64 protein-coding genes, 12 tRNA genes and 1 pseudogene are annotated in these 84,757 nt (G+C 46.6%); 47 read left to right on the top strand and 30 right to left on the bottom strand.

Annotated elements, in window-relative coordinates; genetic code table 11:
- Positions 1-86: 86 nt before the first annotated feature.
- The 4 genes from L4D12_RS16630 (at position 87) to L4D12_RS16615 (ending at position 2,360) form a co-directional block, all read left to right on the top strand.
- Positions 87-171 (top strand) — tRNA-Tyr (locus L4D12_RS16630).
- 63 nt (positions 172-234) lie between these two features.
- A tRNA-Tyr gene (locus L4D12_RS16625) sits at positions 235-319 on the top strand.
- 63 nt (positions 320-382) lie between these two features.
- Positions 383-467: transfer RNA gene (locus L4D12_RS16620), tRNA-Tyr, on the top strand.
- Between the two features lie 180 nt (positions 468-647).
- Positions 648-2,360 carry a response regulator gene (locus tag L4D12_RS16615; protein ID WP_428448962.1) on the top strand — a complete coding sequence of 571 codons (1,713 nt, stop codon included), beginning with the start codon at positions 648-650 and terminating at the stop codon, positions 2,358-2,360.
- Between the two features lie 51 nt (positions 2,361-2,411).
- Here the strand turns inward: L4D12_RS16615 and L4D12_RS16610 are convergent, their stop codons facing one another.
- Together L4D12_RS16610 and L4D12_RS16605 are read right to left on the bottom strand one after the other, a co-directional pair.
- A complete protein-coding gene (locus L4D12_RS16610) occupies positions 2,412-3,356 on the bottom strand; it encodes a glutathione S-transferase family protein (protein ID WP_428448961.1) in 945 nt (314 codons plus the stop codon).
- Positions 3,357-3,495: 139 nt separating this feature from the next.
- Positions 3,496-3,744 (bottom strand): GlsB/YeaQ/YmgE family stress response membrane protein, encoded by a 249-nt coding sequence (locus tag L4D12_RS16605; RefSeq protein WP_428448960.1) that lies wholly within the window; start codon positions 3,742-3,744, stop codon positions 3,496-3,498.
- A 208-nt stretch (positions 3,745-3,952) separates the two neighbouring features.
- Here L4D12_RS16605 and xthA point away from each other — a divergent pair, with 208 nt between their 5' ends.
- The 3 genes from xthA (at position 3,953) to L4D12_RS16590 (ending at position 7,332) form a co-directional block, all read left to right on the top strand.
- Positions 3,953-4,759, top strand: a complete 807-nt coding sequence (gene xthA / locus L4D12_RS16600) for an exodeoxyribonuclease III (protein ID WP_428448959.1) — start codon at positions 3,953-3,955, stop codon at positions 4,757-4,759.
- Positions 4,760-4,779: 20 nt separating this feature from the next.
- Positions 4,780-5,430: a glutaredoxin 2 gene (grxB, locus tag L4D12_RS16595; protein ID WP_428448958.1), complete on the top strand. Its 651-nt coding sequence runs from the start codon at positions 4,780-4,782 to the stop codon at positions 5,428-5,430.
- Between the two features lie 171 nt (positions 5,431-5,601).
- Positions 5,602-7,332 (top strand): ABC transporter substrate-binding protein, encoded by a 1,731-nt coding sequence (locus tag L4D12_RS16590; RefSeq protein WP_428448957.1) that lies wholly within the window; start codon positions 5,602-5,604, stop codon positions 7,330-7,332.
- Positions 7,333-7,398: 66 nt separating this feature from the next.
- On the opposite strand, the gene L4D12_RS16585 is transcribed toward L4D12_RS16590, so the two are convergent.
- A complete protein-coding gene (locus L4D12_RS16585) occupies positions 7,399-7,704 on the bottom strand; it encodes an ArsR/SmtB family transcription factor (RefSeq protein WP_428448965.1) in 306 nt (101 codons plus the stop codon).
- Between the two features lie 235 nt (positions 7,705-7,939).
- Here L4D12_RS16585 and ycaO point away from each other — a divergent pair, with 235 nt between their 5' ends.
- The 8 genes from ycaO to pflA all read left to right on the top strand — a co-directional run bounded on the left by ycaO (position 7,940) and on the right by pflA (position 23,754).
- Positions 7,940-9,694, top strand: coding sequence for a 30S ribosomal protein S12 methylthiotransferase accessory factor YcaO (ycaO, locus tag L4D12_RS16580; RefSeq protein WP_428448956.1), 1,755 nt, complete (start codon positions 7,940-7,942; stop codon positions 9,692-9,694).
- 513 nt (positions 9,695-10,207) lie between these two features.
- Complete coding sequence (locus tag L4D12_RS16575; protein ID WP_428448955.1) at positions 10,208-11,722, top strand: DUF3360 family protein; 1,515 nt, start codon at positions 10,208-10,210, stop codon at positions 11,720-11,722.
- Between the two features lie 195 nt (positions 11,723-11,917).
- On the top strand, positions 11,918-14,191 hold the full coding sequence (pflB, locus tag L4D12_RS16570) for a formate C-acetyltransferase (RefSeq protein ID WP_428448954.1): 2,274 nt from the start codon (positions 11,918-11,920) through the stop codon (positions 14,189-14,191).
- 325 nt (positions 14,192-14,516) lie between these two features.
- Positions 14,517-15,434 carry a VirK/YbjX family protein gene (locus L4D12_RS16565; protein WP_428448953.1) on the top strand — a complete coding sequence of 306 codons (918 nt, stop codon included), beginning with the start codon at positions 14,517-14,519 and terminating at the stop codon, positions 15,432-15,434.
- A gap of 574 nt (positions 15,435-16,008) precedes the next feature.
- Positions 16,009-17,616: a response regulator gene (locus tag L4D12_RS16560; protein ID WP_428448952.1), complete on the top strand. Its 1,608-nt coding sequence runs from the start codon at positions 16,009-16,011 to the stop codon at positions 17,614-17,616.
- Positions 17,613-21,671 carry a transporter substrate-binding domain-containing protein gene (locus L4D12_RS16555; RefSeq protein WP_428448951.1) on the top strand — a complete coding sequence of 1,353 codons (4,059 nt, stop codon included), beginning with the start codon at positions 17,613-17,615 and terminating at the stop codon, positions 21,669-21,671. The genes L4D12_RS16560 and L4D12_RS16555 overlap by 4 nt, the downstream gene beginning before the upstream one ends.
- Positions 21,671-22,891 (top strand): EAL domain-containing response regulator, encoded by a 1,221-nt coding sequence (locus tag L4D12_RS16550; protein WP_428448950.1) that lies wholly within the window; start codon positions 21,671-21,673, stop codon positions 22,889-22,891. The genes L4D12_RS16555 and L4D12_RS16550 overlap by 1 nt, the downstream gene beginning before the upstream one ends.
- A gap of 119 nt (positions 22,892-23,010) precedes the next feature.
- The gene (pflA, locus tag L4D12_RS16545; RefSeq protein WP_428448949.1) at positions 23,011-23,754 is read left to right on the top strand and encodes a pyruvate formate lyase 1-activating protein; all 744 of its coding nucleotides are present in this window, start codon (positions 23,011-23,013) and stop codon (positions 23,752-23,754) included.
- A gap of 366 nt (positions 23,755-24,120) precedes the next feature.
- On the opposite strand, the gene L4D12_RS16540 is transcribed toward pflA, so the two are convergent.
- Complete coding sequence (locus L4D12_RS16540) at positions 24,121-25,026, bottom strand: LysR substrate-binding domain-containing protein (RefSeq protein ID WP_428448948.1); 906 nt, start codon at positions 25,024-25,026, stop codon at positions 24,121-24,123.
- Positions 25,027-25,245: 219 nt separating this feature from the next.
- Here L4D12_RS16540 and focA (L4D12_RS16535) point away from each other — a divergent pair, with 219 nt between their 5' ends.
- Positions 25,246-26,718 carry a formate transporter FocA gene (gene focA / locus L4D12_RS16535; RefSeq protein ID WP_428448947.1) on the top strand — a complete coding sequence of 491 codons (1,473 nt, stop codon included), beginning with the start codon at positions 25,246-25,248 and terminating at the stop codon, positions 26,716-26,718.
- Positions 26,719-26,964: 246 nt separating this feature from the next.
- Entirely contained in the window at positions 26,965-28,719 is a 1,755-nt protein-coding gene (locus tag L4D12_RS16530) for a formate--tetrahydrofolate ligase (RefSeq protein ID WP_428448946.1), read from the top strand.
- A gap of 91 nt (positions 28,720-28,810) precedes the next feature.
- On the opposite strand, the gene L4D12_RS16525 is transcribed toward L4D12_RS16530, so the two are convergent.
- On the bottom strand, positions 28,811-30,061 hold the full coding sequence (locus L4D12_RS16525; protein WP_428448945.1) for a NupC/NupG family nucleoside CNT transporter: 1,251 nt from the start codon (positions 30,059-30,061) through the stop codon (positions 28,811-28,813).
- A 658-nt stretch (positions 30,062-30,719) separates the two neighbouring features.
- On the opposite strand from L4D12_RS16525, the gene L4D12_RS16520 reads away from it, so the two are divergent.
- The 7 genes from L4D12_RS16520 (at position 30,720) to L4D12_RS16490 (ending at position 39,215) form a co-directional block, all read left to right on the top strand.
- A complete protein-coding gene (locus L4D12_RS16520) occupies positions 30,720-31,220 on the top strand; it encodes a YfbU family protein (RefSeq protein ID WP_428448944.1) in 501 nt (166 codons plus the stop codon).
- A gap of 363 nt (positions 31,221-31,583) precedes the next feature.
- Positions 31,584-32,861 (top strand): ABC transporter substrate-binding protein, encoded by a 1,278-nt coding sequence (locus tag L4D12_RS16515; RefSeq protein WP_428448943.1) that lies wholly within the window; start codon positions 31,584-31,586, stop codon positions 32,859-32,861.
- Positions 32,845-35,211 (top strand): ATP-binding protein, encoded by a 2,367-nt coding sequence (locus L4D12_RS16510; RefSeq protein ID WP_428448942.1) that lies wholly within the window; start codon positions 32,845-32,847, stop codon positions 35,209-35,211. Before L4D12_RS16515 ends, L4D12_RS16510 begins: the two co-directional genes overlap by 17 nt.
- Positions 35,198-36,469, top strand: coding sequence for a sigma-54-dependent transcriptional regulator (locus L4D12_RS16505; RefSeq protein ID WP_428448941.1), 1,272 nt, complete (start codon positions 35,198-35,200; stop codon positions 36,467-36,469). The genes L4D12_RS16510 and L4D12_RS16505 overlap by 14 nt, the downstream gene beginning before the upstream one ends.
- 145 nt (positions 36,470-36,614) lie before the next feature.
- On the top strand, positions 36,615-37,433 hold the full coding sequence (rlmA, locus tag L4D12_RS16500) for a 23S rRNA (guanine(745)-N(1))-methyltransferase (RefSeq protein ID WP_428448940.1): 819 nt from the start codon (positions 36,615-36,617) through the stop codon (positions 37,431-37,433).
- Positions 37,434-37,564: 131 nt separating this feature from the next.
- Positions 37,565-38,539: a ChaN family lipoprotein gene (locus tag L4D12_RS16495; protein ID WP_428448939.1), complete on the top strand. Its 975-nt coding sequence runs from the start codon at positions 37,565-37,567 to the stop codon at positions 38,537-38,539.
- 373 nt (positions 38,540-38,912) lie between these two features.
- Positions 38,913-39,215, top strand: a complete 303-nt coding sequence (locus L4D12_RS16490) for a DUF6172 family protein (protein WP_428448938.1) — start codon at positions 38,913-38,915, stop codon at positions 39,213-39,215.
- Positions 39,216-39,315: 100 nt separating this feature from the next.
- Here L4D12_RS16490 and yfbV read toward each other — a convergent pair whose 3' ends face one another.
- Positions 39,316-39,765 carry a terminus macrodomain insulation protein YfbV gene (gene yfbV / locus L4D12_RS16485; RefSeq protein WP_428448937.1) on the bottom strand — a complete coding sequence of 150 codons (450 nt, stop codon included), beginning with the start codon at positions 39,763-39,765 and terminating at the stop codon, positions 39,316-39,318.
- 334 nt (positions 39,766-40,099) lie between these two features.
- On the opposite strand from yfbV, the gene L4D12_RS16480 reads away from it, so the two are divergent.
- The 3 genes from L4D12_RS16480 (at position 40,100) to L4D12_RS16470 (ending at position 45,058) form a co-directional block, all read left to right on the top strand.
- On the top strand, positions 40,100-41,296 hold the full coding sequence (locus tag L4D12_RS16480) for an acetate kinase (RefSeq protein ID WP_428448936.1): 1,197 nt from the start codon (positions 40,100-40,102) through the stop codon (positions 41,294-41,296).
- A 180-nt stretch (positions 41,297-41,476) separates the two neighbouring features.
- Positions 41,477-43,615: a phosphate acetyltransferase gene (gene pta, locus L4D12_RS16475; protein WP_428448964.1), complete on the top strand. Its 2,139-nt coding sequence runs from the start codon at positions 41,477-41,479 to the stop codon at positions 43,613-43,615.
- A 198-nt stretch (positions 43,616-43,813) separates the two neighbouring features.
- Entirely contained in the window at positions 43,814-45,058 is a 1,245-nt protein-coding gene (locus tag L4D12_RS16470) for an Nramp family divalent metal transporter (protein ID WP_428448935.1), read from the top strand.
- A gap of 136 nt (positions 45,059-45,194) precedes the next feature.
- Here L4D12_RS16470 and focA (L4D12_RS16465) read toward each other — a convergent pair whose 3' ends face one another.
- Positions 45,195-46,049, bottom strand: coding sequence for a formate transporter FocA (focA, locus tag L4D12_RS16465; protein ID WP_428448934.1), 855 nt, complete (start codon positions 46,047-46,049; stop codon positions 45,195-45,197).
- A gap of 392 nt (positions 46,050-46,441) precedes the next feature.
- Here focA (L4D12_RS16465) and L4D12_RS16460 point away from each other — a divergent pair, with 392 nt between their 5' ends.
- Positions 46,442-47,203, top strand: coding sequence for a sulfite exporter TauE/SafE family protein (locus L4D12_RS16460; RefSeq protein WP_428448933.1), 762 nt, complete (start codon positions 46,442-46,444; stop codon positions 47,201-47,203).
- Positions 47,204-47,287: 84 nt separating this feature from the next.
- Here the strand turns inward: L4D12_RS16460 and yfcE are convergent, their stop codons facing one another.
- The 5 genes and pseudogenes from yfcE to L4D12_RS16435 all read right to left on the bottom strand — a co-directional run bounded on the left by yfcE (position 47,288) and on the right by L4D12_RS16435 (position 50,222).
- The gene (yfcE, locus tag L4D12_RS16455; protein WP_428448932.1) at positions 47,288-47,836 is read right to left on the bottom strand and encodes a phosphodiesterase; all 549 of its coding nucleotides are present in this window, start codon (positions 47,834-47,836) and stop codon (positions 47,288-47,290) included.
- Between the two features lie 83 nt (positions 47,837-47,919).
- Positions 47,920-48,324 (bottom strand): CBS domain-containing protein, encoded by a 405-nt coding sequence (locus L4D12_RS16450; protein WP_428448931.1) that lies wholly within the window; start codon positions 48,322-48,324, stop codon positions 47,920-47,922.
- Entirely contained in the window at positions 48,321-48,671 is a 351-nt protein-coding gene (locus L4D12_RS16445; RefSeq protein ID WP_428448930.1) for a P-II family nitrogen regulator, read from the bottom strand. Before L4D12_RS16445 ends, L4D12_RS16450 begins: the two co-directional genes overlap by 4 nt.
- A gap of 3 nt (positions 48,672-48,674) precedes the next feature.
- A pseudogene (locus tag L4D12_RS16440) lies at positions 48,675-49,458 on the bottom strand (DUF1538 domain-containing protein).
- A gap of 29 nt (positions 49,459-49,487) precedes the next feature.
- Positions 49,488-50,222 carry a DUF1538 family protein gene (locus tag L4D12_RS16435; protein WP_428448929.1) on the bottom strand — a complete coding sequence of 245 codons (735 nt, stop codon included), beginning with the start codon at positions 50,220-50,222 and terminating at the stop codon, positions 49,488-49,490.
- Positions 50,223-50,404: 182 nt separating this feature from the next.
- Between L4D12_RS16435 and L4D12_RS16430 the strand changes: the two genes are divergently transcribed.
- A complete protein-coding gene (locus tag L4D12_RS16430) occupies positions 50,405-51,316 on the top strand; it encodes a TIGR01777 family oxidoreductase (RefSeq protein ID WP_428448928.1) in 912 nt (303 codons plus the stop codon).
- 74 nt (positions 51,317-51,390) lie between these two features.
- On the opposite strand, the gene L4D12_RS16425 is transcribed toward L4D12_RS16430, so the two are convergent.
- Together L4D12_RS16425 and L4D12_RS16420 are read right to left on the bottom strand one after the other, a co-directional pair.
- Positions 51,391-53,859: an ABC transporter permease gene (locus L4D12_RS16425; RefSeq protein WP_428448927.1), complete on the bottom strand. Its 2,469-nt coding sequence runs from the start codon at positions 53,857-53,859 to the stop codon at positions 51,391-51,393.
- Positions 53,856-54,530 carry an ABC transporter ATP-binding protein gene (locus tag L4D12_RS16420; RefSeq protein WP_428448926.1) on the bottom strand — a complete coding sequence of 225 codons (675 nt, stop codon included), beginning with the start codon at positions 54,528-54,530 and terminating at the stop codon, positions 53,856-53,858. Before L4D12_RS16420 ends, L4D12_RS16425 begins: the two co-directional genes overlap by 4 nt.
- Here L4D12_RS16420 and L4D12_RS16415 point away from each other — a divergent pair.
- The 3 genes from L4D12_RS16415 to L4D12_RS16405 all read left to right on the top strand — a co-directional run bounded on the left by L4D12_RS16415 (position 54,529) and on the right by L4D12_RS16405 (position 57,367).
- Entirely contained in the window at positions 54,529-55,128 is a 600-nt protein-coding gene (locus tag L4D12_RS16415) for an arylesterase (RefSeq protein WP_428448925.1), read from the top strand. The genes L4D12_RS16420 and L4D12_RS16415 overlap by 2 nt on opposite strands.
- A 23-nt stretch (positions 55,129-55,151) precedes the next feature.
- On the top strand, positions 55,152-55,979 hold the full coding sequence (locus tag L4D12_RS16410) for an SDR family oxidoreductase (protein ID WP_428448924.1): 828 nt from the start codon (positions 55,152-55,154) through the stop codon (positions 55,977-55,979).
- Between the two features lie 533 nt (positions 55,980-56,512).
- Positions 56,513-57,367 carry a co-chaperone YbbN gene (locus tag L4D12_RS16405; protein WP_428448923.1) on the top strand — a complete coding sequence of 285 codons (855 nt, stop codon included), beginning with the start codon at positions 56,513-56,515 and terminating at the stop codon, positions 57,365-57,367.
- Between the two features lie 62 nt (positions 57,368-57,429).
- Here the strand turns inward: L4D12_RS16405 and cueR are convergent, their stop codons facing one another.
- Entirely contained in the window at positions 57,430-57,822 is a 393-nt protein-coding gene (gene cueR / locus L4D12_RS16400; RefSeq protein WP_428448922.1) for a Cu(I)-responsive transcriptional regulator, read from the bottom strand.
- 173 nt (positions 57,823-57,995) lie between these two features.
- Between cueR and L4D12_RS16395 the strand changes: the two genes are divergently transcribed.
- The 3 genes from L4D12_RS16395 to L4D12_RS16385 all read left to right on the top strand — a co-directional run bounded on the left by L4D12_RS16395 (position 57,996) and on the right by L4D12_RS16385 (position 62,977).
- Positions 57,996-60,956, top strand: coding sequence for a heavy metal translocating P-type ATPase (locus L4D12_RS16395; protein WP_428448921.1), 2,961 nt, complete (start codon positions 57,996-57,998; stop codon positions 60,954-60,956).
- Between the two features lie 191 nt (positions 60,957-61,147).
- A complete protein-coding gene (locus L4D12_RS16390; protein ID WP_428448920.1) occupies positions 61,148-62,011 on the top strand; it encodes a TraB/GumN family protein in 864 nt (287 codons plus the stop codon).
- A gap of 93 nt (positions 62,012-62,104) precedes the next feature.
- On the top strand, positions 62,105-62,977 hold the full coding sequence (locus L4D12_RS16385; RefSeq protein ID WP_428448919.1) for a DMT family transporter: 873 nt from the start codon (positions 62,105-62,107) through the stop codon (positions 62,975-62,977).
- Between the two features lie 560 nt (positions 62,978-63,537).
- Here the strand turns inward: L4D12_RS16385 and L4D12_RS16380 are convergent.
- The 4 genes from L4D12_RS16380 to L4D12_RS16365 all read right to left on the bottom strand — a co-directional run bounded on the left by L4D12_RS16380 (position 63,538) and on the right by L4D12_RS16365 (position 64,146).
- Positions 63,538-63,614: transfer RNA gene (locus L4D12_RS16380), tRNA-Pro, on the bottom strand.
- A 41-nt stretch (positions 63,615-63,655) separates the two neighbouring features.
- A tRNA-Pro gene (locus L4D12_RS16375) sits at positions 63,656-63,732 on the bottom strand.
- 189 nt (positions 63,733-63,921) lie between these two features.
- A tRNA-OTHER gene (locus L4D12_RS16370) sits at positions 63,922-64,028 on the bottom strand.
- 41 nt (positions 64,029-64,069) lie between these two features.
- Positions 64,070-64,146, bottom strand: a tRNA-Pro gene (locus L4D12_RS16365).
- A 513-nt stretch (positions 64,147-64,659) separates the two neighbouring features.
- On the opposite strand from L4D12_RS16365, the gene smrA reads away from it, so the two are divergent.
- A complete protein-coding gene (gene smrA, locus L4D12_RS16360) occupies positions 64,660-65,241 on the top strand; it encodes a DNA endonuclease SmrA (RefSeq protein WP_428448918.1) in 582 nt (193 codons plus the stop codon).
- A 70-nt stretch (positions 65,242-65,311) separates the two neighbouring features.
- On the opposite strand, the gene L4D12_RS16355 is transcribed toward smrA, so the two are convergent.
- From L4D12_RS16355 to L4D12_RS16340, 4 genes are all read right to left on the bottom strand, one after another.
- Positions 65,312-65,926, bottom strand: coding sequence for a LysE family translocator (locus tag L4D12_RS16355; protein WP_428448917.1), 615 nt, complete (start codon positions 65,924-65,926; stop codon positions 65,312-65,314).
- 132 nt (positions 65,927-66,058) lie between these two features.
- Positions 66,059-66,535: a Cys-tRNA(Pro) deacylase gene (gene ybaK / locus L4D12_RS16350; RefSeq protein WP_428448916.1), complete on the bottom strand. Its 477-nt coding sequence runs from the start codon at positions 66,533-66,535 to the stop codon at positions 66,059-66,061.
- A gap of 108 nt (positions 66,536-66,643) precedes the next feature.
- A complete protein-coding gene (ushA, locus tag L4D12_RS16345) occupies positions 66,644-68,317 on the bottom strand; it encodes a bifunctional UDP-sugar hydrolase/5'-nucleotidase UshA (RefSeq protein ID WP_428448915.1) in 1,674 nt (557 codons plus the stop codon).
- 220 nt (positions 68,318-68,537) lie between these two features.
- A complete protein-coding gene (locus tag L4D12_RS16340) occupies positions 68,538-69,899 on the bottom strand; it encodes a Na+/H+ antiporter NhaC family protein (RefSeq protein ID WP_428448914.1) in 1,362 nt (453 codons plus the stop codon).
- Positions 69,900-70,246: 347 nt separating this feature from the next.
- Between L4D12_RS16340 and L4D12_RS16335 the strand changes: the two genes are divergently transcribed.
- A complete protein-coding gene (locus tag L4D12_RS16335) occupies positions 70,247-72,130 on the top strand; it encodes a methyl-accepting chemotaxis protein (RefSeq protein WP_428448913.1) in 1,884 nt (627 codons plus the stop codon).
- A 140-nt stretch (positions 72,131-72,270) separates the two neighbouring features.
- On the opposite strand, the gene L4D12_RS16330 is transcribed toward L4D12_RS16335, so the two are convergent.
- From L4D12_RS16330 to hemA, 7 genes are all read right to left on the bottom strand, one after another.
- Positions 72,271-73,527, bottom strand: coding sequence for an SLC5/6 family protein (locus L4D12_RS16330; protein WP_428448912.1), 1,257 nt, complete (start codon positions 73,525-73,527; stop codon positions 72,271-72,273).
- 307 nt (positions 73,528-73,834) lie between these two features.
- Positions 73,835-74,689, bottom strand: a complete 855-nt coding sequence (kdsA, locus tag L4D12_RS16325) for a 3-deoxy-8-phosphooctulonate synthase (protein WP_428448963.1) — start codon at positions 74,687-74,689, stop codon at positions 73,835-73,837.
- A gap of 32 nt (positions 74,690-74,721) precedes the next feature.
- Positions 74,722-75,534 carry a SirB1 family protein gene (locus L4D12_RS16320; RefSeq protein ID WP_428448911.1) on the bottom strand — a complete coding sequence of 271 codons (813 nt, stop codon included), beginning with the start codon at positions 75,532-75,534 and terminating at the stop codon, positions 74,722-74,724.
- A 2-nt stretch (positions 75,535-75,536) separates the two neighbouring features.
- Positions 75,537-75,917, bottom strand: a complete 381-nt coding sequence (locus L4D12_RS16315; RefSeq protein WP_428448910.1) for a SirB2 family protein — start codon at positions 75,915-75,917, stop codon at positions 75,537-75,539.
- Positions 75,918-75,931: 14 nt separating this feature from the next.
- Positions 75,932-76,780: a peptide chain release factor N(5)-glutamine methyltransferase gene (prmC, locus tag L4D12_RS16310; protein ID WP_428448909.1), complete on the bottom strand. Its 849-nt coding sequence runs from the start codon at positions 76,778-76,780 to the stop codon at positions 75,932-75,934.
- Positions 76,780-77,868 carry a peptide chain release factor 1 gene (gene prfA, locus L4D12_RS16305; RefSeq protein ID WP_428448908.1) on the bottom strand — a complete coding sequence of 363 codons (1,089 nt, stop codon included), beginning with the start codon at positions 77,866-77,868 and terminating at the stop codon, positions 76,780-76,782. The genes prmC and prfA overlap by 1 nt, the downstream gene beginning before the upstream one ends.
- A 51-nt stretch (positions 77,869-77,919) precedes the next feature.
- Positions 77,920-79,182: a glutamyl-tRNA reductase gene (hemA, locus tag L4D12_RS16300; protein WP_428448907.1), complete on the bottom strand. Its 1,263-nt coding sequence runs from the start codon at positions 79,180-79,182 to the stop codon at positions 77,920-77,922.
- Between the two features lie 243 nt (positions 79,183-79,425).
- On the opposite strand from hemA, the gene lolB reads away from it, so the two are divergent.
- The 10 genes from lolB (at position 79,426) to L4D12_RS16250 (ending at position 84,727) form a co-directional block, all read left to right on the top strand.
- Positions 79,426-80,061, top strand: coding sequence for a lipoprotein insertase outer membrane protein LolB (gene lolB, locus L4D12_RS16295; RefSeq protein ID WP_428448906.1), 636 nt, complete (start codon positions 79,426-79,428; stop codon positions 80,059-80,061).
- 8 nt (positions 80,062-80,069) lie between these two features.
- Positions 80,070-80,933 (top strand): 4-(cytidine 5'-diphospho)-2-C-methyl-D-erythritol kinase, encoded by an 864-nt coding sequence (gene ispE / locus L4D12_RS16290; RefSeq protein ID WP_428448905.1) that lies wholly within the window; start codon positions 80,070-80,072, stop codon positions 80,931-80,933.
- Positions 80,934-80,965: 32 nt separating this feature from the next.
- Positions 80,966-81,910 carry a ribose-phosphate pyrophosphokinase gene (locus L4D12_RS16285; protein WP_428448904.1) on the top strand — a complete coding sequence of 315 codons (945 nt, stop codon included), beginning with the start codon at positions 80,966-80,968 and terminating at the stop codon, positions 81,908-81,910.
- Positions 81,911-82,091: 181 nt separating this feature from the next.
- Positions 82,092-82,682, top strand: a complete 591-nt coding sequence (gene pth, locus L4D12_RS16280; RefSeq protein ID WP_428448903.1) for an aminoacyl-tRNA hydrolase — start codon at positions 82,092-82,094, stop codon at positions 82,680-82,682.
- Positions 82,683-82,764: 82 nt separating this feature from the next.
- Positions 82,765-83,856, top strand: a complete 1,092-nt coding sequence (ychF, locus tag L4D12_RS16275; protein ID WP_428448902.1) for a redox-regulated ATPase YchF — start codon at positions 82,765-82,767, stop codon at positions 83,854-83,856.
- A 316-nt stretch (positions 83,857-84,172) separates the two neighbouring features.
- Positions 84,173-84,249 (top strand) — tRNA-Met (locus L4D12_RS16270).
- Positions 84,250-84,295: 46 nt separating this feature from the next.
- Positions 84,296-84,380 (top strand) — tRNA-Leu (locus tag L4D12_RS16265).
- 40 nt (positions 84,381-84,420) lie between these two features.
- Positions 84,421-84,495, top strand: a tRNA-Gln gene (locus L4D12_RS16260).
- A 44-nt stretch (positions 84,496-84,539) separates the two neighbouring features.
- Positions 84,540-84,616, top strand: a tRNA-Met gene (locus tag L4D12_RS16255).
- Between the two features lie 26 nt (positions 84,617-84,642).
- Positions 84,643-84,727, top strand: a tRNA-Leu gene (locus L4D12_RS16250).
- Positions 84,728-84,757 lie beyond the last annotated feature (30 nt).

Here is an 84,757-nt window from a genome sequence, read left to right as displayed (position 1 = left end):
TTCGAATCCTTCTCCCTCCACCATCTTTCTAAAGAAATGCTCCGGCGTTTCTGGCTGTAAAGCCAAGACAATTAGCAAYACCCCGTGGAGGGGTTCCCGAGTGGCCAAAGGGATCAGACTGTAAATCTGACGGCTCCGCCTTCGAAGGTTCGAATCCTTCTCCCTCCACCATCTTTCTAAAGAAATGCTCCGGCRTTTCTRGCTGTAAAGCCAAGACAATTAGCAATACYCCGTGGAGGGGTTCCCGAGTGGCCAAAGGGATCAGACTGTAAATCTGACGGCTCYGCCTTCGAAGGTTCGAATCCTTCTCCCTCCACCATCTTTCTAAAGAAATGCTCCGGCGTTTCTGGCTGTAAAGCCAAGACAATTAGCAACACCCCGTGGAGGGGTTCCCGAGTGGCCAAAGGGATCAGACTGTAAATCTGACGGCTCCGCCTTCGAAGGTTCGAATCCTTCTCCCTCCACCATTATTTCAAGCCAGTTGCGCAAGCAGCTGGCTTTTTTATTGCGTATTCAAAGTGACATCTCGCCCCATAGACAGTACCAACCTCCCATATCAAACAAGTTAAATCCCCTAGTGTCCAAATGTCTTATATACTCATGAGTACCAATAACTCAACAGAGTGCATATGAGGCAGGATAAGGATATGCCTACTCAGCAAACCTTAAACACAGCAATCCCCAAAAACACATTGAGATCACTCAAAATTCTTATTATTGATGATCAGCGTGTTGCTGCAACAATGCTAAAAAACGTGCTCGGTCGCATCGGTGTTCAAGATATTACGATCTCACTGAACTACGAGCATGCTATCAACAAATGTTGCCAACATGTTTATGATATTCTGTTCGTCGACTATCATCTTGATGGGATCCTAAATGGCAGTGAGCTCATTAGCTTGCTTCGTCGACGTAAGCATATCTCACCTCATTGCGGTATTATTATGATTTCTGGTGATCGCTCAACGGAGGTGATCTTAACCAGCCTATCTGTAGAACCAGATAGTTTTATCACTAAACCCGTTACCATTGAAATGGTACGTCGAAATCTCACCGCAACCCTTAACACCTGTGCCCTGCGTGCCCCTATCTATAATGCAATAGAATCTGATGGAATAACAAAAGCTATTTCAGTCTGCAAACAACAACTAAAACAAAGTGGCTATCATAAAAAAATCGAAGGATTGCTGTTAGATCTCATGATCAAAGACAATCAATGGCAGCAAGTTAAAACGTATAGCGATATATTGGAACGCCGTAATCCCTCGCCAATATTAGGGCTGATTCAAGCAAAGTATGAGCATCACCATGGTAAAACGACTGCTGCGATACATATTCTTGAAAAACAGATAGCCATCTCCCCGCTTAATATTGATCTCTATGATCAATTAGCCTGCTACCTTGAACAAAATAAACAATACTACGATGCACTTGATATTGCTAAAAAAGCATTAAAATTAACACCTAGTATCAGCCATCGAGCATTAAAAGTGGCCGAATTAGCCGCAAACTTAGAACAAATTGACGTATTAGCCACAACAGGAACAACATTGGCTAATCATTTACCCATCATTGATGTAGGGTGGATCATCTGCTTCGCAGAGTACATCGCCATTTTTGAAAAAGCCTATTTCAAAAATCACTCAATAACCTTTCGCCATAAACTAAAACAACAATTAGCGATCATTAGTAACAAGGCTCATGCCCGAATATTGCCTAGTCAGCAACCCTTTTTCACTAGTTATAGTCATATCATCACGGCGCGGTTAGCCCTAGGAAACGGGCAGACACTTAAAGCAAAACGTCGTTTACTTATCGGTCTGTCCACCTATTTTGATCAAATTTCATGTTTACCTTCCGTCATGCTCGCAGATGCCTTACCCGTGCTCATCCACTTTGGTGAAACGCAATTAATCGCTGAATTCAACCGTACTCTGGCCAACCGGGATCAGTTCGATCCACACAGTGAAAGTCGATTAAAGGATATAAGAGATAATGCTGTGATTATTAATTCCGTTCAGAGTGTAGAGGTACAACTGGCTAATTCTTATCAGCAATTGCAACAAGCACCCTCTGCGGCCATGGCTATTTACGAAGCTATTATCGATGCATATCCGCTCTGTTCAGAAGCGAATTTAGGTCGCCTTGAATGCATGATCACACTGAATTTGGTTGATAATAAAAAGCTTAAACACAGCTTACAAGCCATTGCTTCAATGCCCTTACCCGATCAGCAGTCACAATGGCGCGATCGGTTATTTGACATAATGGCAACACAGCTAGTCACACCGCAGCAGGTGAGTCTTGCACTCCCCTATAAAAAGCGCACTCAACAATTTAGGTTAACCTATTCGTCTTAAAATCAGCCGGTCACCATCTATATATGGTGACCAGCCTCCCTAGCAATGCGACTAATGGCGGCCATGGGGAGAGGTCAGATCCAACATCGGTCCTTTCGCTACAATACCAGTTGGGTTGATCGAAGTGTGGCTATAGTAGTAATGGCGCTTAATTTGATGAAAATTAACCGTTTCAGCGATACCAGATTGCTGATAAAGATCCTTGAGATATCCCTGTAAATTCGGGTAATCAGCAATGCGTTGCTTGTTGCATTTAAAGTGGCCGACATACACTGCGTCAAATCGAACTAAGGTGGTGAACAAACGCCAATCTGCCTCGGTGATCTTCCCCCCGACTAAATATCGATGGATCGCAAGGTGATCATCAACCCTATCTAACGCGGCAAAGAGATCATCATAAGCAAGATCGTAAGCCTCTTGTGTGGAGGCAAACCCACAACGATAAACCCCATTATTAATGTTAGGATAAATATAGTCATTCCAACAGTCGATCTCGTCACGCAATAGTGCTGGATAGTAATCCTGCTGATTACCGGTTATCGCATTAAATGCGGAGTTAAACATCCGGATAATGTCCGCCGACTCATTGCTAACAATCGTTTCCATCTGCTTATCCCACAACACCGGAACAGTGACCCTACCGGTGTAATCGGGCTTTGCCTTACGGTATAGCTGGTACAAGCAGGCTAGCCCATAAAGTGGTTCCGGCTGCGTAAACGCCCACCCGCTACTGCGCATATCAGGGCTCACAATAGTGACGTCTATATACGGTACCAAGCCTTTAAGCTGACGAAATATAAGACAGCGGTGGGCCCAGGGACACGCCAGTGAAACATATAAATGATAACGTCCAGGCTCGGCTTTAAAACCGGTTTGACCATTAGGCCCCACGCAACCATCGGCCGTTAGCCAGCCACGAAAACCCGCATCTTCACGGATAAACTCACCACTGTTTTTGTCGGTGTCATGCCAGATACCCTTAACTAACTTGCCCATCCCATTTTCCTCTGTCACGCGTTGATATCTCAACTATAGAAAATGACCAAGCAAAAGTCGGGAGGGAAATCTTGGTCAAGTTCATCAAATCTCTTGAACAACCCATCGCAACTCGGTTAATGGCACTCAGCTAAAATGGCTAACGTATAAACTTGTTGTAAATGAATAACAAAATCAGCGCCCCAAATGTTGCGGTGACTAAACTGCCTATATTGACCCCAGTCGCGGTGCCAAGGCCAATGAAGGATCCCACCCAACCGCCAATAAATGCGCCAGCGATACCAAGTCCCATCGTCGCAATCCAACCGCCCCCATCATCACCCGGCATCAACCACTTAGCCAATGCTCCAGCGATTAGACCTAAAATAATCCACGAAAAAATCCCCATGCGTATTCTCCACATTAACATCCCTGATGAGTGATCATAATGTTCATGCTTCCTGCCAGAACAAACTGGTATTAGCATAGTAGAAGCCTTTTACTGAAGCCATTATTGCCACCAGTAACCCGATTCATCGTCGTTATGAATGTATGTTACTATCATTGACATTACTCGGGATATCGGTTTCATGCCGACTCAATATTGGAATACCATAATGAAAGTTATATCTTTTAATATCAATGGCCTGCGCGCCCGCCTTCATCAACTTCAAGCCCTGATTGAAAAACACCAACCCGATGTGATCGGCTTACAAGAAATCAAAGTACATGATGAGGCTTTCCCGCTCGAAGACGTTGAAGCGATGGGCTACCATGTTTACTTCCATGGTCAAAAAGCCCACTACGGCGTCGCAATGCTATGTAAGCAAAAACCGATCGCGATTCAAAAAGGCTTCCCGACCGACGCAGAAGATGCGCAACGCCGAATGATCATGGCGACGTTTGAGCAAGAGAACGGCAAAACCGTCACAATCCTAAATGGCTATTTCCCGCAGGGGGACAATATTGCCCACGAGACCAAGTTCCCGGCGAAAGAAAAATTCTATGCCGATTTAATGAGCTACCTCAATAATAATCATACGCCAGATGAAGAGCTTATTATTATGGGGGATATCAACATCAGCCCGATAGATCTTGATATTGGCATTGGCCCAGTCAATGCTAAGCGCTGGCTAAAAACTGGTAAGTGCTCATTTCAGCCGATTGAGCGTGAATGGCTAGCGACACTCCTTAACTGGGGTTTTATCGATACGTTCCGCCAACTTCATCCTGACGTTGCTGATCAATATTCTTGGTTTGATTACCGCTCAAAAGGCTTTGTCGATAATCGCGGCCTGCGTATTGATGTGGTACTAGCCACCCTGTCACTGGCTGAGCGCTGTATTGACGCGGGAATCGACTACGAACTACGAGGGATTGAAAAGCCGTCCGATCACGCACCAATCTGGTCATCATTCAAATAACAGGAAAATAAGGAGTGACAATGAAGCTGTTCATCTTTGACCACTGCCCATTTTGTATCAAAGCCATGATGGTTGCAGGCTTGAAACAGGCCGATATTGAATGGGTCTATTTGCAAAATCATGATGTCGATGCTCGCATAGAAAAAGTCGGTGCCAACCTAGTTCCGATACTGCAAAAAGAAGATGGCAGCTTCATGGCCGAAAGCCTCGATATCGTAGCCTACATCGATGCCCTTGACGGCCAACCACAATTAGCCGCAGCGAGTCATGATGACAACATTGTGGCCTGGACGACACAAGCCCGCCCATTGAGTAGTCGCTTGCTTTTTCCTCGCTGGATGATGATTGAACTGCCTGAATTCCAATGCAATGAGGCCAAAGAATGGTTTACCCAAAATAAACAGACCATGATAGAGCAAAGTTTTGCCGATGCTTTTGCCAATTCAAATGAATATCTGTCTAACTTAAATGCCTCATTTACCATGCTCGATTGGTTAGTTTTGCCATCGGAGCGTGATGATCAGCTCAGTTATGATGACATTAATTTATTCCCTTCATTACGTAACCAAACCGTCATCAGAGGCGTCCAGTTTCCAGATAGAGTTCGCCAATATATCGATGAGGTGGCCACACTGACAGGGATTGCGTTATACGACGATGTCGCGGTGTAACCCCACTGCATATCACCTAACCGTTGCTTCTACATATAGAGGCAACGGTTAATTGCGCCTATCAAGCTCGCTTGGGTATACAGTTATTTGATCACGAACCAAGCATTTTTACGCTTAGTTGGATAAAATACCCGCCGCACGGATATCGCACAAATTACGCTGGATAAAACAATGATTCGCTGTATTGATAGACTGTTATTTCGCCCCGCCAATCATGCCTTAATGGTTGTTTTATTTATTTTTTCCTCATTCGGCTACACCGCAACTGATGATCATCATAAACGTACAATTCTGACCATCGTGCCAGAATATAAAGATGCGATTAGTGCAAACTTCAATCCTTATTCTCGATCCAGCATGCCGACAACGCATGAATTCATTTTTGAACCATTGATCATTTTTAATACCCTGCAAAACAACTTGCCTGAATATCGACTAGCGACTCATTACCAGCTGGATCTCGATCTAAAAGGGATCAGCTTTATTCTTCGCAAAGATGTTCACTGGTCTGATGGGACCCTGTTCACCGCTGATGATGTACTGTTTTCCTTCGCTATTATCCAACGACATCCTGAGCTTGATTCACAAGGGATCAACCAATGGGTAAAAAAAATAGAGAAACGCTCAAATCATGAAGTTTATTTCACCCTAAAGAAACCAAATGCGCTGATCGCCAATGTTTTAGTGATGCATCCAATTGTCCCTAAACACCAGTGGAAGACAGTCACGGATTTTTCTGCATTTGAGAATGCAAAGCCTATCGGCACGGGCCCCTTTACCGAGATCAGCGAGCTTGATGATAACGGCTACCTTCAATGCGCCAACCCGCGGTATTGGCAGGCAGACAAGCGCCATATTGACTGCTTGCGTTATCCGAGAGTCAGCAACAATGATGATTTTATTGCACGCATTGCAACGGGTGAATTTGATTGGAGCGGTAGTTTCATTCCAGACATTGAGCGACATTACGCCTCTCTCTCTCCGGATTTTAAATACTGGTTACCGCCTGCCAGTAATATCAGCCTGATGTTCAATTTCAAAGCTACCGATCCGGAAATTCAAGCACTATTCAATCACATCGACTTCCGTCGGGCGATCTCGATGTCAGTCCAGCGCCAACTATTGATTGATATTGCCGCTTTTGGTCAAGGTGAGCCATCGCGTTACGCATCGGGGATCAGTGAGCGATTTAAACAGTGGATAGATCCGGTGAGTACCGAGAAATACCTTCCCTATATGACATTTAATCCTCTGCTAGCTGCCAGCATGCTAGATAAACTGGGGATTATTGACCATACCGGAGATGGCTGGCGAGATCGCCCATCAGGCGATGCGTTGGAACTGTCTCTCTTAACGCCCAATGGCTGGTCTGATTTCAATACTACCGCATTATTAATCAGCGAGATGATGGGCCGAATTGGTATCAAGGTAAATACAGAACAAACCGATTTCAATCAATTTATTGAACAGCTTTCACTGGGCGATTATCAACTGGCATTAACCAACTACCCACAAGGCCCAACACCATTCCGGTATTTCGATGCGGCATTTAACAGCACGTATCAGGCAACGCAATATCCACGCTATGCGATGCATTTTTACAAAGACGCACAAATAGACAGCCTACTCGCACAATTCCCGGTTGCGGCTAATCCAGACCAGCGATTAAGCATTATTCAAAAACTTAACCAGCTCATTGCTAGTAAGCAAATCACTGTACCGTTATATAATACGGTGCAATTTTATCAATATAATACCCAGCGTTTCGAAGGCTGGTTTAGTAAAGAAAATCCGGTAGCCAGCCCGCTGGCATGGCCACAAGCACCAGAAAGACTCCTGCATGTACTGGCGTTGAAGCCGATACAACACACTGCTGTAGCATTAGACAACGTGGATAAATGAAGGAGATCTGCCGCGAAACTATTGAGTTCAGCGGCATAACCATATGACTAATTTAAGCGTTCAGGATCAGGACTTATGGCGAGAAGAGGTAGCACTACAACACTCATCTTGTAAAAAACCAATCACGCCATTTAGCATATCGTACTGCGGGACACAGTATAATGTTCGTCCATCTCGCAGTTGCTTAATCAACCCGGCAGAAACCAATCCCGAAATGTGATGAGATAATGTTGAGCCTGGGATCCCTAGCTCTTCTTGCAGTTTGCCAACGGGTAAACCATCATATCCCGCTTTCACCAAATGCTTATAGACACACAGCCGTGTCGGGTGGCCTAATTCTTTCAGCGCCTTAGCGACCACATCGAGATCCATCATCACTCTCCAAGTCAATTAATACTTCGATAATAACAGAAATAACCAGTTCAAATCTATCTCACACCATTGTCTGGCTCGGCCTACGCCATACCACTATCGAGCAATAACAAGAGATAAATCTAAAACGCCTCCACTAACACATTGAATTTCATTGATTAGGTTCACATTTAGGTATCTTGATAAGAATTAGGTATAATTCTGCGCCACTCAATATTCTCCTACGAGATCGATAATGAAAACATTTATTCCAGGTAAAGATGCCGCGCTTGAAGTGTCTATCGAGCATTTTCAGTCCAAGCTAAAGCAACTTGGTTTTAATATTGAAGCAACCTCATGGATTAACCCTATCCCTAATGTGTGGTCTGTGCATATGCATGATATTGATGCACCAATGAACATCACCAAGGGTAAGGGTGTTACCAAAAAAGCCGCTTTAGCATCAGCCCTGGGAGAATATTTCAAGCATCTATCCGCTAACTCTTTCTACGCTGATTATTATCTGGGGGAAGACATTGCCAACAGTGCATTTGTCCATTACCCAAATGAAAAATGGTTCCCAATCGAATTAGAGGAAAATTTGCCACCAGAAGGGATCTTGGATGAGCACCTAACCCAATTTTACGATCCAACCATGGAGCTGTTGGGTACCGATCTGGTCGATTTACAATCGGGCAATATGGCACGCGGTGTCTGCTGTCTGCCTTTTGAGCGTCAAAGCGATAAAGAAACGGTATACATCCCGATGAATATCATTGGTAATCTGTATGTTTCAAATGGCATGTCTGCAGGCAACACCAAGATGGAAGCCCGTACTCAAGGCTTGTCTGAAGTCTTCGGACATAGCATCAAGAACCGCATTATTGCAGAACGTATCAGCCTACCAGAGATCCCGGCTCACGTGATCAACCGCTACCAGAGCATTAAAGAGTCCATTGATACCTTAGAAGCTAAAGGTTTCCCAATTTACTGCTATGACGCCTCACTCGGTGGTAAATATCCGGTGCTCTGTGTGGCCTTACTGAATCCGAAAAACAGCACCTGCTTTGCTGCTTTTGGGGCTCATCCTCGTTTCGAGGTTGCTTTGGAACGCGCGGTTACTGAATTACTGCAAGGCCGTGATCTGAAAGATTTAGACGTTTTCCCAGCGCCATCATTCGACAACGAACAAGTGGCCGATCACCATAACCTTGAAACTCACTTCATTAATTTTTCAGGCCTTATCTCTTGGGAGCTGTTCAAAAATGAAGCCGACTTTGATTTTGTTGACTGGAATTTCAATGGTAGTTCAGAGGAAGAATTTAATCACCTGATGGGGATTTTTGCCAAAGAAAATAGCGAAGTTTACATCACTGACTACAATCACCTAGGCGTAGATTGCTGCCGTATCATCGTACCTGGCTGGTCTGAAATCTACCCGATTGAAGAATTAATCGAAGCCAATAATAATGTTGCAATGGAACTACGTGAGACGTTCCTAGCGCTGCCAAGTGTCGAATGGGATGCGGAACAATATGCCGAAATGTATAGCATCTTAGAAGAAGAAGACTTTGATGACGCTAACCGCTTATACGAAATTATTGGCTTAGTTCCTCAAGCAGGTGATGCGTGGCAGACCCTGCGTATTGGCGAGCTTAAATGCTTACTCGCACTGGCGGGTGGTGATCTCGAATTGGCACTTGAGCAAGCCCGCTGGTGTGTCGATTACAATGTGTCAACCTATTCAGCAGAACGTGCCTGTTTCTTCCGATGTCTGGTTGCCAGCTTGCAACTGGTCCTAGATGAAAATCGTGATCCTGAACAATACAAAGCCGTTTTTGAACGTATGTACGGGAAAGAAACGGTGGCTGCGGCATGGGGTTCAATTGAAGGCACCGTGCGCTTCTATGGCCTAACCGCAGGCGATCTCAGTATGAGTCAGTTCCCTGCGCACCAAAAACTGCTGGCGTCTTACCATAAACTACAAGCCGCCAAGCAAGCCAACGCGTAATTACATCACTAAATCGCACTTTTTCCCATGCCAGCCTTCGTGCTGGCATGGCTTAAACTGTACTTTGATTACACACCATTAAATTCATAAATTCAAAAAAAGTTGAACGTAATGGCTGTTTTTTCGACATTGTTATGACACTTTATTAGTATCACTCACTGAAAATACTCACCTCGTTACAAAACAAAAAAATAAAATAATAAACAATCACTTAAGAATAAAATACTCTCATCAATTCCATTTTAAACCTCTACTTTGATTATTAAATTTCTTTCATAGTCCCTAACATTTAGACTTTACACTCAATTTTTTTTAGGTATCTTCTTAGAATATTTTAGCGAGAGTGATCAAGATCAATTCCATTTTTATGGACAAACGGTACACTGCGTTCAAATTTGGTGAAAATTAATTACATTCACGTAGCGCAGCACCTGAATCGGTAACTTTTCAGGCTACAAGATTGTATTTACACCAAAACAATAAGAATTATTTTTAACGTAGAACGAGGCACTTATGTCATCACAAGAAAGAAGTTATCAGGAGCTACACCGCCCTGCATCTGACTTCGCTAGTCGTTCAGACTATCTTGATCATGAGCTAAAAATCATGAAGCCGCGTCGCTGGAAGCTAAACCTTCCTGGGCGTGATTTCCGTTTTGAACTGGAAGATCTGGTTCCTGCACTAGCAGGTACTATTGGCATTATCGCGATGTACTCTGCGGTAATGATGTCCTGGGCCGAAGGCCTAACTGCAGCTTGGGATCACGTCAATCTTGGTAAAGAGTTCGCGATCGAAGTTGCACGTGTAGAAATGTTAATTCCAGCGTTGCTTTTCTGTGTTCTTGCTTCGGGCTTTTTCAACCCGCGCGCGAACCTTGCAGGCAACCATGGGCCAATGATCCCTCTTATCGGCACGATCGCTCTTGCCGGTGCACACCCTCTGGCATTGGCTCTTTTAATTGGTGTTTTTGGCCTAATTTTGAGCTTCCTAAAAGGTGGGTCGAAACTGGTTAATCTCACCTCAGAAGGCACCGCTGGTGGTTTGCTGATATTCTTAGGTTTGACAGGCACCATGAGCCAAATCACGTCAATCCAGGAATGGGCTGTTGGCCTTCAATCACCAACGGTTGAGGCGGGCAGCATGGGGTATGTCGGCTTAATTGTTCTTGCAGTAACGATTGCGCTTTACGCATTCCTTGCAAAAGTGAACAAGCGTTGGTTGGCTATTCCTGTTTGTGCAGTTACAGGCCTAAGCATTGCGCTAATTCTTGGCGCGGGCTTTGACATCAAGTTTGTAACAGAAACAGGTTTACCAAACCTAAATCCAGTTTACTGGTGGGGCAATACAGAACAAGGTTGGATGCTTGGTCTACCAAACATGCAACACTTCATTGCATCGCTACCATTTGCCATTCTAGCTGTTGCTATGTGGTCGCCAGACTTCCTTGGCCACCGTATTTTCCAAGAGCTAAACTATCCAAAAGGTGCCGATAAAGTACTGATGGATGTTGATGATACTATGACCATGTGTTCTGTTCGTCAAATGGTTGGTACCGCAGTGGGCGGTGGTAACATCACGTCGTCTTGGGGTACTTACATGATCCCTGCGGCAATCGCGAAACGCCCAATCCCAGCAGGTTCAATCTTGCTTGGTCTATTAGTGATGATCATTGCTATCCTTGGCTTCCCGATGGATATCGCGGTATGGCCTCCGGTAATGCGTGTTGCACTTCTTGTCGGTGTCTCACTGCCACTACTTGAAGCGGGTATGCAGATGGTTAAAGATGCGAAAGGCTCACAGGCCGCAGGTATCTGTATCTTCGCCTCTGCTGTTGTTAACCCTGTATTGGCGTGGGCGCTAACCATGCTACTGGACAACAACGGCCTGATCGGCGATAAAGAGCGCGCAGCGCGTCTATCTTTCGCTGACAAAGTTATTATTCCTGTAGGCGTACTAGTGATCTGTGTGGTTGCTATGCTTGCAGTCGGTATGTTTGAAGACCAGTACGGTATTCCAGCACTACTATAATAATGAAGGGCAGTGTTCATACACTGCCCTCTCTCATTGGTGTTTGCTAGCACTAATACGAATAATCAAATCGTGTAATATGTCTATTCGATTATCCGTATTATTGTTACTAAAAGTGTGTTGTCCGTTCTTGGACGGGGCTGGCTCAACAGTCTACGCAACACGTGTTTTTTCTACTAAAAAGGTAGGTATGTCATGGCAGAGCAATTTGCTGCATGGGAAGGCTTCACAGCTGGTGATTGGCAGAACGAAGTAAACGTTCGTGACTTTATCCAAAAAAACTACACTCCTTTCGAGGGTGACGGTTCTTTCCTAGAAACAGAAGCGACTCCAGCTACAGCTAAGCTTTGGGCTGCTGTAATGGAAGGCATCAAGCAGGAAAACGCGACTCACGCACCTGTTGATTTCGATACAGACGTTGTTTCTACTATCACTGCACATGATGCAGGCTACATCGACAAAGAACTTGAAACTATCGTAGGTCTTCAAACTGACGCGCCTCTTAAGCGTGGTTTGATCCCTAACGGTGGTATCCGCATGATCGAAAACTCATGCAAAGTATACGGTCGTGAACTAGATCCTACTATCAAGAAAGTTTACTCAGAGCTTCGTAAAACACACAACCAAGGTGTTTTCGATATCTACACACCTTCTATCATCAAATGTCGTAAGTCTGGTGTTCTAACTGGTCTTCCTGATGCATACGGCCGTGGTCGTATTATTGGTGACTACCGTCGTATCGCACTATACGGTATCGACAAGCTAATGGCTGATAAGCTAGCTCAATTCACTTCTCTAGAAGAAATGTTTGAGAAAGGCGAAGATCTTCAAATGACTATGCAACGTCGTGAAGAGATCTGTGAACAGCACCGTGCTCTTGGTCAAATCAAGACTATGGCTGCTAAGTATGGTTGTGATATCTCTCTTCCTGCAACAACTGCACAAGAAGCTATCCAATGGACTTACTTCGGCTACCTAGCTGCTGTTAAATCACAAAACGGTGCTGCAATGTCTCTAGGTCGTACTTCGACTTTCCTAGACATCTACATCGAGCGTGATATCGCTGCAGGTAAGATCACTGAAGCCCAAGCTCAGGAAATGATCGACCACTTCGTAATGAAACTACGTATGGTTCGCTTCCTACGTACTCCTGAGTACGATGAGCTATTCTCTGGTGACCCAATCTGGGCAACAGAATCAATGGGTGGTATGGGTCTTGACGGTCGTACACTAGTTACTCGTTCAAACTTCCGTTTCCTAAACAGCCTATACACTATGGGTCCTTCTCCAGAGCCAAACATCACTGTTCTTTGGTCTGAGCAACTACCTGTAGGCTTCAAGAAGTTCTGTGCGAAGGTATCTATCGATACGTCTTCTATCCAGTACGAAAACGATGACCTAATGCGTCCAGACATGGACTCAGACGATTACGCAATCGCTTGTTGTGTATCTCCAATGGTTGTTGGTAAGCAAATGCAGTTCTTCGGTGCTCGTGCTAACCTTGCTAAGACTATGCTTTACGCAATCAACGGCGGTATGGATGAGAAGCTTAAGATTCAAGTAGGTCCTAAGACTGAAAAAGTAACTGCTGAAGTTCTTGATTATGCAGATACTATGGATCGTCTAGATCACTTCATGGATTGGTTAGCAACGACTTACGTTTCTGCGCTAAACGCTATTCACTGGAGCCACGATAAGTACAGCTACGAAGCATCGCTAATGGCTCTACACGATCGTGATATCAAGCGTACAATGGCTTGTGGTATCGCAGGTCTATCTGTTGCTGCTGACTCACTATCTGCAATCAAGTTCGCTAAAGTTAAGCCTATCCGCGACGAAGATGGCATCGCTATCGATTTCGAAATCGAAGGTGACTATCCTAAGTTCGGTAACAATGACTCACGCGTTGATGACATCGCATGTGACCTTGTTGAGCGCTTCATGAACAAGATCCGTACTCACAAAATGTACCGTGATGCGATCCCTACTCAGTCTATCCTTACTATCACTTCTAACGTTGTGTACGGTAAGAAGACTGGTAACACACCAGACGGTCGTCGTGCAGGTGCTCCTTTCGCACCAGGTGCTAACCCAATGCACGGTCGTGACGAAAAAGGCGCTGTAGCTTCACTTACTTCTGTAGGTAAACTACCGTTTGCACACGCTAAAGATGGTATTTCTTACACCTTCTCTATCGTTCCAAACGCACTAGGTAAAGATCTTGATACTCAAGAAACTAACCTAGCTGGTCTAATGGATGGTTACTTCCACCATGAGTCAGGCATCGAGGGTGGTCAACACCTAAACGTTAACGTTCTTAACCGCGAAACTCTAGAAGACGCAGTTAAGCACCCAGAGAACTACCCACAGTTAACTATCCGTGTATCGGGTTATGCTGTGCGTTTTAACTCTCTAACTGCTGAACAGCAGGCTGACGTTATCGCTCGTACTTTCACAGCATCTCTATAATTGAGTGCTGATCTCTTCTGTGCTGCTTAGGTAGCCGAAGAATATAAACCGGCCTATATGGCCGGTTTTTTTATATCGGCTTGTTCCCCCTCAAAATCGCATCTTCTCGACATAAAAAACAAATATCGTACAATTCAATACAAACACGTTTTTATGTAAAATAATCTCTATTTTTCAACTTGTTACAGGTTAAATAATATTACAATATCATCCTTAATACAGGATAATTCAACCTCTTAGCTTGCACCGTGTTGAGTATAAGAAATTAGGCTCGTAGTATGCCCTACACGACAACTCCGTTTAAATATCACTTATGTCCACACCAATGTCTTTAATGCATCTTGCAAAACTTACCTATCCTGATGAGCTGGCTGAAAAATACCATCCATTGTGGCAATACCGACTGAAATTCCTTTTACGTGCATCACTCTTCCGTTCATCATTAAACAGACTACAAACTGGCATTGCGCCTGATATGCTGGAAAAATTACTGACGCTGCATAACCGCTTTCTTGAAAAGCCTATGCGGCCCTATTTAACCGTCAAAGGCTCCCCGGCTCAGCGGGCAGAGAAGGTAGTGAAGCACTATCAATTTGTCTCGCAATATTTACCCGTCGTAACAACCCAGGCCATCTATCAAGCACAACCGGGTTTAGAGCTAACTCGCTTTAGTGTCAACGATGACGATTACCGTCTCGCGATTATGTTTGATGCGCGTTATCAAAAAGAAGGAGAAATGACATTAAAGCTACTTGATAGTAAAGGGCTGCCTTTCTACGCAGTGTCATTTTCTATTATGGATGGAGAAAAGGGGCGAGAACTGGCAATCGGTGGAATCCAGGGGCCATCAAGCTCAGCTGAAAACAACGTGAAAATCAAAGCCCTTACAAAAACACTTCATGGTTTACGACCAAAAGACTTAATGATCAAAATGCTGACTATCATAGCGAATATTTGGCAAGTCGATCATATTCTGGCGGTCCGTAACCGCGCGCACATCTATCGCGCCCGCCGTTATGAGAAAGGAAAAGTAAAAGCAGATTATGATGCCCACTGGCGGGCATTAAATGCGGCTGAATATAACCGCGATTTTGTCGAGTTAAGTAACATAGACATCCGTAAGGCACCAGAAGAAATATCACGCCCTAAGCGAGCTATGTACCGCCGTCGCTATGAATGGCTAGATCTCATGACAGAAACGTTGGAACAAAAACTGCGTCTTCGCCCTCAACCTAACAAGTAGACATTGACCTTGCTATACGCCCATCTCAACACATGATGGCGCATAATTAAAGATAAAACCGGCCTATTCGTGTCGGTTTTTATTCGATTTTTTTCAGTAAATACTTCTGACCACTCATTTATTTATCAAATAGCGATCGCTATCAAAACAAACGTACTATTCGGTATTGGATAAGATCCGGTATAATCCAATCAACTTTTGCAATATACCCAAGTCACCTCAAGATGCAGGGTTCAGAGTGAGCTCAGCGCTTTCAATGCTAGGAAAATGTCTGAATGAATGATGTTCCTATCAAGGACATTTGACACTGAAGTGATTGCATTGAATCACTTCCGAGGGCGAGATTTATTAACGTCTACTCCTCGTTGCTAATTTTTAACGTAGAACCACTATGTCTACAAATCTACGCCTTAATTAGCAGCCAATACCTTTTCGCTGAAACGAGCATCTTGAGGTAACTTGCGTATTCATTAATGCTCAATGGAATCGAGCGTCTACTTAGCACTAGATAGTTTCTGTTATTGTCTCATCAAGGACTGACAATTAACGAATCGCAGTAGGTCCATGGTCTTTAATGTTGCACACCAAAACCGTTCTAGTCGTTGATGACAGCCATATAATCCAGCAGACAACCAAAGCCGTCCTCTTAAAAGCAGGCTTTACCTCAAGCCAGATTTATACCGCCAGTAATGCTGCCGATGGACTACTGCTATGCAAGGCAAACACGATTGATATTTTGCTACTGGATTTTAACCTCGGCAACGGCCAGTCTGGACTTCAGCTTCTAGAGCAATTACATCGTTTGCGGTTACTCGACCACCATCCTCTGGTTCTCATTATCACCGCTGACGATTCTCTACCTATCGTCATGGCCTTTGCCGAGTTTGAGCCAGACGATTACCTAATCAAACCCCTACGCCAAGATATTTTACAGCAACGCCTCAGGATTAATTTTAGTCAGCAAGAGCTAAACAATACCGTATGGCAGGCTTATCGCACTCACACTGTCACGGGAGCAAAACACGCTCTGCAGCAGGCGAGCAGTGAAAAAAGCTTTCGTTTAGCCATTACGCACCTGTGTAAGAGACTGGCTCGCAATGATATGAGTGAGGCAGCTATATCGATATTAACCAGCGTGACCCAGCAACATAATTACCTACCAGCCAAGCTGTTACTGGCCGAATTATTACACCGGACAGGTCAAAATATACCTGCATGTAAATTAATCAATGACATGCTTAAGATACATCCTCGGCATATTAAGGTCCTTGATCTTGCCGCCCGCACCTATTTTGCTAATCAGCACTTTAAACAAGGCTATGAAGCTTGGGTGCAAGCTCATCAGCTCAGCCATTATAATTTTGAACGCGTATTTGGTCTGCTACTGATCGAGCTAGCGCTGTTCTCCGAACGTGGCCACATCGATAAAATTGTCCGTGACGGTAGCCGACTATTACCAAGTTCAATGTGGGATAACAATGACCGACGATGCTTGTTGGCCTGGGGGATGTTGCAGCAGCCGAACAAATCTCACTATTCACTAGAAAAACTATGGTGTGGCATTAGCCAGAAACAGGGGATCATGACCTCCGAGCGGCCTTTTTTACAGCTGTTAAACGCCTGGCAAAAAATCCAGCAAGGACACACTTTAATGGCATTCAAACAGCTAAAGAATATCCACCAAAACCATGAGACCAAGTACAGTTATGGCTTTCAATTTATCTTATTCAATATTTATCAGCAACTGGGTATGCGTACGGCTATGCGACAAACCCTTGCAAAGGCAGCATTGCTTTGTACTCAAGAAACCTATGGCAGCCATAGAGCGATAAAGTATCAATGGATTAAAGAGTATCGCTACCTCCTAACCGAGGATACTGAGTATCACAACGCATTACGATGCTACGAACACTCACCTAAGCAGGCTACTTCTGCCATTTTAAAAGCTTGGCAACACAATCGTTTTGACATCATGCTGGCTTACTCTCTGATCAACCTGTATTGCGATAACTTGATTGAGCTGAATCAGGCAACACGTGAAACCTTTATCCAAGCCCGCTGGGTCTTTGAATCATTACCGCAGAGACCCGCATGGTACAGCCAGTTGCAAGACACCAATTCCATCTTACAAACACCAGTCCAGACCATGACAACACAAGCCAAAGGGCAGATCACCGTATGACCCGATTATTGCTGTGCATACTATTATTACTCCCTAACATTGTTTGGGCCGATAGCCACAACAAAACAATCTTAAAAGTGGGCTATCCGGCGTTTGACTGGGCTCCTTTTTCCTACGTTTCAGAGGATGGTAAGGTATCAGGTCTACTGCCCGCGCTGTTTGATGAAATGGTAAAAGACAGTGATTTCACCATAGAGACGCACCTCTACCCAAACTTCTCAGAGGTTCTGCAAGCTATCGATAATAATGAAATCGATATTCTGGTTGGTGTCTCATCCACGTATGAACGACAAAAAAACATGGCATTTAGTCAGCCGTTGATGATCATCCCCATGGCGGCGATTACCAGAACAAGTTCACTTCATAATATTCATCAACTCAATGATAAGCTCATTGCCCTTGAGCAGGGATTTGCTATCGGTGAACAATTCCAGCAATTAGCCGCGAATAAACTTCAGCTGGTCTCTTTCCCGACCAGTAACCAAGCGTTTATTGCCGTAGAACACGGTACAACCGATGCCTATATTGGTAATGCCATCACGCTTGATGAGATGCAAAACCATCACAACACCGAAGGTAAGCTCCACTTAAATTTACTTGAAGATGTCCCCTATGAACGTCTGTATATCACGGCGCATAAGCAGCAAGAAAATATTATCACCGAATTGGATAAAGCCCTGGATAGATTGACCCCAGATGCGTTAGCGACGATATACAATACCTGGTTATCAAAAAATCAGCAGGCGCTTTTATCCCACAATAACAGTCTCAACCTCACTGACGAAGAATCAGCTTGGTTAGAACAACGAAATAGGCTCAAGATCGCCTACCATCCCAGCGATTATCCCTTTCAGTTTACTGATGAGGACGGCAAGATGGCGGGCCTCGGCGCAGACGTGCTTAACCAGCTAACCCAGCAACTCGATATCACCATGGTGCCTATCGTCAATGCTAATTTTAACGATATTTTGGCACAGCTGGATGCTGGGACATTGGATGCTGTCGCTGCAGTAACCTGTACACCAGAGCGACTCCAAATCCTCAACTGTACCCAGCCTTATAGTCAAGAAAAATGGGTGATGGTAGCGCCTGTCAGTCATAACCAAGACTATATCAATACGCAAATCCGCATTGGTAGTGTTGCTAACCAATTTGGGGAGATACTGACCACACAGCTTTATTCGCAAAACCCGATTATCCTGTATCCCGATAGCAAAGCCTTGTTGCAGGCGATCGAGAACAACGAAATTGATACCGCCGTGATCTCACTGGCCAGCGCATCACAACTGTTGCAAGGGCCGCTTCTTGGCAAACTCCGGGTACTCGCCTCCAAAGTCGACAGACAAGCTCAACCTGTCGGCATTGCCATGTCACTGCATAATTCATTATTAAAAGATATTTTGAATAAAGCCATGGCGGCCGTACCACCGGATCAATTAATTAGTATTAAAAATAAATGGAACACCGTCACACTGACCAGCGGAATATCAATCAACCAAATCGCCTTATGGGCAATTGGGTTAATAGGACTTATAACGGTGATCATTGCGACCTTTCTTTATTGGACGAGGAAACTCAATAATGAAATTCGCCAACGCAAAAGTATTGAAGAAAAGCTAACCTACCTGACCAATAATTTTGACGGTATCCTGCTACAGCACCACCAGCGAAGTAAAGACCCTGAAGATATTGAATTATTATTTGTCAGCGATACCATCACCGACCTCATCGGACTGCCAGCTCAGACTCTCCGAGACCGTCCAGCATTGATTGTTGACTTACTTCGTCAGCGCAATGACAGTAACTGGTTATTTACTGAAATACGCCGTGCTATTACCCGCGGTTATTGGCAAACAGAGCTACAGTTACAGTCCACAGGAAGCCAAAAACAGTGGATAGAAATCCGCAGCCAAATCCTGCCTCTGAATAACGGATGGCAGTGGACCAGTATCCTGATTGATATCAGCGAGATGAAAAAGCAACAACTTGAACTCGAACGTGCTCGGACGCTGGCTGAAAGTGCAACTGAGGCGAAATCCCGCTTCCTGGCCATGATGAGTCATGAGATCCGCACACCGATCAGCGGAATGATGAGCCTGCTAGAGCTAATGGAACCCTATGCCAAACACCAACCCAATATTGGTAGCATCTACACAAACCTGAATCACTCAGCTCATAACCTGCTGAATATCGTTAATGATGTGCTCGACTTTTCTAAAATTGAAGCGGGTAAACTGACCCTATCACCCGTACCTAGCATGCTCACAGAACTGATCAGCACGCTGGTACAACCGCATGTTATTCATGTGCAGCAAAAAGGACTCACCTTTCAGCTTTGGCAAGATCCATCCGTGGCTACCCAGCTATATGTCGATGAACTCCGGCTGAAGCAAGTACTGAACAACCTACTCAATAACGCCTCTAAATTTACCGAGCAAGGAACAATCTCGCTATTAATTGACGTGGTTGCCCAAGATGATATACATCAAACGTTACGATTTACAATAACAGACACAGGGATAGGGATCAGCGAACAGGATATCGGAAAACTATTCCAACCGTTCGAACAAGCGGATGTCAGTACAGAGCGACGTTTCAACGGGACCGGACTCGGACTCTCAATTTGTCGTCAAATAGTGACGCTGATGGGGGGCGAAATAAATGTAGCAAGTACACCACAGCAAGGTACATCATTTAGTTTTAGTCTGGTCACAAAGATCATTACACCAGCCAACCAGCCAATACTGGATCGGCGCTGCGGCCTTGTAGGTCGTACACTAAGCAATGACATCGCACTGCCACACTACCTGTCTTACTGGCAGTGTAAGACATTCAACGGAGAACCAAATTCTGTCACTGAACTGGCAAAGTGGGTTAATCAACATCAATTAGACACCGTGTTTATCTCTCATCACTGGATGAACCAGCACTGCAATGACATCGCTTGGGATCCCTTGTGTTCAACAATACGGGTGATCGTAATGTCTGATGCCGTAATGTTCTCCCCCGAGCCCATGGCTAATGGTTGGATCATTTCCGCGATGCCGCTACTTCCATGTCAGTTGTATCATGCGCTGGTCACTCATGCCGAGTCGCCACTCAACGTCCTGCATGAACACATGGAAGAACCGCTACTGACAATCAGTCGCGAACAGGCAATAGTGCGGGGACAGTTGCTACTCGTCGCTGAAGATCACCCGATCAACCAACAAATCATCAAACAGCAGCTACAACGATTAGGCTATTATGCTGATATCGTCGACAATGGGCTTTTAGCATTAGAGGCGCTCGATCAGCAACGCTACGCCTTATTAATCACTGATTGCCATATGCCAATATTAGATGGTTATGGATTAATCAAAGCCATACGCCAGAAACAAGCACTCATACCGGCTTCGGATTCACACCCGAACTTTCAGCTACCCGTTATCATGTTGACAGCCAATACCACGACCAGTGAAACTGAATACCTTGATAAGCATGGATTTGATGCATATTTAACCAAGCCTGTATCCATCCCTGTCTTGGCTGAGACCTTAGCGCACTGGCTGCCATCCTCCCCCAATGAGCCTTCTTTCACGCCTGATGATATCTGGGATCTGGGGGAGTTTCTTCCACCAGCCAACACTGATAAGGCAGAACCCATTGATTGGGCATTCGATCTCCCACAATCGGCCCCCACTGTTGATGATATTTGCATTAGCATGCACTCTGACGCTAATATCAATATGCCAAACGGGCCAATTGCGATTCAACAGCTGATCAGCATGTTTGGTGAGCCTTCCGTCTGCATTGAATTTATGCACCAGTATCTCACGAGCTGTCAGATAGACTATAGTGATCTTGCTATCGCCGTAGACAACCTTGATATTGAAGCCGTCCAACAAATCAGCCACAGAATGAAAGGCGCAGCAAAAATGATGGCATATCATGCAATGGCCAATCACTGCGAAACCATAGAGCAAATGGCAATGATTGGTAATATAGAACACACCACGCTACCGAATACATTGAGTCTTATCACTGCGCTGCAAGATCAAGTGGAACAACTGTAATGCATATATTACTGGTCGAAGATCACCCCTTCCAGCAACAAGTCCTGACCAACCAGATCAAGCAGGCGAATCATAGCCACCACGTTATATCTCTTGCCTCCACAGGTAAGGAGGCACTAACACATATGGCTGCGTATAAGCCAGATATTTTAATTTGTGATCTGAATATGCCCGAAATGGATGGCATAACATTCTTAAGCCATCTCGCTCAACAGAAATATCAAGGGGGGATTATTATATCCAGTGCTGCCAGCCCGTCTGTCATTCGCTCCGTCGGAAAAATGTGTCAAAACTACCAACTTGAACTCATCGGCACACTGACTAAACCCACGTCATTTGACAACCTTCACCAGTTACTGGATAAAGCCGAGCTTTATCTGGCATCCCGCTTTAACCAACCTATAATACCGGATATAAATCAGGTTAGTTTAACCGCGAAAGATATCACCGCAGCGTTGGCTGAAAAATGGTTTGTTCCGCATTTTCAGCCGATTGTTGATCTCAAAACCGGGCAATGGGTGAGCTGCGAAGCCCTGATCAGAATGCAACATCCGACCTTTGGCCACTATACGCCGGAAAGCTTTATTGAGCAGCTCTCATCGCAGGGACAAGATGCTGATCTAGCTATGCTAACAATCCACTACATCCTCACTCACGCCCCATTGTTACAAGGTCGTAAGGTGGCAGTGAATATTACCCCACAGACCCTTATCGCTGATGGTTTTGTCGACAAAATCATTGCCCTAGCCCAGCCATTCCCAACCATAAGCCAGCTCATTTCCTTTGAAATCACAGAGTCTGACGCCTTAGAGAATACAGGACTGGGGTTAGAAGCTGCATCCCGATTAGGCATGTATGGATTCAAACTCTCGATTGATGATTTTGGCACTGGCTACTCATCCCTCAAGCAACTTGAACTACTCCCTTTTGAATCACTTAAATTAGACAGAGGCTTTATTCAGGCATTGCCAGACAGCATGACCGCACAAGCTATTGTCGAAGCCAGCCTGCTATTAGCAACCCGGCTATCGCTGCTGACTATCGCTGAAGGCGTAGAAAATCGACAACAATGGCATCTGCTTGAGCAAATGGGGTGCCAATGGGCGCAGGGATTTTATATCAGCAAACCTATTCCAGTTCACGAACTGGCCCTCTGGCACGCAAATTGGCAACAAAAAGTGACTCATCAGCACCAAAACACCTGCTGGCAGACTGATTAAAGGCCAATACATTCTCGACCCAATTATCATATTGAGGATACGGATGTATTTAGCTACTTTCGCTGTGTCGTTTGTAATAAAATAACACCCAAAACACGCATAAGCGGAGAAATTACGTAATGTCAGCAATCGGTCGAATCCACTCTTTTGAAACCTGCGGTACCGTTGATGGTCCGGGGATCCGTTTCATCGTCTTTATGCAGGGCTGCCTGATGCGCTGCCAGTATTGCCACAACCGAGATACTTGGGATTTGCATGACGGTAAAGAAATCACTGTCGATGAATTGATCAAAGAAGCGACATCTTACCGCCATTTCATGAATGCTTCTGGTGGCGGCGTGACGGCCTCTGGCGGTGAAGCGATGCTTCAACCAGAATTCGTCCGTGATTTTTTCCGCGCAGCCCAAGCACAAGGTATTCACACCTGCCTCGATACCAATGGCTATATTCGTAAGCATACTGACGTGGTGGATGAACTGCTGGATGCCTCTGATCTGGTCATGCTGGATCTCAAACAGCTTGACGACAGCATTCACAAAAATTTGGTCGGCGTGCCTAATAAGCGCGTATTGGACTTTGCTCGCTACCTACATCAGCGCGGTCAGAAAACGTGGATTCGCTACGTGATTGTTCCCGGCTATACCGATGACGAACGTTCCGCTCACCTCTTGGGTGACTTTATCAAAGATATGGATAACATCGAGAAGGTCGAGCTGCTGCCCTACCACCAGCTCGGCGAGCACAAATGGGAAGCGATGGGCTTTGATTACCCATTAGCAGGTGTAAAACCACCATCAAAAGAAGTGATGGAAAATATCAAAGCAATCATCAGTAGCTATACTCAAGCCAAAGTAATGTATTAATTCCCCTAGCGATATAAGAAAGGAGAGCAAATGCTCTCCTTTTTATTAATTGTATTGCACAGTTCTTGCGCTACGACCTGTTTTCAAGGTGTATAGCAATATAGACGCTGTATCCCACAGTAAAACATCAATAAATCTTACAAAAATCAAGCATCAATAATAATGATATGTATTGATACGCACATTCACGTCAAATATTGTCACACAAACCAGAACACAACTAAATGTTGTTGTAATATTACACAATAACACTCATTTCGCTGCAGTTTAATCCAGTCAAAAAAGAAGGTAACGCAAAAATACGCCATTATGCATTAATATTGATATAAGTAACTATGTGGAATATCATCAATTAAAATGATACTTTTACATTTCACCTTTTCGATCTTTTATCATCCGAATCGCCTCTCGGCGAATACAATCACGCAGTGGGTTTTCAATCGAATCTGCTCGCCAAATAAACGATAAAGTCCGTTGCATATTCAGCTCAGGAACATTCAATGCGACTAATTCACCACGGTTGATATACTTAACTACGTCCAAATAAGGCAAGCAACTTAAGTATGGCCCATTCTTCACCAATGTTCTAAGTACAGGAATTTGCTCATATTCACGCCAAACATCCAGGTCTTCGATCACCCCATGTAACGCACTCTCAAAACTTTTCCGGGTACCAGCACCTTGTTCACGTAAAACCCACTTAGCCTGCTCAAGCTGAGCAAAACTGACCGTTTCCAAATTTGCATACGGATGATGCTTCGAGGCAATAATCACTAAGTGGTCATGGCACCACACTTCTTGCTCAAGCCGACTATCATCACAACGGCCTTCAATAATCCCTAACTCAGCATCAAAATTACGAACATTATCAACAACTTTTTGAGCGTTTCGCACATCAAGTTGAATCCTTAATTCTGGAAAGTCTTTATCAATAATACTGATAAGGTCAGGTAACAGGTGCTCAGCCGCCGTCTGGCTTGCCGCCACCATAATTTCACCGCTCACGATATGCTGATCGTAAAAACCTAATTCAATCTGCTGAGCATCAAACAATAACTGTTTGGCCCGTGGGCGAAGCCAGGCCCCCCAGTAAGTCAGTGCCATCTGCTTACCTTGACGTTCAAACAGTGCCCGACCAAGTAACTTTTCTAACTGCGATAACGCCATACTGGCCGCAGACTGAGTTAAGGCCAGGTTTTCTGCAGCCTTGCTGACACTCCGCGTACTGGCAACCTCTTCAAAAACAGCCAGTTGCTTGAGCGAATAACGCATAAATATTCTCCCTGAATAACGCGACTAAATGCGTGAACGCAAGCATATCAAGATAAGTGATGAGAGTTAAAATAAATATCAATTTTACTCACTGTTTTTTAAAGAGTTATTCTGACTGGGCTCACTATCCACAGCAAGGAGGAAACGTGACGTTATCAAGCAATCTGTGTTTAACCCATCCCGGTCTGAGTATCGGTCTATTACAAGGAGGCTATTGAGATGGGCGCGGCAACAACATCCAGTAGCAATAATCTCACTCCGAAAGAGATGATGAAACAAGCGGAGTATTATGCGGTCGGTAAGGCATCGAAGCCAACCCGCACCACCATTGCTCTCGCAATCACTGCCGGTGTATTCATTGGTCTAGCATTTGTATTTTATATCACCGTCACCACGGGTAATACCGTGATGAACTGGGGCGTAAATCGAATGTTAGGCGGAATCGCTTTCAGTATGGGCCTGATTCTGGTGGTTATTTGTGGTGGTGAGCTATTCACCAGTACCGTACTGTCATCCATTGCCCGTGCCAACCGCCACATCACAACAGGCAAAATGCTGGCAACGTGGGGCAAGGTGTACTTTGGCAACTTTATTGGCGCCATGTTGCTACTCCTATTGGTAACCACAGCAGGTTTGTACCAGCTCGATGGCGGCCAGTGGGGACTAAATGCACTGAATATTGCGCAGCATAAACTTCACCATCAACCGGCTGAAGCCTTTGCCCTTGGGATCTTGTGTAACTTATTGGTTTGCCTTGCGGTATGGATGACATTCTGTTCAACCAGCATGATGACCAAAATGACAATCATGATCTTGCCTGTCGCCATGTTCGTGAGCACGGGGTTTGAACACAGCGTTGCCAACATGTTTATGGTTCCACTGGGTATTGCTATCCAGAACATGGCACCAGAATCATTCTGGATCAACCTCGGCGTATCACCAGATCAATATGCCGACCTCAATGTGCATAACTTTATTTTCGCCAACCTTATTCCGGTGACACTGGGCAATATTGTCGGCGGCGGCGTTCTGGTTGGACTCACTTACTGGGCTATTTTCAGCTCACCGAAAGAGCACCATGAAACAGCGACACTGATCACCCCTGACTTTTCAAATTCTAATGTATTAAGAATGGATACGACTATGATACAAGAAGACTTACTCGTAAATGATCACATGCGCCCTGCCACCGTTACTCTGCTACCTGCAATGCCAATCGCTCAAGCGCTTGATATTCTGCTAGCGGAAAACTTATCCGGTGCACCAGTACTGACCAGCGATCAGCGTTTAGTTGGTTTCTTCTCCATCCATGATGCAATGGTTGATCTGTGGTGTAAGGACTACATCCCAGACGCTGAAAGCAAAGTGCAAGATCTGATGAAACACGAAATTCAGACTGTGACACCAGAAAATTCTATTCTTGAAATCGCAGAATACATGAGCATTGACAAAAATGTTCTGTACCCCGTCTCAAGCGGCGGCATTGCAACCCAGTTCACCACACTCTCTCTGAACGAGCGTGCACGTAACATGGTTGTAAACCGTCCTCATATCTTCCCAGTGGTTAAGGATGACCGTCTAGTCGGCATTATTACTCGCCAGGAGATCGTACAGGCGCTACGTCCTGTATATGGCAACATCGTATCTGTTACGGATACACCAGCAATTAAAGCACAAGCTGAAATTGCATAAATAAGTTCTAGAAAAATAATTCTATAACGTCATAGCCTACCCAGTGCTCGGGTAGGCTATTTTTTGCATCTTCTCCCCATCCCCGTTAAGCTCCTCATCAAAATAAAAATAACCACAGTTATATCGGAAATTATCTGTATTGACGTGATAATATTGTGGTATAAACCCTCCGCAAACGATTGCGCCACCTATTAAAGTGCCGTGATCGATATATCTCAAGCCACCAATGAGAGGTTATGGGCGTCCATGAAAAGTGATATTGAAATTTGTCGTGAGACCATACTCACCCCTATCGAACAGATCGCACAGCAAGCGGGTATCCTTGCTGACGATCTCACCCCACAGGGCACCCTGAAAGCCAAGGTCAAACCTTCTATTCTCAAACGCCTTGAAACACAACCAGAAGGTAAGTTGGTGGTGGTAACGGCAATCACCCCTACCCCTCTTGGTGAAGGGAAAACCGTCACCACGATTGGCTTGGCACAAGGCCTAGCCAAACTCAGCCAAAACGTAATGGCGTGTATCCGCCAACCGTCCATGGGCCCAGTCTTCGGTGTTAAAGGCGGTGCCGCTGGCGGCGGCTATAGCCAAGTGGCGCCGATGGAAAAGCTGAACCTGCATCTGACGGGTGATATTCATGCCGTTACTGCCGCTCATAATCTGGCGGCAGCGGCTATTGATGCTCGTCTCTATCACGAAGAACGTCACGGCTATGCTGGCTTTACCGAGAAAACCGGGCTGCCAGCATTGCGCATTGATATCCAGCGTATCGTCTGGAAACGGGTCATGGATCATAATGATCGGGCCTTGCGTATGATCACCGTCGGTAAAAATGAACCCGGCAAAGACATCAATGGCATTGAGCGTGAAGATGGCTTTGATATTTCTGCCGCCTCTGAGCTCATGGCTATTCTTGCCCTATCGAAAGATCTGGCTGATATGCGCCAACGTATTGGCCGTATCGTGCTCGCCTATAATATTGATGGCCAACCTATCACGGCTGAGGATCTTCAGGTGGCCGGAGCGATGGCTGTGACTATGTGTGAAGCCATTGAGCCAACACTGATGCAAACACTCGAAGGGGTGCCGACACTGATCCACGCTGGTCCTTTTGCCAACATCGCCCATGGTAACTCATCGATTATTGCCGATCGCATTGCCCTGAAGTTAGCAGACTACACCATCACTGAAGGTGGGTTCGGCTCTGATATGGGCTTTGAAAAAGCCTGTAATATAAAAGCTCAACAAGCAGGTCGAGGGCCTGACTGCGCCGTTGTGGTCACCACCTTGCGAGGTATGAAAGCCAACTCTGGCTTGTACGATCTTCGCCCAGGCCAATCGCTACCAGCGGCAATTTTTGAACCGGATGCAACAGCACTGAAAGCAGGCTTTGCCAACCTACAATGGCATATTAATAATGCGGCTAAATACGGTGTGCCGGTGGTTGTCGCGATTAACCGCTTCCCGCAAGACAGTGATGAGGAGCTGAATCAACTGAAAGATATGATTGAAACAACCCCATTCTCAACGCATGTCGATGTAGCAATCAGTGAAGCATTTAGCAAGGGAGGTGAAGGCGCGACCGAGTTGGCTCAAGCGGTGATCAAAGCCTGCCAGCAACCCGCTCACTTCAAACCGCTATACCAATTAACACAAAGTCTGGAAGAAAAACTGATGACGATCGCCGAAGTCGGCTACGGTGGTCGCGGCGTTGAACTGACAGAGCAGGCCAAGCAGCAGTTGGCTGAGCTCCAAGCACAGGGCTATGAAAACCTTGCGGTATGCATGGCGAAAACCCCTGCGTCAATCAGCCATGATCCGAGCCTGAAAGGCGTTCCGACCGACTTCATCGTTCCGATCCGAGAGCTCAAGCTGTGTGCAGGGGCGGGATTTATCTATGCGCTGTGTGGCAACGTCATGACTATGCCGGGTCTACCTGAAAAACCCGCTTATATGGCATTAGATATTGATGCCAATGGCAACATCATTGGCCTGAGCTGATCAGCTGACATCAAAGCTGCGACACTCAAACGCTAATCCCCATAAAAAACGCCAGCAAATCGCTGGCGTTTTTCTTGATACCTATCAGCAATTACGCCAAGCTGATGAAGATACCCGCCACCGCTGCATTCAACAGGTTAGCTAGAATTGCTGCCATCAGAGTTTTCATCCCCATGGTTGCAATGTCATTACGACGAGAAGGTGCCATCACTCCCATACTGCCCAGCAATATGGCAATTGAACCCAGATTAGCAAAACCACACAATGAGAATGCCATGATAGCTTCAACACGAGGCTCTAGCGCACCACTGGCAATCATAGGTGCAAGCTGAGAAAATGCCACAAACTCATTCACGGTGGTTTTCGTGCCGAACAACACCGCCATTTGCTGCGCAGCATCGAAATCCCAGATCCCAGCAATATAGGCCAATGGCAAGAATAAATAGCCAAAAATCACATCCAAACTCAGCGATGGAATGCCTACCCACTCACCAATACCAGCTAACATACCGTTGATCAGCGCAATCAAACCAACAAAGGCTAATAGCATTGCACCAATGTTCATCGCCACCATCATACCTTGTGATGCCCCTTGTGCCGCAGCATCAATCGCATTGGCGGGTTGGTCATCAGCAATAGCGGCAGACAACTCCGCATCATCAACGGTTTCGGTTTCAGGAATAATCAGCTTTGCCATCAATAGACCCGCAGGCGCAGCCATAAAGGAAGCGGCAAGCAAATAATTCAATGGAATACCCATCTGTGCATAACCAACCAGCACGGAACCTGCCACAGAAGCCATGCCACCAACCATTACCGCAAAAAACTGCGAGCGAGTCATCAAGGTAAGGTAAGGACGGATAGTCAACGGTGCTTCAGAAATCCCGAGGAAAATGTTTGCAGTTGCAGAAATAGACTCAGGACGGCTGGTACCCAATGCACGAGATAGTGCACGGCCAAGTGTGTTGACGATAAATTGCATGATGCCAAAGTAGTATAATACCGACACCAATGCGGAGAAGAACACCACAACGGGTAATACACGCAGTGCAAAAACAAAACCACCACCACCAAACAGTTCAAACATTTTGTTTGACACAAGCCCGCCAAACAGAAAGTCAATGCCATGATTACTGTAATTAATCACACTTTGAACAACGTCAGAAAAGCCAGACAGCGCTTCACGCCCTACGGTGCTATAAAGCACAATGGCAGCAAAGCTCACTTGGATAGTTAGCGCGCCTAGTACAGTACGCCAATTGATACGAGCACGATGCTCAGATAGAAGGTACGCGAGGCCAATCAGCACTAAAACACCGATAACGCCAGATAAAACTTGCATATATAACTCTTAAATACAGAAGAACTGTGCATTTCATTACGAAAAATAAACAGCAGTCCCAGCAGTACCTACACTTAGTCTCGAACAATATGATGAGCCCATTGTGGTTCACCGTCAGATCCAAAGTGCTTGGGGTACTACCTATGGTACACCTCTGCTGATAACAGACCTAAAATAGCCTAGATACCAACACCCAATGCACTCGGTTTCCCTCTGCTTTGAATCCTTGCCTCCTGGCGGCGTTTGTTCGCATAAATGAAAAAAACGGGGATTCTCGCGCAATATGCGAGTGGGCACGAATATGACGTGCAATAAAGCAGGCGCAGAGTAAAAACTTTAATCGATAACTGCAAGGTTTTTCACAGACTAAAGCCAATAACAGCAACCAGCTGAGTAGATATTCAACAAATACGATTATTCAAAAATGGGCGATGTTAGAGCTAAGTTAACTCAATATGTTCATTTCGGCGAGGTAGACGATACTTTATTTGTTGTGTCTTTCTGTCAATCCAGTACCCCATCAAAAGTGTGCTTCAGCGCAAAAAAACACATTTTTCCGTACACAAAAAAGCGGGTCAAGCCGTGCCAGATCAATTTTTTTTACTATTAAACTGATAATCTCAATGTCAGCTCAATATATAATTTAAGGCTTCAGAATATGGAAATGACTAATGCACAGCGCCTGATCCTGTCGAACCAATACTACTTAATGGCACAGATGGATCCCGAAAACAGCGCTAAGTACCGCCGCCTACAAACCATTGTCGAGCGAGGTTACGGCCTTCAGATGCGAGAATTGAATAAAGACTTTGGTGACTTACCAGAACAAGAATGCCGTAAAATCATTGACTTCATGGAAATGTACCACGCAATGCAAGAGTCCTTCAAAATGCTATCTGAGGAGAATCAAAAGCACGTTGATCAACGCCGCCTACAATTCCTTGGCTTTGATGCAGCAACGGAAGCCCAGCAGGTCAATTATGTGCGCTTCCTGATCGAAGAAGAAGGTCTTTACCCACAATTTGACATGTCAGAGCATCGATTTAACAGCCAAATCGCAATGCTGGATAAATATCAACGCATGCTGCAAACATGGCGAAATTGCCCACGTCAGTACCACCTGTCAGCCTCTGAGATCCAGCAAATCCAGAACGCTTGATCGCCCCGTGTATTGATAGCAAAGCGGCCTCAATTTTCACATTTCAGTGCCTATTCTGAACCCGCCTATTGCGGTCGCAGAGGAACGTGGTGGCAAGATCAATGTATGCTCTTGCCTCACACTGACAATATCGATTAGCACTTAGTCTTTACCCCCCTAAACCGTATCTTTCACCATCCGAATGAAAAGTGTGATCCCACCCATTCTGCAACTGTGTTATGGGTCAAAAATAACCCAGCTTGACACCATAAAACACAAAAACCACTAACCTATTAATAATTCAGGTTAATATTACTAAGTTTCACTACTATTCTGGCATTTTTACGAGTATAAAATCCTCATTCCTGATTGGCAGTCACTCTTATGATGAGATTACTTCTTGCTGCAGTTGTCTTTTTTTCAGCATCCTGCTTAGCGAAACCTACCAATCAGTTGGTGATCCTGACAACGTTTACCGAAGATGCCTTGCAACCCGTGCTGCTTGCATTCAAAAAACACCACCCTGAAACCCATTTTCGTGTCATCCATCGACGAGTCATTTCAGGTATGCGACTGCTCAGCCAAAACGGCCATGATATTGATATAGTGCTTTCTTCAACCTTATCGTTGTTTAACGCTCTAAATGAACAGCGAACCTTGTTACCACTCAATGAACTCAGCTACGATTCCAGCTTCCAACAACAGCGATTTATGCAGCACACACTAAAGAACGTCGCTATTTTTGGCTATTCAGGCTATGGCTTAATGTGGAACAGTGACTATTTGGTGAAACATCAATTACCTCAGCCGACAAACTGGGAAAGCCTGACTGAACCGCTATATTTCCGTCATTTAGTCATGAGTAGCCCCGCCCGCTCTGGTACCACCCACATGATGGTTGAAAATATTTTACAGCAACATGGATGGAAATATGGCTGGCAACTATTGCTCCAAATTGGCGGAAACCTATCATCGGTATCGGCACGGAGTTATGGCGTTGCCGATACTATTGCCCGTGGTCTGGCGGGAATAGGTCCAATCATTGACAGCTATGCGTACGAAAGTGAAAAACTTTTTCCTTTCATTGGGTTCTCATACCAAAATAACAGCCCGCTGATGCCCAGCTATGTCGCCGCGATAAAGAATATCAACCAAGCGACGCACAGCATCGAATTCATCAAATTCCTGCTTTCTGATGAGGTACAGCAATCCCTATCGACCAGTGCGATGAATAAACATGCCCTCAATCAGACGATAAACCAGCCGTTTGAAGTTGCGCCACTCAATCTGCAACTGATGCATCAACGTTCTACCTTAGTCAAACAACTGTTCGAACAGACGATAAACCAGCAACTTATCCGCCTGAATCAGGCTTGGCAACTGATCCATAAGGTTAAAAAACTCAACCACTTAACCCAGGCTGAAACACGCCAATTCAATTTAGCATTAAAACTAGCCTCCACCCCGCCGGTATCAAAAGTGCAAGCACAAGATCCCCAGCTACTGACGGCCATTACCATGGCAAGATCCGATGTGGAAACGATGAAATATACCAAGCTCTGGCGTCAACTGATGGCAGAGCAGCTAGAACAAGCAATCACCATTTGCGAGCAACTGCTCAATGCCCATGAGTATAGGAGCGCTCATGATGCCACGCCGTAATACCATTGGTAACCGCTTAATTGCGTCCATTACTTTCATGGCATTCTTAACCATCAGCGTCAGCGTGATCGCTATGGTCAACTGGGGAAGTCTGGATGAACAAATTCAGACCATGGTTGATAAAAACATGCCGACCCTGCGCGCGAGCTATCAGCTCGAGCGAAACACGGCTGGCTTGCAAGTGGCACTAAACTTATTAGGCAACAACACCGACCCCGTCATGTACGCAGATTTGAAACAAACCATCAATGATAAGCTGGCTAAGATCAACGCCGCTATCGCACAGACTGCCAATCTGCAATTTCATGATGCCATAAAAAAAGCACACGAAACCCTACTCAATGACATTACAGTTTATTCAGACCTGCTTTATCAGCGAAATACCCACTTATTTGTGCTTGCGCAGACAGAAAATAATATCACTTGGCTGCATCAAGATTTGATTGATGAGCTGACGCCGATCCGCCAAGAGGTAGAATGGCAGCTTACCCGTATGCTACCGAATGCCATCATTTCCAGCACAATAAATGATGTGATGACTGAATTTTCTCTGCTTCAAGCCATCACGATTAAAGAAAACGAGCTCTATCAATTGGTGCAAGAGATTATCCGCCAACGCCAAGATCGGGATATCAATAACGCCTTCTACTTCATCGGTTATAAGACCGAAGAAGTCAGCAATATGAGTAATAACCTCAGCCACTATTCATCAACCGCATCCTATCGTCAGTTGCTGCAAGAACTCATCAGCCTAGTAGAGCCTGGCGGAGAATTGGAGGTCCAGCTACTCAAAGATAACGATCTTCACCAACAGATAACCCGCTTTCAATCCCAGATCCAGAGCCAATTGGCCTATCAGGAAGAGCTCATACAAACCATGGTGGAGCAAGAAGATGCCTCACTCAATGCCCAAAATGAAAAAACGCGGCAAGCTATTGTTATCAGTAATTTCATTTTATCTGGCATGATGATCGTCACACTGTTTCTATCCGTGATGATCTCAATTTATCTCGTGGGCCAAGGTATCGTCCAACGACTGAATCTCTTGTCGCAAGATCTTTATGCCGTGGCCAATAACCAGCATAACGCTACCATTCAAGTCTCAGGTAACGATGAAATCGGCCTACTGGGGGATAATTTGCGCCATTTTTGTCGCCAGATGCAAGAAATGCAGCAAAGTAATGCCCTTAATCTGATCAATAATACTCAGGCCAGTATTATCACCTGCGATCTCAACGGTACAATCGAATCAGTCAACCCCAGTGCTCTAACCCTGTTTAACGGCATTGATATGCCGCAAAATAAAGCCCTCTGGGAGCTATTCAATACCACCATGCAACCTCGACTACAGTCTCTGTTTAGCAAAAGTAGTCCGCTGATCCACCAGCGTGGGTGTAACCTCACTATCAAGCAGCAACTGGACAATAATGAAAGTCTTTACCTGCGTCTTGATTTCCGCCTCTTTCAGCAAGGGGTGCTCGACAAAGTGATCATCACCATGACAGATATCACCGAGCAGGAAAATGCCGCACGTTGGCTGGAAAAGATGGTGCGTGAAAAAACCCATACACTTACGGGGCGTAACCGTCAGCTCAAAGGTGAAATTGAAGACCGTAAACGGGTCGAAGCGGATCTCAGAGCCACCCAGAACGAATTGATCCAAGCCGCCAAAATGGCGGTGGTCGGGCAAACCATGACATCATTGGCTCACGAGTTGAATCAACCGCTGTCAGCAATTTCCACGCATGTATTTACCGCTAAACTGGCCCTCAGCAAACAAAGAGAAGAACAGCTCTCGGCCAGTTTAGATAAAATAGACAATCTATCGTCACGGATGGGACGGATCATTGCCAGCCTCAAGAGCTTCTCGAAAAAACAATCCGCGGATAGCCCACTCAAAAAAGTCGACATTCAGGCTTCGATGAAACAGGCGCTGATGATTGTCGAGAGTAGAGCAAAAGTGCAACAAACCACGATCTCTAGCCTACTAACCCACCCCGTGGATTGCCTTGCCGATCAAGTACAGTTTGAGCAAGTACTGGTTAATCTGCTAGTGAATAGCTGCGATGCCGTTGCAGGCTGTGAAGAGCGGCTGATCACTATCGAATCACTTAGCTGTGAGGCTGGCCATCGCCGACTCGCAGTGAGCGACAGCGGCACTGGATTTTCCGCTGAAATTATTGAAAAACTGTTTATCCCGTTTACCACAACAAAAGAGGTCGGTCTAGGTCTAGGCCTGAGCATCTGCCGGTCGATCATGAACCGCTTTGATGGTGATATTCTTCTCGCATCAAACCTTCAGGGTGGTGCCATGGTCGTGTTGGAGTTAAAAAATTATGATAATGAATAACGATATTGAAGTTTTAATCATTGATGATGACCAAGATGTGTTGGATTCCTATCATCAACTGCTGGAAATGTCAGGGTATAAAGTCAAAGCGATTACCGATCCTACACTGGTCACTTCCTTGTTACATCGCAACTGGCCTGGAGTCATCGTCACCGATATGTATATGCCTGGGCTAAGTGGGATGGAGTTGCTCGAGCAAGTCAAAAATCTCGATGCAGAACTCCCTGTGATCATGATCACGGGCCACGGAGATATACCAATGGCCGTTGATGCCGTGAAGCGCGGTGCGTTGGATTTTCTCCAAAAACCCCTGCAACCCGCAGAGCTTTTAGCCTTGCTGGATAAACATCTACCGGTACGCAAAGAGAAAGTTGAACAGCGTACTGCCATGAACCAGTCCGCCAGCGAAGTGCTACTGGGTGATAGCCCACTGATTGTTAAAATACGGGAAAAAGTCACCCAGATAGCCCTGACATCAAAAGATGTACTGGTCGAAGGGGAAAATGGCAGTGGCCGTCATACTGTCACCAAGCTTCTGCATCAGCACAGCCCACTGAGTAAAGGTCCTTTTGTCGCGACCCAAGGTCAAGCAATTAGCTGTACCGCGGATCTCCAACGGGCAATGATCTCGGCGCGAAGCGGTAGCCTGAGCCTCAATCAACCGCAAGACATGCCGATGGAAACCCAGCAGTGGCTGTGCCGTTTTTTGCTTGAACAAGAACGACAGAATGTCAAAGAGGTACGGGTACTGGCCATTATTGGGGTTAACCCTGAAGCCTTAGTCGAGAATGAAACCCTACTGCCTGAACTGTTCTATTTCCTCAGTCAGGTGCGGTTCCAGTTGCCACCACTGCGCCAACGCGTCTGTGATATTACGCCTTTGTTTAAATATTTTCTCAAGCAAAGCTGCCAGAAACTCAACAAAGCCGTACCATCGATTGATAAGGCTTATACCAATACCCTAAACCGCCATGAATGGCATGGAAACGTCCTTGAGCTTAAAAATGTCGCCGAGCTTTATGCGATTGGGATCGTCAAACTCACCGGACAAGATCGGACCAAGCCACTCGAGCATATGAGTAGCCCGTTGGATGATCTGGTAGATAGCTATGAAAAACAGGTTATCGAGGATGCGCTATATTTGTTTGCAGGCCGGATCAACGATGTGTCCAGTTACCTGCAGATCCCACGCAAAAAACTGTATCTGAGAATGAAGAAGCACAATCTCGATAAAGCAGAATACAAAGTTCGCAGTTAATTAGTGAACGCCGTTATCGTCAAGAGCCAGCTACCATGCTGGCTTTTTCTTCTTTATCCCCCAATTACCTCAATATGCTAGCTTGCAGGGGCATAGAGCGCCCGTTTACAATGCCCAGTCATATTATCAGCATCCGGTTTTCACCATGAATTATCAGTGCCCCCTCTGCCACCAGCAACTTAGCCAGCGAGATACAACCTGGCGATGTGACAACAACCACCAGTTTGATCAGGCCAAGGAAGGGTATGTCAACCTGATGCCAGCCCATCACAAAAGCTCCAAAAACCCAGGTGATAACAAGGAAATGATGCAGGCTCGCCGCCTGTTTCTAGAAGCGGATCACTACCTCCCATTGCGCAATACCGTTGTCAGCAAACTGGAACAATACCTGCCAAATAATGCGGAACAGTTACTCGATATCGGCTGCGGAGAAGGCTACTACACATCCGCATTTGCTAATGCATTACAGTCTCACCCAGCACTTGAAGTGCACGGCCTTGATATTTCAAAAGTCGCGGTACGGTATGCAGCAAAACGCTATCCGCAATGCCATTTCTGTGTTGCCTCAAGCCACCGTCTTCCCTTTGCCAACCAATCACTGGATGGTGTTGTTCGTATTTACGCCCCCTGCAAGGCCGATGAGCTACAACGCACTGTCAAAGAAGGCGGTATTATTGTCACCGTCACTCCGGCCGCGCGTCACCTTTACCAGCTGAAAGAACTCATTTATGACAATGTTCACCTGCATGATATGCAAGGTGAAACGATTGAAGGCTTCGAGCTGATCGATGACACCCAGCAGCATTACGCCATGACCCTGACAGGTGCAGAAGCTACCGCCCTGATGCAGATGACCCCGTTCGCTTGGAAAACCAGCGATACAGTATGGCAGCAACTTGCCGCCAGCACCGATTTCCACTGCGAGGCTGATTTTTCCATCCGGGTATACCGTCGTCAGGCTTAGCCCCTTGTATATTCCAAACGACCTCAACCTAATCATATCAGTATATTGAGATCGCTTGAGGATCAAGAAAATCACCACATGAAAGGCTATACTTACCTTTCGTGTTAGCTCAGTAGTGTGGTGAATCTTCAATGAAAAAATGGGGTTTGGTTGGGCTTACAGGTCTACTTCTCGGTTGCTCACATCCGCAAAACCTGACCTCTGAGCATTCCCGCCCGGATAACAATATCCCCCCAATAGCCCCCACTTTATATGACTACACTCTGCATACGCCGGATAATACCGTCATCAATCTGAATATGCTCGCGATAGCATTAGCGGATGCTGATGTCGTTCTAATTGGCGAATGGCACGGACACCCTGCCGCACATTTATTACAAGCTCAACTATTAGCGGCTCTGCATGCACAAAACCCGAAAATCACCCTCTCAATGGAACAATTCACCCGAGATAAACAACATATCGTCAACCAATATCTCGCCAGTGAGATCGGTGAAAAAACCTTGATCAAAAAAGGACATGCTTGGCCCAACTACAGCAGTGACTATCGCCCGCTCGTTGAATTTGCCAAACAGCAGCATTTGGATGTTATTGCATCTAATGCGCCAAAATCAATTGTTCGCTGTATTGGCAAAGAAGGGGCTGGCTATCTTACTCGCTTGCCGGACACCGAACGAAAATGGGTTGCTGAGCAACTCACCCTTAGCGCTGATGCCTACCATCAGCGATTTTATGCCTCAATGCATCACGGCGATGAAGCCACAACACACCGTCAGTTTGCCGCACAGACAGCTTGGGATGACACCATGGCAGAATCCATCGTCAACTATTTAGCATTATTCCCGAACAAGCAGATCATCCATCTCGCGGGACGCTTTCATGTTATCGAAGGGCTGGGTATTGCCTCTCGGATCCACAGCCGCAACCCCAATCTTAATATCAAGATGATCACCCCTGTAACGGCACAATCACCACTGACTGATCATGCACCAGATTACACCTTTACCATCCAACCAATGCCTACCAGTTATATTAATAAGGCAGAAATGGATGCGGCAATGAAAACGCTGTTTCATCAATATCACGGGGTAACCTGCTACCCGTAATGACTACAAGAAATAATAAGGTATGAATCTCTATAAGAGGCAAAGAAAAGCGAAGATGACAAAGAGAAAAGCAAACGCCCCCACCGGCGGCCAAGCTTGTGGGGGCGAGAGATAGCAAAGGCTAGTATTTTTATACCTTTCGGTACAAAACCATTATCCCCCACCACGCCTGACCCACACCTGAACATTGGTATTATTCCTATTAAGCTTCCTTCCACTAGCATTCAGTACAGTCCTCAGTAAAGAGCAAACTGACCACAACGGGTGTTTTAGTTAAATCCAGCGTCATTAGATATTCGCGACAAGCGTAGATTTGAAGTAACATACACACCGTGCCCAGCAGGTTCTGGGCCTTTTTGAACTTAGGAAAACGATGAAAAAAACATTTGCTTTAACTCACCCTAAAAAAGCGGTTCCACGCGTTGTTGAAGCCGTAAAATATGAAGTGAAGAAATACCTGAAGCGTGAGCGTAACAAAACGCTACCAACTGGCGCTGACTATTGGGATTTTGACTGTCGATTTGGTCATACCGAGCAGGAAGCAAAGGTCATTCACGTTAAGGAAATCAATAAATGTATTGATGAAGCCGAAGCTCTGGCCCTAACCTCTTTCTATTTAGAGATCCTCGCTAAGCCTGCTGCTCGTCAGAAGCGTATCGAAGCTGACGACGAATAATTGGTCAATACGGTATTGATAAAAAGTAGCCCTATGGCTACTTTTTTTGTTTTATTTACTGTGCGCCGTCCTTCGCACCGCGTTTTTCAATCCTATGATTCTAAAACCAACGTTCAAGCGAGCCCTTATCAAGCTGCTTAAAAGCTCGATTTAATATCTGAGCTAATTCGAGATAACGCGGCCGTGAACGAAGCGGCTGTAAGGCATACCCCTCACTGGTGATCTTGTCATGGATCTCACGACACCAGCTGGCCAGTGATGGCGGTAACGTCGTTCGGCTACGCTTACCCAACCACCATAACCCTTGCAACGGCATACTTAATGCGAACAACCCCATGGTAATTGCCTGTGGCAACGCATCGTAATTATTAAACGCCATTTGACTCAACACACTGAGCACTGCAACAGCAGGCATGACGCGCATCGCAAAACGGGTTGCCTTGATATAACGCAGCTCTGGAAACATCGACAGTTCTTTACGCATAGGCCAAATACCCATGTAATCCTGCCCATTGCGGAACGACTGCCAGAAAGTATGTTGTTGAACCATAAACCACCAAGTATCAAAAAAATCAGTAAAAATTCAAAACAGCCAATAACAAACTTGATTCAAATTAATTTTTTATAAAAATCTTTTTGTTATATTGCGCTACAATCGCTATCCTAAGCACGCCTACATGTATTGTTGCCTGTAATTTCTGTTCTGGCAACCAGAGGCATCCCCATGGATGGTCCAAGATTTAGGTTTCTCAATCTTATTATTATATGGACATAATACGAATTTGACCCTGATTAGATCGGCTTTTTACAGCGCCGGCTATTCTATGGGTATTTTTTATTCAGTTGAATATCAACTTTCAGACAGATTATAGGTAGTCACTCTCATGTCTAAGCTGGTTTTAGTTCTTAACTGCGGTAGCTCTTCTCTTAAGTTCGCAATCATTGATCCTGTATCAGGTGACGAATACCTTTCAGGTCTAGCAGAATGTCTAGGTCTTCCTGAAGCACGTATCAAGTGGAAACTTGATGGTAAGCACGAAGCCCAACTAGGTGAAGGCGCAGCTCACGAAGAAGCGCTAGCATTCATGGTTGATACTATCCTTGCTTCTAAGCCTGAGCTTAAAGCTGACCTTGGTGCAATCGGTCACCGTATCGTTCATGGTGGTGAGCAGTTTACTGCTTCTGCACTTATCGACGATGCAGTACTTAAAGGTATTGCTGACGCAGCAACTTTCGCTCCACTTCATAACCCAGCGCACATCATCGGTATCGAAGCGGCTAAGCACAACTTCCCTGAACTTAAGAACGTAGCAGTATTTGACACTGCGTTCCACCAGACTATGCCTGAAGAAGCGTTCCTATACGCACTTCCGTACAATCTGTACAAAGAGCACAGCATCCGTCGTTACGGTATGCACGGTACTTCTCACCTGTTCATCACTCGTGAGACTGCACAGATCCTTGGCAAGCCAGTTGAAGAACTAAACATCATCAACTGTCACCTAGGTAATGGCGCATCTGTTTGTGCAATCAAGAACGGTCAATCTGTAGACACATCGATGGGTCTGACTCCACTTGAAGGTCTAGTAATGGGTACGCGTTGTGGTGATATCGATCCTGCGATCATCTTCCACCTACACGACGCACTAGGTTACTCTGTTGAGAAAATCAACAACATGCTAACTAAAGAGTCTGGCCTGCAGGGTCTGACTGAAGTGACTTCTGACTGTCGTTTCGTTGAAGACAACTACGGCCAGAAAGAAGAAGCAACGCGTGCAATGGACGTGTTCTGTCACCGTCTAGCTAAGTATGTTGCTGGCTACACAGCCACTCTAGAAGGTCGTCTAGACGCAATCACTTTCACTGGCGGTATTGGTGAAAACTCTGCACCTATCCGTGAGATGGTTCTTAACCGTCTAGCTATCCTAGGTGTTGAAGTTGATAGCGAAGCTAACCTAAAAGCACGCTTCGGCGGCGAAGGCATGATCACGACTGCTAACAGCCGTGTTCCTGCAATGGTTGTTTCAACTAACGAAGAACTAGTAATCGCAGAAGATACAGCGCGTCTAGCTGAAATCTAATCGACGAAATTAGCTTTTTAACGGCTGGCCTCGGCCGGCCGTTTTTTCATGGTTCTAAATCGTTAATGCTATAGAGCCATGTCTGTCTGTTGTGGTGTTGCTCAATAATGGTTTATTAATCCTTATTGAACAGCACTGTATTGTCCAATAGTTGAGGAATCCATAGTGTCCCGTACTATTATGCTTGTTCCGGTTGGCGCCGGTGTTGGTCTTACCAGCGTTAGCCTTGGCGTACTACGCGCCATGGAACGCAAAGGCGTTCGCGTTTCTTTCTTCAAGCCAATCGCCCAACCACGTCACGGTGGCGATCAGCCTGATCTAACTACAACTATCATCACTGCTAACAGTGACATGAAAGTTGCTGAACCATTTTCAATGGCAAGTGCAGAAGAGCTTATCCGTAACGATAAGAGCGACGTACTGCTAGAAGACATCGTTGCTCGCTTCAAAGAAGCGACAGCTGATGCAGAAGTGGCGCTTATCGAAGGTCTAGTACCAACTCGTAAGCACCCATTTGCTAACCAGATCAACTACGAAATCGCAAAAACACTTGATGCGGAAATCGTATTCGTTGTTGCTCCTGGCACAGATAACGCAGCGCAACTTAAAGAGCGCATCGAAGTAGCATGTTCTAACTTCGGCGGCATCAAAAACAAGCAAATCTCTGGTGTTATCGTTAATAAACTAAACGCACCCGTTGATGCTGAAGGCCGTACTCGTCCTGACTTATCTGAAATCTTTGATGATGTAGAGGGCACTGTACCTTCTCACGTTGAAGTCATGCAGGTATTCAACTCTAGCCCTATCCGTGTACTTGGTTGTGCACCTTGGAGCGCAGAGCTGATCGCTACCCGTTCTACAGATATTGCTAAGCACCTAAACGCTGAAATCATCAACCAAGGTGATGTGGCTACGCGTCGCATTAAGAGCATCACATTCTGTGCACGCTCTATTCCACACATGGTTGAGCACTTCCGTCCAGGTTCACTGCTAGTGACTTCTGCTGACCGCCCTGATGTTATCGTTGCAGCATGTCTTGCTGCTATGAACGGCGTTGAAATTGGTGCCCTACTGCTAACTGGCGGTTACGAGCTACCTAAACCTGTGCTTGACCTATGTAATCGTGCATTTGAAACAGGCCTACCTGTTATGACTGCACAAGGTAACACTTGGCAGACATCTCTGAACCTTCAGAGCTTCAGCCTAGAAGTACCGGCTGACGACAAAGAACGTGTTGAGCTAGTGAACGAATACATGGCTAGCCATATCGATGGTCAGTGGATTGAATCACTAACTGAAGGTTCAACCAAAGAGCGTCGTCTAAGCCCACCAGCATTCCGTTACGAACTAACTGAACTTGCTCGTAAAGCAGCTAAGCGCGTTGTTCTTCCTGAAGGTGATGAGCCACGTACTGTTAAAGCAGCGGCTATCTGTGCTGAGCGTGGTATTGCTGAATGTGTGCTTCTTGGTAACCCAGAAGAAATCCGTCGTGTTGCTGAGCAGCAAGGCGTTGTACTTGGTGCTGGCGTAACTATCATCGATTCAGAAGCTGTACGTGAAAACTATGTGGCTCGTCTTGTTGAACTACGTGGCGCGAAAGGCATGACTGATGTTGTTGCTCGTGAAAAACTTCAAGATTCTGTTTTCCTCGGCACAATGATGCTAGAAAATGATGAAGTTGACGGCTTGGTTTCTGGTGCTGTTCACACGACTGCGAACACTATCGTTCCACCGTTCCAGATCATCAAGACTGCACCAGATGCGTCTATCGTATCATCTGTATTCTTCATGCTACTGCCTGATCAGGTACTAGTATACGGTGACTGTGCAATCAACCCAGATCCAACCGCTGAACAGCTTGCAGAAATCGCTATCCAGTCTGCAGATTCTGCAAAAGCGTTCGGTATCGAACCACGCGTTGCGATGATCTCTTACTCTACAGGTACATCTGGTAAAGGTGCAGACGTAGATAAAGTGCGTGAAGCAACTCGCATTGCTCAAGAGAAGCGTCCAGATCTTATCATCGACGGTCCTCTACAGTACGATGCTGCTATCATGGAAAACGTCGCTGCTTCTAAAGCGCCTAACTCGCCTGTAGCGGGTAAAGCGACTGTATTCGTATTCCCAGACCTAAACACTGGTAACACGACGTACAAAGCGGTACAACGTTCAGCTGATCTTGTTTCTATCGGTCCAATGCTTCAAGGCATGCGTAAGCCGGTGAACGACCTTTCTCGTGGCGCACTAGTAGATGATATCGTTTACACAGTTGCACTGACTGCGATTCAGGCAAAACAAGCGGAAGATGCAAACAAGTAATTTCGGTTACTAAACGCTAAATCCCGAAACGCCTCCGCTTTTTAAGTGGCGGCGTTTTTTTTAGTACCGATATCACCTAGCGCCCCAAACCGCTCCCTCACCTATCGTTATTTACAATTAAAGTAATAGTTTTTACGCATTGGTGTTGCTACTTATTCAGGCGTAGTTTGTCTCTATCCTCTTTTGAGATATACCGCTATGACTGTTCTCACTCACTCTGTTGCCCAACCCGCCGCGATCAAGACCCAAAAACCCCGCTACACCCGCCGTTTAATCGGACCGGCTTTCATCGCAGCCATTGGTTATATTGACCCAGGTAACTTTGCCACCAATATTGAATCAGGGTCCGCTTTCGGCTATCAGATGCTCTGGGTTGTTCTATGGGCGAACCTGATGGCAATGTTGATCCAATACCTTTCAGCCAAACTTGGGATCGTCACGGGAAAAAATCTGGCTGAACACCTACGTGATAACCTGCCCCAATGGGCTGTTGTACCTTATTGGCTGCAAGCAGAGTTTATTGCCATGGCGACAGATCTAGCTGAGTTCATCGGGGCGGCAGTCGGCTTCCAGCTGTTACTGGGAGTCAGTTTACTTGAAGGGGCCATCATTACCGCTTTATTTACGCTCGCCATTCTGGCATTAGGCCGCCGAAGCCAAAAACCGTTAGAGATGTTTATTGGTGGGCTGCTCGTTCTGGTCGCCGGAATTTATGCCATCGAGCTAATAATGGCAAAGCCGGATGCCAGCCAACTGGCAACCGGACTCTTAGTACCAACGATTACCGATCCGAAACAGATTTATCTCGCAGCAGCTATCCTAGGGGCGACGGTAATGCCACATGTGGTTTACCTGCACTCAGCACTGTTTTCTGCCCCCACGCGCCACAGTGCCCAGCATCGCCTACGTATGACTAGGATTGATGTGCTACTCGCCATGACAGTGGCAGGATTTGTGAATATTGCCATCATTGCCATGGCGGCTGCAGTATTCCATCAAGCTGGACGCAGTGATATTGCTAGTATTGAAACCGCATACCAAACCTTAACGCCATTACTCGGCAAAGGTGCCGCGGTGCTATTTGGCCTATCACTAATCGCCTCAGGACTCTCATCTACGGTTGTCGGAACACTGGCCGGCCAAGTCGTCATGCAGGGTTTTGTCCGATTCAGTATTCCCATTTGGCTACGCCGGCTAATCACCATGCTGCCAGCATTCGGATTCATTGCTATGGGCGTGAGCACAACTGATATCCTGATCGCCAGTCAGGTCGTACTCAGTTTTGGGGTCGCGCTGGCCATTATTCCCTTACTGGTTTTCACCAGCCAACGAAAAATCATGGGCAGTTTCTGTAATCACCGCCTCACATCACTACTCGGTACAATCGTCGTGCTGTTAGTACTCGCCTTAAACGGCTATCTGCTCTATACCATGACAATGTAACCGCGCGATATGACACCGCGTCAAAATAACACACAAAAAAAAGCCGCTACAAACGTAGCGGCAAATATCAAGACTCGAATTTAAACAAAAATAGCACTGACTTAACAACCGTCAGCAAAAACGTAGAACCAATAATTTATTCAGCAGAATGGCCGCGTAGATAGATAATCCAATACCCCATACCGACAAAGATACCACCACCAATGATGTTACCTAATGTCACCGGTATCAGATTATTAAACACAAAATTGCTTAAGGTCAGATCGGCAAAGTCTGCTGGATTCATTCCGCTCATTTGCCAAAACTCAGGGCTGGCAAATGTCTTAATACCAATCGCCATTGGCACTTGGAACATATTTGCGATGCAGTGTTCAAAGCCTGAAGAAACGAACATTGCGACAGGTAAGATCATAACTAAAATCTTATCGGTAAGTGTACGGCCACTGAATGTCATCCACACTGCCACACACACCAAGACGTTACACATAATGCCAAGCGCTACTGCCTGGAAAAATTCATGGTGTAACTTATGCTGCGCTATTTTCATGGCATTGATACCTACCGCACCACTGTCTGACATGTACTGTTTGGTCATTAACATCAGGCCAACCAACAGTAAAGCACCAATCAGGTTACCGATATAAACCACCCCCCAGTTTCGGCACAAGCTCTTCCAGCTAATCTTGCCGCTAGCACGTGCAACCAAGGTCAATACTGTGCTGGTAAATAACTCACCGCCAGTGATTACAACCAGATTCAAACCCAAACTAAACGCGAGGCCACCCACAAAGCGTGACATTCCCCACGGCATATCACCAGCACCGGTTGTCACTATGGTATAAAAAACGAATGCGATACCAATATGCATACCTGCAGTAATGGCCAACAATAGCGATTTCATGGGATCTTTAGTGGCTTTACTTACTCCCATCTCAGCCGCTTTTTCAGCCATCTGAGGTGGTAATAAAGAATCAAACTGATTCTGATACATAATCGTTGGTACCTGACACAAAATGAAACACAAAAAAATAGGAGGCCGGATAGTGAACCTTATGCAGTGAAAATTCAAGGTTACGCCAAAACAATAACTCGAAATATACGAACGAATAGCTCGGAAAAACCGAGTTTAGTAACCATGTGAACATCAGGTTACACAATGGACTTATTTGCAGATCAAAATCAAAACATATTATCCACAACCCAGTGAGCAATATGACGTCAATCTCATTTTTAAATGCACTTTATTCCATTAAGGAATATATTAAGGGTGTTATATACTCAGGTTATCTTAGCCAGAATAAGTATAAAAACAGTCGCTCATACAAGTAACATTGGTTAAGGTGGCCAAAGCAACATTGCTATCATGGATAGGATCAGCACAACATGGATTTTCTCAATACCCTCGGACTCTTCTTTGGTTCGCTAGTCTCCAATACGCTGGCTTCCCTCTCAGGAGGCGGTGCCGGACTCATACAGTTCCCATTACTTATTTTTCTGGGGCTGCCGTTTACTATCGCCCTCGCTACTCATAAAGTCGCCAGTGTTGCGCTTGGCCTAGGGGCTGCAATTAAGCATATCCGAGCAGGCTCACTCGACTGGGCATTAACGGGTTACGTTATCATTGCAGGTATGTCCGGAGTGATCCTCGGGGCTAATATCATTTTGTTTGTCCCAGACAGAATAGCTGAAGCCTTATTAGGTGGCTTGATCTTGGCGCTGGGGATCTATTCACTGACCAAATCGTCATTAGGTCAGGAATCCACCCCCCGACATCGAGATCGAAAAAGTATGCTGATAGGTGGGCTGACTCTCGCCGTCATCGGTATTCTTAACGGCTCACTAACCGCCGGAACCGGCTTATTTGTCACTCTGTTTCTAATCCGCTGGTTTGGCTTTGATTATAAACAAGCGGTTGCCCTGACACTGGTCAGTGTCGGATTATTTTGGAATGGTATTGGCGCTGTCAGCATGTATCTCGCCGGTGCTGAGATTTATTGGCCATGGATCCCGGTACTTTTACTCGGCTCGCTACTGGGTGGTTATCTTGGAGCACATTTGGCAAGCAAAAAAAGCAATCATGTGATTAAACGCTGCTTTGAATTACTGACCCTTCTGATCGGATTAAAATTGCTGATCGGCGTCTAGTACTGAGGGGTATCGTGGTTCAAAAAAGGCGACCAAAGTACTACGCATCGTCGCCTTTACCAACTACCGACAGAATGACTTCACTTACTGGAGTGTGATTTGACAGAGCACATCACCGTCAAATGTCACCACTTGCAACACATCACCATCAAGCAAGCCATAGCTGGCTTTATTCTCGCCGCGCGGAATGGTTACCGAGCCGGGATTAAACAGATACAAGCTCTCTTTTTGCGCCGCCACTGGAACATGGGTATGGCCTGATACCACCACATCGCCATCTCGTAACCGTGGGTGTTTATCCCCGTTGTACAGGTGCCCATGGGTAAGAAATAAGCGACGTCCAGTCGGTAACAAGACGAGGTTATAATCTGCCATCATCGGAAATTCCAGTAACATCTGATCGACATCGCTGTCGCAGTTACCACGCACCGCCGTAATTTTCTCAGCATGCTGATTGAGTAATTCAGCGACCTCAATTGGTGCATAACCCACAGGCAACGCATTTCGAGGACCATGATTAAGGACATCCCCTAATAGAATCAGGTGCTCGGCCCCGCTCTGCTCAAAAGCAGCAAGGGTACGACGGGTACTCTCGGCACAGCCGTGAATATCGGAAGCGAAAAACAATTTCATGTCAGAACTACTTACTTCAAAACAGGAGACAACGATCCTACACTGAAGCCCAGAACAATGCCACGCTAGGGGCGCACGAGCCGTTAGTCATCTCGCAGCATACCGTTAAGCACAATATTGTTATAGCTCACCATCCCAGTAATGACCCCGCTCTCAATAACAGGGGCTCGGCTGATCCCAAACCGCTCAAACAGCCGCGCGCAGTACCGCACATCCATATCCGCATCAACCGACAGCGCTGGCTTGGTCATGATCTCATAAACATTAGTCCGCATGGGCGATCGATCTATCGCCAGTACCTTTCTGGCGATGTCATTCATCAATACAATGCCATATTCATCATTATCATGACGTTTATTCACGATCAGCGCCTTCACTTGCTTACGTTTGGCGATCCGTACCGCATCAGCCACCGTGGTCAAGCCTTCGACGATCGCATAATTGTTCATCATGACATCCCGTACCCGCACGAGTTTATCGTTAATCATAATTTCCCTTCGACTACCTTGGCCAGTGTCTCTACCTGATGGGCCACTCCTACGGCATCTTCTACATCAAGCTGTACCGCAATACCCTGCCCCGATGATGAATCAAAGTCCCCAACCCGCTCGATGGTTTCTAAAATAGCGCGGGCAAGATGCTCTTCAACCACAAATAAGATCACGTCGCGCTGCACATCCAATCCAAGACCGAAAAAGGTTTTTTTCTGATACAGCCCCTCACCACGGGCATGATTGATCACCGTTGCTCCCGTCGCCCCTGCCTGACGGGCGGCGTCAAGTACAGCCTCAGTCTTCGCATCTTCAACAAAGGCCAACAATAGCTTAAAGCGCATTTTCTACCTCCTCTTTGCCTGCCATTCCGATAGCTGGGCGTACCCCATTACAGTGATCATCGGAAACAAACTGGCAAAAGCGATTAGCCCAAATCCATCTAACATCGGATTACGCCCCGGTACCGTCGACGCCAACCCTAACCCCAATGCAGTCACTATCGGCACGGTCACCGTCGATGTCGTCACACCGCCGGAGTCATAGGCCAGCGGAATGATAGTCTTAGGAGAAAAATAGGTCTGTATGACCACCACCACATAGCCCCCTAAGATGTAATAGTGGAGAGGATCGCCAGCCACTATCCGGTAGCTTCCTAATGAAATTCCTACCGCGACCCCCCAATGCAACAGCAATACGTAATCCCGTCGCACTGATAGTATCCCCCGACACTTCATTCGCCTTAATGGCGATCGCTATCAGCGCTGGCTCGGCAATCGTGGTGCTAAAGCCAATCGCTGCCGCAAATAGGTATACCCAATAATATTCACCCCATGGGATCTGGGCGGGAACGACCTCATCAACCTCAAAAAGAAACTCAAGCGCGGTTAATTGTGCCGCCATGGATTCCCCAAGCGGAAAAAGAGCGAGTTCCAGTCCCATCAAAAAAAGCGCTAGCCCAACAATGACGTAAATAAACCCCAACACGACCCGCGGCCAATGTGTGACAGGCTTGCGTAACACGGCCAACTGAAAGCCAAAAATAATGATGACGATAGGCAGGACATCACGCATCGTCGAAAGCAACGTATCAACAAAATGCCAAGCTATTGCTGTCCAGTCGCTCCCCATAGCCTCTCGTTCTCCATTCGTGGTCTTGCTCAATGCACCCACATACCGTAAGCCATCACAAAGATCATGGGCATCAATGACGCAAATGCAATTAATCCAAAACCGTCCACCATCGGGCTACGCCCCTTGATGGATGATGCCAGCCCAACTCCCAATGCAGTCACCAACGGGACCGTGATCGTCGATGTCGTCACACCACCGGAATCATAAGCAATCCCTACAATGGTCGGTGGCGCAAACCCTGTCATCACCATCACGATCAAGTAACCACCAATAATCAATCGATGAATAGGCCAACCTTTTACGATACGGATCACCCCCAGCATAATGGCAATCCCAACCGACAACGCGACGGTCAACCGCAAACCATTGGCATAGGCTTGCTGTTCAACAGGTGAGACCGCGATCAATCCCCCCTCAGCGGCCACCTCTGCCGCTTCAGCAGCAACAGCAGTCAGAGCGGGTTCGGCAACGGTGGTACCAAATCCCAAACAAAACGCAAAAAGCAATAACCAGCCAACACTCCCTTTGCTGGCAAAGGCGCGAGCCATTGACTCTCCGATGGGAAATAGCCCCAGTTCTAGTCCAAAGACAAACAGAGTCAAGCCAACAACCACAAAGCCGAGCCCCAGTATTATTGGGCCAAGCTGAGGCAGTGGCTGCTGCAGAACCACTAATTGGAAAAAGGTGATAACCAAGATAATCGGCATCAAATCACGTAAGCTACCAAGCAGCGCTTTGATCAACGCAATCACAAATGTCATTTCACCTCTTGGCAGCCATGCATGCGTAATTTATCGGGGTATACTTAAAAAATACTCGTCATTTTGAATATACGACAACTTTCTTTATCAAATATGGGGGCTTGACAAGGTCGCACTTTTTTATGACTTTACGAACCATCGGGTATACTCTGACTAAGCAGTAAAGAGGTTGAGAAAGTACCATGAAAATATTAGTGACCGGCGGTACCGGGTTTATCGGCTCAGCATTAATCGCTCAGCTCAAGCAACATAATGTCACCGTACTCAGCCGGGATCCTGCCCATGCCAGTTTAGCCTTGGGGAGTCAGGTTCAGGCGATTAACAGCCTAGATCAACTTGATAATCTGGATGGCTTTGATGCTGTCATTAACCTCGCCGGCGAGCCTATTGTCAACAAACGCTGGTCACCTCGCCAAAAAGACACGATTTGCCGCAGCCGTTGGGGCGTTACCCAGAAACTGGTCGATAAAATTAACGCCAGTAGCACGCCACCTCATACCTTCATCAGCAGCTCAGCGGTGGGCATCTATGGTAACCAGCACGATACTCAGATCTGTGAAGATTTTGCAATTGAACAACATATTGCCCATGGCGATTTTGCCCATCATGTCTGTCAACGGTGGGAAGATATAGCACTGAAAGCAAGTAGCGATTCGACCCGAGTGTGCCTGCTACGCACCGGGATTGTTCTGGGACAACACGGTGGTGCCTTAGCGAAAATGCTGCCACCGTACCGACTCGGCCTCGGTGGACCGTTAGGGGACGGTAAACAGTATTTTCCGTGGATCCATCTTGAGGATATGGTGAATGCTATTTTATTTTTATTGAACACGCCCGCTGCGTCAGGGCCCTTCAACATGACGGCCCCTGAACCCGTCACAAATCGTGTTTTCAGCAAAATACTGGCCGCAACACTGCACCGACCGCACCTGCTCTTCACTCCGGCCTTTGCACTCAAACTGGCACTGGGCGAAGCTGCATCCTTGCTACTTGAAGGCCAGCGGGCCATCCCGGCCCAACTCGAAGCGCAAGGGTTTACCTTCCACTACCGCGACATTGGCCCTGCGCTGCAAGACTTGCTCCGCCATACCTAGGCGCTGCACTTACCTATATGTGAGGTCTAGAGACTGTACTTAGCTGGCGGTCTAGCGCATCGCATGAGGCACCATCAGCTTTTGAGCGGTTTCAGTAATGCCTGCAGCATGGAACGAATGATGGCCGCCACCAGCATCAGTGAGATCAGCGGCACTGCCAGCCACACCCAAGGGTGACCACTAACTGGTAATTCGAAGCCCCACTTCACCAAGGCGGCAACAATCAGTTCCGCGCCCAACGCTGCCATGCTGCCAGCAATGAGTGCCATCATGCCGTATTCACCCCAGACGGTCGCGGTGATCCGTTTACGGCTGGCCCCTAGGGTTCGGTACAGTTTAATTTCTTGTGTTCGCTGTGCCATACTCAGCCGTAGTAAGGTCATCACCAGTAACAACCCACTTGCCACCCCCAGCGCCGCCAACACCGACAATGAGAGCGAGACCTGCTGCATGATGCCCTGGATCCGGGTCGCCATGGTGCGCAAATCCAGCAAGGTGACAGTTGGGAAATCACGGCCGAGCTGATTGACCAATGCCGCCTGATCTACCTCAATGCGGTAACTGATCATCCACGTAGCTGGCAACGAGGCCATCAGGTCAGGAGTGAAAATAAAATAAAAATTCGGCCGCATATTACGCCATTCGACCTGACGAAGGCTGGTTACTGTGGCTTCAAACACCTGGCTGTTAACGGTGAAAATTAACTGATCGCCCACGGTGATCCCGAGTCGCTCTGCAATTCCGGATTCAACTGAGACCCCACTCTCTTGCCCCCACGCCCCCTCAAGCAAGGTATTATGAACAGGCAACGACTCACGCCAGGTAAAATTCAGCTCGCGGCGCAAAGACTCGTCTTTCTCGTCACCATCAGCATTATCTTGACCCGTTGAGGATGCCAGCAGATCGCCACCATTGATGTGGGTCAAACGCCCTCGGATCACCGGATAGCTGTCCGAACGCACCACCCCGTGATCATCAAGCGCCGCCAAATAATCGGCTTGTTGCTCAGGACTGATATTGAGGGCAAATACATTGGGGGCATTCGCAGGCAGTGTCTGCTGCCAGTCTGACAGTAAATCACTGCGTAGCAACCAAATCACCGTCAGTAGCATCAGTGAACAGGTCAGTGCCGCCAACTGTGCGCCGGTCGCCAACCGACTGCGACTGATCCGGCTCAGTGCCAGTGTCATTGCAGGTCCCCACCGGGCACGCTTTAGCGCCGCAACCACTGCCACACCGAGCAGTGCCAGAACCAGCATCAAGACTGTCAGCCCCGCCAATGTCAGCCACATCAGACCATTATCACCAAACCACAACAGCGACGCGGCCATCGGCAATATCAACAAACTATAACTGCGTCGATTAACTGGCCAGTGAACCTGCGGTTGGATCACTGCAATCGCAGGCGCTTCAACTAAGCGGTTCAACGCTATTCCCATCCCAGGGATCAATACCAATAGTGCCACCAGCAGGCTGACAATAAGTGGCATCACGCCCATGGCCGGGAGGGGGTCGGGTAATATACCGCTAAGAGGGAGTCGTAATAAGTATTCAAGCAGAGCACCAAGACTGATCCCGGCCACCGCTGCCAACAAAAATAGCATCACCAACTGCCCCGTCAGCCATTGCCAGAGCCAGCGGCGGCGAGCTCCTAAGCTTTTCATCATCGCAACGGTTTCACGTCGGGTCGCGGTATAATGAGAGCAAGTCAACACTAGAGTAGCCGTTGCCATGATGATCACTAAAATGAGCGTCAATGACAGATATTGCTGGGCTTTGTCGATGATGTCTCCGGTTCGTCCCTGAGATGTTTCGCTGATCCAACGGTCTCCGGGTGCCAATGTCACCGCTTTTTGCAATGCCGATAATTGCTGTTCTGGACCGGTAAAATAAGTCAGGTACTGCACCCGACTGCCCGGTTGAATTGCCCCCGTTTTCGCGAGATCATCAGCATGGATCAGCACGGCAGGCATCTGGCTGAAGGGATTAAATGACAGTTCTGGCTCCTGTTTAATCGTACCACTCACCGTCAGCTCTGCGTCACCAATAGCCAGCCGATCGCCTGGCTTCACTTGCAACAAATCAAACAAGCGTTCCGCCAGCCATAATTCTCCAGGAAATACATGATGTTGAATAGACCGGGCCGTTTGCAACGTCAACTCACCGCGCAATGGAAAGTCACTATCAACACTTTTCACACTGACCAGTTGCATCGCCTCATCACTAAAGGCCATGGTACCAAAACGTGTCTGCTGTGTAGTTGTCAGATCACGCTGTGCAGCCTCTTCCAACAACACAGGCGTAATCGGATTCGCCGAACGAAAAACCAGATCAGCGGCAATCATCGACCGTCCCTGATCCACCATCACTTTCTCAACCCGCACCACCAACGCTGACAGCGCAAATACACAGGCAATGATCAAGCTCAGTGCGACCGCAACTGGCCATAACTGGCCTTGCCACAATTCACGCCAGCTCCATTTCAGCATCAAGGCTCGGTTCACCTGACGGGGCATACGTTGGCATTCACTCAGTTCAGTCATGCTACTACCACGCTCCCACCCGCCATTGTCAATGTGCGATCACAACGCTGTGCCAGCTGAGGATCATGAGTGACCAAGACAAGCGTCGTGCCATGATCTCGATTAAGCGCAAAGAGCAGCTCAATCACATTGGCGGCCGTATGCTGATCCAGGTTGCCGGTCGGTTCATCGGCAAACAAAATTTTCGGCCGGGTCATAAATGCTCGTGCGAGTGCTACTCGTTGCTGCTCACCACCGGATAACTGTGAAGGAAGGTGGCTCTCCCTCCCACTTAACCCCACACTCGCCAGCAACGCTTTCGCCCGCGATGCATCACCATCCTGTCCCTTGATAATGGCAGGCAGTAACACATTTTCCAGCGCGGTTAATGACGGGATCAATAAGAAACTCTGAAACACGAAGCCAATAGCCTCACTGCGTAATACTGCTCGGGCTTCATCGTCCATGGTTGAAACATTCTGCCCCAGTAATTCAATACGTCCTTGACTCGGTACATCAAGGCCTGCCAGTAAGGTCATCAATGTCGACTTCCCTGCGCCTGAGACACCAACCAAAGCAATTGCTTCACCTTGCTCGACCTCGAGGGAAACATCCTGCAAAATGGTCAGAGACGATGATGACGTCGTCACCTGTTTAGATACAGAGACAGCTTTAATCACGGATGTAGACATGATGCGATTCCTTTCAGTATTACTCTTTATTCTCTTCTCGCAGCAGAGTATCGCTGCGACCATGGTGGTGCTGGGTGACAGCCTGAGTGCGGGTTATCAGATGGCCGCCGAAAAAAGCTGGCCAAACCTGCTCTCCCCACAACTGGAAAATAACGGTCATCCGATGACCATTATTAATGCCAGCATTTCAGGAGACACCACCGGCAACGGCTTGGCACGTCTACCATCCCTGCTCAGCCGTCATAAGCCGGACTATGTGATTATCGAACTCGGCGCCAATGATGGTCTTCGTGGCTTTCCTCCTTCAACTATACGCAAAAATCTGAGCAATATGATCACTCAGATAGAAGATGCGGGGGCAAAAGCATTACTTATGCAGATAGTTGTACCGCCAAACTATGGCAAACGCTATAGCGCGCAGTTTGCAAAGTTGTATCAAGACGTGAGCAAATCACACAATGTCCCACTGCTTCCTTTTTTCCTTGAACACATCATACTCAAGCAGGAATGGATGATGGAAGATGGCCTGCACCCGACCTCCGATGCTCAGCCGTGGATTGCCGAGTTTATCGCTGCCGCAGTCTCACCCCACCTTTAACCCCCTAACTGGATGGAACCGACATGACAACCACACTTTTACTCACAGGCTGCAGCACAGGGATCGGGTACTATTGCGCCCATGCCCTACACGATGCAGGTTACTTCGTCGTCGCCAGCTGTCGTAAATATGACGATGTAGAGCGCCTCAAGCAAGAAGGATTGCACTGTGTTCAACTCGATATGGATAGTGAAGACTCGATTGAGCAGGGACTGGCGGCAGCGCTGGAGTTAATGGATGGTAAGCTCGATATTTTGTTCAATAATGCTGCTTATGGCCAGCCAGGGGCACTGGAAGATCTCCCTACCGCCGCATTGCGCCAACAGTTTGAAAGTAACCTATTTGGCTGGCATCACCTCACCAAGGCCGTGATCCCACTGATGCTCAAACAAGGCAGTGGAAAAATTGTTCAAAACAGCTCAGTATTAGGGCTGGTCGCAATGAAATACCGCGGAGCCTACAACGCCAGCAAATTTGCCCTAGAAGGATATACCGATACCTTGCGTCTTGAGCTATCCGATACCCCTATCCATGTCAGCTTGATCGAGCCAGGTCCGATCGAAAGCCAGTTTAGAGCCAACGCAAAAACAAAGTTTGAGCAGTACATTGAGATGGCAAGTTCACGCCATCATGCCAACTACCAAAAAACGCTGGAACGGCTTGGTAAAGCTTCACCATCGAATAAATTCACCTTGGGCCCAGAAGCCGTACTCAAGCCCCTGCAAGCCATCATTGATAGCCCCAACCCCGCGACCCGATACTATGTGACCCAACCCACCTATCTATTTGGCTTTCTAAAACGCATTCTTCCTACTCAATGGCTCGATAACATCCTGAGAAAAAGCAACTAAGTACTACCCCCCCCGTAAAAATGCAGTTATGACACTGCATTTTTACTGCAAGTAACTATTTATTCATGTAAAAAATGCATCTTTGAGATCAAAAAAACAGCATATCACCTAATCTAACCACTCAAAACAAAGCGTTGATTTCACAATATGAGAAACCAGCCAAAAAAAACAAGAAACGTAATATTACTGTCACACAGTCCCGATACTATGATCAGGTAAGTTGAAGCATTCCCTACAAGGTCTCCAACTTATCCCCATGAGATAGTAAAATCAGTGACAATAACGACAAAGGTGTAGTCATGACATTGCGCCAAATTAATATTCTTTGTGCCTGTGTAACACTGGCACTACTGCTAACGTTTCAATAAAAAAAGGAGAGCTGAGCTCTCCTTTTTTTATACCTTCAACATGCTTTGTCTCCTCGTCCCCGTACGACGGCTTGAAATAGTCGGGTTCCTCCCCCATAACTAATACAAAGCAATACATTATCGTTATTTTGCGCCTATACCGATGTCCAGGGAGTGAAGAAAACCATGTACAACCAACCAGCCATCGAACTGAACGAACAAAATCTCCAGCAGATCATCGATCAATCGATGCAGACACCTGTTGTGATCAGTTTCTGGGCACCTTCTATGCCAGAAACCATTGAGATCAACCAACTCCTTGAAAAAATTGTCACGTCCTATCAAGGCCAGGTATCTCTAGCCTCACTCAACTGCGAAGCCCAGCCAATGGTGGCACGTCAGTTTGGCGTTCAAAGTCTACCGACGGTTGCATTGTTCAAAGAAGGACGACCCGTCGACGGGACTGCTGGCCCACAAAATGAACAATCCCTGCGCGAAATGCTAAATAAACATCTACCAAGCCAAGAAGAGCTGGCACTGAAAGATGCCTTAGCCAAAGTCGACGCCCAGCAATACAACGAAGCCTTACCGATCCTCCGTGAACTTACTGCTGCATTTGGTCAGCATAGCGTGATCACCCTAGCAATTGCCGAGTGTCTTGTTGAAACGTCTCAGTACGATGAAGCTGCAAGCCTGCTGGACACGGTACCAATGCAGGATCAAGATGCGAAATATAAAGGATTAATGGCTAAGCTGGAATTGCATAAACAGGCCAGTGATTCGCCAGAGATCAGGCTGCTGGAAGAAAAGCTTGCAGCAGAGCCCGCAAACAGTGACATCGCGTTTGAATTGGCGGTGCAGTACAGCCAAGTAGACCGTGCCGAAGAAGCATTGGAGCTATTGATATCGCTACTACGTAAAGATTTGAATTTTGCAGATGGTCAGGCCAAGAAAACCATGATGGATATATTAGCCGCATTGGGACAAGGCAACGCTGTGGCAGGTAAATATCGTCGCCAGTTATATTCACTGCTTTACTAGTTCACCCCTAACTATTTCATTAGGCTGGGCTAACATGTCCCAGCCTTTATTTTGTCCCCACGTTACTTATCTCGGCATAACCCTTCAATAATCGGACAACACGCTCCTTCGTCACCTGGGCACTGCTTAGTCAAGGCTTCAAGTGTTTGCTTCATTTGCTGTAACTCATTAATTTTAAGATCAATTTCCAGCAACTTCTGCTCAGCCTTCATCTTTACGTCGGCACTACGACGATCCGGATCACGTGAAAATGCCAGCAATTCACGACTCTCATCCAGTGTAAAACCGACTAATCGGGAGCGTCGTATCAAATGCAGCTCATCAACATGCTTGGCATGGTATTGACGATAGCCATTAGCAGCACGACAAGGCGGTGAAATCACGCCCTTCTCTTCATAAAAACGGATGGTTTTGGTGGTTAACCCTGTCAATTGGGCTATATCGCTAATATTCATATTCACCCTTACAGTTAATGGAAGGTTTATCTCTTATTATTTGCATAACGCGCAATAATCACAAGTGAAAAAATACTTTTCACTATGATCACTACAAAAGATTGACCTTACAGCTGATGGAAGGTTTATGATGAACTATCTTCGAAATACGCATTAATGATTGAGGTAGCCCGATGGCTGAGTTAACCCTTCCTCTAGGCAAAGTTCGGTGCATGAACTGTGCCGGTAAAATTAAGCAAGCCTTATCCAGCTTGCCCGGTATCGAATCCGTGGATGTCGATACTCAGCAGGCCGTGATTCGTGGCAATGTCGAACCAACCACTGTGATAAACACCATTACCGCATTGGGCTACGACGCGGGGTACCACTATGAACTGCCTCTTTCAGGGTTGTCATGCGGTAAGTGCGTCAATAAAATCAGCAATGCACTCGCACAACAGCCGCAAGTATTCGATTATCACGTCAACAAAACCCTCTTGACCGTCACAACCACACTCGCTAAATCGGAGATCATTGCACTCGTTGAGTCGCTGGGCTATCAGGTTCCAACACTGACAACTATAGAGCTCGCACTATCAGGCCTGAGCTGTGGCCGTTGTGTTGCTAAAGTTGAACAAGCGCTATCCGATGAGCCACTCATTAGCCACTACACCGTCAGTAAAGATTCAGCAACCATCGACACCACACTGGATCCGCAATCCGTGATTGCTTGCATTAAAGCACTTGGTTTTTCAGCTAAAGTCATCACCTCAGACTGTCTTCAGGCCAAGGATGTTAATCACAATGAAGCGCCTCAGGAGCAAGACATACTGACCAAAGACACGCCAACAACACCCGAAATACCTATCCAGACCACACATAACACCAGCACCGATAGTGATGATGCCAAGCAATTTATTCTCTCCGGCATGACCTGCGCGAGCTGTGTCGCCTCTGTAGAAAAAGCCATGCGGGCGGTTCCCGGCGTGACTTCTGCCAGTGTCAACTTGGCTGAACGTACCGCGCTGGTCAATGGCAGTGCTGCTGCAGAACAAATCATCGCTGCGGTCTCTGATGCAGGTTATGGTGCTGAACTGAGTGAAGATGAACAAACTCGCCGCCAGCGCCAGCAAATTCAAAATGAGCAAACCTATCGCCAGCACATGCGTAACGCTTATATTGCGCTTGGGGCGGGTATTCCGATGATGGCTTGGGGCCTTTTCGGTGGCAGTATGATGATCGTCTCACCCACAAGCCAGATCGGCTGGGGGAGCATCGGGATCTTAACCTTAATATTACTGGTTACTGTCGGCCGCCACTTTTTTGTAAACGCTTGGAAAGCATTTAAACACCATCGCGCGACCATGGATACCTTAGTCGCTTTAGGTACTGGCGCTGCATGGCTATATTCAATGCTCGCTGTTATCGCCCCTGATTTACTACCGGCACAAGCCAGACATGTCTATTTTGAAGCCTCTGCAATGATCCTGGGTCTTATCACCCTCGGTCATGCACTGGAAGCTCGCGCTCGGAGCAGAACCTCCAAAGCGCTGGAAAAACTGATGGATCTCCAACCTCAAACGGCAGTGATTGTCGAAAATGGTGAAGAACGTGAAGTCCCGCTAGCGGATGTAAAAACGGGTATGTTGCTGCGTCTTTATCCCGGCGGTAAAGTGCCTGTCGATGGCACCATTGAGCAAGGCCAAAGCTACATCGATGAATCGATGCTAACAGGTGAGCCGATCCCGGCGAACAAACAAGTAGGTGACACTCTACACGCCGGTACTATTAACCAGAACGGCAGTTTGCTGTTTAGAGCAGAGAAAATTGGTCGTGACACCATGCTCGCACGGATCATTGATCTGGTCCGTCAGGCCCAAAGCAGCAAACCCGCGCTGGCGCGACTGGCCGATACCATCTCGTCAATTTTTGTCCCGACAGTGATGATCATTGCCGTAATGACCGCCATGATCTGGTACTACTTTGGCCCTGACCCATCCTCTGTGTATATGCTCGTCACCGCAACAACCGTGCTGATCATTGCCTGTCCTTGTGCCTTAGGGTTAGCGACACCGATGTCTGTCACCGTAGGGATTGGTCGCGCTGCTGAATATGGCGTATTGATCCGCAATGCCGAGGCACTACAAGTCGCGGCCAACATTGATACCGTGGTACTCGACAAAACTGGCACCCTGACAGAAGGTAAACCCCAACTGGTTGAACACCACAGCTACAATGATTTTTCGGATAATCAAATCCTGATGCTCGCGGCCAGTCTAGAGCAAGGGTCGGAGCATCCGCTCGCCAAAGCCATCGTCGATGCAGCCAAAGCACAATCGTTAGCATTGCTTACCACACAGACATTCGATGCCAAGCCCGGGTTTGGGATCTGCGGACAAGTTAATGGTCATACGCTGTTACTGGGTAACCGTAAATTAATGGAGCAACATGCGATCTCGATGGCAGAAGCAGAGCAAGATAGCCATACGATCAGTCAGCAAGGTGCAACGCCAATCTACATCGCCATCAATAATCAACTCGCTGGCCTCTTAGGTATTAGCGATCCCCTTCGCCACGATTCTATTGACGCGATTAAGCGCCTAAAACAAATGGGACTGAATGTGGTTATGCTAACGGGTGACATTGAAGCAACGGCTAATGCCATTGCCGCTCAAGCTGGCATTGATCATGTTATTGCAGGAGTACTTCCTGATGGTAAGGCCACTCAAGTCGCTAAGCTACAACAACAAGGCAAACGAGTCGCTATGGTCGGTGATGGGATCAACGATGCCCCTGCACTGGCGCAAGCGGAAGTAGGCATTGCGATGGGCAGCGGCAGTGATGTTGCTATTGAAAGTGCTCAGTTCACGTTGGTGCGCCATTCGCTACACGGCGTGGTTGATGCGCTGCAACTGTCTGCGGCAACATTGCGGAATATGAAGCAAAATTTATTTGGTGCTTTTGTCTACAACACCTTGGGGATCCCAATTGCCGCAGGCGTACTCTTCCCCTTTACTGGCGCATTACTTAGCCCAGTCATTGCAGGTGCAGCGATGGCGTTGTCTTCCATTACTGTCGTCAGTAATGCAAATCGCCTACGATTCTTTACTCCGGTGGGTAGCTCTCGCCAACCCACCACGCATAAGGAAGATTAATATGATTGCTCTTATTGGCCTCGCGCTTATTGGATTTATTATCTGGTGGTTCTGGTTACATCCGTCCCGCCGAACTTAATCCCTCTATTAACTGAACCGTCTGGTCATACCAACTAGACGGTTCAGGCTATTCGACTCGCCGCCAACACTCCGATATCCTATCCCGACTTCTGATCTACACTGTGGTTACCATGCTCAAATCATTACTGACCAAAGCCTTGCTATTACTTCCCTTTGTGGTGTCATATGTCAATGCCGAACCACTTGTTTGGCAAGCTAAAGATGACCAGCGACAGTTCATTTTCCTTGGTTCAATCCATGCCGGTAATACCGATCTCTACCCACTCCCCACTATTTTCCTACAGCATTGGCAACACGCGGATGCACTAGTGGTCGAAGCAAATATCCTTCAGCCGTCACGTGCGAGACTAGACCCAGAGGTTCCCAGCACCGAGTCAGTACTCTCCAAAACAGAAAAACAGGCATTAACCGCCACCGCCAAGCTCGCCGGACTATCACCATCCTCTTTATTGCAATCGCCACCTTGGCTATCAGCCATCACTTTACAAATGCATATGGCACGGCAGGCAAAACTGGATCCGGAACAAGGGATTGATATCACCCTACTCCGACGGGCAAAAGCTCAGCAGCTGCCAATTCTCGAGTTAGAAAGCATTACTCAGCAAATCCACTTGATGGAACAGCTTCCCGATCACGGTAAAGATTTACTCATGACAACTGTGACTGGCTGGGGTGAGATGGAAACACAACTCACTTGCCTATTAACAGCATGGAAAGCCGGCGACCAACAGCAGCTACTCACACTGTTCCATGACAGTCAGTATTCCAGTCATACCGATGATGCACTAATCAATAACCGCAACCATAACTGGGCCAAGCAACTAACAACTGCACCAGAGTATCAACAAGGGACATTCATGGTCGTGGTCGGGGCGATGCACCTCTTAGGCAAACAAGGCGTTCAGGCTCTATTAGCACAACAAGGATTTGATGTTAAGCCACTTACTCAAGGGCAAACGGTACGATGTGACTAGGTGTGAGGTGCGAGGTGCGAGGTGCGAGGTGCGAGGTGCGATAATTTCTCACACTTCAACTCACGACAAAATGTAATAGAAATGAACATAACAATGAATGTATTAGATAAACTCGGCGATACACAACGCGGACGTATTTATACCCTATTCGGGGTGATGATCTTAAGTTTCGACAGCCTGCTAGTGCGCCTGATCCATGGTCACGAATGGACCTTAATATTCTGGCGAGGCCTACTGCCTGCCATCGTGCTGTTCATCGTACAATGGCGGCGGGACAGGACTGTCCTCACTGAGCACTTCTTTCGCCCTGCCCTCAGTACAATACTGGTTGCACTGCTATTTTCCGCTTCCACAATCTGCTTTGTATTCTCGATTGATAATACCGAAGTCACCAGTACTCTGGTGATAGCCAATACTGCACCACTGATCACCGCGGTACTCGCCTTTTTTTGGCTCGATGAGCGACTAAATCGTTCAACGATACTTGCTATTTTAATTTCGGTTGGTGGGATCTGGCTTGTGTTTGCTTATCAACCCAATCCGGCAGAATTAAAAGGCGACGCTCTGGCCCTCGTTACTGCATTGTCAATGTCGGTATACCTCATCATGCTACGGAAAACCAAGGCACGCTACGCCACTGTATTCTTAATTTATTCAGGGTGCTTTTCCGCTGTGATCGCACTGCTAGCAGGCGCTCAGCCATTATCGTTAACGCCACTGAAAGATCTGTACATCTTTTTATTGTGTGCTGGCGTGGTGCCATTTTCTTTCTTACTTATCTCATTAGGGCCCCGCTACCTTCCCGCAGCAGAAGCCAGCCTCATATTACTGCTAGAAATTCTCTTCGGCCCCCTTTGGGTTTGGCTTATTCTGGCTGAAGCACCATCAAAACAAGTCGCTCTCGGCGCAATTATTATTGTTGTAACATTGGCTTGTCATACCCTCTGGAGCCAACGGCGAACATAAATAGTGTCAAACTGCGCTATTCACTGGCGCACCAAATTCAGCACCAATGAAAAAGCCTCAGTCTGTCGACTGAGGCTTTAATAGTGGTCGATGAAGAGGCCTCTGCTGTCCAAGGTTTTAGGAAAACCCCGACCCTCTGGTCCGCTATTCTCAAAACATGAGATGCACTACCAAACTGCGCTATTCACTGGCGCACCAAATTCAGCACCAATGAAAAAGCCTCAGTCTGTCGACTGAGGCTTTAATAGTGGTCGGTGAAGAGGCCTCTGCTGTCCAAGGTTTTAGGAAAACCCCGACCCTCTGGTCCGCTATTCTCAAAAACATGAGATGCGCTACCAAACTGCGCTATTCACCGACAATAAATAATGGTTCTAAGCAAACCACTACTTTTAATAGTGGTCGGTGAAGAGGCCTATACTGTCCAAGGTTTTGGGAAACCCCGACCCTCTGGTCCGCTATTCTCAAAAACATGAGATGCGCTACCAAATTGCGCTATTCACTGGCGCACCAAATTCAGCACCAATGAAAAAGCCTCAGTCTGTCGACTGAGGCTTTAATAGTGGTCGGTGAAGAGGGATTCGAACCCCCGACCCTCTGGTCCCAAACCAGATGCGCTACCAAACTGCGCTATTCACCGACAATAAATAATGGTTCTAAGTAAACCACTACTTTTAATAGTGGTCGGTGAAGAGGGATTCGAACCCCCGACCCTCTGGTCCCAAACCAGATGCGCTACCAAACTGCGCTATTCACCGACAATAAATAATGGTTCTAAGYAAACCACTACTTTTAATAGTGGTCGGTGAAGAGGCCTATGCTGTCCAAGGTTTTGGGAAACCCCCGACCCTCTGGTCCGCTATTCTCAAAAACATGAGATGCGCTACCAAACTGCGCTATTCACCGACAATAAATAATGATTCTAAGCAAACCACTACTTTTAATAGTGGTCGGTGAAGAGGCCTACGCTGTCCAAGGTTTTGGGAAACCCCCGACCCTCTGGTCCGCTATTCTCAAAAACATGAGATGCGCTACCAAACTGCGCTATTCACCGACAATAAATAATGATTCTAAGCAAACCACTATTTTTAATAGTGGTCGGTGAAGAGGGATTCGAACCCCCGACCCTCTGGTCCCAAACCAGATGCGCTACCAAACTGCGCTATTCACCGACGACAAGTAAAATGCTCTTTAAAGCTTCCTACTTGGCAGCAGCTCCGTCGCTGCTGAGGTCGCTTATATTACTCAGCAAATGAAATTACGCAAGGGGAAAACCCATTTTTTATGTGATATCGGATTCAACTGCTCATTGAACTAGCAGCAGTGATGAAAAAGCGATCACAAACGCCAGCACGGATACAACCCCGAAACAATTTAAACACCACACACCCAAATTGTAACAACAGAAATGTTTCATTTAGTATCTTACGGCTATTATCTCACGACCAAAGGAATATATATGAATTTTGGGATAGATCATCTCTTCGGTGCGCTGGGTTTAATAATTTCCTTTGGCAGTTACTTTGTTTACAAAGTACTGTCTGCACCTTCTTCTCACCAGAGCCATTTAGCAACATTTGTTACTTGTGCCAGGATCTAACTTGTCGGTGTTGATCCTGGATTTCTTTATTCTGTCCCCTCTCAATGCGTATAATCGAGACATGAGTCTCTAACCTTGAAACATCATGTCAGATAACGATGAATGCGATCTCTTCCGAGAGATGATGGCCGACGTCTCACCGATCAAGCAGGATAAGGTAGATGTCGTTCAAAAATACAAAATTACAAATGCACAGCTAGCACGACGCCTCGCGGCACAAACATTATCAAACCATGATTCTGAATACCTTTCCCTTGATTTCGCCAACATGCTCAAACCAGATGACATGGTCGAATTCAAACGAGATGGAGTGCAAGATGGCGTATTTAGAAAACTTCGCCTCGGTAAGTATGATATTCATGCCCGCCTTGATCTCCACCGTAAAACCTTACGAGAAGCACGTGATGAAGTACTTAACTTTCTCCGCCAATGCCAACGTATGGATATTCGTACGGTAATGATTGTTCATGGCAAAGGGGAGAAATCGAATCCACCCGCTTTGATGAAAAGTTATGTGGCAACATGGCTTGGTCAAATATCCGATGTGATGTGCTACCACTCAGCCCTTCGCCAACATGGCGGAAGCGGTGCACTGTATGTAATGCTAAAGAAAAGTCCAGAAAAGAAACTAGAAAACAGAGAACGCCACAACAAGCGCCAAAGTTAACCTTCATACAAATAAAAAAGGAGCTTAAGCTCCTTTTTTATTTAGCAACCATGAGGTAATGAAAACGACTCTAAGCCATCATCACAACACGCATTGCTAAAAGAATTAAAACAACTCCTGACAAGCGGTCAATTAACAAGGCTTTGGTTCTTAACTTATCAAGTACCCGCGGGTTGGACAGAACAATAGCAATAACGGTATACCATAAGCCGTCAACCAATAGCGGCGTCGCAACAATAATGGCCCGACTTGTGGCTTCTGTTCCCACTGCAACAAACTGGCTAAATAACGCCAAAAAAAACAATGCTAATTTAGGATTGAGTAGCGATATCATTGCCCCATCACGAGCAGCTTCCCATAAATTACTTGGTTGGCCTGCTGCTAACTTTGCCGCAACGCCACCTTTCGAACGTAAGGCATTTATCCCTAAATAAGCGAGATAGCCCGCCCCCGCGTAAGTAATAAAACTAAATAATACTGGCGATTGCTGAAGTACAATGGCCAAACCCAGTAATGTGACTAGCGCATAAATCCCAACGCCCATGGCATGAGCCCATGATGTAACTACGCCATGCAGGCGCCCTCCGGCTAGGCTATGTTTAGCCACAACAGCTAAGCTCGGCCCTGGTGACATTGCCCCCAACATACAAACCATTAATAACGAAAGCCAAATACTGAGTGTCATTACTATTTCCCTACGCTAAATGACAAATTAATACCAATTTGGATAAGTCGATGTTAAAAAACTTATGTATACCCAAGCCACATCAATATGATCTATTTAATAGTTCAGAGGTAGCTTGGGTATAGATTAATATTATTCTTTAGCCAAGTGTGAAAACTGCCCTGAGGTTAGATCTAACAAATCTTTAGGCGCTAATTCAATTTCCAAACCGCGACGACCGGCACTTACACAGATCGTTTCAAACTTCTGAGCTGAGCTATCCAAAAACGTAGGAAGTTGTTTTTTTTGACCCAGCGGGCTAATGCCACCAACAATATAGCCCGTTGTTTTTTCGGCAATATGCGGATCCGCCATATCAGCCTTCTTTCCACCCGCGGCTTTGGCTGCCGCTTTCAAATCCAGCAACCCAATCACGGGCACGATAGCGACCGCCAATTTTTTAGGGTCACCATTAAGAGAAAACAACAATGTTTTAAATATACGCTGAGGATCTTGTCCTAGTGCCTCTGCCGCCTCAAGCCCAAAATTAGTATGTGCCGGATCATGCTGATACTGATGAATGGTATGAGGTACTTTCTTTTTCTTAGCTAAGTCGATGGCAGGCGTCATAATAACTCCAATTCAATGACGAAAAGACCAATATAGCCCAACCATCTTGGAACCCCAACATAAAAAACCCCAGCAAGGCCGGGGTTTGATATCACGATTAACAGTCAATTACTGATAAACAATCTCACCATTTGGTGCAAATGCATTAACATCAATCGGACTATTCGTCTCTAAGTATTCCTTCAGTACCTCGGCATCAACAAAGCCCGTATTGACATAACCTGGGTGGCCGGAAATTTTCGGATAACCATCACCCCCCGCAGCATTGAAGCTTGGTATGGTAAAACGATATGTTTCTGTCAGGCTTAATGGCTTATCACCAATTTTGACATTACTGACTTTACCGTTTTTAACTGTCATTGAAATGCCGTAAAACTGTGCATACGCACCTGAGTCAACAGGCTTGGTGGCAACCACATTGAGATAATCAATGATCTCAGCCCCAGTCATCTCAACGTAAGTCACAATATTACCGAACGGCTGCACAGTTAGTACATCCTTATAAGTAATGTCGCCACCCGCTATCGAATCACGCACACCGCCAGAGTTCATAACGGCAAAATCAGCTTTCGCACGCTGCATATGAGATGCTGCAATTAAACGGCCTAGATTAGTTTGCTCAAAACGGACCACATCGCGATCACCTTCAAGCTTACCATTTGATTTAGCTATCTTAATGTTCAACTGATCTTGGCCGTGTTCCTGATAAGATTTCAAAAATGCGGTTACATTTGGATCCTGAGCGATCTCATCTTGAATAAATACACGCTTTTTGGTGCCATCAGCCAATTTTACTTTCTTCTTCAGGTTAACTGGGATCAGATCATAGCTGACCATTTCCAACTCACCATTTTTGAATTCAAAATCAGCTCGGCCAACGTATTTACCCCACTCATGGGCTTGAACAATCCACGTACCGTTTTGCTGATCTGGCTGACACTCGTCACCCGGTTTGAAGTTTGTATTATTCACATTCGGCCCTTCCATGCACACAGGCTCTTGTGAATGGCCGCCGACAATCATGTCTAGCTCACCAGCAGGCAAGTAACGCGCAAGCGCGACATCACCAGGAGCATTTATACCACGGTTGCCGTTTTCATAATGCCCCATATGAGTGGTAGCAATAATTACATCTGGTTTTTCTGTGGCTTTCAGCTCTGCAATGACTTTTTTCGCTTCAGCTTTAGGATCGCGAAACTCAATACCACTGATATATTCAGGATTGCCAATCTTCGCGGTATCTTCCGTTGTTAAACCAATAACTGCAATTTTGAGCCCTTGTTGTTCAAATATCTGGTAAGGCTGGAACATACGTTTTCCCGTCGCCTTATCGTAAATATTTGCTGATAGCATTGGGAACTCCGCCCACTCTTCCTGCTGACGTAGCACTTCCAATGGATTATCAAATTCATGGTTACCCAACGCCATCGCGTCATAACCCAGCATATTCATGCCTTTAAAATCTGGCTCTGCATCTTGCAGATCTGATTCTGGAACACCAGTATTAATGTCACCACCAGAGAGCAACAAACTCGTCCCCCCCTCTGCTGCTACCTCTGCTCGAAGCTGATCCAATAATGTTTTACGCGCAGCCATACCGTATTCACCATTGCCGTTATGCCAGAAACGACCGTGGTTATCATTCGTATGGAGAATCGTAAATCGATATGTTTGATCAGCCTGCCAGGATGGCTGGGCAGTTTCAGATTGGCTGGCACAGCCAGTCAGCGAGGCAAGTACCGCAGCGGCGAGTGCTGCCTTGACGAAAAAGCGTTCCTTCATGGGTGTCACCTTAACCTAGTTGTATGTATGCCGTATCATTCGGCTAAACCGGTACTAGTTTAAGTTATTTAGTTAACGCGGCCAGATGGATTACATTAATATGTCGACGAGATCACAATACATATCCCCCCATGTATCACATTGATATCACAGGTAAAAAAAAGCCTCACCAATGTAAGGCTTGAATTAATGAATTGTTACTTGCTCGCTGTATAATTTATTAGGCAGTTACAGGCTTGCGAGCCGGATGTTTAAGAAAGACGGCAATCACTGCCGATATCGCGAGGAAAAAGCAGTAATAAGAATGGCTGACCACCTCAAGCGGAGACAAAGCAAAAACCGAACCGAGCAAAAGAGCTTGTGCACCATATGGTAATAATCCTTGCACCACACAAGAGAATATATCGAGCAAACTCGCAGAGCGACGCGGTGTTACGCCATTTTCCTCAGCCAACTCACGAGCAACCCCACCCGATACGATGATGGCAACGGTATTATTGGCTGTACAGCAGTTAGTCATACTCACTAAGCCAGCAATACCTAGCTCACTGGCGCGAAGATTCTGTCCTTGAGTATGCTGTTTACTGAACACTTTAATCACTCGACTCACTAGCTGGGTTAGATAAGCTAACCCACCTTGACGACGCATTAGCTCACCCATACCACCAATTAGCATCGACAGCAGGAAAATTTCCTGCATATTGCCAAACCCCGCATAGATATCTTTTGCATACGTCGTTAAACCGTAGTCAACAGTGGCAAACAGCCCAATACCGCCAGCCAACACAATCCCCAGACTCAATACAACAAAAACATTAATACCCGAGACCGCCAACGCTAAAATCGTAATATACGGTATCACTTTCAACCATTCGATCTGTGTCGCCGCTGGCACCTCTGTGGGAGTACTGTTAAAGAGAAACAAAGCGATAGCGGCAATAGCCGCCGGTAAGGCAATACGGATATTCTCGCGGAATTTGTCTTTCATTTGACAACCTTGAGAACGAGTTGACGCAATCGTGGTATCCGAAATTATCGATAAGTTATCACCGAACATCGCCCCGCTGAGTACCACACCCGCCGTCAGTGCAACATCCATGCCCGCCGCCTGTGCTATACCCAATGCCACAGGAGCAACAGCTGCAATGGTTCCCATTGATGTCCCCATCGCCGTTGCAATAAAGGCTGAAATAACAAAGATACCAGGCAAAATCATACTCGATGGTAACATCGATAAGCCAAGATTGACTGTCGCATCGACCCCCCCCGTGGCCTTGGCAACTGATGCAAAGGCACCCGCTAACAGGTAGATCATGCACATAGCAATGATATCGTTATGGCCGACACCACGTAAAAACTGTTCAATCGCTTTGTTTAGTTTTTCTTTACTCAATAAAATAGCGATAACAATTGCAGGTAAAACAGCAACAGGAGCAGGCAGTTGGTAAAAGGCGAAATCCACCCCTTGCAGGGTTAAATAGGTTCCAACACCGATAAATAAAGAAAGGAATATTCCCAACGGGAGTAATGCCAGCGCGGATGGCGTTGGCTCAGTAACAGATTGTTGTGTTGTGTTTGGCATGATGACTACAGGACATCTATTGTTTAATTTGCACCTAGACTAAGTGTTACCTCTTGCCGAGTCAACATCTAGACGTCTAAACATCTAAAATGCATATCAACGACACGATAATCTCATTACCTCATCATTTCGCACAACCTCAATACCACCACAAGTCATACCACTATGGAATATATATACTGTATTTTATTCTTAACTGAACGACTGGGGTCAAAATAACCGGTCTCGGTTACTTTTTAACAATACCTCGGCAGATAGTGTGATTATTGTCACTTTTTCGTGCAAGCCCTAATGAATCGCTATAATATCCGCCGCACATCTCTTCTATTGTCATCGGGATCAGGACAATGTCATTATCATTAAAACAAAAACTCATTGGAGCTAGTCTCTCTGCCGTGGTCATAATGGCAACAGCATTGACTTGGCTGGCAGCCAATCAGTTATTAGAACAAACAAGCAACGGCATTTACTCCCGCGCAGAAAGTTTAGCTGATACCGCCAGTGACGGCATCACTGATTGGGTACAAATTCGACGTAGTATCGCCAGTGCCTTTAACAATCACAGCAACGCAAGCAATGTTATTCCCTATTTACAGCAAGCCCGTGAAGCCGGCGGCTTCGATGATATCTACTTCGGTAAAACGACTGGCGAAATGCTACGATCTCGTCCAGAACGTAATATGGCTGGTTACGATCCCCGCACCCGCCCTTGGTATAAAGATGCTCAACGTGCTGATCAGCAAATAATCACTACGGCTTATCGCGATGCTGTGACCAACGCCTTGTTAATCACGATTGCTGAACCCGTCATGCAAAATGGTACACTTACGGGTGTTGTTGGCGCAGACGTGCTTATCGACCAATTAATCAGTGATGTAATTAACCTTGATGCTGGCAAAAATGCTTATGCCATGTTGATTAATAAGCAAGATAGCACCTTCCTTGCCCACCCTGATGAATCACTGCTACTTCAACCTATCAGTCGTTTAAGCAACAAGCTCTCCATGCAAACGATCGAAGCTGCGGCGCATAGTAATACGATTGAAACCGTAACAATCAATGGTAAAGAAAAGCTGTTCTACTTCGAAAATGTCCCGAATACGGACTGGGTTCTTGGCCTTGAAATGGACCGCGCAACTGAAGAAGCTAGTCACACTAGCCTATTACGCCAGTTAATTATTACTGCTGTCTTAATCACCCTGCTAGTGATCGGTGCAGTTACTGTATTGGTGAACTACTTATTCCGCGATCTTACCCATGTATCAGACGCACTTGCTGAAATAGCGAATGGTGACGGTGACCTCACTCAACGCCTAGAACCTCGCAGTAATGATGAAGTTGGTCAACTGGCCCATAATTTCAACCGCTTTGTGGGGAACATGCATGCGATGGTCAACAAACTTAACGATGTATCAAACTCGCTAAGTCAACAGGCTCACATTACCGCCTCACAAGCTGAAGAACGCAGTACTCGAATCCAGCACCAGCAAGACGAGATTAATATGGTCGCCACCGCCATTAATGAAATGGCAGCAGCTACGCAGGAAATTGCCAGCAATGCTGAGAATACTGCACGCACAGCCGAGGAAACGGTAACGGCTTCTGAGCATGGTGCCGCCCAAGTTGGTCAAAGTCAGCACTCTATCACAAGCTTAGCGGGCGAAGTGGACTCAGCAACAGGGGTGATCGGAGAACTGAATACTCACGCCCAGAGCATCAACACCATTCTCTCAACCATTCAGGGTATCGCAGAGCAAACCAACCTGCTGGCATTGAATGCCGCCATTGAAGCCGCTCGTGCAGGCGAGCAAGGCCGTGGCTTTGCCGTCGTTGCTGATGAAGTTCGCGTGCTAAGTCAGCGCACTCATGCGTCAACGCAGGAGATCCAACAGATGATTGAAACCCTGCAGCAAACCACAGGCCGTGCTGTGGGCATTATGGAAGACAGTCGCCGCATTGCCGAAACCAGTGTTGATGATGCCAATGCTGCTTCTGCCAGCCTGTCACAAATTAATTGTGCCGTGACCAATATCAGTGATATGGCCACTCAAATTGCTTCTGCCGCTGAAGAGCAGTCTTCTGTCACTTCAGAGATCACCCGTAATACCGAGGGGATCCGTAATGTATCCCTAGAGCTAGCAACAGAGGCAGATGAAGCGGCTAGACAAGCCGCTGAGCTCTCTGATCTGTCTCTCCAGCTACAGCAAGAAATCAACCGCTTTAAGCTGTAGTACTAGGTACTAGGTACTAGGTACTAGGTACTAGGTACTAGGTACTAGGTACTAGGTACTAGGTACTAGGTACTAGGTACTAGGATGAAAAAAGGCTTGCCATCATGGCAAGCCTTTTTATTGTCTAATAACCGAGATGATTAAATTAAACTAAACACTAATGCCGCTACCGCCAACATCCCCATCACCAAAATAAAATAGGTACTCATATGGCGACGATAAGCTTTCAGTGCTTCAACCTTAAATACCGCAATCATTGGCATCAAGAATAAGATCATCGCAATAACAGGGCCCGATAATGCTTCCATCATCCCCAGAATGCTTGGGTTCATGATTGCAGCAAACCAAATAGCAAAGAATAAGAAAGCAATACCCAGCTTATCAATTGTACTCGCAGGCAACGAAATTTGCTTTTGTAACATGCCATTCAGGCTCTCGCGCGCGCCTAGGAAGTGACCTAGGAATGAAGATGAAATCGCGATAAACGCAATCAATGGACCAAAAGCAGCAATCAATGGACTGCTATGAATATTCGCGAGATAAGACAGCACCGAGACATTTTGCAATTTAGCTTCTTGCAACTGAGCTGGCGTCAGACTCAGCACACAAGAAAATACAAAAAACAGCACAAAAACAATCAGCATGACCGAAGTACGCTTAAGGATTTGCTCAGATTTTACTCCCGCCGTTTCACCATAATAACGACGCTGAGCATGAACAAAGCTAGAAATAGCCGCCGCATGACTAAAGGCAAAGACTGTCACAGGGATAGCCAGCCACAGTGTTACCGTAAACTGTCCCCACTCTAGGCCTTGTGATAATTCCGGTAACTGCCAGGTCGGAACTAAATACAGAGACAAGCCCGCAAGGATCGCAGCCAACGGATACACAATGACTTCAAATGCTCGCAGCATGACCCGCTCGCCTGCCATCATGACCGCGATCATCAAAAAGACCAATACACCGGATAACACCACTCGAGATGGGCTTGTCCAGCCAAGCTGATTCACAATAAAGCTGTCTACCGTATTGGTCAGGCCAACACCGTAAATAAGCAAAATCGGAAAAATGGAGAGGAAGTAGAGCAAGGAGATCAAACGCCCGGCTTTAATACCAAAATGCTCTTCAACCACATCGGTAAAGTCAGCATCAGGACGAGAAGAAGACAGAACAAAACGCGCAAGACCGCGGTGAGCCAGAAAGGTCATAGGACCAGCCAGCACAGCCATAATCACCAGTGACCAAAACCCACCAATACCGATATTAATTGGCAGAAACAAAATACCCGCCCCGACCGCCGTACCGAAAAGACTCAGCATCCAACTTGTATCATGCTTGTTCCAGCGGGTTGCCTGCTGTTTTTCCAGCAAGGGCTGTACATCTTGAAATAATGACACGTAACTACCTACTTCTACCAAATATAATCGGAAGAGAGTATGCATAGGCGAAATTAAATACTCAAAGCGTCACAGGCAAACGTCTGACTCTTTGCCAATAGAGAGGATAGCTATAAAAACCAGATAAAAATCAAGTTTGCAGTGATAAATATAAAAATAGAGAGAAATCACAGGTGATCACACCAAAGTTTTATATTTTGTATTTTTCCATAAAACCAGAGAAATCGTACAATAAAACAACGCCCCTGTGATAAATCACAAGGGCGTTCCGTTTTCGCAAGGATCAATACTTGAAAGTGTATTGCAATTAATTGATTTCGATTGGCTCAAAACCTTTGATCAGATCATCCAGCTGCTTCAACTGAGCCAAGAATGGTTCTAGCTTGTCTAGTGGGAAAGCTGACGGACCATCACAACGTGCTTGATCCGGATTTGGATGCGCTTCCATAAATAGACCCGCAATACCGGTTGCCAGACCAGAACGAGCCAGATCCACGGTTTGCTCACGACGGCCACCTGATGCTGCACCATTTGCTTCACGGCACTGAAGGGCATGCGTCACATCAAAGATGATAGGACTGCCTTTTGACGCCTTCTTCATGACATCAAAGCCCAGCATATCGACGATCAAATTATCGTAACCATGCAGTACTCCGCGCTCACAAAGAATAACCTGATCATTACCGCATTCCGCAAACTTCTCAACAATGTTCCCCACTTGACCAGGGCTCATAAACTGAGGCTTCTTCACATTAATCACAGCACCCGTTTTAGCCATGGTCTGAACAAGGTCAGTCTGACGAGCCAGAAAAGCAGGAAGCTGGATAACATCCACCACATCAGCCACAGGCTGCGCTTGATGATGCTCATGAATGTCGGTGATAATTTTAACACCAAACGTATCTTTCAGCTCCTGAAAAATCTTCAGCCCTTCTTCCATACCCGGACCACGGTATGAATGAACAGATGAACGGTTTGCCTTATCGAAAGAAGCCTTGAATACGTAAGGGATGCCTAACTTGTTGGTTACTTCAACATAATGTTCACAGATCTGCATGGCTAGATCGCGAGACTCTAGCACATTCATACCGCCAAACAGGACAAACGGCTTGTCATTGGCAACGTCTATATCACCAACGCGAACAACTTTCTGTTCCATCATCATTCTCTCTTAAATTGTGTAATCACCACCAATCAGTGCAAGATCAGTGGCTCTTTGTTGAGTTCTGCGACCTGAAGCTTTAGCAATTCAGCGGCTGGGTCTTCAGGGCATTGTTCGATAAAGTAGGCATAGTCAGATGCCGCAGCATGGCTACAGTCCAGCTGCTGATAAATATAGCCACGATCGCGAATTTCATGTGGGTCACCAGGACGAAATGCACCTAACACCACATCACTGCAACGTAAGGCTTCTGTAAAGTGTCCCTCTCTTAGCAAAGCACTTTTCATCACGGTCAACCAACGGGCAAGAATATCGACGTTACCTGCAGCATTAAAATACTCACTGCGAAGCTCGGTAAATGGCCCACGATGGCCTTTCAACCAAGCCCCCATCACACGCTTACTGAGGTACTCTCCGTCAAACGGATTAATGTACTGAGTTTCGCTGTCAAACCACTCAACTTTTAGAATAAATTGAGTAGGAAACCCCACACCGGTCACAGGTAACTCAAGCCGTTGAGCCAAAAATAGAAACAGCGCTCCAAGACTAACTGGGATCCCTTTTTTACGCTCTAATACTTTATCAAGGTAGATATTATCCGATGAATAATATTCTTCGTGATCCCCAATAAATCCCCATTCGCGGTAAAACAGGCGCAGTAGCCCTTCCAACCGTAAATGGACATTAGGCTCATGCATCAACCGCTGCTCTGCTTCTTGAGCGAGACGCGCAAGCTGGATCCGGACCCAACTTGAGGGGAACCCAGGCTCAACGGCGGCCGTCATTTCTAACGCCCCTTCAACCAGGGGCATCGCTTCCAGTTCTTGTTCAGTAAAAGCTAACATGATTATCCCAGAAACGGTGTTTTAGTCATGGCGATTTTGGCAGCAGCCATTACCCAGCCCAACGCACCAAAAAATGCAAACGTTTTAAATACCTTATTACTGCCAATTTTCAACGTAAAATAAGCGAGCGCAATATAAGCTAATACACAGCTAAGCTTTTGGGTTAACCAGCTCCCAGCTTCCGTAAAAGGCATAAAACCGGTAATGAAAATCAATGCCACACCGGTCAACAGCATCACCGTATCAACGACGTGCGGAGTGATTTTAAGAAACTTTTTCTCATTGAAGGTCGAATTGGCCATCATCAGGACATAACGCACCACAAATAGCAGTACACTCAACGCAATCGCAATAAGATGTAGATGTTTAACAGTGGTATACATTTTTCCTCGTCTCTCTATCCTTGCCAGCAGCCCATTGTCACACGATCTAGACCCGCATAATCCTGTGCTGTTGATACCTGTTGGTATCCTAGCGTTAATAAAATTGAACGTACCGCGTCACCCTGCTCGAAACCATGTTCCATTAAAAGCCATCCACCATCCTGAAGATGAACTCGGCCCTGCTCACTAATAATGCGGATATCGGACAAACCATTCTCATCCGCTACCAGCGCACTTTTGGGTTCAAATCGCACATCCCCTTGAGATAGATGAGGGTCCTCCTCATCAATATAAGGAGGATTACTGACAATAACAGCAAAAAGCTCATCAGCCACTAATGGACAATACCAACTGCCAGACAGAAAACGGGCATTGGGAATGTGCAAGTTAACACGGTTTTCTTCCGCTAAAGCGGCAGCTTCAGGACGAAGGTCAATCCCCGTCACTGAAATATCACGGCGTTCAGAAGCAATGGCTAGCGCAATAGCACCGGTACCCGTACCTAAATCCAGCACCTTACAGGCTTTCGCAGGGATCTTATCCAGCGCTAATTCCACTAGGCGTTCGGTATCCGGCCGAGGGATCAATGTATGTGGCGCCACCTTTAACGGCAACGACCAAAACTCACGCTCACCCACGATATACGCCACGGGTTCCCCGTTAATACGTCGAGCCAGCAACGCATCAAATGCGCTAAGTAGCTGCGCATCTAGCATTTTTTCTGGCCAGGTCAGCAAATAGCTGCGTGGCTTGTCGAGCACATGACACAACAATACAGCGGCATCAAGGTGCGGGCTGTCAGAACCCGCCACATTTAACAGCTCAACCGCTCGCTTTAGCTGAGCGTCAATCGACTGTGACATTAGTTTTGCTCAGCCATCGCGGCTAACTGATCGGCCTGGTATTCTTGAAGAACCGGTTGGATCAGGCTATTCATATCGCCTTCCATCACCTCGTTCAGACGGTAGATAGTCAGGTTGATACGGTGATCCGACACACGGCCTTGTGGGTAGTTATAAGTACGAATACGGTCAGAACGATCACCCGAACCTAGCAGATTACGACGTGTACTCGCTTCTGCTTCGTGACGACGTTCTTCTTCTGCTTTAATAATACGAGCCGCTAGCACAGACATAGCTTTCGCCTTGTTTTTGTGCTGTGAACGCTCATCCTGACACTCTACAACCGTACCTGTTGGTAAGTGAGTAATACGAATGGCAGAATCGGTGGTGTTAACGTGCTGACCACCCGCGCCTGATGCACGGAATGTGTCAATTTTCAAATCTGACGCTTTGATTTCTGGAAGATCCGCTTCTGGGATCTCTGCCATTACAGCAACAGTACATGCCGATGTATGTACACGACCCTGTGATTCTGTCGCCGGTACACGCTGAACACGGTGACCACCCGATTCAAACTTTAAAATACCGTAAGCACCGTCGCCGTTTACTTTCGCGATCATTTCTTTATAGCCGCCTTGCTCGGAGCGGTTTTCACTGATCACTTCCATACGCCAGCCCTGACGTTCAGCAAATCGACTGTACATACGGAATAGATCACCAGCAAAAATACCCGCTTCGTCACCACCAGCACCAGCACGGATTTCCACGAAACAGTTACGTTCATCATTCGGATCTTTCGGGATCAGTAGAACTTGAAGTTCGTCTTCCAGACGTTCGATCTCTGCTTTTGCTTCCTTCACTTCTTCCTGCGCCATTTCACGCATTTCAGGATCGTCTTCATTGGCCATCTCCTCGGCCGTCGCCAAGTCTTCCTGAGCTTGTTGATAAGCTTTGAAGCACTGGGTCACTTCCTCCAGTTGTGAATATTCACGGGAAAGCGCACGGAACTTGTCCTGATCGCCAATCACCCCTGGATCACTCAGCAGGTGCTGGACTTCTTCATAACGCTCAACCAGCGTTTCTAATTTCACTAAAATTGAAGGTTTCATATTGATTTCTACTGTGTTCCACTATGGGCAGAGAACGCTTCCCTGCCTGATTTAATGTTTAATGACATCAAGCCCAACGGTTTCACGGATCACTGCCAGTTTTTCTGGCTCCCCCTGATGAGCAGCCTGCTGCATCGCCCGGGTAGGCGCATGAATCAATTTATTGGTCAATTTATTACTCAACTCAATCAAGAGCTTCTCTGGATCCCCACCATTGGCGAGCGCTTGCAGACTACGCGCCAACATATCGGATTTCATCTCATCCGCCTGACAACGATACTGGCGGATACTGTCAACCGCCTCCAGTGAACGCGCCCAACTCATAAAGGCGGCACTCTCTTCACTGACTATCGCTTCAGCCTGAATCGCCTCCGTCTTCCGCTGCTCACGGTTTTTCTCGACGATACTATGCAGATCGTCCACGCTATACAGGTAAACATCACTCAGTTCACCGACCTCTTGCTCAATATCTCGAGGAACCGCGATATCGACCAGCAGCATCGGCTGATAACGACGCGCTTTTATGGCCTTCTCTACCATCCCTTTACCAATTATCGGCAACGGGCTTGCGGTAGAACTGATCACAATATCAGCTCGACTCAGATAATCAGGGATCTCCGGTAAACTGATCACCTCTGCACCAAATTCCCGGGCTAAATTTTCGGCCCGTTCTTTAGTACGGTTGGCAACAATAAGGCGATTACAGCCCTGCTCAACCAAATGCCGGGAAACCAGTTCTATTGTTTCTCCCGCCCCAACCAATAGCACGGTCGCATCAGATAATGATTCAAAAATTTGTTTTGCTAATGTGCAGGCTGCAAATGCTACCGAGACCGCATTTCCTCCAATGTCGGTCTCGGTACGTACTCGCTTCGCCACAGTAAATGTTTTATGGAACAGCTTTTCCAGTAGACCATGAATGATCTGGTTTTCCCGGGAATCAGAGTAAGACTGCTTAACCTGTCCAAGGATCTGCGGCTCCCCTAAAACCAACGAGTCAAGGCCACAAGAGACCCGCATCAGGTGGCGAACTGCCGCCTGTTCTTCATGGAAATACAGACTTGGCATCAGTTCTTCCGCACTGATGTCGTGAAATGTCGTAAGCCAATCGATCAAAATGCCCGGCCCCGGCTGAGTGATATCGCAATACAACTCAGTCCGATTACAGGTAGAGACAATTACCCCGCTATGAATGTCAGGGTGAGCCTCTAACTGGCTTAGTGCCAGCTTCATCTTTTCAGGCGAAAACGCAACCCGTTCACGCAAGTCCACGGAGGCTGTTTTATGGTTGATTCCTAGTGCAAGCAATGTCATGGAGACGGTGTACCACTTCGCCGAAGAAAAAAGATTTAAGGGCGGATTTTACTTGATGCCCCAACTTAATAAAAGAACGCAAACCTAATCAATATGGCATAACTCCGCAAATAATAGGTTTTCATTCTCTATAATGCGAAATAATAACCTAAGAAAAACACTTATTTTTCAGTATGAAGATGTTGGAAATCTCTTCATTTTACCGCTATTGTTTGCCAACACACCTCAACAAGAAGTAATGCGATGATGTCATTTCCCCGGCCAACTTTTCGACCAATACCAAGACAGAATAGACGTCTCATTATCGCCCTATCCCTTATGTTATCTATATTGGCTGGATGTGCTACTCAACCAGATCCCCATAATCAAACAGATTGGGAAAGCCACCAACAAGCACTCACCCAGCTTGAAAAATATCAAGCAAAGGGAAAAATGGGCTATAAGGGCAGTCAGCGATTTGGCGCAAATCTTTTCTGGCAAACATCTCCGAATCAAGACCATTTATTATTAACCAATTTCCTTGGCGGCACTCTGCTCAAATTGAATGCCAGCCCAACGCGAGTCACCTTGATCAACAATGAAGGGCAAACCTTTCAAGGCACCGATGCGGCCAAACTGGTACAGCAATTAACCGGGATTGACCTCCCTGTTGATCAAATGCGCGACTGGTTAATTGGATTGCCTACCGCGGCAGATACTTACCAGCTCAATAACGAAGGACGAGTCGGTTATCTGGCTAAGCAAATTAATGACAAGCTATGGCAACTTGATTACAACGAGTATGATTACTCCGTCTCCCCAGCTCTGCCAAAGCGGATGGTATTGAGTACAACAGGTATCAATATCACCCTTATCATCAATAACTGGTCTATCAATTAGAGCGTATTATGATCACCCGCACAACCCAATGGCCTGCACCGGCCAAACTCAACTTATTCCTGTATATCACCGGACGCCGTGCCGATGGTTACCATGAGCTACAAACCCTGTTTCAGTTTCTCGATCACAGCGATACCCTGACTATCACGGCTAACACCAGTAATGATATTCAGATTATGCCCGCCATCGATGGTGTCGCCACTGAAGATAACCTGATCTACCGAGCAGCAGACAGCCTCCGTCGAAAAGCCGGAATAACAGCGGGCGCTGATATCCATCTTGACAAAATACTACCAATGGGTGGTGGTCTTGGTGGCGGTTCATCGGATGCGGCCACCACCTTGGTTGCCCTGAATTATTTGTGGCAAACTCAGCTCAGTATCGATGAATTAGCCGAACTGGGGCTTGCCTTAGGTGCCGATGTACCTGTTTTTGTCCGCGGTTTTAGCGCATTTGCCGAAGGGGTTGGAGAAAAACTGCAACCAGCAGAGCCTCAAGAGAAGTGGTTTTTAGTGGTAAAACCCGAGGCGCATATCGCAACCGTTGATATATTCACCCATCCAGGACTGAAACGAAACAGCAAAAAAAGACCATTAAATGCACTATTGGCGGGGTTTTACGAAAACGATTGCGAAAAAATCGTCAGATCACTGCACCCCGAGGTTGATAAGGCACTTTCGTGGCTGTTAGAATATGCGCCGTCAAGATTGACTGGCACAGGCGCTTGTGTGTTTGCTGAATTTAACACCGAGCAAGAAGCCATTGCCATACTGAATACATTACCTAACTGGCTCCCAGGATTTGTCGCAAAAGGTGTCAACACTTCTCCTCTTTTGACAGCCTTGACCACACATTCTATGGATTGTCAGTAACTACAACTTGGACGCAACCTGAGGTTTCCACCGTGCCTGATATGAAGCTGTTTGCTGGTAACGCGACACCAGAACTAGCGCAACGCATTGCTGATCGTCTTTACATTTCACTGGGAGACGCAACAGTTAACCGTTTTTCCGACGGTGAAGTCTGTGTTCAGATCAATGAAAATGTTCGTGGTAGCGACGTATTCATTATTCAATCTACTTGTGCACCGACAAACGACAACCTAATGGAACTGGTTGTTATGATCGATGCTCTACGCCGTGCTTCTGCTGGCCGTATCACCGCTGTAATCCCTTACTTCGGTTATGCTCGCCAAGACCGCCGCGTCCGTTCTGCCCGTGTGCCAATTACTGCGAAAGTGGTTGCTGACTTCCTGTCTAACGTTGGTGTTGACCGCGTACTGACCGTTGATCTGCACGCAGAACAAATTCAAGGCTTCTTCGATGTGCCTGTTGATAACGTATTCGGCAGTCCTGTACTGTTGGAAGACATGCTAGCGAAGAACTTGGAAGATCCAGTCGTTGTATCTCCAGATATCGGCGGTGTTGTACGTGCTCGTGCTATTGCCAAACTACTGGATGACACTGATATCGCCATTATCGACAAGCGCCGTCCACGTGCTAACGTTTCTCAGGTTATGCACCTGATTGGTGACGTTGAAGGCCGTGACTGCATCATTGTTGATGACATGATCGATACTGGTGGCACACTGTGCAAAGCGGCGGAAGCGCTAAAAGAGCGTGGTGCAAAACGTGTATTTGCTTACGCGACTCACCCTGTATTCTCTGGTAATGCGCCTCAGAACATTCGTGAATCAGTGATTGATGAAGTGATCGTAACCGACTCTATCCCATTAACGAAAGAAATCATGGATACGGGTAAAGTTTCTGTGCTGACCCTATCAGGCATGCTAGCGGAAGCTATTCGCCGCATCAGCAACGAAGAGTCAATCTCAGCAATGTTCCACTAATTGCTGCGTAACCCCAGATTGCCAACGCCCCGCCCTGTGCGGGGCGTTTTTCGTTATTGTCTTTAATCACGGTATAAGACCGACAGAGATCCAAACAGTGACGTGGGGTTAAGATATCAATTTCACCGAGTTTGGTATAACATAGCGCGCGTTTTAAGCCCCTAAGACTTGAGAGACTAGCGTGAGTAATAACATTCGCCTATTAGTCGGCCTGGCCAATCCCGGTGCCGAGTATGCTAAAACCCGCCATAATGCGGGCGCATGGGTGGTCGAAGAACTGGCCCGTGTACATAATATTAGCTTACGAGAAGAATCGAAATACTTTGGCCAAACAGGCCGGATCGTGGCCAACGGTCAAGATCTTCGCTTATTGATCCCTTCCACGTACATGAACTTATCAGGCAAGTCCGTGGCAGCGCTGGCGAATTTCTTTCAGATCAAGCCAGAAGAAATCTTAGTGGCACATGATGAGCTCGACCTTCCGCCAGGCGTCGCCAAATTTAAAAAAGGCGGCGGTCACGGTGGGCACAATGGCCTGCGCGATATCATCAGCAAAATGGGCAACAACAAAGACTTCTATCGCTTACGGATTGGCATTGGCCACCCTGGCGATAAGAACAAAGTTGCCGGCTTTGTGCTGGGTAAAGCCCCAGCCAAAGAGCAAGACAATATCGATGCCGCTGTTGATGAAGCAGTACGTTGTATGGATATTTTGCTAAAAGATGGCTTAAGTAAAGCGCAAAACCGACTACATTCATTCAAAGCTGAATAATTGTAGCCAATCACGACATATTCTTTGCGGCAGTTATACTGCCGGAATGTATCACCGAAAATTACCAAAAGGGTTTAACACCATGGGTTTTAAATGCGGAATCGTCGGCCTGCCAAACGTCGGCAAGTCAACACTGTTCAATGCCTTAACTAAAGCTGGTATCGAAGCAGCTAACTTCCCATTCTGTACGATTGAACCAAACACAGGCGTTGTTCCTGTACCGGATCCACGTATGGATGCATTAGCAGTATTCGTTAAACCAGAACGTATTCTGCCAACTACCATGGAATTTGTAGATATCGCGGGCCTTGTTGCTGGCGCATCAAAAGGTGAAGGTCTAGGTAACAAATTCCTAGCAAACATTCGCGAAACGGATGCTATTGGTCACGTTGTTCGTTGTTTTGAAAATGACAACATTGTTCACGTTGCTGGTCGTATTGATCCTCTTGAAGATATCGATATCATCAACCTTGAACTCGCAATGGCTGACTTAGATACATGTGAGCGTGCTATTTTCCGCCTAGCTAAACGTGCAAAAGGTGGTGATAACGATGCAAAATTCGAAATCAAAGTCCTAGAAAAAATGCTGCCAGTATTAACTGACGGTGGCATGGCGCGTTCTATCGAACTAAGCAAAGAAGAAGCAGCAGCGATAAGCTACCTGAACTTCCTGACACTTAAACCGACCATGTATATTGCTAACGTTAATGAAGAGGGCTTCGAAAATAACCCATTCCTTGACAAAGTAACGGCACGCGCAGCAGAAGAAAATGCAATCGTTGTTCCAATCTGTGCATCGATGGAATCAGAAATCGCAGAGCTTGATGATGAAGACCGCGAAGAATTCCTCGCTGACATGGGGATCGAAGAACCAGGTCTTAACCGTGTTATTCGTTCTGGCTATGAGCTGTTATCACTACAGACTTACTTCACCGCAGGTGTTAAAGAAGTACGTGCATGGACTATCCCTGTGGGTGCAACTGCACCAAAAGCAGCTGGCGTAATCCACACTGATTTCGAAAAAGGCTTTATCCGTGCTGAAGTTATTGGTTACGATGACTACATCACATGTGGCGGTGAATCTGCCGCGAAGGATGCGGGTAAATGGCGTCTTGAAGGTAAAGATTACATCGTTAAAGACGGTGATGTGGTTCACTTCCGTTTCAACGTATAAATTTATCACCCGATAGAGGTGATAAATTAAACACATTCTAAGAAGCCAGCATTGATGCTGGCTTCTTTTTTATCCTCTGCGCCATTCCTGGAGCAACACTCAATATAATATTGCACCTAACTCGCTACCCACCACTCACCGTAAAAAACGCCACCTCCGCATGGCATTCGCCCAGTTCGTCCAAATATGCATCGAACAAACAGCTTTTCTCGTGATATTTAAAAAAACTGTTGACGCTTTTGGCTGGTATGAGCATAATGCGCCCCGTTCCCAAGACAGCGACCCACACGGTAAGCGGCTTGGAAAACAACAATATGGCTACGTAGCTCAGTTGGTTAGAGCACATCACTCATAATGATGGGGTCACAGGTTCGAATCCCGTCGTAGCCACCATCACCCTTGAAAGGGACGATGATAACTGTTTAAATACAGTGAAAATGCGGAAGTGGCGAAATTGGTAGACGCACCAGATTTAGGTTCTGGCGCCGCAAGGTGTGAGAGTTCAAGTCTCTCCTTCCGCACCATTCTCTCAATTGAGAGCAGCTTTGAAGAAAAGCAATCTGCAGGTCTATCGCCAAGCGGTAAGGCAGCGGCTTTTGATGCCGCCATTCCCTGGTTCGAATCCAGGTAGACCTGCCACTTTTATTGGTGTTGATTATCATGTATAGTCAGCAACCCATAATGGCTACGTAGCTCAGTTGGTTAGAGCACATCACTCATAATGATGGGGTCACAGGTTCGAATCCCGTCGTAGCCACCATTATCCTTTAAATAGGGTAATACAATGCGGAAGTGGCGAAATTGGTAGACGCACCAGATTTAGGTTCTGGCGCCGCAAGGTGTGAGAGTTCAAGTCTCTCCTTCCGCACCATTCTCTCTCTAGAGAGATCTTCAAGTCAGG

It is taken from the genome of Photobacterium nomapromontoriensis, from assembly GCF_050336815.1.
Lineage (GTDB): Bacteria > Pseudomonadota > Gammaproteobacteria > Enterobacterales > Vibrionaceae > Photobacterium > Photobacterium nomapromontoriensis.
Note: the sequence above shows the minus strand (reverse complement) of the source record. Positions and strands in the feature narration are given on the sequence as shown.

What these genes read in the sequence shown, in the direction of transcription:
- L4D12_RS16615 (WP_428448962.1), top strand. Translation starts at nt 648, where the DNA reads ATGCCTACTCAGCAAACCTTAAACACAGCAATCCCCAAAAACACATTG.
- L4D12_RS16610 (WP_428448961.1), bottom strand. Translation starts at nt 3,356, where the DNA reads ATGGGCAAGTTAGTTAAGGGTATCTGGCATGACACCGACAAAAACAGT.
- L4D12_RS16605 (WP_428448960.1), bottom strand. Translation starts at nt 3,744, where the DNA reads ATGGGGATTTTTTCGTGGATTATTTTAGGTCTAATCGCTGGAGCATTG.
- xthA (WP_428448959.1), top strand. Translation starts at nt 3,953, where the DNA reads ATGAAAGTTATATCTTTTAATATCAATGGCCTGCGCGCCCGCCTTCAT.
- grxB (WP_428448958.1), top strand. Translation starts at nt 4,780, where the DNA reads ATGAAGCTGTTCATCTTTGACCACTGCCCATTTTGTATCAAAGCCATG.
- L4D12_RS16590 (WP_428448957.1), top strand. Translation starts at nt 5,602, where the DNA reads ATGATTCGCTGTATTGATAGACTGTTATTTCGCCCCGCCAATCATGCC.
- L4D12_RS16585 (WP_428448965.1), bottom strand. Translation starts at nt 7,704, where the DNA reads ATGGATCTCGATGTGGTCGCTAAGGCGCTGAAAGAATTAGGCCACCCG.
- ycaO (WP_428448956.1), top strand. Translation starts at nt 7,940, where the DNA reads ATGAAAACATTTATTCCAGGTAAAGATGCCGCGCTTGAAGTGTCTATC.
- L4D12_RS16575 (WP_428448955.1), top strand. Translation starts at nt 10,208, where the DNA reads ATGTCATCACAAGAAAGAAGTTATCAGGAGCTACACCGCCCTGCATCT.
- pflB (WP_428448954.1), top strand. Translation starts at nt 11,918, where the DNA reads ATGGCAGAGCAATTTGCTGCATGGGAAGGCTTCACAGCTGGTGATTGG.
- L4D12_RS16565 (WP_428448953.1), top strand. Translation starts at nt 14,517, where the DNA reads ATGTCTTTAATGCATCTTGCAAAACTTACCTATCCTGATGAGCTGGCT.
- L4D12_RS16560 (WP_428448952.1), top strand. Translation starts at nt 16,009, where the DNA reads ATGTTGCACACCAAAACCGTTCTAGTCGTTGATGACAGCCATATAATC.
- L4D12_RS16555 (WP_428448951.1), top strand. Translation starts at nt 17,613, where the DNA reads ATGACCCGATTATTGCTGTGCATACTATTATTACTCCCTAACATTGTT.
- L4D12_RS16550 (WP_428448950.1), top strand. Translation starts at nt 21,671, where the DNA reads ATGCATATATTACTGGTCGAAGATCACCCCTTCCAGCAACAAGTCCTG.
- pflA (WP_428448949.1), top strand. Translation starts at nt 23,011, where the DNA reads ATGTCAGCAATCGGTCGAATCCACTCTTTTGAAACCTGCGGTACCGTT.
- L4D12_RS16540 (WP_428448948.1), bottom strand. Translation starts at nt 25,026, where the DNA reads ATGCGTTATTCGCTCAAGCAACTGGCTGTTTTTGAAGAGGTTGCCAGT.
- focA (WP_428448947.1), top strand. Translation starts at nt 25,246, where the DNA reads ATGGGCGCGGCAACAACATCCAGTAGCAATAATCTCACTCCGAAAGAG.
- L4D12_RS16530 (WP_428448946.1), top strand. Translation starts at nt 26,965, where the DNA reads ATGAAAAGTGATATTGAAATTTGTCGTGAGACCATACTCACCCCTATC.
- L4D12_RS16525 (WP_428448945.1), bottom strand. Translation starts at nt 30,061, where the DNA reads ATGCAAGTTTTATCTGGCGTTATCGGTGTTTTAGTGCTGATTGGCCTC.
- L4D12_RS16520 (WP_428448944.1), top strand. Translation starts at nt 30,720, where the DNA reads ATGGAAATGACTAATGCACAGCGCCTGATCCTGTCGAACCAATACTAC.
- L4D12_RS16515 (WP_428448943.1), top strand. Translation starts at nt 31,584, where the DNA reads ATGATGAGATTACTTCTTGCTGCAGTTGTCTTTTTTTCAGCATCCTGC.
- L4D12_RS16510 (WP_428448942.1), top strand. Translation starts at nt 32,845, where the DNA reads ATGATGCCACGCCGTAATACCATTGGTAACCGCTTAATTGCGTCCATT.
- L4D12_RS16505 (WP_428448941.1), top strand. Translation starts at nt 35,198, where the DNA reads ATGATAATGAATAACGATATTGAAGTTTTAATCATTGATGATGACCAA.
- rlmA (WP_428448940.1), top strand. Translation starts at nt 36,615, where the DNA reads ATGAATTATCAGTGCCCCCTCTGCCACCAGCAACTTAGCCAGCGAGAT.
- L4D12_RS16495 (WP_428448939.1), top strand. Translation starts at nt 37,565, where the DNA reads ATGAAAAAATGGGGTTTGGTTGGGCTTACAGGTCTACTTCTCGGTTGC.
- L4D12_RS16490 (WP_428448938.1), top strand. Translation starts at nt 38,913, where the DNA reads ATGAAAAAAACATTTGCTTTAACTCACCCTAAAAAAGCGGTTCCACGC.
- yfbV (WP_428448937.1), bottom strand. Translation starts at nt 39,765, where the DNA reads ATGGTTCAACAACATACTTTCTGGCAGTCGTTCCGCAATGGGCAGGAT.
- L4D12_RS16480 (WP_428448936.1), top strand. Translation starts at nt 40,100, where the DNA reads ATGTCTAAGCTGGTTTTAGTTCTTAACTGCGGTAGCTCTTCTCTTAAG.
- pta (WP_428448964.1), top strand. Translation starts at nt 41,477, where the DNA reads ATGCTTGTTCCGGTTGGCGCCGGTGTTGGTCTTACCAGCGTTAGCCTT.
- L4D12_RS16470 (WP_428448935.1), top strand. Translation starts at nt 43,814, where the DNA reads ATGACTGTTCTCACTCACTCTGTTGCCCAACCCGCCGCGATCAAGACC.
- focA (WP_428448934.1), bottom strand. Translation starts at nt 46,049, where the DNA reads ATGTATCAGAATCAGTTTGATTCTTTATTACCACCTCAGATGGCTGAA.
- L4D12_RS16460 (WP_428448933.1), top strand. Translation starts at nt 46,442, where the DNA reads ATGGATTTTCTCAATACCCTCGGACTCTTCTTTGGTTCGCTAGTCTCC.
- yfcE (WP_428448932.1), bottom strand. Translation starts at nt 47,836, where the DNA reads ATGAAATTGTTTTTCGCTTCCGATATTCACGGCTGTGCCGAGAGTACC.
- L4D12_RS16450 (WP_428448931.1), bottom strand. Translation starts at nt 48,324, where the DNA reads ATGATTAACGATAAACTCGTGCGGGTACGGGATGTCATGATGAACAAT.
- L4D12_RS16445 (WP_428448930.1), bottom strand. Translation starts at nt 48,671, where the DNA reads ATGCGCTTTAAGCTATTGTTGGCCTTTGTTGAAGATGCGAAGACTGAG.
- L4D12_RS16435 (WP_428448929.1), bottom strand. Translation starts at nt 50,222, where the DNA reads ATGACATTTGTGATTGCGTTGATCAAAGCGCTGCTTGGTAGCTTACGT.
- L4D12_RS16430 (WP_428448928.1), top strand. Translation starts at nt 50,405, where the DNA reads ATGAAAATATTAGTGACCGGCGGTACCGGGTTTATCGGCTCAGCATTA.
- L4D12_RS16425 (WP_428448927.1), bottom strand. Translation starts at nt 53,859, where the DNA reads ATGACTGAACTGAGTGAATGCCAACGTATGCCCCGTCAGGTGAACCGA.
- L4D12_RS16415 (WP_428448925.1), top strand. Translation starts at nt 54,529, where the DNA reads ATGATGCGATTCCTTTCAGTATTACTCTTTATTCTCTTCTCGCAGCAG.
- L4D12_RS16420 (WP_428448926.1), bottom strand. Translation starts at nt 54,530, where the DNA reads ATGTCTACATCCGTGATTAAAGCTGTCTCTGTATCTAAACAGGTGACG.
- L4D12_RS16410 (WP_428448924.1), top strand. Translation starts at nt 55,152, where the DNA reads ATGACAACCACACTTTTACTCACAGGCTGCAGCACAGGGATCGGGTAC.
- L4D12_RS16405 (WP_428448923.1), top strand. Translation starts at nt 56,513, where the DNA reads ATGTACAACCAACCAGCCATCGAACTGAACGAACAAAATCTCCAGCAG.
- cueR (WP_428448922.1), bottom strand. Translation starts at nt 57,822, where the DNA reads ATGAATATTAGCGATATAGCCCAATTGACAGGGTTAACCACCAAAACC.
- L4D12_RS16395 (WP_428448921.1), top strand. Translation starts at nt 57,996, where the DNA reads ATGGCTGAGTTAACCCTTCCTCTAGGCAAAGTTCGGTGCATGAACTGT.
- L4D12_RS16390 (WP_428448920.1), top strand. Translation starts at nt 61,148, where the DNA reads ATGCTCAAATCATTACTGACCAAAGCCTTGCTATTACTTCCCTTTGTG.
- L4D12_RS16385 (WP_428448919.1), top strand. Translation starts at nt 62,105, where the DNA reads ATGAATGTATTAGATAAACTCGGCGATACACAACGCGGACGTATTTAT.
- smrA (WP_428448918.1), top strand. Translation starts at nt 64,660, where the DNA reads ATGTCAGATAACGATGAATGCGATCTCTTCCGAGAGATGATGGCCGAC.
- L4D12_RS16355 (WP_428448917.1), bottom strand. Translation starts at nt 65,926, where the DNA reads ATGACACTCAGTATTTGGCTTTCGTTATTAATGGTTTGTATGTTGGGG.
- ybaK (WP_428448916.1), bottom strand. Translation starts at nt 66,535, where the DNA reads ATGACGCCTGCCATCGACTTAGCTAAGAAAAAGAAAGTACCTCATACC.
- ushA (WP_428448915.1), bottom strand. Translation starts at nt 68,317, where the DNA reads ATGAAGGAACGCTTTTTCGTCAAGGCAGCACTCGCCGCTGCGGTACTT.
- L4D12_RS16340 (WP_428448914.1), bottom strand. Translation starts at nt 69,899, where the DNA reads ATGCCAAACACAACACAACAATCTGTTACTGAGCCAACGCCATCCGCG.
- L4D12_RS16335 (WP_428448913.1), top strand. Translation starts at nt 70,247, where the DNA reads ATGTCATTATCATTAAAACAAAAACTCATTGGAGCTAGTCTCTCTGCC.
- kdsA (WP_428448963.1), bottom strand. Translation starts at nt 74,689, where the DNA reads ATGATGGAACAGAAAGTTGTTCGCGTTGGTGATATAGACGTTGCCAAT.
- L4D12_RS16320 (WP_428448911.1), bottom strand. Translation starts at nt 75,534, where the DNA reads ATGTTAGCTTTTACTGAACAAGAACTGGAAGCGATGCCCCTGGTTGAA.
- L4D12_RS16315 (WP_428448910.1), bottom strand. Translation starts at nt 75,917, where the DNA reads ATGTATACCACTGTTAAACATCTACATCTTATTGCGATTGCGTTGAGT.
- prmC (WP_428448909.1), bottom strand. Translation starts at nt 76,780, where the DNA reads ATGTCACAGTCGATTGACGCTCAGCTAAAGCGAGCGGTTGAGCTGTTA.
- prfA (WP_428448908.1), bottom strand. Translation starts at nt 77,868, where the DNA reads ATGAAACCTTCAATTTTAGTGAAATTAGAAACGCTGGTTGAGCGTTAT.
- hemA (WP_428448907.1), bottom strand. Translation starts at nt 79,182, where the DNA reads ATGACATTGCTTGCACTAGGAATCAACCATAAAACAGCCTCCGTGGAC.
- lolB (WP_428448906.1), top strand. Translation starts at nt 79,426, where the DNA reads ATGATGTCATTTCCCCGGCCAACTTTTCGACCAATACCAAGACAGAAT.
- ispE (WP_428448905.1), top strand. Translation starts at nt 80,070, where the DNA reads ATGATCACCCGCACAACCCAATGGCCTGCACCGGCCAAACTCAACTTA.
- ychF (WP_428448902.1), top strand. Translation starts at nt 82,765, where the DNA reads ATGGGTTTTAAATGCGGAATCGTCGGCCTGCCAAACGTCGGCAAGTCA.